General features: G+C 67.4%; 107 protein-coding genes, 1 tRNA gene and 2 pseudogenes (2 of these 110 only partly in view). 38 read left to right on the top strand and 72 right to left on the bottom strand.

Going from position 1 to position 111,248, the window contains the following annotated elements; genetic code table 11:
• The 3 genes in view from C9I47_RS03275 to C9I47_RS03265 are tightly spaced (each overlapping or abutting the next) and all read left to right on the top strand, a layout consistent with a single transcriptional unit that may run on beyond the window.
• A protein-coding gene (locus C9I47_RS03275) for a condensation domain-containing protein (protein ID WP_111265474.1) crosses the window boundary here: on the top strand, positions 1–1,014 show its 3' portion. It extends 294 nt beyond the left edge of the window; the window shows 1,014 of its 1,308 coding nt (coding positions 295–1,308); its start codon lies off the left edge, out of view; the stop codon is at positions 1,012–1,014.
• Positions 1,011–1,811: a siderophore-interacting protein gene (locus tag C9I47_RS03270; RefSeq protein ID WP_111265473.1), complete on the top strand. Its 801-nt coding sequence runs from the start codon at positions 1,011–1,013 to the stop codon at positions 1,809–1,811. The genes C9I47_RS03275 and C9I47_RS03270 overlap by 4 nt, the downstream gene beginning before the upstream one ends.
• Positions 1,808–2,590 carry a 2,3-dihydro-2,3-dihydroxybenzoate dehydrogenase gene (locus tag C9I47_RS03265; protein WP_111265472.1) on the top strand — a complete coding sequence of 261 codons (783 nt, stop codon included), beginning with the start codon at positions 1,808–1,810 and terminating at the stop codon, positions 2,588–2,590. The genes C9I47_RS03270 and C9I47_RS03265 overlap by 4 nt, the downstream gene beginning before the upstream one ends.
• Before the next feature lie 6 nt (positions 2,591–2,596).
• Here the strand turns inward: C9I47_RS03265 and C9I47_RS03260 are convergent, their stop codons facing one another.
• From C9I47_RS03260 to C9I47_RS03235, 6 genes are all read right to left on the bottom strand, one after another.
• Positions 2,597–3,256, bottom strand: coding sequence for a hypothetical protein (locus C9I47_RS03260; protein ID WP_111265471.1), 660 nt, complete (start codon positions 3,254–3,256; stop codon positions 2,597–2,599).
• Between the two features lie 53 nt (positions 3,257–3,309).
• The gene (locus C9I47_RS03255; protein ID WP_407067492.1) at positions 3,310–3,753 is read right to left on the bottom strand and encodes a hypothetical protein; all 444 of its coding nucleotides are present in this window, start codon (positions 3,751–3,753) and stop codon (positions 3,310–3,312) included.
• Positions 3,754–3,803: 50 nt separating this feature from the next.
• A complete protein-coding gene (locus tag C9I47_RS03250; protein WP_111265470.1) occupies positions 3,804–4,280 on the bottom strand; it encodes a hypothetical protein in 477 nt (158 codons plus the stop codon).
• 158 nt (positions 4,281–4,438) lie between these two features.
• Entirely contained in the window at positions 4,439–5,164 is a 726-nt protein-coding gene (locus C9I47_RS03245; RefSeq protein WP_111265469.1) for an HAD family hydrolase, read from the bottom strand.
• 204 nt (positions 5,165–5,368) lie between these two features.
• Positions 5,369–5,716, bottom strand: a complete 348-nt coding sequence (locus C9I47_RS03240; RefSeq protein WP_111265468.1) for an EF-hand domain-containing protein — start codon at positions 5,714–5,716, stop codon at positions 5,369–5,371.
• 297 nt (positions 5,717–6,013) lie between these two features.
• Positions 6,014–6,205 (bottom strand): CPXCG motif-containing cysteine-rich protein, encoded by a 192-nt coding sequence (locus C9I47_RS03235; RefSeq protein ID WP_111265467.1) that lies wholly within the window; start codon positions 6,203–6,205, stop codon positions 6,014–6,016.
• Between the two features lie 134 nt (positions 6,206–6,339).
• Between C9I47_RS03235 and C9I47_RS03230 the strand changes: the two genes are divergently transcribed.
• On the top strand, positions 6,340–7,518 hold the full coding sequence (locus C9I47_RS03230) for a PQQ-dependent sugar dehydrogenase (RefSeq protein WP_111265466.1): 1,179 nt from the start codon (positions 6,340–6,342) through the stop codon (positions 7,516–7,518).
• Here the strand turns inward: C9I47_RS03230 and C9I47_RS03225 are convergent.
• Positions 7,515–8,927, bottom strand: coding sequence for an aminotransferase-like domain-containing protein (locus C9I47_RS03225; RefSeq protein ID WP_111265465.1), 1,413 nt, complete (start codon positions 8,925–8,927; stop codon positions 7,515–7,517). The two genes, C9I47_RS03230 and C9I47_RS03225, sit on opposite strands and share 4 nt — an antisense overlap.
• A 365-nt stretch (positions 8,928–9,292) precedes the next feature.
• Here C9I47_RS03225 and ccoN point away from each other — a divergent pair, with 365 nt between their 5' ends.
• The 10 genes from ccoN (at position 9,293) to C9I47_RS03175 (ending at position 18,473) form a co-directional block, all read left to right on the top strand.
• Positions 9,293–10,735 (top strand): cytochrome-c oxidase, cbb3-type subunit I, encoded by a 1,443-nt coding sequence (gene ccoN, locus C9I47_RS03220; RefSeq protein ID WP_111265464.1) that lies wholly within the window; start codon positions 9,293–9,295, stop codon positions 10,733–10,735.
• 10 nt (positions 10,736–10,745) lie between these two features.
• Positions 10,746–11,363 (top strand): cytochrome-c oxidase, cbb3-type subunit II, encoded by a 618-nt coding sequence (ccoO, locus tag C9I47_RS03215; protein ID WP_111265463.1) that lies wholly within the window; start codon positions 10,746–10,748, stop codon positions 11,361–11,363.
• A 1-nt stretch (position 11,364) separates the two neighbouring features.
• Positions 11,365–11,523 (top strand): cbb3-type cytochrome oxidase subunit 3, encoded by a 159-nt coding sequence (locus C9I47_RS03210; RefSeq protein WP_111265462.1) that lies wholly within the window; start codon positions 11,365–11,367, stop codon positions 11,521–11,523.
• Positions 11,520–12,452, top strand: coding sequence for a cytochrome-c oxidase, cbb3-type subunit III (gene ccoP / locus C9I47_RS03205; RefSeq protein ID WP_111265461.1), 933 nt, complete (start codon positions 11,520–11,522; stop codon positions 12,450–12,452). The genes C9I47_RS03210 and ccoP overlap by 4 nt, the downstream gene beginning before the upstream one ends.
• Positions 12,453–12,461: 9 nt before the next feature.
• On the top strand, positions 12,462–12,758 hold the full coding sequence (locus tag C9I47_RS03200) for a hypothetical protein (protein ID WP_111265460.1): 297 nt from the start codon (positions 12,462–12,464) through the stop codon (positions 12,756–12,758).
• A gap of 131 nt (positions 12,759–12,889) precedes the next feature.
• A complete protein-coding gene (locus C9I47_RS03195; protein ID WP_111265459.1) occupies positions 12,890–14,425 on the top strand; it encodes a 4Fe-4S dicluster domain-containing protein in 1,536 nt (511 codons plus the stop codon).
• A complete protein-coding gene (locus C9I47_RS03190; protein WP_111265458.1) occupies positions 14,422–15,009 on the top strand; it encodes a FixH family protein in 588 nt (195 codons plus the stop codon). The genes C9I47_RS03195 and C9I47_RS03190 overlap by 4 nt, the downstream gene beginning before the upstream one ends.
• Positions 15,010–15,014: 5 nt before the next feature.
• A complete protein-coding gene (locus C9I47_RS03185) occupies positions 15,015–17,519 on the top strand; it encodes a heavy metal translocating P-type ATPase (RefSeq protein WP_111265457.1) in 2,505 nt (834 codons plus the stop codon).
• Positions 17,516–17,734 carry a cbb3-type cytochrome oxidase assembly protein CcoS gene (gene ccoS / locus C9I47_RS03180; protein WP_111265456.1) on the top strand — a complete coding sequence of 73 codons (219 nt, stop codon included), beginning with the start codon at positions 17,516–17,518 and terminating at the stop codon, positions 17,732–17,734. The genes C9I47_RS03185 and ccoS overlap by 4 nt, the downstream gene beginning before the upstream one ends.
• The gene (locus C9I47_RS03175; RefSeq protein ID WP_111265455.1) at positions 17,724–18,473 is read left to right on the top strand and encodes a sulfite exporter TauE/SafE family protein; all 750 of its coding nucleotides are present in this window, start codon (positions 17,724–17,726) and stop codon (positions 18,471–18,473) included. Before ccoS ends, C9I47_RS03175 begins: the two co-directional genes overlap by 11 nt.
• Before the next feature lie 24 nt (positions 18,474–18,497).
• Here C9I47_RS03175 and C9I47_RS03170 read toward each other — a convergent pair whose 3' ends face one another.
• Both C9I47_RS03170 and C9I47_RS03165 read right to left on the bottom strand, forming a co-directional pair.
• On the bottom strand, positions 18,498–19,256 hold the full coding sequence (locus C9I47_RS03170) for a helix-turn-helix domain-containing protein (protein ID WP_111265454.1): 759 nt from the start codon (positions 19,254–19,256) through the stop codon (positions 18,498–18,500).
• A gap of 84 nt (positions 19,257–19,340) precedes the next feature.
• Complete coding sequence (locus tag C9I47_RS03165; RefSeq protein ID WP_111267929.1) at positions 19,341–20,096, bottom strand: N-acetylmuramoyl-L-alanine amidase; 756 nt, start codon at positions 20,094–20,096, stop codon at positions 19,341–19,343.
• Between the two features lie 330 nt (positions 20,097–20,426).
• Between C9I47_RS03165 and C9I47_RS03160 the strand changes: the two genes are divergently transcribed.
• The 3 genes from C9I47_RS03160 to C9I47_RS03150 all read left to right on the top strand — a co-directional run bounded on the left by C9I47_RS03160 (position 20,427) and on the right by C9I47_RS03150 (position 21,868).
• Positions 20,427–20,981, top strand: a complete 555-nt coding sequence (locus C9I47_RS03160; protein ID WP_111265453.1) for an outer membrane beta-barrel protein — start codon at positions 20,427–20,429, stop codon at positions 20,979–20,981.
• 130 nt (positions 20,982–21,111) lie between these two features.
• Entirely contained in the window at positions 21,112–21,480 is a 369-nt protein-coding gene (locus C9I47_RS03155) for a GFA family protein (RefSeq protein WP_111265452.1), read from the top strand.
• A gap of 19 nt (positions 21,481–21,499) precedes the next feature.
• Positions 21,500–21,868 (top strand): MmcQ/YjbR family DNA-binding protein, encoded by a 369-nt coding sequence (locus C9I47_RS03150; RefSeq protein ID WP_211371911.1) that lies wholly within the window; start codon positions 21,500–21,502, stop codon positions 21,866–21,868.
• Positions 21,869–21,900: 32 nt separating this feature from the next.
• Here the strand turns inward: C9I47_RS03150 and C9I47_RS03145 are convergent, their stop codons facing one another.
• From C9I47_RS03145 to C9I47_RS03110, 8 genes are all read right to left on the bottom strand, one after another.
• Positions 21,901–22,422: a DUF1993 domain-containing protein gene (locus C9I47_RS03145; protein WP_111265450.1), complete on the bottom strand. Its 522-nt coding sequence runs from the start codon at positions 22,420–22,422 to the stop codon at positions 21,901–21,903.
• A gap of 121 nt (positions 22,423–22,543) precedes the next feature.
• Positions 22,544–23,287 carry a hypothetical protein gene (locus tag C9I47_RS03140; protein WP_141483312.1) on the bottom strand — a complete coding sequence of 248 codons (744 nt, stop codon included), beginning with the start codon at positions 23,285–23,287 and terminating at the stop codon, positions 22,544–22,546.
• Positions 23,284–23,868 carry a hypothetical protein gene (locus tag C9I47_RS03135; RefSeq protein ID WP_141483311.1) on the bottom strand — a complete coding sequence of 195 codons (585 nt, stop codon included), beginning with the start codon at positions 23,866–23,868 and terminating at the stop codon, positions 23,284–23,286. Before C9I47_RS03135 ends, C9I47_RS03140 begins: the two co-directional genes overlap by 4 nt.
• Positions 23,869–24,081: 213 nt before the next feature.
• Positions 24,082–24,516 carry a hypothetical protein gene (locus tag C9I47_RS03130; protein ID WP_145985412.1) on the bottom strand — a complete coding sequence of 145 codons (435 nt, stop codon included), beginning with the start codon at positions 24,514–24,516 and terminating at the stop codon, positions 24,082–24,084.
• Positions 24,517–24,655: 139 nt separating this feature from the next.
• Positions 24,656–25,090: a hypothetical protein gene (locus C9I47_RS03125; RefSeq protein ID WP_145985411.1), complete on the bottom strand. Its 435-nt coding sequence runs from the start codon at positions 25,088–25,090 to the stop codon at positions 24,656–24,658.
• Positions 25,091–25,181: 91 nt separating this feature from the next.
• Positions 25,182–25,625 carry a hypothetical protein gene (locus tag C9I47_RS03120; protein WP_141481078.1) on the bottom strand — a complete coding sequence of 148 codons (444 nt, stop codon included), beginning with the start codon at positions 25,623–25,625 and terminating at the stop codon, positions 25,182–25,184.
• The gene (locus C9I47_RS03115) at positions 25,622–26,266 is read right to left on the bottom strand and encodes a DUF5671 domain-containing protein (protein WP_111265444.1); all 645 of its coding nucleotides are present in this window, start codon (positions 26,264–26,266) and stop codon (positions 25,622–25,624) included. The genes C9I47_RS03120 and C9I47_RS03115 overlap by 4 nt, the downstream gene beginning before the upstream one ends.
• 156 nt (positions 26,267–26,422) lie before the next feature.
• On the bottom strand, positions 26,423–26,878 hold the full coding sequence (locus C9I47_RS03110; RefSeq protein WP_111265443.1) for a hypothetical protein: 456 nt from the start codon (positions 26,876–26,878) through the stop codon (positions 26,423–26,425).
• A 182-nt stretch (positions 26,879–27,060) separates the two neighbouring features.
• On the opposite strand from C9I47_RS03110, the gene C9I47_RS03105 reads away from it, so the two are divergent.
• Positions 27,061–27,819, top strand: a complete 759-nt coding sequence (locus C9I47_RS03105; RefSeq protein WP_223250261.1) for an SAM-dependent methyltransferase — start codon at positions 27,061–27,063, stop codon at positions 27,817–27,819.
• A gap of 58 nt (positions 27,820–27,877) precedes the next feature.
• On the opposite strand, the gene C9I47_RS03100 is transcribed toward C9I47_RS03105, so the two are convergent.
• Positions 27,878–28,840 (bottom strand): AraC family transcriptional regulator, encoded by a 963-nt coding sequence (locus tag C9I47_RS03100; RefSeq protein ID WP_145985410.1) that lies wholly within the window; start codon positions 28,838–28,840, stop codon positions 27,878–27,880.
• Between the two features lie 171 nt (positions 28,841–29,011).
• Here C9I47_RS03100 and C9I47_RS03095 point away from each other — a divergent pair, with 171 nt between their 5' ends.
• Together C9I47_RS03095 and C9I47_RS03090 are read left to right on the top strand one after the other, a co-directional pair.
• Positions 29,012–29,341, top strand: coding sequence for a nuclear transport factor 2 family protein (locus C9I47_RS03095; protein ID WP_111265441.1), 330 nt, complete (start codon positions 29,012–29,014; stop codon positions 29,339–29,341).
• Between the two features lie 25 nt (positions 29,342–29,366).
• A complete protein-coding gene (locus C9I47_RS03090) occupies positions 29,367–30,140 on the top strand; it encodes an SDR family oxidoreductase (protein WP_111265440.1) in 774 nt (257 codons plus the stop codon).
• 69 nt (positions 30,141–30,209) lie between these two features.
• Here the strand turns inward: C9I47_RS03090 and C9I47_RS03085 are convergent, their stop codons facing one another.
• Together C9I47_RS03085 and C9I47_RS03080 are read right to left on the bottom strand one after the other, a co-directional pair.
• Positions 30,210–30,641: a GNAT family N-acetyltransferase gene (locus C9I47_RS03085; protein ID WP_111265439.1), complete on the bottom strand. Its 432-nt coding sequence runs from the start codon at positions 30,639–30,641 to the stop codon at positions 30,210–30,212.
• Between the two features lie 82 nt (positions 30,642–30,723).
• Positions 30,724–32,757, bottom strand: coding sequence for a S9 family peptidase (locus C9I47_RS03080; protein ID WP_223250260.1), 2,034 nt, complete (start codon positions 32,755–32,757; stop codon positions 30,724–30,726).
• A 353-nt stretch (positions 32,758–33,110) separates the two neighbouring features.
• On the opposite strand from C9I47_RS03080, the gene C9I47_RS03075 reads away from it, so the two are divergent.
• Positions 33,111–34,097, top strand: a complete 987-nt coding sequence (locus C9I47_RS03075) for a polysaccharide deacetylase family protein (RefSeq protein ID WP_111265438.1) — start codon at positions 33,111–33,113, stop codon at positions 34,095–34,097.
• A gap of 190 nt (positions 34,098–34,287) precedes the next feature.
• Here the strand turns inward: C9I47_RS03075 and C9I47_RS03070 are convergent, their stop codons facing one another.
• Both C9I47_RS03070 and C9I47_RS03065 read right to left on the bottom strand, forming a co-directional pair.
• Positions 34,288–34,740, bottom strand: coding sequence for a helix-turn-helix domain-containing protein (locus C9I47_RS03070; protein ID WP_111265437.1), 453 nt, complete (start codon positions 34,738–34,740; stop codon positions 34,288–34,290).
• Between the two features lie 268 nt (positions 34,741–35,008).
• Positions 35,009–35,437, bottom strand: a complete 429-nt coding sequence (locus C9I47_RS03065; protein WP_111265436.1) for a RidA family protein — start codon at positions 35,435–35,437, stop codon at positions 35,009–35,011.
• A 316-nt stretch (positions 35,438–35,753) separates the two neighbouring features.
• On the opposite strand from C9I47_RS03065, the gene C9I47_RS03060 reads away from it, so the two are divergent.
• Complete coding sequence (locus C9I47_RS03060) at positions 35,754–36,056, top strand: hypothetical protein (RefSeq protein ID WP_111265435.1); 303 nt, start codon at positions 35,754–35,756, stop codon at positions 36,054–36,056.
• 52 nt (positions 36,057–36,108) lie between these two features.
• On the opposite strand, the gene C9I47_RS03055 is transcribed toward C9I47_RS03060, so the two are convergent.
• The 16 genes and pseudogenes from C9I47_RS03055 to C9I47_RS02995 all read right to left on the bottom strand — a co-directional run bounded on the left by C9I47_RS03055 (position 36,109) and on the right by C9I47_RS02995 (position 58,764).
• Positions 36,109–36,792, bottom strand: a complete 684-nt coding sequence (locus C9I47_RS03055; protein WP_111265434.1) for a hypothetical protein — start codon at positions 36,790–36,792, stop codon at positions 36,109–36,111.
• Between the two features lie 209 nt (positions 36,793–37,001).
• Entirely contained in the window at positions 37,002–37,547 is a 546-nt protein-coding gene (locus C9I47_RS03050) for a GFA family protein (RefSeq protein ID WP_223250259.1), read from the bottom strand.
• 867 nt (positions 37,548–38,414) lie between these two features.
• Positions 38,415–38,732, bottom strand: coding sequence for a hypothetical protein (locus C9I47_RS03045; protein WP_145985409.1), 318 nt, complete (start codon positions 38,730–38,732; stop codon positions 38,415–38,417).
• Between the two features lie 632 nt (positions 38,733–39,364).
• Positions 39,365–40,651 carry an ATP synthase subunit B family protein gene (locus C9I47_RS17420; protein WP_145985408.1) on the bottom strand — a complete coding sequence of 429 codons (1,287 nt, stop codon included), beginning with the start codon at positions 40,649–40,651 and terminating at the stop codon, positions 39,365–39,367.
• Between the two features lie 573 nt (positions 40,652–41,224).
• The gene (locus tag C9I47_RS03040) at positions 41,225–43,123 is read right to left on the bottom strand and encodes a hypothetical protein (RefSeq protein WP_111265431.1); all 1,899 of its coding nucleotides are present in this window, start codon (positions 43,121–43,123) and stop codon (positions 41,225–41,227) included.
• A gap of 3 nt (positions 43,124–43,126) precedes the next feature.
• Complete coding sequence (locus C9I47_RS03035) at positions 43,127–45,514, bottom strand: sensor histidine kinase (protein WP_111265430.1); 2,388 nt, start codon at positions 45,512–45,514, stop codon at positions 43,127–43,129.
• A 61-nt stretch (positions 45,515–45,575) separates the two neighbouring features.
• Positions 45,576–46,376, bottom strand: a complete 801-nt coding sequence (locus C9I47_RS03030) for a phosphoadenosine phosphosulfate reductase family protein (protein ID WP_111265429.1) — start codon at positions 46,374–46,376, stop codon at positions 45,576–45,578.
• Entirely contained in the window at positions 46,373–49,858 is a 3,486-nt protein-coding gene (locus C9I47_RS03025; RefSeq protein WP_145985407.1) for a hypothetical protein, read from the bottom strand. Before C9I47_RS03025 ends, C9I47_RS03030 begins: the two co-directional genes overlap by 4 nt.
• Entirely contained in the window at positions 49,855–50,784 is a 930-nt protein-coding gene (locus C9I47_RS03020) for a DUF4007 family protein (RefSeq protein ID WP_111265427.1), read from the bottom strand. The genes C9I47_RS03025 and C9I47_RS03020 overlap by 4 nt, the downstream gene beginning before the upstream one ends.
• Before the next feature lie 118 nt (positions 50,785–50,902).
• Complete coding sequence (locus C9I47_RS03015) at positions 50,903–52,024, bottom strand: cysteine desulfurase family protein (protein WP_190238588.1); 1,122 nt, start codon at positions 52,022–52,024, stop codon at positions 50,903–50,905.
• Positions 52,025–52,759: 735 nt separating this feature from the next.
• Entirely contained in the window at positions 52,760–54,328 is a 1,569-nt protein-coding gene (locus tag C9I47_RS03010) for a hypothetical protein (protein WP_223250409.1), read from the bottom strand.
• A gap of 110 nt (positions 54,329–54,438) precedes the next feature.
• Positions 54,439–54,624, bottom strand: a complete 186-nt coding sequence (locus tag C9I47_RS18065) for a hypothetical protein (RefSeq protein WP_262982920.1) — start codon at positions 54,622–54,624, stop codon at positions 54,439–54,441.
• Positions 54,581–54,883 (bottom strand): annotated as a pseudogene (locus C9I47_RS18235) (TniQ family protein); the annotation flags it as partial. The pseudogene C9I47_RS18235 and the gene C9I47_RS18065, both read right to left, overlap by 44 nt.
• Before the next feature lie 26 nt (positions 54,884–54,909).
• Positions 54,910–55,986 carry a TniB family NTP-binding protein gene (locus C9I47_RS03005; protein WP_111265424.1) on the bottom strand — a complete coding sequence of 359 codons (1,077 nt, stop codon included), beginning with the start codon at positions 55,984–55,986 and terminating at the stop codon, positions 54,910–54,912.
• Positions 55,973–58,015, bottom strand: coding sequence for a Mu transposase C-terminal domain-containing protein (locus tag C9I47_RS03000; RefSeq protein WP_111265423.1), 2,043 nt, complete (start codon positions 58,013–58,015; stop codon positions 55,973–55,975). The genes C9I47_RS03005 and C9I47_RS03000 overlap by 14 nt, the downstream gene beginning before the upstream one ends.
• A complete protein-coding gene (locus C9I47_RS02995; RefSeq protein WP_111265422.1) occupies positions 58,009–58,764 on the bottom strand; it encodes a TnsA endonuclease N-terminal domain-containing protein in 756 nt (251 codons plus the stop codon). The genes C9I47_RS03000 and C9I47_RS02995 overlap by 7 nt, the downstream gene beginning before the upstream one ends.
• An 843-nt stretch (positions 58,765–59,607) precedes the next feature.
• Here C9I47_RS02995 and C9I47_RS02990 point away from each other — a divergent pair.
• On the top strand, positions 59,608–60,954 hold the full coding sequence (locus tag C9I47_RS02990) for an AlbA family DNA-binding domain-containing protein (protein ID WP_190238586.1): 1,347 nt from the start codon (positions 59,608–59,610) through the stop codon (positions 60,952–60,954).
• Positions 60,955–61,080: 126 nt separating this feature from the next.
• Here C9I47_RS02990 and C9I47_RS02985 read toward each other — a convergent pair whose 3' ends face one another.
• From C9I47_RS02985 to C9I47_RS02955, 7 genes are all read right to left on the bottom strand, one after another.
• Complete coding sequence (locus C9I47_RS02985) at positions 61,081–61,713, bottom strand: HAD family hydrolase (protein WP_111265420.1); 633 nt, start codon at positions 61,711–61,713, stop codon at positions 61,081–61,083.
• Positions 61,710–62,219 carry a 3'-5' exoribonuclease gene (locus C9I47_RS02980; protein ID WP_111265419.1) on the bottom strand — a complete coding sequence of 170 codons (510 nt, stop codon included), beginning with the start codon at positions 62,217–62,219 and terminating at the stop codon, positions 61,710–61,712. Before C9I47_RS02980 ends, C9I47_RS02985 begins: the two co-directional genes overlap by 4 nt.
• Positions 62,216–62,701, bottom strand: coding sequence for a 3'-5' exonuclease family protein (locus tag C9I47_RS02975; protein ID WP_111265418.1), 486 nt, complete (start codon positions 62,699–62,701; stop codon positions 62,216–62,218). The genes C9I47_RS02980 and C9I47_RS02975 overlap by 4 nt, the downstream gene beginning before the upstream one ends.
• 28 nt (positions 62,702–62,729) lie before the next feature.
• Positions 62,730–62,822 (bottom strand) — tRNA-Ile (locus C9I47_RS02970).
• Between the two features lie 285 nt (positions 62,823–63,107).
• Entirely contained in the window at positions 63,108–63,965 is an 858-nt protein-coding gene (locus C9I47_RS02965; protein WP_111265417.1) for a TSCPD domain-containing protein, read from the bottom strand.
• A gap of 121 nt (positions 63,966–64,086) precedes the next feature.
• Positions 64,087–64,668 (bottom strand): hypothetical protein, encoded by a 582-nt coding sequence (locus C9I47_RS02960; RefSeq protein ID WP_407067491.1) that lies wholly within the window; start codon positions 64,666–64,668, stop codon positions 64,087–64,089.
• Positions 64,669–65,019: 351 nt separating this feature from the next.
• Positions 65,020–67,167 carry an adenosylcobalamin-dependent ribonucleoside-diphosphate reductase gene (locus C9I47_RS02955; protein ID WP_111265415.1) on the bottom strand — a complete coding sequence of 716 codons (2,148 nt, stop codon included), beginning with the start codon at positions 67,165–67,167 and terminating at the stop codon, positions 65,020–65,022.
• 608 nt (positions 67,168–67,775) lie between these two features.
• On the opposite strand from C9I47_RS02955, the gene C9I47_RS02950 reads away from it, so the two are divergent.
• Genes C9I47_RS02950 through C9I47_RS02920 form a run of 7 tightly spaced genes read left to right on the top strand, consistent with a single transcriptional unit; the run spans position 67,776 to position 73,826 of the window.
• A complete protein-coding gene (locus tag C9I47_RS02950; protein WP_111265414.1) occupies positions 67,776–69,233 on the top strand; it encodes a trypsin-like peptidase domain-containing protein in 1,458 nt (485 codons plus the stop codon).
• A 57-nt stretch (positions 69,234–69,290) separates the two neighbouring features.
• Positions 69,291–69,659 carry a hypothetical protein gene (locus tag C9I47_RS02945; RefSeq protein ID WP_111265413.1) on the top strand — a complete coding sequence of 123 codons (369 nt, stop codon included), beginning with the start codon at positions 69,291–69,293 and terminating at the stop codon, positions 69,657–69,659.
• A gap of 7 nt (positions 69,660–69,666) precedes the next feature.
• Positions 69,667–70,191, top strand: a complete 525-nt coding sequence (locus C9I47_RS02940; RefSeq protein WP_223250257.1) for a phage holin family protein — start codon at positions 69,667–69,669, stop codon at positions 70,189–70,191.
• Complete coding sequence (locus C9I47_RS02935; protein ID WP_111265412.1) at positions 70,188–70,562, top strand: hypothetical protein; 375 nt, start codon at positions 70,188–70,190, stop codon at positions 70,560–70,562. The genes C9I47_RS02940 and C9I47_RS02935 overlap by 4 nt, the downstream gene beginning before the upstream one ends.
• Positions 70,559–71,647, top strand: coding sequence for an AI-2E family transporter (locus C9I47_RS02930; protein WP_111265411.1), 1,089 nt, complete (start codon positions 70,559–70,561; stop codon positions 71,645–71,647). The genes C9I47_RS02935 and C9I47_RS02930 overlap by 4 nt, the downstream gene beginning before the upstream one ends.
• Positions 71,648–71,685: 38 nt before the next feature.
• Positions 71,686–72,456: an HAD family hydrolase gene (locus tag C9I47_RS02925; RefSeq protein WP_111267925.1), complete on the top strand. Its 771-nt coding sequence runs from the start codon at positions 71,686–71,688 to the stop codon at positions 72,454–72,456.
• Positions 72,453–73,826 (top strand): leucyl aminopeptidase family protein, encoded by a 1,374-nt coding sequence (locus C9I47_RS02920; protein ID WP_111265410.1) that lies wholly within the window; start codon positions 72,453–72,455, stop codon positions 73,824–73,826. Before C9I47_RS02925 ends, C9I47_RS02920 begins: the two co-directional genes overlap by 4 nt.
• Before the next feature lie 508 nt (positions 73,827–74,334).
• Here C9I47_RS02920 and C9I47_RS02915 read toward each other — a convergent pair.
• Complete coding sequence (locus C9I47_RS02915; RefSeq protein ID WP_223250256.1) at positions 74,335–75,216, bottom strand: LysR substrate-binding domain-containing protein; 882 nt, start codon at positions 75,214–75,216, stop codon at positions 74,335–74,337.
• Between the two features lie 131 nt (positions 75,217–75,347).
• On the opposite strand from C9I47_RS02915, the gene C9I47_RS02910 reads away from it, so the two are divergent.
• Positions 75,348–76,046: an FMN-dependent NADH-azoreductase gene (locus C9I47_RS02910; protein ID WP_111265408.1), complete on the top strand. Its 699-nt coding sequence runs from the start codon at positions 75,348–75,350 to the stop codon at positions 76,044–76,046.
• Positions 76,047–76,222: 176 nt separating this feature from the next.
• On the opposite strand, the gene C9I47_RS02905 is transcribed toward C9I47_RS02910, so the two are convergent.
• The 4 genes from C9I47_RS02905 to C9I47_RS02890 form a co-directional block, all read right to left on the bottom strand.
• Positions 76,223–76,825, bottom strand: coding sequence for a response regulator transcription factor (locus C9I47_RS02905; RefSeq protein WP_111265407.1), 603 nt, complete (start codon positions 76,823–76,825; stop codon positions 76,223–76,225).
• Positions 76,826–76,880: 55 nt separating this feature from the next.
• Complete coding sequence (locus tag C9I47_RS02900) at positions 76,881–78,071, bottom strand: sensor histidine kinase (RefSeq protein WP_111265406.1); 1,191 nt, start codon at positions 78,069–78,071, stop codon at positions 76,881–76,883.
• A gap of 78 nt (positions 78,072–78,149) precedes the next feature.
• Positions 78,150–78,929, bottom strand: coding sequence for an ABC transporter permease (locus C9I47_RS02895; protein WP_111265405.1), 780 nt, complete (start codon positions 78,927–78,929; stop codon positions 78,150–78,152).
• Positions 78,929–79,855: an ABC transporter ATP-binding protein gene (locus C9I47_RS02890; protein WP_111265404.1), complete on the bottom strand. Its 927-nt coding sequence runs from the start codon at positions 79,853–79,855 to the stop codon at positions 78,929–78,931. Before C9I47_RS02890 ends, C9I47_RS02895 begins: the two co-directional genes overlap by 1 nt.
• Before the next feature lie 353 nt (positions 79,856–80,208).
• On the opposite strand from C9I47_RS02890, the gene C9I47_RS02885 reads away from it, so the two are divergent.
• The 4 genes from C9I47_RS02885 to C9I47_RS02870 all read left to right on the top strand — a co-directional run bounded on the left by C9I47_RS02885 (position 80,209) and on the right by C9I47_RS02870 (position 84,886).
• Entirely contained in the window at positions 80,209–81,456 is a 1,248-nt protein-coding gene (locus C9I47_RS02885) for an efflux RND transporter periplasmic adaptor subunit (protein ID WP_111265403.1), read from the top strand.
• A 111-nt stretch (positions 81,457–81,567) separates the two neighbouring features.
• Positions 81,568–82,260, top strand: a complete 693-nt coding sequence (locus tag C9I47_RS02880; RefSeq protein WP_111265402.1) for an ABC transporter ATP-binding protein — start codon at positions 81,568–81,570, stop codon at positions 82,258–82,260.
• 76 nt (positions 82,261–82,336) lie between these two features.
• On the top strand, positions 82,337–83,494 hold the full coding sequence (locus C9I47_RS02875) for an ABC transporter permease (RefSeq protein ID WP_111265401.1): 1,158 nt from the start codon (positions 82,337–82,339) through the stop codon (positions 83,492–83,494).
• Positions 83,495–83,569: 75 nt separating this feature from the next.
• A complete protein-coding gene (locus tag C9I47_RS02870; RefSeq protein ID WP_111265400.1) occupies positions 83,570–84,886 on the top strand; it encodes an ABC transporter permease in 1,317 nt (438 codons plus the stop codon).
• A gap of 76 nt (positions 84,887–84,962) precedes the next feature.
• Here C9I47_RS02870 and rarD read toward each other — a convergent pair whose 3' ends face one another.
• Together rarD and yedA are read right to left on the bottom strand one after the other, a co-directional pair.
• Entirely contained in the window at positions 84,963–85,898 is a 936-nt protein-coding gene (gene rarD / locus C9I47_RS02865; RefSeq protein ID WP_111265399.1) for an EamA family transporter RarD, read from the bottom strand.
• The gene (yedA, locus tag C9I47_RS02860) at positions 85,895–86,833 is read right to left on the bottom strand and encodes a drug/metabolite exporter YedA (RefSeq protein ID WP_111265398.1); all 939 of its coding nucleotides are present in this window, start codon (positions 86,831–86,833) and stop codon (positions 85,895–85,897) included. Before yedA ends, rarD begins: the two co-directional genes overlap by 4 nt.
• 271 nt (positions 86,834–87,104) lie before the next feature.
• Here yedA and C9I47_RS02855 point away from each other — a divergent pair, with 271 nt between their 5' ends.
• Entirely contained in the window at positions 87,105–87,596 is a 492-nt protein-coding gene (locus C9I47_RS02855; RefSeq protein WP_111265397.1) for an Lrp/AsnC family transcriptional regulator, read from the top strand.
• A 136-nt stretch (positions 87,597–87,732) separates the two neighbouring features.
• Here the strand turns inward: C9I47_RS02855 and C9I47_RS02850 are convergent, their stop codons facing one another.
• The 4 genes from C9I47_RS02850 to C9I47_RS02835 form a co-directional block, all read right to left on the bottom strand.
• Positions 87,733–89,940 carry a carboxy terminal-processing peptidase gene (locus tag C9I47_RS02850; RefSeq protein ID WP_111265396.1) on the bottom strand — a complete coding sequence of 736 codons (2,208 nt, stop codon included), beginning with the start codon at positions 89,938–89,940 and terminating at the stop codon, positions 87,733–87,735.
• Positions 89,941–90,338: 398 nt separating this feature from the next.
• A complete protein-coding gene (gene lipA / locus C9I47_RS02845; RefSeq protein ID WP_111265395.1) occupies positions 90,339–91,346 on the bottom strand; it encodes a lipoyl synthase in 1,008 nt (335 codons plus the stop codon).
• Positions 91,347–91,374: 28 nt separating this feature from the next.
• Complete coding sequence (lipB, locus tag C9I47_RS02840; protein ID WP_111265394.1) at positions 91,375–92,085, bottom strand: lipoyl(octanoyl) transferase LipB; 711 nt, start codon at positions 92,083–92,085, stop codon at positions 91,375–91,377.
• Complete coding sequence (locus tag C9I47_RS02835; RefSeq protein ID WP_111265393.1) at positions 92,073–92,351, bottom strand: DUF493 family protein; 279 nt, start codon at positions 92,349–92,351, stop codon at positions 92,073–92,075. Before C9I47_RS02835 ends, lipB begins: the two co-directional genes overlap by 13 nt.
• Positions 92,352–92,450: 99 nt before the next feature.
• Here C9I47_RS02835 and C9I47_RS02830 point away from each other — a divergent pair, with 99 nt between their 5' ends.
• Positions 92,451–93,209, top strand: a complete 759-nt coding sequence (locus C9I47_RS02830; RefSeq protein ID WP_111265392.1) for a DUF695 domain-containing protein — start codon at positions 92,451–92,453, stop codon at positions 93,207–93,209.
• Between the two features lie 201 nt (positions 93,210–93,410).
• Here C9I47_RS02830 and C9I47_RS02825 read toward each other — a convergent pair whose 3' ends face one another.
• The 8 genes and pseudogenes from C9I47_RS02825 to C9I47_RS02790 all read right to left on the bottom strand — a co-directional run bounded on the left by C9I47_RS02825 (position 93,411) and on the right by C9I47_RS02790 (position 103,255).
• Positions 93,411–94,652 carry a D-alanyl-D-alanine carboxypeptidase family protein gene (locus C9I47_RS02825; RefSeq protein WP_111265391.1) on the bottom strand — a complete coding sequence of 414 codons (1,242 nt, stop codon included), beginning with the start codon at positions 94,650–94,652 and terminating at the stop codon, positions 93,411–93,413.
• Positions 94,653–94,728: 76 nt separating this feature from the next.
• Positions 94,729–96,051: a septal ring lytic transglycosylase RlpA family protein gene (locus C9I47_RS02820; RefSeq protein ID WP_111265390.1), complete on the bottom strand. Its 1,323-nt coding sequence runs from the start codon at positions 96,049–96,051 to the stop codon at positions 94,729–94,731.
• A gap of 67 nt (positions 96,052–96,118) precedes the next feature.
• Positions 96,119–97,342 carry a lytic murein transglycosylase B gene (gene mltB, locus C9I47_RS02815; RefSeq protein ID WP_111265389.1) on the bottom strand — a complete coding sequence of 408 codons (1,224 nt, stop codon included), beginning with the start codon at positions 97,340–97,342 and terminating at the stop codon, positions 96,119–96,121.
• Positions 97,343–97,456: 114 nt separating this feature from the next.
• Positions 97,457–98,569, bottom strand: a complete 1,113-nt coding sequence (gene rodA, locus C9I47_RS02810; RefSeq protein ID WP_111265388.1) for a rod shape-determining protein RodA — start codon at positions 98,567–98,569, stop codon at positions 97,457–97,459.
• A gap of 32 nt (positions 98,570–98,601) precedes the next feature.
• Positions 98,602–100,473, bottom strand: a pseudogene (mrdA, locus tag C9I47_RS02805) (penicillin-binding protein 2); the annotation flags it as partial.
• Positions 100,474–100,477: 4 nt separating this feature from the next.
• Complete coding sequence (gene mreD, locus C9I47_RS02800) at positions 100,478–100,957, bottom strand: rod shape-determining protein MreD (RefSeq protein WP_111265386.1); 480 nt, start codon at positions 100,955–100,957, stop codon at positions 100,478–100,480.
• Complete coding sequence (mreC, locus tag C9I47_RS02795) at positions 100,954–101,988, bottom strand: rod shape-determining protein MreC (protein ID WP_223250255.1); 1,035 nt, start codon at positions 101,986–101,988, stop codon at positions 100,954–100,956. The genes mreD and mreC overlap by 4 nt, the downstream gene beginning before the upstream one ends.
• Positions 101,989–102,208: 220 nt before the next feature.
• Complete coding sequence (locus C9I47_RS02790; RefSeq protein ID WP_111265385.1) at positions 102,209–103,255, bottom strand: rod shape-determining protein; 1,047 nt, start codon at positions 103,253–103,255, stop codon at positions 102,209–102,211.
• 299 nt (positions 103,256–103,554) lie between these two features.
• Here C9I47_RS02790 and C9I47_RS02785 point away from each other — a divergent pair, with 299 nt between their 5' ends.
• Complete coding sequence (locus tag C9I47_RS02785; protein WP_111265384.1) at positions 103,555–104,487, top strand: carbohydrate kinase family protein; 933 nt, start codon at positions 103,555–103,557, stop codon at positions 104,485–104,487.
• Positions 104,488–104,619: 132 nt separating this feature from the next.
• On the opposite strand, the gene C9I47_RS02780 is transcribed toward C9I47_RS02785, so the two are convergent.
• The 8 genes from C9I47_RS02780 to ubiE form a co-directional block, all read right to left on the bottom strand.
• The gene (locus C9I47_RS02780; RefSeq protein WP_111265383.1) at positions 104,620–104,850 is read right to left on the bottom strand and encodes a hypothetical protein; all 231 of its coding nucleotides are present in this window, start codon (positions 104,848–104,850) and stop codon (positions 104,620–104,622) included.
• A 181-nt stretch (positions 104,851–105,031) separates the two neighbouring features.
• On the bottom strand, positions 105,032–105,499 hold the full coding sequence (locus C9I47_RS02775) for an aminoacyl-tRNA deacylase (RefSeq protein ID WP_170288244.1): 468 nt from the start codon (positions 105,497–105,499) through the stop codon (positions 105,032–105,034).
• Between the two features lie 189 nt (positions 105,500–105,688).
• Positions 105,689–106,012: a hypothetical protein gene (locus tag C9I47_RS02770; RefSeq protein ID WP_111265381.1), complete on the bottom strand. Its 324-nt coding sequence runs from the start codon at positions 106,010–106,012 to the stop codon at positions 105,689–105,691.
• Positions 106,013–106,375: 363 nt separating this feature from the next.
• Positions 106,376–107,134 carry a hypothetical protein gene (locus C9I47_RS02765; protein WP_223250254.1) on the bottom strand — a complete coding sequence of 253 codons (759 nt, stop codon included), beginning with the start codon at positions 107,132–107,134 and terminating at the stop codon, positions 106,376–106,378.
• Positions 107,131–108,084 carry an alpha/beta fold hydrolase gene (locus tag C9I47_RS02760; RefSeq protein WP_223250253.1) on the bottom strand — a complete coding sequence of 318 codons (954 nt, stop codon included), beginning with the start codon at positions 108,082–108,084 and terminating at the stop codon, positions 107,131–107,133. The genes C9I47_RS02765 and C9I47_RS02760 overlap by 4 nt, the downstream gene beginning before the upstream one ends.
• A gap of 60 nt (positions 108,085–108,144) precedes the next feature.
• Entirely contained in the window at positions 108,145–110,100 is a 1,956-nt protein-coding gene (locus C9I47_RS02755; RefSeq protein WP_111265380.1) for a M1 family metallopeptidase, read from the bottom strand.
• 43 nt (positions 110,101–110,143) lie between these two features.
• Positions 110,144–111,058: a DUF417 family protein gene (locus C9I47_RS02750; protein ID WP_111265379.1), complete on the bottom strand. Its 915-nt coding sequence runs from the start codon at positions 111,056–111,058 to the stop codon at positions 110,144–110,146.
• A 79-nt stretch (positions 111,059–111,137) separates the two neighbouring features.
• Positions 111,138–111,248: the end of a bifunctional demethylmenaquinone methyltransferase/2-methoxy-6-polyprenyl-1,4-benzoquinol methylase UbiE gene (gene ubiE, locus C9I47_RS02745; protein WP_111265378.1), read on the bottom strand. The gene runs 660 nt beyond the window's last position; only the last 111 of its 771 coding nucleotides appear in the window; its start codon lies off the right edge, out of view — the gene reads right to left on this strand; its stop codon occupies positions 111,138–111,140.

Raw genomic sequence — 111,248 nt, 5'->3', positions numbered from 1 at the left:
GCCTGGATGCGCGCCGACCTCGACCGCCCGGCACGGCTGGGCAGCGGCCCGCTGTTCGCCACCGCGCTGCTGCGGCTCGGTCCGCAACGGCACCTGTGGTACCTGCGTGCGCACCACATCGCGCTGGACGGGTTCGCCTACCTGCTGCTGATCCACCGGGTCGCGGCGGTGTACTCGGCCGCGGTCGACGGACGCGAAATACCGGCGGCGCGCGACTTCGCGCTGGCGCCGGTGATCGACGAGGCCGAGAGCTACCGGCAGTCGCCGCAGCGCGCGCGCGATCGCGACTTCTGGATGGCGCGGCTGCAGGCGGCGCCGACGCCTGTGACCCTGGCGCCGCTGCAACCGCCGTCCGACGTTGCCCGCTCCGAGCGTCATCGCCTGCCACTGTCGCAGTACGCACGCTGGCAGGCCGGCGCGCGCGAGTGCGGGGTCGACTGGGGCGCGTGGCTGATCGCCGGCATCGCCGCGTGGATGCACCGCGCCAGCGGCGCCACCTCGATCTGCATCGGCCTGCTGGTGATGAACCGCCTCGGCAGCCGCGCCCTGGGCGTGCCGTGCATGGGCATGAACGTGGTGCCGCTGCAACTGCGGATCGATCCCGATGCCGGCTTCGACACGCTGGCGCGCGGGGCCTCGGCCGAACTGGCGCGGCTCCGTCCGCACCAGCGCTACAACTACGAATGGATGCGCGAGGACATGGGCCTGGCCGGCAGCCACGCCCAGCTCTACGGGCCGGTGCTGAACCTGATGCCGTTCGACCGCGGTTTCCGCTTCTCCGGACTGGAGGCCAAGGCGCACCCGGTCTCGGTCGGTTCGGTCGAGGACATGGACATCACCGTGTCGCCGCTGCCCGACGGCCTGCGCGTGGACATCGAAGCCAATCCCGCCGCCTACGACGCCGCCACCCTGGGCCGCCACCATCGCGACCTGCTGGCGACCCTGGACGCCGCGCTGGACGATCCACGCGCGCCGCTGGCGCGACTGCACGCCACCGTGGAGGCGATCGCATGAGCGCACCGGCGACCGGGCTGATCCGGGTACTGGACGGCGGCGCCGCGCTGACCCCGCGGATGCGCCGCCTGCGCTTCGAGGGCGAGGTGCTGGCGGCGTTTCCGGCGGACTGCGAAGGCGCCCACATCAAGCTGCTGTTTCCGCTGCAGGATGGCGAGTCCCCCGCCCTTCCGACGATCGGCGCGGGCGGACCGCAGTGGCCGCGGGACCGGCCACGGCCGTGGTCGCGGACCTACACCGTCGCCGCCATCGACCCGGCCCGGCGGTGGCTGGATGTCGATTTCGTCCTGCATGGCGACGACGGCCCGGCCTCGCGCTGGGCGGCGCGGGCGACGCCCGGCCGGGTGCTGGGCCTGATCGGCCCCGGCGGGCCGCCACTGTACCGGCCCGACGCCGGGCGCTTCCTGCTGATCGGCGACCCCAGCAGCCTGCCGTTGCTGCGGGCGGTGATGCGCAAGCTGCCGGAGACCGCGGCCGGCGACGTGCTGATCGAGCTGCCCGACCCCGGCGAGCGTCAGCCGCTGCCGCCACGTCCGCAGATGCGCGTGCGCTGGCTGCAACGCGCGGACCTGCTCGACGCGGTCCGCGCACTGGCACCGCCCGAAGGCACGGTCTCGCTCACCCTGGCCGGCGAAAACGGTCAGGTGGTCGCGATCCGCCGCTACCTGCGCGAGCACTGGGGCCTGCCCAAGGCCATGATGTACGCGGTGCCGTACTGGAAGGAACGACTGGACGAGGACGGCTACCACGACGAGCGTCATCGGATCATGGACGGTTTCGAGGCGGAGGCCGCATGAACGCACAGTCAGGGGAGTTCGCCGGACACCTGGCGCTGGTCACCGGCGCCGCCTCGGGAATCGGCGCCGCGGTCGCGCGCATGCTCGCCACGCGCGGCGCGGGCCTGGCGCTGATCGACCGCGATGCCGACGGTCTGCGAGCGCTGGCGGCGACCCTGCCCGTCGATGCCACCTGCCTGACGGTGGATGTCGTCGACGCGGCCGCGGTCGAGCGCGCGGTGGATGCCATCGAGGCCGACCGCGGGCCGCTCGACCATCTCGCCCACGTCGCCGGCATCCTGCGCATCGGCGACGCGCTGGAGATGGCGCCCGACGACTGGGATGCCTGCATGGCGGTCAATGCCCGCGCGGTGTTCGGCACCACCCGCGCGGTCGCGCGAAGGATGCGCGAGCGAAGGCGCGGCAGCATCGTCGTGGTCGGTTCCAACGCCGCGACGACACCGCGCGCCGGGATGGCCGCCTACGCGGCGTCGAAGGCGGCGGCGAGCGCCTACCTGCGTTGCCTGGCATTGGAACTGGCGCCGCACGGGGTGCGCTGCAACCTGGTCTCCCCGGGGTCGACCGACACCCCGATGCAACAGGCCCTCGCCGGCAGCGCGCAGGCGCGGCAGGCCATCCTGGACGGCGTGCCCGAACGCTACCGGCTGGGCATTCCGCTGGGCCGGATCGCCGAGGCCGCGGACGTCGCCGAGGCCGTGTGCTTCCTGCTCGGCGAACGCGCCCGCCACATCGTCATGCACGACCTGCGGGTCGATGGCGGCGCCACCCTGGACGCCTGAGCCGGCTCAGTGGCCGCGCCCCTTGTCCTTGCCCTTGCCTTTGCCCGAATTGCCATTGCCGCGATTGCCCTGGCCATTGCCATTGCCATTGCCACGGCCCTGGGCACTGGAGCGGCCGTTGCCGTTGCCGCCCTGGGCATCATGGCCCCGCTGGCTGGCGCCGCGGCCGCGGCCCGGGAAGTCGCGCTCCAGGTCGGCGTCGATCGTGATCGTGCGCCCCCAGCGGTCGTAGCTGGGCACGAAACCGCGCTTGAGGCGATGGAACTCCGGCGAACCGGGCTTGATGCCCAGGTCCTTGGCGACCGCGCCCCAGCCGCGACCGTGGTCGCGCTCCCAGACGTCGGCCACGTAGCGGCACGGACGGCCGATGATCGAGGCGATCGCGCAGGCGATGTAGACATCGCCCGGCGCCCAGCGCCGGGTATCGAGCAGATCGACCACCAGCGAACGCGGGGCACCGTGGTAACGGACCATCTCGTCGATGAAGGGGTCGCGATAGCGGTGGCCGTAGCGGTTCATGTCGCCGAGCCAGGTATCGACCCAGACATCGCCGGAACGCGGGTTCCAGCCGAAAGTGAAGTCCTGGGCCGCCGCCGGTGCGGCGAGGCCGGCGCCGGCCGCGAGCGCGGCGGCCAGGGCGAGTTTGCGTGCAATGGAAACCATCATGCGGGCCTCGTTTGCGGAATGGGTGGAGTGTAGCCGGCCGACCCGGGCCGGGCTCAGCGCGAGATCACGAACTTGCCGAACGCCACGCCGATGTCCCAGCCCTTGCCGGTACCGGCCAACGCCAGCGAAACCTCGCCCTTGGTCACCACCTGGGCCTTGCTCGAGCGCACCGCGCCAGCATGCGCCTCGGCACTGACATAGGTGCCCAGCAAGTCATTGATGCTGTCGACGCCGGAAAACTCGCCGACGCCGTTCTCGATGGTCGACTTGCCGAAACTCAGGCCGCCGCCCTTGGTCTCGATCCGGACCGCCATGCGCTGGCCGTTGTCGCAACTGATCGTGCCGTTGCCCGACGCGGTCTTGTAGAACACCGACCAGCCGGACAGGTTGAAGCGCAGTTCGCAATCGACCTCACCGGCCTGCGCCGGCACCGGCGCCAGGCCCAGCATCGGCGCCGCCAGCAACAGCGCCGCGAACATCATCGACGGACGTTTCATAACTACCTCCAGCAGGTCGTCCCGGCGGCAAGGCTACCACCGGTGCGGGGTCAATCGCGGTCGCGCCAGCGGCGGCCGTCGTGACGACGGTCGTAGCGGACGCGATAGTCGCGGGAATCCCGGTGATGACGGCGATCGCGACGGTCGTAGCGGTCGCGGCGGTCATAGCGGTCGTAGCGGTCGCGGTACCGATGATCGTAGCGGTGCTTGCCCGGCCCATGGCGGTAATAGCCGTGGGCGACGCCGTAGGGCGGGCCGCCGCGGTAGTGACGGCTGTAGTACGAGCGCGGCACGTAGCGGTAGTAGCTGCGGTGGCCGCGGCGATCGCGGACGATCACCACGCGGTCGTAGCGGCCGTAGTTGCCGTGGCGGTAGTAGGGGTTGCCGCCGTGATAGATCACGTCGGCCACATCGACCAGGACCCGGACCAGATCGTCGCTGGCGCGCGCCTGGGTCGGGAACAGGCCGGCGACGCCGATGCCCAGGGCAATCGCGGTGGTCGCGATCCAACGGTTCAAGGCGATCATGGCGCTCTCCTGCGGTGGGTGGACATGGCCCCACCCTGCCCCCGCCCCGGTGAACCGGTTTTTAACCTGCCGCGATCGGGCGCGCGAACCGATATCCGGTAGGGTCCCCGTTCAGGAATGCCGCAACGCAACGTGGCGGCGATCACGTCACCGCACCGTCACTTGCCGGCTTCGGCGGCCTCCGCGGCGATCGCGCGCAATGCCTGCGGCCATTCGGTCGCGGTAGGGACCACCCGCAAGCGCGGCGCGGCATGGTCGACCGAGGTCTCGGCCTCGTGCGCCCAGGTCAGGTGATAGGGCACGTGAATGCCCCAACCGCCCAACGCCAGCACCGGCTCGATGTCCGACCGCAGCGAGTTGCCGACCATCGCGAACTCGTCCGCCTCGCAGCCGAACTCCTCCAGCAGGCGGCGGTAGGTCGGCACGTCCTTCTCGCTGACGATCTCGATCCGGCGGAACAGTCCGGCCAGGCCGCAGTCGCGGACCTTCTTCTCCTGGTGGAACAGGTCGCCCTTGGTGATCAGCACGATCTCGAAGTCGGCGGCGACCGCCTCGATCGCCTCGCGCACGCCCGGCAACAGCTCGACCGGGTGCGCCAGCAGTTCCTTGGCGATGCCGACGATGCGGTGCAGGTCGCGCGCGCTGATGCGGGCATCGGTGATTTCCACCGCGGCCTCGACCATCGACAGCGCCATGCCCTTCACGCCATAGCCGAACAGGGCGATGTTGTTCTTTTCGATCGCGTACAGACGGTCGCCGACATCGTCGAGATCGACGTAGTGGGCGACGATGCGCTCGAATTCCTGTTGCGCGCCGTGGAAGTAGTCCTCGCTGCGCCAGAGTGTGTCGTCGGCGTCGAAGCCGACCATGCGGATTGCGGTCATCGCAACAGTATGACCGCGACCGCCGCGCACGGCTAAGCCCGAACGCGTCAGCCGGAGCAGAAGAAGGGCGACCTCGGTCGCCCTTCGGGACCGTCGCAGACCGCAGGGGATCGGCTGGACGGGCGTGGGAGAAAGCCCCGGCGCAATGCAGGCCGGGCGATCCGGGGCCCCGGAAGGACGACCCCGGACCGGGATCCGTCGTCGTTACTGCTCGCCGCCGGCCGGCTCGGGCTCGGTGCCGCCCTGGGCGTTGGCCACGTAGTTCTTGTACTCGTCGGCGGTGAGGTTGCCGTCGGCGTCGCTGTCGGCCAGATCGAACACCTGGCTCAGCGAAGGCACCGAGGCGGCCTCGTCCTTGCTGATCGCGCCGTCCTGGTTGAGATCGATGTCCGCCCAGCTCTTCTTCGCCGGCTGCGCGCTGTTCATGGTCGCGGCCTCGGCCTGGTCGGCCTGCTGGGGCGGCGCCGTCTCCTGCGCGAATGCGAACGGAGTCGCCATCGCGGCGGTCAGGGCCAGGGCGATGCTGAGGGACTTGCGGTTGTTCTTGCTCATGTCGGAATCCTCCTTGGGGGATGTTGTGCAACCGATCAGCGCACGGTCTTTGTAGTAGTCGTGTGGTATCGACCGTACGGCCCCTACCCTGCGCCGCCGCCGATGAACGAAAAACCCCGCGCAAAAGCCGCGATTACGCAGGGTTAACCTGCGCCGCCGCGCACCGCGCTAGCGATGCGCGCAGACGTGACGACGAACGCGATCGCACGTGATCGGCAACCGGTTTCGGCGCGCGTGGCTGAACGAGACGAGCTGAACGGAACACAACTTTTACGAACGCGGATCGTGCGCGCCGGCTCAGAGTGCGTCGCCGGAGCGGACCCGGACCCGTGGACCGCCGCCATCGTCGCCGGCGTCCACCCGCACCTCGATCGGCCTGCAGCAGACCGCGCAGTCCTCGACATAGTCCTGCGGTTCCGGCAGCGGCTCGACCCGCAGGTCGATCGGCTCGCCGCAGTACGGACAGGCAACGGTGACGATGTGTTCCATCGCGGCTCCTGCAGCCCTGGTGCGGTCCGGCCAGTATCGCGCCGGCCCGCCGCGGGCGGATGAAGCCGCTGCCGATGAATGCGAGAATCGGTCGCGTTGCCTATCGCCGCCCTCTCCCCGACCCGGAGCCCACGATGACCCAGCGCCTGCTGACCGCCGCCTGCCTCGCCGCCCTGCTGACCGCCTGCAACAGTCAGGGCACCAATGCGACCGAACCGGTGGCGACGCCCGCGCAGGCCGACGCGGCCGGCCCCTTCGTCAGCCTCGAGGTGGCCCGCTTCGACGAGCCGTGGGCGATGACCTTCCTGCCCGACGGCCGCCTGCTGGTCACCGAGAAGCGCGGCAAGCTCAAGCTGCTGGTGCTGCAGGGCGCCGACGCCGGCAAGACCGGCGAGATCGGCGGCGTGCCCGAGGTCGACTACGGTGGCCAGGGCGGGCTCGGCGACGTGATCCTGCATCCGGACTTCGCCAACAACCGGCGCGTCTACATCAGCTACGCCGAGGCCGGCGAAGGCGACACCCGCGGCGCCGCGGTCGCGCGCGCGCGGCTGAATCTCGACGCCCAGGGCGGCGGGCGCCTGACCGACGTGCGGGTGATCTGGCGGCAGGTGCCGAAGGTGACCGGCCAGGGCCACTACAGCCATCGTCTCGCGTTCGGACCCGACGGCCACCTGTGGATCAGTTCCGGCGAGCGGCAGAAGTTCGACCCGGCCCAGGACATGGCCTCCAACCTCGGCAAGATCATCCGCCTCAACGACGACGGCAGCGTGCCGGACGACAATCCCTTCGCCGACCAGGGCGAGGTCGCCTCGCAGGTGTGGTCGCTGGGTCATCGCAACGTGCTGGGCATCGCCTTCGACGGCAACGGCCAGCTGTGGAATCACGAGATGGGCCCCAAGGGCGGAGACGAGCTGAACCGGGTCGAGCGCGGCGGCAACTACGGCTATCCGATCGTCTCCAATGGCGACCATTACGACGGCCGCCCGATCCCCGACCACGACACCCGCCCGGAATTCATCGCTCCGAAGATCAGCTGGACCCCGGTGATCTCGCCGTCCAGCTTCGTGATCTACAGCGGCGACCTGTTCCCCGCCTGGAAGGGCAACGGCTTCATCACCGGGCTTTCGTCGCAGTCGCTGGTTCGGATCGAGTTCGACGGCGAGTCCGCGCGCGAGGCCGAGCGCTTCGACATGGGTCACCGCATGCGCGAGGTCGAGCAGGGGCCCGACGGCAGCCTGTGGCTGCTGGAGGACGGCGACGACGCCCGCCTGCTGCAGCTCAGCCCGCCGCCGCAACCGTCCGCGCAGGGCTAAGCGCGCGCGACCAGCACGCCCAGGGTCCGCAGTGCGGCGTCCGCACGCTCATCGAGCGGGTGGCCGACGTTCAGCCGCAGGCCGGTGCCGAACTCGCGCCGCGCCGAGAAGATCGGCCCCGGCGCGAGGCTGATGCCGTGCTCCAGCGCCTGCCGGTGCAGGCGCAGCGCGTCGCTGCCCGGCGGCAGTTCCAGCCACAGGAAGTAGCCGCCCTGTGGCCGGGTCACCCGCACTCCCTCGGGAAAGTGGCGCGCGATCGCGTCCAGGTACTGCGCCTGCTGCGTGGCCAGCGCCGCGCGCAGGCGCCGCAGATGGCGCTCGTAGCCGCCGCGCTCCAGGTAGCGGGCGATCGCCAGCTGCGCGGGCACGTTGGTGTTGAGGGTGCCGGTGAGTTTGAGCCGGGCGATCGCCTGGCGGTGGCGTCCGGCGGCGACCCAGCCGATCCGGTATCCCGGCGCCAGGCACTTGGAGAACGATGAGCAGTGCAGCACCCGCCCGTCGCGGTCGAAGGCCTTGGCCGGCAACGACCGCTCGCGGCCGAAATGCAGCTCGGCATAGACGTCGTCCTCGATCAGGGCGATGTCGTGCACGGCCAGCAGCTCGACCAGGGCGCGCTTGGCCGGCTCCGGCATGGTCGCGCCCAACGGGTTCTGGAAGGTCGGCATCAGCCAGCACGCGCGCGGCGCGTGGCGCTTGATCGCGGTTTCCAGCGCATCCAGATCGACCCCGTCGCGCGGGTGGGTGGGCACTTCCACCGCACGCAGGCCATTGCGCTCCAGCGTCTGCAGGGCGGCATAGAAACACGGCGACTCGACCAGCACCGCGTCGCCGGGACGGGTCACCGCGGCGATGCTCAGGTTCAGCGCCTCCAGCGCGCCGTTGGTGATCACGATCTCGTCGGCGGCGACCGCGATGCCGTCGACCAGGTAGCGCTGGCTGATCTGCCGGCGCAGGCCGGCATGGCCGGGGGTCAGGTCGTCGACCGTGCACCATGGGTCGAGCTCGACCGCGCTGGCCGCCAGCGCGCGCCCGAGCCGGGGCAGCGGGAACAGCAGCGGACTGGGGAAGGCCGAGCCGAACGGCACCAGGTCGCGGTACATCGCCGACTGCTGCACCTCGAACACCAGCGCGCTGACATCGAGCGTGCGCGAGTCGCCATCCGGCCGCGACGGCGTCTCCGGCTCCGGCAGCCGCGCCGGCGGGTGGCTGGCGACGTAGTAGCCCGAGCGCGGCCGCGACTCGACCAGCCCCTGCTCCTCCAGCAGGTAGTAGGCCTGGAACACGGTCGCCGGGCTCAGCCTGCGGGCGGCGCAGGTCTGCCGCACCGACGGCAATCGCTCGCCGGGACGGAACACGCCGGTCCGGATCGAGTGCGCGAGCTCGTCGGCAAGGGCGCGATAGCGGGTCATGGGGGGGGCTCACCGTCCGGCGGGGCGATCAACTGATACGGTTTTTTGCACAATCTCTGATTCTATCGGATCTGATACGGTCCCCATAGACTGCCGGCACTCCCCACCCGCCACACCGACATGCCCACCGATATCGAGCCCGGGAAACCCCGGTCCGCTCGGGGTCCGGCGCGCGCCCACGGCGCCGCGGCCATCAAACCGCCTTCACACCCCTGCCGGCTACCCTGACCCGGTAGCGCCGCAACACCGAAGGGGATGCCGCGCGGCCAGCACACTCCCGCCCGGCGACTTGATCCAGGTCAAACCCGCCATCCGACCGCGTTCATAGAATGCGCCGGTACGGCCGAGCGTAGGAATGCCCGCACATGCAAGCATCTGTTGAAACCTATAACGACAAGGTCGTGCGCCAGTTCGCGGCGGTGACCGTGATCTGGGGCATCGTCGGCATGGCGGTCGGCGTGTTCATCGCCGCCCAGCTGTACTGGCCGGCCCTCAACTTCGACATTCCGTGGCTGAGCTACGGACGGCTGAGGCCGCTGCATACCAACGCGGTGATCTTCGCGTTCGGCGGCTGCGCGCTGATGGCGACCAGCTTCCACGTGGTCCAGCGCACCTGCCACGTGCGGCTGTTCTCCGACAAGCTGGCCGCGTTCGTGTTCTGGGGCTGGCAGGCGGTGATCGTCGCCGCCGCGATCACCCTGCCGATGGGGCTGACCCAGGGCAAGGAGTACGCCGAACTGGAATGGCCGATCGACATCCTGATCACCCTGGTCTGGGTGGCCTACGCGGTGGTGTTCTTCGGCACCATCGCCAAGCGCCGGGTCAAGCACATCTACGTCGCCAACTGGTTCTACGGCGCCTTCATCATCACCATCGCCCTGCTGCACATCGTCAACAACCTGGCGCTGCCGGTCGGCATGGGCAAGTCGTACTCGCTGTACACCGGCGCGGTCGATGCCATGGCGCAGTGGTGGTACGGCCACAACGCGGTCGGTTTCTTCCTGACCGCCGGCTTCCTCGGGATGATGTACTACTACGTCCCCAAGCAGGCGCAGCGTCCGGTCTACTCCTACCGGCTGTCGATCGTGCACTTCTGGGCGCTGATCGCCATCTACATGTGGGCCGGCCCGCACCACCTGCACTACACCGCGCTGCCGGACTGGGTGCAGTCGGTCGGCATGGTGTTCTCGCTGGTGCTGCTGGCGCCGAGCTGGGGCGGCGCGATCAACGGCATCATGACCCTGTCCGGGGCCTGGCATAAGCTGCGCACCGATCCGATCCTGAAGTTCCTGATCGTCGCCGTCAGCTTCTACATGATCGCGACCTTCGAGGGGCCGATGATGTCGATCAAGACGGTCAACTCGCTGTCGCACTACACCGACTGGACGATCGGCCACGTGCACGGCGGCGCCCTGGGCTGGGTGGCGATGATCAGCGTCGGCGCGATCTACTCGATGCTGCCGCGCCTGCTCGGCCAGAAGCAGATGTACTCGGTCAAGGCGATCGACCTGCACTTCTGGATCCACACCATCGGCGTGGTGTTCTACATCGCCTCGATGTGGATCGCCGGGGTGATGCAGGGTCTGATGTGGCGCGCGACCAACGACGACGGCACCCTCACCTACAGCTTCGTCGAGGCGCTCAACGCGACCTATCCGTACTACCTGGGCCGCCTGGCCGGGGGCCTGCTGGTCGTCACCGGCATGCTGCTGATGGGCTGGAACGTGTTCAAGACCTGGCAGCGCGCGCCGGCACTGGAGCCGGTCCCGGTGATGCCGCCGGACCGTGCCGAAGCGGCCACTGCCTGAGGACCGACGCATGAGCCATTCCCACGAGAAAGTCGAGACCAACGTCGGCCTGATGGCCGTGCTGATCGCGGTGGCGGTGTCGTTCGGCGGCCTCGCCGAGATCGTCCCGCTGATGTACCAGGCCGAGGCGGTGCAGCCGCTGCCGGGGGTCAAGCCCTACCCGGCGCTGGAGCTGGCCGGCCGCGACATCTACGTCCGCGAGGGCTGCTACAACTGCCATTCGCAGATGGTGCGCACGCTGCGCTTCGAGACCGAGCGCTACGGCCACTACTCGCTGGCCGGCGAGTCGGTCTACGACCGCCCGTTCCAGTGGGGCAGCAAGCGCACCGGTCCGGACCTGGCCCGGGTCGGCGGCCGCTACTCCGACGACTGGCACCGCGTGCACCTGATCAATCCGCGCGACGTGGTGCCGGAGTCGAACATGCCCGGGTTCCCGTGGCTGGAGAAGAACAGGGTCGACGGCGCCGTGGTCGAGCACAGGATGAAGGCGCTGCGCACGATCGGCGACCCGTACACCGACGAGGACATCGCCGGCGCCCGCGACGCGGTGGCCGACAAGACCGAACTCGATGCGCTGGTGGCCTACCTGCAGGGCCTGGGCCGGCACGCGCCGCGCGGAGGTCAGTGAGATGGTGTCCGGCATCGTCACCGCAATACTGCTGGCGCTGTTCGTCGGCGGCTGGATCCGGCTGTGGAGCCCGAAGCTCAAGCCCGAGCTCGACGCGGCCGCACGCCTGCCGCTGGAGGAGGACGCCAGCCCCGATACACCTGAGGAGACGCAACGATGAGCGCTGGCTGGTCATGGTTCGTGATCGCACTGATCGCGCTGAACATCCTCGGCTGCGTGTGGCTGATCTGGTGGACCGGCCGTCGTCGTCCCGGCGACCCGGCGCCGACCGACACCAGTCACACCTGGGACGGCGACCTCACCGAATACAACAAGCCGATGCCGAAGTGGTGGATCAACCTGTTCTACCTGACCATCGTGTTCTCGGTCGGCTACCTGATCTACTACCCGGGCCTGGGCGCCTTCGCCGGCGTCTCGAAGTGGACCTCGGCGGACGAGCATGAGCTGCACAAGCAGTCCTTCGACGCGCGCCTGGAAGAGACCTTCCGTCCCTACGTCGGCCAGCCGGTCGACGCGATCGCCCGCGACCCGGCCGCGGTCGAACTCGGCCGCTCGATCTTCAGCAACACCTGCGCGACCTGCCACGGCTCCTCCGCCCAGGGCGCGATCGGCTACCCCAACCTGACCGACGACATCTGGCACTGGGGCGGCAGCCCCGACCGCATCCTGCAGACCGTGCTCGACGGCCGCGAGGGCGTGATGACGCCATGGGGCAAGGTGCTGACCGGAATGAAGGGCGACAACGCGGTCGACTACGTGGTCGCCTACGTGCGCACCCTGTCCGACCCGGGGTCGATGGAGAACAACTACATGGCGGCGCAGGGCAAGAAGCTGTTCGACGGCGTCTGCGTGGCCTGCCACGGTCCCGACGGCAAGGGCAACATCGAACTCGGCGCGCCCGACCTGACCGACGACTACTGGATGTACGGCAGCAGCAAGGCCAGCCTGTACGAGACCATATCCAACGGCCGCCACGGGGTGATGCCGGCGCATCGCGAACTGCTCGGCGAAACCCGTTCGCGCCTGGTCGCCGCCTACGTCTGGTCGCTGTCGCACCCGCAGGACACCGACGCGACGAGCACGCAGTAGGGAGGCCGCATGCCCGACTACACCGCTCCACGCTTCGACCATCCGCCGCGCCCGCTGGCGCAGCGGCTGGGCGCGATCCTGTGGCCGAGCTTCTTCACCGCGTGCGTCTGCACGATGGTGTTCTTCGCCCATATCGACCCGATCGAGCTGCGCGACATGACCTTCCCCGGTCTGCCGCTGACCCGGGTGCTGGGCTACAGCATCGGCTTCTTCATGTTCTGGCTGGCCGCGGCCGCGTCCAGCCTGTTCACCTGGATCCTGCTGCGGCCGTCCAGCCGCTTCAACCGGCCGCTGCCGCCTGAGTGAGGCCCGGCGCGGCCGCCCGGCCGCGCGACCTCCACCGCCCTCGCCGCACGGACCCGGATGCGGCGCCCCCAGCCCGCCGCGGCACGTCGCATCGCCCGCCCGCGCGGGCACGACGCCGCACCGAGAAGTCCATGAGCAAGAAGATCGACATCGAAATCCTCGCAGACGCCGGCAGCGCGCTGTACGTCAGCGAGCGCAAGGTCTATCCGCGCGACGTCGACGGCCGCTTCCAGAGACTGCGCAAGATCGCGGTGTTCGTGCTGCTGGGCATGTTCTACCTGTTCCCGTGGCTGAGCTGGGACGGCCGCCAGGCGGTGCTGTTCGACCTGCCGGCGCGCAAGTTCTACGTGTTCGGACTGAATTTCTGGCCGCAGGACTTCATCTTCCTCGCCCTGCTGCTGATCATCGCCGGCATGGCCCTGTTCTTCTTCACCACCCTCGCCGGTCGACTGTGGTGCGGCTACGCCTGTCCGCAGACGGTGTGGACCGAGGTGTTCCTGTGGATCGAGCGCTGGGCCGAAGGCGACCGGCACAAGCGGATGAAGCTCGACGCCGGCCCCTGGAACCGCGAAAAGCTGCTGCGCAAGGGCGGCAAGCACGTGCTGTGGCTGCTGTTCGCGCTGTGGACCGGCTTCACCTTCGCCGGCTTCTTCGTCCCGATCCGCGACCTGGCGATCCGCGCGCCGCTGGGCTGGGGCGGTTGGGAGACCTTCTGGGTGCTGTTCTACGCCCTCGCGACCTGGGGCAATGCCGGCTTCCTGCGCGAGCAGGTCTGCAAGTACATGTGTCCGTACGCGCGCTTCCAGAGCGCGATGTTCGACCGCAACACCCTGCTGATCGCCTACGACCCGATGCGCGGCGAACCGCGCGGCCCGCGCAAGCGCGGCCTGGCCAGCGTGCTGGAACGCGCGCGCGGCCTGCTCGACGTCGACAAGGCCAACGACTACGTGTTCCGCTTCGCCCACGCGCAGCAGAAGGTCGACAGCGCCGGCACCACCTCGGTCGTCGACGAGGGCCTGAAGGCCGAGCCGCTGCCGAAGTTCAGCGGCGAGGCGCTGGGCGACTGCATCGACTGCACCCTGTGCGTGCAGGTCTGCCCGACCGGCATCGACATCCGCAACGGCCTGCAGTACGAGTGCATCGCCTGCGGCGCCTGCATCGACGCCTGCAACCAGGTGATGGACAAGATGGGCTACCCGCACGGGTTGATCCGCCATTCGACCCAGAACGCGATCGACGCCAAGCCGACCCGGGTGCTGCGTCCGCGGGTGCTGGTCTACGGCCTGCTGCTGGCCAGCCTGTGCGCGGCCTGGGCCTGGGGCGTCACCCACCGCAGCGCGCTGATCGCCGAGGTCCTGCGCGACCGCAACGCGCTGTACCGCGAAGTGGCCGGCGAGCGCATCGAGAACGGCTATACCCTCAAGCTGATCAACAAGACCGTGGAGCCCCAGCGCTACCGGCTCGGCCTGCAGGCGCCCGCCGGCGTCGAACTGGTCGGCGGCGAGCGCACCATCGAGGCGCCGGCCGAGGCGGTGCTGAACATCCCGCTGACGCTGTCCGCGGCGCGCGAGCTGAACGGCCGCCATCCGGTCGTGTTCACCGTCGAGGCCGTCGACGGCAGTACCCGCGAGTATGTCGAATCCAGTTTCTTCGGACCGATCGAATGAGCAAGCGTCACCCCCTGCGCGAACCCATGGTCTGGCTGCTGATCGGCCTGCCGGTCGCCGCCGTCGTCGCCGGCATCGCCACCATCGTGATCTCCAGCGGCGGCAGCGACGCGGTGATCGACCCGGTCGAGCGCACCGCCCAGATCCAGACCGTCGAACTCGGCCCGGACGAGCGCGCCCGCGAGCTGAAGCTGTCGGCGGTATTGCAGGTCGACGGTCAGCGGTTGCTGTTGTTGCCGGCCAGCGGCGCCTGGACCCGCGACACCACCGCCCCGACCGTGCCGGCCTCCGCCGGGGCCGAATCCGGCGACGACGCATCGGCCGAGCAGCGGGCCCGCGACGGCACCTCGCACGATCGCCCGCTGACCCTGGTGCTGTCGCATCCGACCGACGCCGCGCAGGATCTGCAGGTCGAGCTGCGGCCGAGCGAGCTGGGCTGGGCCGCCGAACTCGAACAGGCCCTGGACCCCGGCCACGACTGGCTGCTGCGACTGGGCCCGGCCGACGGCCGCTGGCGCCTGCAGGGACGCTTGATCGCGACCCAGCAGGCGGCGCGGCTGGGACCGGTGCTGAAGGCGGAATAGCCGGCTTGGACAGCTCCGGGCCCGCGCCGCGCGCACCGCGACCGCACGACGGGGGCGGCACGCCGTCCGCCCCGGCCACTGCCGCGGGCGCCTGCTACCACTGCGGCGAACCGCTTCCGGCGGCACCGGTCACCGGCCTCATCGCCGATCGCCAGCACCGCTTCTGCTGCAGCGGCTGCGCGGCCGCCGCGCAGTGGATCGCCGGTGCGGCGCTGGAGGACTACTACCGCCTGCGCGAGTCGCCGGCCGGCCGGGTCGGCGTCGACCTGCCCGACTACGCCGCATTCGACCGCGACGCGGTGCTGGCCGAGCACAGCCGCCGGATCGACGGCGGCCGCGAGATCACCGTACTGACCGACGCCATGCGCTGCGCCGCCTGCGCCTGGCTGATCGACCGCGCGCTGCGCCGCGAGCCCGGCGTGCTCGACCTCACCGCGAACGCCGTCACCGGTCGCATCCGCCTGGCCTGGGACCCGGCGCGGACCTCGCTGTCGACGCTGATGACGCGGCTGGCCGCGCTCGGCTACCGACCCTGGCTGGCGACCGGCGAGGCGCGCGAGGCCGCGCGCCGGCGCGAGCGCAACCGCTGGCTGCTGCGCCTGGGGGTGGCCGGACTGGGCACGGTACAGGCGATGATGCTGGCCGAGGCGCTGTACCTGGACACCACCCAGTCGATGCCCACCGCGACCCGCGACTTCTTCCGCTGGCTGACCTTCCTGGTCTCGACCCCGGTGGTGTTCTATTCCGGCTGGCCGTTCCTGGAGGGCATGTGGCGCGAACTGCGCGGCCGCCGCCTGGGCATGGACACGCTGATCGGCGGCTCGACCCTGCTCGCCTACTTCGCCAGCGTGCTGGAGACCGTCCGCGGCGGCGTCCACGTCTGGTACGACGCCGCGGTGATGTTCGTGCTGTTGCTGCTGGTCGCGCGCATGCTCGAACAGCGCGCGCGCGGCATCGCCAGCGCCCAGGTCGACGCGCTGGCGCGGGCGCGCCCGGCCCTGGCGACCCGCGAACGCGGGGGCGAGGACGATGCCGGCGCCTGCGAGCAGGTGCCGCTGGCCGAGCTGGCACCGGGCGACGTGGTCCGGGTCGCGCCCGGCGAGGCGGTGCCGGCCGACGGCACCCTGCTCGACCAGGCATCGTCCTTCGACGAAGCCCTGCTGACCGGCGAGTCCGAGCCGGTGCCGCGCCGGCCCGGCGATACCGTGCTGGCCGGCAGCCACTGCCATGAACGGCCGGCGCGGATCCGCCTGACCCATACCGGCGCCAGCACCCGGCTGTCGCAGCTGGTGCACCTGGTCGAGCGTGCGCAGGCGGCGCGACCGCCGCTGGCGCAGGCGACCGAGCGCATCGCCGGCGCCTTCGTCGGCGTACTGCTGGTGTCGGCCGCGGCGGTATACGCATGGTGGCACCTGCACGAGCCTTCGCGCGCGCTGGAGGTCACCCTCGCGGTGCTGGTGGTCAGCTGTCCATGCGCACTGTCGCTGGCGGTGCCGGCGGCGTTGACCACCGCGCACGGCGCGCTGGCGCGGATCGGCGTGCTCGGCCTGCGTGGCGAGGCGCTCGGGGCGCTCGCCCGCGCCGACCGGATGGTGTTCGACAAGACCGGCACCCTCGGCGACGGCCGGCCGGTGCTGCAAGAGGTCCAGGTCTTCGACGCGGCCGCATCCGGCTACGGCCGCGAGCAGGTCCTGCGGATCGCCGCCGCGCTGGAGCGCGACAGCCGCCACCCGCTCGCGCGCGCGTTCGAGCGGGTCGCCGATGCCCCCCCGGCCGAGCAGGTGCGGTTGGTCCCGGGCGCGGGCCTGCGCGGACATGTCGACGGACGCGAATGGCGACTCGGCCATGCCGGCTTCGCCTGTCGCGATCGCGACGACGACGGTGCGCTGTGGCTCGGCGACGGCACCGCCGCGATCGCGCGCTTCGAGATCCGCGAAACCCCGCGCACCGACGCGGCCGAGGCGCTCGCCGAACTGCGCGCCGACGGCGTCGACGTCGAGATATGCAGCGGCGACGCCGCCGCCACGGTCGCGCGCTTCGCCGCCGCGCTGGGAGTCGGGGACGCGCGTTCGCGCCAGAGTCCCGAGCAGAAGCTGGCGCGGGTCCGCGAACTGCAGCAGGCCGGGCACGTCGTCGCGATGGTCGGCGACGGCCTCAACGACGCCCCGGTGCTGGCCGGCGCCGACGTGTCGCTGGCGATGGCCGACGGCGCCGCCCTGGCCCAGCGCGCGGCCGACTTCGTCGTCACCAGCCCGTCGCTGGCGCGGATCCCGCAGGCGGTCGCGCTGGCCCGGCGGACCCGGCGGATCGTGCGCCAGAACCTGGCCTGGGCGCTGGGCTACAACCTGCTGGCCTGGCCGCTGGCCGCCAGCGGCCACGTCACCCCGTGGATCGCCGCCCTCGGCATGGCGCTATCCTCGCTGCTGGTCACCCTCAACGCGTTGCGGCTGGCGCGCCCGCCGCGTCGGCCCGACACCCGCCAGGCCCGCATCGCGACCACCGCGCCATGAACATCCTGCTCCTGCTCATTCCGCTCAGCCTGATGCTGCTGGTCGCCGCGATCGCGATGTTCGTGTGGGCGGTGCGCCGCGGCCAGTTCGACGATCTCGACACCCCGGCCCTGGACATCCTGCGCGACGACCCCGAACCGGCGCCGAAGACGACGGCGGCGGACCACGAACCGCCTGCCGCCCCGCCGCCCGCTCCCGCGCGCGATGCCGATTGACTGGCTGACCCTGGGCGCGGCCCTGCTGACCGGCCTGCTCGGCGGCCTGCACTGCGCGGCGATGTGCGGCGGCATCGCCACCGGCTTCTCGGCGATGGCCCGCGCCTCGTTGCCGGCCGGCGCCATCGGCGGCGGCTGGACGGTCGCGCTGGAAAGCAATCTGGGCCGCGTCGGCGGCTACGTGCTCGCCGGTGCGATCGCCGGCGGCTTCGGCCACGGCATCCTCGGCCTGGCCCGCATCGACGGCCTGGCCACCGGCCTGCGCATGGCGGTCGGTGCGGTGCTGGTGCTGGCGGCGCTGCGCCTGTTCGACCGCCACGGCCGGCTCGGCTTCCTCAATCGCGGCGGCCAGACCCTGTGGCGCGGCCTGCGGCCGCTGCAACGGCGCCTGTTGCCGGCCAACACCCGGGCCAAGCGGCTGGGACTGGGGATGCTGTGGGGCTGGCTGCCGTGCGGACTGAGCACGACCCTGCTGGCCGCCGCCTGGCTGCAGGCGGACGCGCTCAACGGCGCGCTGACGATGGCCGCGTTCGGGCTCGGCACGCTGCCGGTGATGCTGCCGCTGACCTGGTCGGGCGCGCGCTTCGGCCGCCGCCTGCAGGACCCGCGCTGGCGCGGTGCGGCGGCATCGCTGGTGCTGCTGGCCGGGGTCCTGACCCTGTCGGCGCCGTGGCTGGCGCAGGTACCGGCGATGCATGCGCTGCTGAGCGCGCTGGGTTGCGCCAGCCTGCCGGGCTGACCGGTCCGGTCGCCGGCGCGGGGCTCAGAGGGTACCGCGGCGGACCGGCTCGCAATTCTCGGCGCCGTGGGCGAGGCGGGACAGCTCCTTCGGATCGAGGATCTCCAGCATGCGTCCGCGCACGCCGATCACCCCGTCCTCCTGCAAGCGGGTCAGACCGCGGCTGACCGTCTCCAGGGCCAGCCCCAGGTATCGGGCGATGTCCTCGCGGCTCATCGGCAGGCGGAACCGGTACGGATCCTCGCCGATGCGCGCGTAGCGCTCGCCCAGGCCGTGCAGGAACAAGGCGATGCGCTCGTTGGCCTGGCGCCGCACCAGCAGGCCGGCGTGGTCGTGATCGCGATCCAGGCTCTGGCCGATCACCCGCAGCAACTGCTGGTGCAGGCCCGGCAGCTGCAGGGCGACGGCGCTGAGCTGTTCCAGCTGCACCTCGCAGACGTTGGCGTCGACCAGGGCCTCGGCCTCGCAGCGATGGAGGCCCTCGCCCAGACCGTCCAGTCCCATCAACTCGCCGGGCAGATGGAAGCCCAACAGCTGCTCCTCGCCCGACTCGCTGAGGCTGACGGTCTTGAACGCGCCGGCGCTGGCCACGTAGACCGCGCTCAGGCGTTCGCCGATCCGGTACAGCCGTTCGCCGCGGCGGACCGGACGCGAGCGCCGCACCAGCTGTTCGAGCTGCGCCAGCGCGACCGAGTCGATACCGCCGGGCAGGCACAGCTGTCGCAGTGAGCAATGGGCGCAGCTGCGACGCAACCGGGCCAGATCGAGGGATACCGCGTTCATGGACGGCTATTGTCGCACGCCATCGGCGGCGGCCGTATGCCGCACCTGCCAGCTTGACCGGTGGCGCGGGACGTGCCGTCGCACTCAGGGCGCCGGCTGCGGCATCGCCAACAGTTGCCGCTGCAGGTCGTGGAGGATCTCCAGGTCGCCCGGCAGCCAGCCCGGGTCGGCCTCGGCGCCGACCAGCAGATTGCCCTCGACCCGGCACTCCCGGCCGCGGTAGCGGCGGTGGAAGGCGCAGCGCGCGGCTTCCGGCGCGCTCAGGTCGTAGCCGATCAGGCGCAGCGCCAGCCACGGATCGAAGCCCTCCGGGGCCGGCGCCAGCGGCGCGCGCGGCCACAGCCCGAAACCGGCCTCGGCCAGCCGCTGCCACGGGAACCGCGCGCTGGGATCGCGCTTGCGGGTCGGTGCGATGTCGGCGTGGGCGAGGATCAGGTGACGCGGAATCCGCAGCCGGGTGGTGATGTCCTCCAGCAGCGCGATCACGCTGTCGACCTGCGCGTCGGGAAACGGCGAAGCGCCGTCGTTGTCGATCTCGATGCCGATCGAATCCGAGTTGAGGTCGCCGATGCCGTTCCAGCGGCTGGCACCGGCATGCCAGGCGCGCTCGGACTCGGGCACCAGCTGGTACAGCCGGCCATCGGCGCCGACCAGGTAGTGCGCGCTGACCGGGCCGCCGGAATTGCGCGTCTGCAGGGTGTGCAGGGCCGCCTGCGCGCTCTCCATCTCGGTGTGATGAAGCACGATCACCCGCGCCCGGCGCGCGTCGTGGTTGGGCGAGGCGCGCCATTCGGCGAGCGGATTGCGCGCCGGCGCGCTCGCGCAGGACGCCAGCAGCATCGCCAGCAATGGCCACAGCAGGCGTGGGCGTGGGCGATCGGTACGGTAATCCCTGGACACGTGGGTTTTCTCTCCCTAGTTCGACCCGCACACCTTAGGGCCTGTTGGCGATCGCCACGCGATTGGCATGCGACGGCGCGCAGGTTTGTTCCACCGGAGGAATTGTCCATCCCTGCGATCGCCGATTGTCCCGACGGCATCGACGCCCATCTCTGGAGGGCAGCGACGGAAGCGCCGGCATCCCGCCGACCCCGCCGCCCGGTACCGCTCCCTCCCCCCTCTCTCGCGGGCGGCACCGGATGCAGACGCAAGATCACAGGAGAACCTCCCATGAGCCTTTCCACCCTGTCCCGTGCCCCGCTGCTCGCCACCCTCGCCGCCGCGCTGGGCCTGGCCCTGGCCGCACCGGCGGCGCAGGCCGCCGACAACCAGCGCGGCTTCTACGCCGGCGCCGGCGTCGGCCAGTCGCTGGTCGACGAGGGCCGCTACGACGACGAGGACACCGCGTTCTCGGCCTTCGGCGGCTACCAGTTCAACCGCTACTTCGCGCTGGAGGCCGGCTATGCCGATTTCGGCGAGCTGGAGTCGCGCGATGTCGGCGGCGACCTGGAGGCCAGCAGCGGCTATCTGGTCGCGGTCGGCAGCGTGCCGTTCGGCGCCAACCTGTCCGGCTACGCCAAGGCCGGCCTGCACCGCTGGGACCTCGACAGCGCGCTGCCGGCGGTGATCGGCGGTCGCGACGACAGCGGCACCGACCCGACCTACGGCATCGGCCTGCAGTACCGCTTCAACGACAGCCTCGCCCTGCGCGGCGAATACAGCCGCTTCGAGATCGAGGACGCCGACCTCGACCTGGCCCAGCTGCAGCTGCGGTTCGATTTCTGAACCACGGCAGCCGCCGCTGTCCCCCGCGAAGGCCGCCCGCCCCGGCGGCCTTCGCATCGGCGCACCCTGCTGACAGCCGTTGGCAGCAGCCCTCAGGGATACTGTCGGGACACTTCATCGGAGTCTTGCCATGGGTCTTCAGGGAAGCTGCCACTGCGGTCGTACCCGCTTCGAGGTCGAGACCGTCCCCGCCTCGCTGACCCGCTGCACCTGCTCCAGTTGCAGCAAGCGCGGCACGCTGTGGGCCTACTACACACCCGCGAGCTTCCGTTTGCTGACGGCCGCCGAGGACGTGGCCACCTATCGCTGGCAGACGCAGACGGCCAAGTTGAACTTCTGCGCGAACTGCGGCTGCGCCACCTTCACCGAAACGCCGGACTGGTCCGGCGGCGAACCGGACTTCGACAACCCGAAGATCGCGGTCAACGCGCGCCTGTTCGACGACTTCGATCTGGATGCGCTGCCGGTGGAAGTCATCGACGGCCGCAACCTCTGGTAGGCGGGCACGGAGGGCGGCGATGGCCATGGACACCGAATCGCTGAAGCGCTTCTGCGCCGCGCTGCCGGGCGCGCGCGTGCAGCTGTACGAAAACCCCTCCAACGTGCTGGTCTATTACCTGGGCCAGCGCCGCTTCGCCTACTTCAAGACCAGCGAGCCGGAGCGCTGGCGCTTCAGCATCAAGGTCGCGCCCGAACGTTTCCTGGAACTGACCGACGTGCCCGGGATCAAACCGGCGCGCTGGATGGCCCGCCACCACTGGGTCACCATCGTCGACGTGCGCGGCGTGCCGGAGGCGCACCTGCGCGAGCTGGTGCTCTGGTCCTACCACAAGGCCGCCGACGGGCTCAGTCGCGCGCGTCGGCGGGAGCTGCTCGGGCAGCCGTGAGCGCGGGCCGACCATCGCCGGCCCGGCGCTTCTCAGCGTTCGGCGCCGGCGCCCATGTAGTCGAGCTTGCCGAGGCGGACGCCGGACTGGCGCAGGATCGCGTAGGCGATGCTGACGTGGAAGAACAGGTTCGGCAGCACGAAGTCGAGCAGATAGTCGTGGCCGTTGAACTCGAGCCTGTTGGGGCCGAAGTTCAGCACGATCTCGCGCGCCTCGCCGCCGTCGATCTGCGCCGGCTGCAGCCCGCGCATGAAGGCGATCGCACGGTCGATACGCGCGTACAGCTCATCGAAGGTGGCTTCCTCGTCGGCGAACTTCGGCGGCTCGACCGCGGCCAGCCGCGCGCTGCCGTTCTTGACCATGTCGGTGGCGATCTGCACCTGCCGCAGCAGCGGCAGCATGTCCGGCGCCAGCCGTGCCTGCAGCAGCAGCTCGGGCGCGTATTCGTGGGCGGCGGCATGCGCCTGGCCCTTCTTCAGCACGTGGACGAGGTTCTGCAGGGTACGGACAAACACCGGGACCGAAGCCGTGTACATCGACAGCGCAGCGCTCATGACGGGACTCGCGTGAAAGGAACGCCAAGGGTAGGCGCCGGACCGTGGATGCGACAGCCGCCGCGCCCGGGAATGAGCGTCCCGGACACGGGGCAATGATCCGCGTCGCCCGCCGCCGGCCTCATTCCGGCGGCGTCGCGTACTTGGCCTGCATGAAGTTGTGGTAGATCCAGCCGTAGCGCTGGTACCAGTCCTCCTCGCCGTAGTGCTGCGCCTCGCAGCGGCCCAGCTCCTTCAACGAACCTTCCAGTCCGTTGAGATATTCGCCGGCCTTGCGGGTATAGGTCTGCTTGAGCTTGGCCACCGCCTGCTCGATCTGCGGCTTGCCCTGCAACTGCCACGACAGGCCGGTCACCGCGTGGATGCCCGATGCGCTGTCGCCGAAGGCCATCGCCGAATTGGCCATCTTGACGTTGGCGGCGGTGATGCAGCGCGCGCGCTCGATGTAGAAGCGGTTGAAGTCGATCTTGCGCACCGCCTCCTCGTAGCACTGGCGGCAGTCGTCGCCCTCGGCGCAGTGCGAGGGCACGGTGGGTCCGGAACTGTCGGTGTAGGCAGCGCCGCAACCGGCCTCGGTGGCGTCGAGCGCATCGAGGTCGTCTAGCAGGGTGTTGGCGTCGCGGGCGACGTCCAGGGCGTCGCTGTCGACCAGCACGTCGATCAGATCCAGGGTGTGGTCGGTGTCCCAGCCGTCGAAGAAGCTGTCCCAGTCGCCCTCGACCGCCGGCGTGCCTTCCGACTGCGCCAGCGACAGCGGCGGTACGGCCACGGCCAGCAGCAAGGCGATCGCCGCCGTGCGCCAGGCACGGCGCGGGCGGGTGGGCGCGCGTTTGGACGCGGGTCCGGACAGGCGTTGAAGTCTCATGCGCGCTTCCTCCTCATCAGCAGCACCGCCATCGCCACGACCGCCAGCGCCAGCAGGCCGACCAGTCCCCATAGCCACGGGAATCCGCCGCCTCCGCCATCCCCGTCATAGGCGCTGGCCTCGACCACCACCGGCGCGAAGTCCGGCTTGGTCTCGTCGCCGACCCAGACCAGCAGGCGATAGGGCGTGCCGGCGTCCTCCGCGCTCACCGAGACCTGAAACTCGCCCTCGGTGCGGAACAGGAAGCGCAGCGGATCGCGGTCGGTGGCGCCCTCGCGCAGCGGCTGGTTCCAGGCGTACTTGGTCACCGCCAGCGCGATCTCGTCGCCGGTCTCCACCGGTCGCACCACCACGCCGACCGGGTTCATGTAGGAAATGCCGTCGAGCAGGAAGCGCTGCGGAGTCGGACCTGCCAGGCCCTTCACCACCACCGCCTTGCCCATGTCGATCCCGTCCATCGCCTTGGGCTCGAGCCGGATCGTCATCGGTTTGCCGGTCTCCTGCGCGGCCGCGGGCACCGGCGCCAGCACGACCAGCATCGCAACGGCCAGCGCGGCGCCGGTATCGCGCAATCGCGACACGAGCCGCCTTCGAGCCCGCCCGGGACGGTCGCGTTCCGCCGGTCGCGACGCACCCGCATCCCTTGCCTGCACCCGCATGCACTCTTCCATCATCAGCCTCCATGCCGCCATCGGCGCGGCCTCAGGGTCAACCAACGCGGAAACGCACCGCAACCTGCCATCGCCCGCCGCGTTGGCGCACAGCGGGCGCCCGGCGCCCGCATCACGGTCACATCAGCGCAGCCAGCCCCGCGTCGCCGCCATGCGCGCGTACAGCCACAGGCCGGTCGCGATCAGCAACACCAGCGCCGGCATCACCAGACCCGCCGGCCCGAGCAGCGACCACGCCGGCGTCGCCGCAAAGCTCCCGACCACCTGCAGCACCGCCGCAACCAGCGACAGCAGCAGCAACGGTACCGACCAGCGTTTGAGCAGCAACAGTCCCAGCGCACCGAGCGTGCCGGCCGCCACCGCGACCCCGAACAGCACATTGAGCCAGGATGGCGTGGCCTCGATCAGCTGGCGCTGCTCGGCCGGCATCGCCGCGACCTGCTCGGGCGTCATCATCACGGTCAACAGGAACATCAACACGCCGATCAGGTTCCACAGCAGACCCAACGCAGCGATCACCCGGAGCGATTTCGGGCGCGACTCGACGACTGCATTCATGATTCCCCTCCCCTCGGACAGGTGCCGGCCGGAGCCCACGGGGCCGGACCGGCAGGTCGAGGGTACGCCGCTTGCCGCACCCGCGCACGCGCCACCGATGGCGCGCCGCAGCACCGGCCGGGCCGCGGGGGGACCGCGCTCAGTGGGTCGCCGGCCGCTCCGGCGCGCTGTCGGGGTCGCCGGCCGGGTCCCGGCCCAGCCGCTCCACGCGCTCGCTTTCCAGCATTTCCAGGTATTGCGGCAGCGACTTGCCGGCCGCCATCGCCTCATGGGTCGCGGCCGCGTCCAGCGTCGCCGAGACGTGCAGCTCCAGGCTGCGCCCGGACCGTGCCTGCGATGCCACCGCGTGCTTGAGCATCGCCAGCACCATCGCCGCGCTCTCGGTACCGCGCAGCGCCTTGCCGCCCAGCACCATCACCCACTCGCGATCGCGCAGCCCGGCACCGCCGACCACGTTGCCGTCGGCATCGAGCAGTTGCGCGTGCGGCTGCAAGGCATCGCCAAGTCGGCGGATCGGGCGGTCGGGCGTCTGCTTGCGGCGGGCATCGCGACGGGCCTTTGAGAATCGGGACATGGCGGCCTCTGCTTCGGTACGGCGTCGGGCACAGTGTGACGCAAGCCGCAGCCCGGCGATACACGCGCCGCGGCTCCGGCGCGGCGCCGGTTCAGTCGTCGGCGCGGGAGGGCTTTTCGAAACGCCGGTCGAAACAGTGGTGACCCGCCGGGTGCGCCCAGGCGGAACGGACATGGCGCTTGCCGCCGCGATCGGAGGTGTCGGTGGCGAAGTTCGCGCACAGCCGCAGCGAGCGCGGCCCGGTCACCTCGTAGCCGTAGGCGCTGCCATCGACCGGGTCGGCGACCGCCACGGCCAGGCCGGGACGCGCGGCCAGCGCGGCTAGATCCGCCGGCAGCGCGTCATGCGCTTTCAGGTGCTCCCGTGCCAGCGTCTCGATCCGCATCAGGTCGTCCTCGCGGCGCTCGTCGATACGCATGTCGCGCTGCTTCGCCGGCGGGTCCATCACCATCAGCGCGGTCGCCACCGTCGCCACCACCACGACGCTGGCGGCGATCGCCAGTACGCGCCCGGCGCCACCTCGTGTCGCGCTCATGCCTCGCGCTCCTCTTTGCGCAGGTCGCTGAGGTAGTAGCCGAAAATGCCGCCGGCGATCACCGCCACCACCAGCACCTTGAGCACGAAGCGCAGGGTCAGCTCGCCGCCGAGCAGGTTGTAGACCAGGGTGATCATGTCGCCGATCAGCACCGCGGCGGCCACGAACAGGGTCAGGTAGGTCAGCCAGCGGCGCACCGCGGACAGCCGCTTGACCGGGTTGCGCGCCAGCTCGCGCGCCAACTGGCGCGCCATCAGCAGGAACACCGGAAAGGCGATGATCACCGAGGCGACCGACCAGCGCATCGAATGCCCCAGACGCTGGCGCAGGTATTCGGAGTCGGCCGGATCGGGCAAGGCGCGGGTGATCAGATCGAACAACAGGCTGCCCAGGTGATAGGCCGCGACATAGAGCGTGGCGAACAACACCAGATACAGGAAGGCCTCGCGCGCGGACAGATACGGCCGCGGACGCGGCACCGGCACCGGAAACGCCACGTCGGCGTAGGCATCCAGCGCGCTGCGCACCTGCTCGGCAGACCACCCGGCCTCGGCCAGCGCCGCCTGGATGTCCTCGCGGCCAAGTCCGGCCGCCAGCGACTGGCGGACGAACAGTTCCAGCTCCTGGGTACTCGATGCCATGCGCGCCTCCCTTGCGGCCGATCTTGTCATCCACACCCGGCCGGACCGCCCTGGAGCCGGCGCATCCGCCGACAAACATGTCGACCGGGTACTGCCGATCATTGTGAGTGCAACCGGTGGAATACGCCAACGGCGCCGCCGCCCGCTTTCCCCGGCCTAACCGTGGGTGGCGAACGGCTTGCCGGTCAGCAGGTTGATGTAGGGCTGGGTATCGACGTGGTGGAACAGATAGGTCTTGCGCGGGACGCCGTCGACATGCGCCGGCACCTGTTCGCGCAGCGCCGCGAGCAGCGCCTCGTCGCCGGCCTCGGTCGCGTTCGGCCAGCGCGGGTAGAAGTGGGCGATGCCGATGTCGGCGGCGTCGGCAAGCAGCTCCAGCTCGTCGTAGAGAAAGCCGTCGTCGCCGTTCTCGTAGGCCATCCTCGCCGCCTCGCTCAGCGACACCCCGTCGCGGAGGCCGTAGGCGCCGACTTCCAGCACCGGCATCAGCACGCCGTCGAGATAGCTGGTGTCGACCACCAGGTCGATGATCCGGGCGTCCGGGTGGCGTTCGATGAAACGCAGGAGGTTCGACAGCGGCGTGTCCGGAGCAGGTGTGCGCGAGGACGGCATGGGCGGACTCCACGTTGGGGGCGACGGCCGGTGGGACCGTACGCGGCAGGCCGGGTGCTTGTCCGCCACCTTACCCAACTCCGACGGAGATTTCGCGGGGGGGCGACGGCCGTTCGCCGCCTGCGCGAATCCTTCACCCGGCCGGGTCACAATGCAGGTCGGCCCTGACCGCGGAGCAGCCGATGGCATATCACCCGCAGGACTCCAGCCCCCGCGCCGGCGGCGTCGCGACGATGACCGCCGGTGCCGTCATCACCGGTCTGCTCGGCGCCTGTGGCGTCGCGCCCGAACCACAGGCCGGAACCGCCGCCGGCGATACCGCGATGCCCCCGCAGGCCACCGTTCCGATTCCGCCTTCGCGCGCGGCGGAGCCGGCCGGCTCCAGCTCCGACCCGCCGTTGTCCGCGGCGCCGCTGGGATTCGACCAGACCTCGCTGTCACCGCAGGACAAACCGCGACCGGAACGCACCCCCGACGTGGTCTATGTGCCGACGCCGCAGCCGGTGGTCGACGCGATGCTGGAGATCGCCGACGTCGGCGCCGACGACGTGGTCTACGATCTGGGCTCCGGCGACGGCCGTATTCCGATCACCGCCGCCAGGCGCTGGGGCACGCGCGGAGTCGGGGTCGAGATCCACCCGCTGCGCATCCGCGAGGCCAATCTCGCCGCCCATCGCGCCGGCGTCGCCGAGCAGGTCACCTTCATCGAGGCCGACCTGTTCGAGATCGACCTGTCCAGCGCCACCGTGGTCACCCTCTACCTGCTGCCGGACCTCAACCTGAAGCTGCGCCCCAGGCTGCTGCGTCTGGCGCCGGGCACCCGCATCGTCACCCACAACTACCACATGGGCGACTGGACGCCGGAGCGGCAGCGGGTCATCGGCGATTCGGTGATCTACGCCTGGACCGTGCCGGAGCGGATACCGCCGCACCTGCGCTGAGCGCGTCGCCGATCTCGGGCCGGCGATCGGGCACGGCAACGGCGCGGGCGTGACCGGCTCAGGCGCCGGAGATGCCCTTGGCCTGGGCGCGGAACTGGCGCGGGGTGATGCCGTAGCGGCGCTTGAACGCCGAGCTCAGGTGGCTGTGGCTGGAGAAACCGGTCGCCAGCGCGATCGAGGTGATGTCCTGGCGGGTGCTTTCCAGCAGGCCGCAGGCCAGCTGCAGGCGCTGGGCGATGATGTACTGCATCGGCGTCATCCCGAAACAGTGCCGGAACGCCTCGATCAACCGGTGGCGACCGATGCCGGCCAGGCGCGCCAGCTCCTCCAGTCCCAGGTGCTGGTCGAGGTGGGCGAGGATGTAGTCCTGCAGGCGCCGCTGCTGTGCCTCGGACAGGCTCGGCGGTGTCCGCGCCGGTCGTGCGACGGCGCCGGCCGGGTATTCGCGCAGCAGGTGCAGGCCGACCACCTCGGCCATCGTGTCGCGCAGCATCCCGGCCAGGTCATCGTCCGCATCGGCAAGCTGGATCATCCGCCCGGTCAGGCCGTGCAGCAGCGGGTCGCGTTGTTTCATCAGCGGCCGCAGCGGGTCGCCGGGCGCGCCCCTGCCCAGACCGCTCAGCCAGGCCCGTTTGATGCGGAACTCGGCGTAGGCGATGTTGCCGCCGTCGGCGCGGCCGACGTAGTAGGCACCGGCCGGGATCAGCCAGGCCTCGCCCGGGCGTGCCGGCGCCCGGCATGCGCGGCCGCCGTCGATGCGGGTCTCCAGATGCTGCATCCGCCCTTGCAGGTGCACGATCAGGGTGTGGCAGTCGTGCTCGATGGTCCACTCGGTCGGCTCGCTGATGTCTTCCGACACCAGCGAGAACTCGCCGCCGGCGAAGGCCAGGCAGGTCTGCGACAGCAACCGTCGCCGCCGTTCCGCCAGCGGGTCCGTCGATCGCTGCAGGGCGGTCTGCTCCAGCGCCGCCTCGCCGGCGGCGCGAGCGCTTGCGGAATAAGTTGACAGTGGTCCGGACATTCTGAAAGCGGCGCCGCGCACGTACTCCTATAAGGAACGGAACGATCCGCCGACTGCGGCCGACAGCAGCACAAGCGGCCTGTCGCCCAGCATACCCGCCCGCCGTGACGGCGGGGGTGGCGGTCGTGACGCCCGCGGCCATCGCGGGCGCACCGCCACCGGAGCCCGGAGATGCCCGAGACTTCCCTGCCCGCACCGCTCGACAGCTTCGTCAACGCCATCAATCGCGGCGATGCCGATACCGCGCTGTCCCTGTTCGCGGCCGACGGCGAGGTCGACGACTGGGGCCGCCACTTCACCACGCCGCAGGCGATCCGTCGCTGGAGCGATCGCGAGTTCGTCGGCGCCGGTGGTCACCTGCGCGTGGCCCGGGTGCGCCGCAGCGGCGCCCGGGTCACCGTCGACGCGCACTGGACCAGCCGCCACTACAGCGGCGACAGCCGCTTCATCTTCACCCTCGACGACGGCCGCATCCGACAGATGCGCATCGTCGGCGAATGACCTTTCCCCCGACAGGAGACATGCAATGAGCGATCACAGCATCAAGGGCAAGACCGTCCTCATCGCCGGCGGCGCCAAGAATCTCGGCGGCCTGCTCGCGCGCGACCTCGCCGCGCAGGGCGCCGGCGCGGTCGCGATCCATTACAACAGCGACGCGGCCGCCGCCGACGCCGAGACCACCCGCAAGGCGGTCGAAGCGGCGGGCGCCAGGGCGGCGACCTTCCAGGCCGACCTGACCGGTGCCGGCGCGGTCGAGAAACTGTTCGCCGACACGACCGCCGCGCTCGGCAGGCCCGACATCGCGATCAACACCGTCGGCAAGGTGCTGAAGAAACCGATGGTCGACATCAGCGAAGCCGAGTACGACCAGATGTCGGCGGTCAACGCCAAGTCGGCGTTCTTCTTCCTCAAGGAGGCCGGGCGCAATCTCAACGACAACGGCAAGGTCTGCACCGTGGTCACCTCGCTGCTGGGCGCGTTCACGCCGTTCTACGCGTCCTACGCCGGCACCAAGGCACCGGTCGAGCATTTCACCCGCGCCGCGTCCAAGGAGTTCGGCGAACGCGGGATATCGGTGACCGCGATCGGTCCCGGGCCGATGGATACGCCGTTCTTCTACCCGGCCGAGGGCGACGACGCGGTCGCCTATCACAAGTCCGCCGCGGCGCTGTCGAAGTTCTCCAGGACCGGCCTGACCGATATCGAGGACATCGTGCCGTTCATCCGCTTCCTGGTCTCCGACGGCTGGTGGATGACCGGGCAGACCATCCTCGTCAACGGCGGCTACACCACCAAGTAGCCCCGCGCAGCCTCTCTACGCGGAGCAGGCCGCGTCGCGATCGACGCGGCGGCTTCCATCCCGCGGGCTTCAGGCCTCGTCGATATAGCCGTTCTGCGCGGCCTGCTGCGGATTCTCGAAGATCGCCATCGCGGTGCGCATGCGGCGGAAGCCGAACTTCTCGTAGAACGGCTCGCGCCCGGGCACCGCATACAGGATGATCTTGCGGTGGCCGCGCGAGCGCTCGACCAGGCGTTCGATGATCGCCCGGCCCAGGCCGCGGCCCTGGTGGTCGGGATCGACCGCGATGTCGCACAGGTACGCACAGTCGACGCCATCGGCGACCGCGCGCCCGGAGGCGATCACCCGGCCGTCCTCGCAGGCGAAGCACCTGAACATGCTGTTGGAGAACGCGGTGCGCAGCCAGTCCGCGCTCTTGTCGCCCAGCGGCGCGCGCCGGTACATCTCCGACAACGCGCCCCAGTCGACGCCCTCGATCGAATCACGCCATTCCACCGCCATTGCCGCGCGCTCCATTGCCTGGATCTGAACCCCGCAGGGATCACGGCCCGACCGGCCGGAAGACCGACCGGGCCGCCGAACTCTAGTTGCTGCCCGAGGCGGGCGCCGCCGCGGCCCCGGCACCTTCGGCACCGGCGCTGGCGACGTCGGCCGCCGCGGCACCGCCATCGCCCTTGAGGTAGGTGTCGAGGAAGGCGAGGACCTTGCCGTAGCCCTCGATCCGGTTCTTGTTCTTGGAGAACCCGTGGCCCTCGTCGTCGAACACCACGTATTCCACCGGCACCCCGTTCTTCCTCACCGCGGCGACGATGTCGTCGCTTTCGGGCTTGATCACGCGCGGGTCGTTGGCGCCCTGCAGCACCATCAGCGGCACGTCGATCTTGTCGGCATGGAACAGCGGCGAGGTCTCGATCAGGAAGTCGCGCTGGGTCTCGGGGTTGCCGACCTCCTGGTACAGCGCTTCGCGGAAGCTTTCCCAGTACGGCGGGATCGACTCCAGCGTGCGGACCCAGTTGGCGACGCCGAAGATGTCGACGCCGGTCTTGAACTCGCCGGGTTTGAACGCCAGCGCCGACAGCACCATGTAGCCGCCGTAGCTGCCGCCGATGATGCCGATGCGGTCGGGATCGACGTAATCCAGCGACTGCAGGTACTTCTTCGCCTCGATGGTGTCCCACAACGGTTCGCGACCGTGCTTGCCGTCGTCGGCGGCGAAGAAGGTCTTGCCGTAGCCGCTGGAGCCGCGATTGTTGATGCCCAGCACCACGTAGCCGTGATTGGCCAGGTACTGGATCGTCGCCGAGTGCGCGCGGGTGGTCTGCCCGCCCGGCCCGCCGTGCACCCAGACCAGGGCCGGCACCTTGTTGTCGGCAGTGGCCTGGTGCGGCTTCCACAGGATGTTGGGGATCTCCATGCCGTCGAAGCTCTTGAAGCGCACGACGCTGGAATCGACCAGGTCGGCCGGATCGATCGCCGGGTTGAGCGAGGTGGTCAGCTGGCGCGGCTCGCTGCCGTCGAGATCGAGCACGTACAGATCGCTGGGCTGGCGGTCGCCATTGATGTAGAACGCCAGCCGGTTCTCGCTGCGGGCGATCTGCAGGCCGCGTACCTCGCCGACCGGCAGCTCCGGCAGAGCAACCGGCTCGCCGCTGGCGCTGTCGTAGAGCGCGATCTCGGTGCTGCCGTCGACATTGGTGGCCACCGCCATGTACTTGCCGTTGTGCGACAGCCGGGCGGCGACGATGTCCCAGTCGGCCTTGCGCACCGGCTCGTGGCTCCAGTCCTTCAGATTGACCCGGCGCAGCTCGGCGAACTCGCCGCTGTCGTTGGCGGTGTAGTACAGCCAGTTGCCGTCGGCGCTGAACGCCTGCGCCTCGAACTGCGCCTGCCCCTGATGCTCGCTGACCTTGACCGGCTCGCCGTCGCCGCCGAGCCGGACCACGAACAGGTCGGAATCGTTGGTCGAATTGGCCTTGCCCAACGCCATCCACTGTCCGTCCGGCGACACCTCGCCGGGCAGGAAGCCCGCGTCGTTGGTGAACACCCGCTCGCGCGCGTAACCATCGGTCGCGTAGCGGTAGAGATCGAAGAAACGCGGATCGCGCTCGTTGGTGATCACGAAGAAGTGCGAACCGTCATGGCTGAAGCCGGCAAAACCGGCCTTGAGCTTGTCGCCCGGGGTCAGGTCGGTTTCCTTGCCGTCCTGATCGATGACGAACAGGTGGTCGAGCTCGTCGCCGTCGTTGTCGCGGGTGACCAGCACACGATCGTCGCCCGGGAAATACGCCACCGCATAGCTGTTGCGGGTGGTCGAGTCGGTGACCGCGGTCCAGTCGCCGCCGCTCACCGGCATCGTGTAGGCGTTCCAGACCCCGGCCTTGTTCGAGGAGAACAGGACCCGCGACTCGTCCGGACTGAACGAAGCGCCCGCGACGCCGACGCTTTCGACGAACTCCTCGATGCTGTACTGACGGCTGGGGCGCGCGACATCGGGTTCGGCGCTCGCGCTTGCGGTGGCGGCGGCGCCGTCGGCCGAAGGCGAGGACGGCTGGCACGCGGCCAGCTGCAACAGCATTGCGAGAGCCGCGACGAGCGGCAACGGGCGCAGCACGGACATGGCCTTTCCTCCATGGAATCGAAGGCCCGATGCTACGCGCTTGGCCGTCGCCGCGAATAGGCCGGCGGTCATGGGACCGGGCGCGCGACGCCGGGTCGGGGCAGCGGCGACCGCCCGGCCCGTCGGCAACGCCGTGCGCACACCGATTGATTCACCTGGTGAGCATGAGACACCTCCCGGCGCAGCAGCGTCCGGCGGCGTGCGCGGCAGTTCCGCTTTTTTTGAAAGTGATTCGAGTCCAGACCGGTTTTTCGATGCGCCGATCGACCACAGACTGGCCCCGTCCGCAGCCGTGCCCACGCCCGGCCGACAGCAAGCGCGGACGCCCCCCTCACCCAGGATCCTCCGCCACCATGAGCACCGAAAACTCCCCGTCGCGTCGCGACTTCCTGCACACCGTGGCCGGCGCCGGCCTCGCCGCCGGTACCCTGGCGCTCGGCGGCGGTCTTGCCGCCGCGCCCGCGGCCGCGGCCCTGCCGCGCGAAAGCGGCCGGTTCTGGCCCAACGGCGCGCGCCTGGTGCTGTCGGTATCGATGCAGTTCGAGGCCGGCGGCGAACCCGACGCGGGCGCCGACAGTCCGTTCTCCGGCAACCCGCTGCCGGCCGGGGTACCCGATCTGCCGGCGCGCACCTGGTTCCAGTACGGCTATCGCGAAGGCATCCCGCGCCTGCTCGATCTGTGGGACAAGCACGGGATCAAGGTCACCTCGCACATGGTCGGGACGGCAGTGCGCACCTCGCCCGAACTCGCCCGCGAGATCGTCCGCCGCGGCCACGAGGCCGCCGCCCACGGCATGAGCTGGACCCCGCAGCACGGCATGAGCCGCGAGCAAGAGCGCGCCTTCATCCGCGAAGGCGTCGAGATCGTCGAGCGGGTCACCGGACAACGGCCGCGCGGCTACAACTGCAACTGGCTGCGGCGCAGCCCGAACACGCTGTCGCTGCTGCAGGAGCTGGGCTTCAGCTATCACATCGACGACCTCAGCCGCGACGAGCCGTTCGTCGTCCCGGTCGACGGCCGGGACTTCGTCGTAGTGCCCTACACCCTGGACTGCAACGACATCGTGCTGATCGAGGGCAGCAAGTTCTCCAGCCGCCAGTTCTTCGAACAACTCAAGGACGCGTTCGACCAGCTCTACGCCGAGGCCGGCGACCGCCGCCGGATGATGTCGATCAGTACCCACGACCGCATCGGCGGACGCCCGGCGGTGGTCAAGGCACTCGACGACTTCCTCGCCTATGCCTTGGCCCGGCCCGGCGTGGCCGCCGCGCGCAAGGACGAGATCGCGCGCTGGGCGCTGGCCGACGCCGGCACTCGCCGCGAGGCCGAGGCGACCTGAGGCGTCGCGTCAATGATCGGTCGCCGGCAGCGGGCAGCGAGGCCCAGCCAGGCCATCGCAACGGCAGGCCGCACCGAAACCGGTACGGCCGCCTTGTCCCGCTCTCTACCGAACAATCGCCTGATCCGTCCCAGCATCGTCGTATCCCGTTCCCGACCGACGCGTGAGACTCAGGCGGCGAATACCGGGGTCAACCCAGCGCTTCGAGCGCGGCGAGAACCTCGCGCTTGCCCTTGCCGCGCAACGTGGCGATGCGCTCGAGCTGATCGGACTTCGGACGCGAGGTCCCTTTCTCCCAGTTGTAGACGGTCGGGCCGCTGACGCCGACCAGGCGCCCGAAGTCCGCGGCCGGCAGGCCAAGCCGCTCGCGCAGCTTGTGCAGGCCAGCAGGCGAGAAGCGGCGCGGCTTGGCCGACTTGGAAGCGGCGGAGCCAGCGACCGCCGGCGCGGCCGACATCGCGAAACGCGAGGCCTTGCCCAGCGTTCCCAACTGCTTGCGAAGCGTGGCGTTCTCACGCTTCAGCGCAGCCACATCTCGACGCAGGCCCGCGACCTGCTTGCGCATCGGATCGACGCTCTTGCGCAATTCCTTGCGGGCCAGACGAGCCACTTCCTCCCTGAGGGCAGCGGCAAAATTCGACATTGGTTTTTACCCCGTTCTATGGAATCCCTGTGTCATCAGGATAACTCATTGAAGGAACTACGCATTCGGCGGCCGGAACCGGCCTGATCGCGGCAATCCTTGGCGGCGGCCGATAGCCCGAAACCGCAGGATGCGTCACACAAGCGCCGAGATCGCGGTGCGGGGGCCGATCCCGCGCGTCGCGAGACCCTCGATACCGGCGAATAACCGAGGACGCACGCGGCGACCGGCGCATGCGCCATGCCGGCCCGCATGCGCCGCCCCTGCGCTAGGCCCGCGGATCGGCGACCGCGGCCATCGCTTCGATCTCGAACAACATGCCATCCAGGGCCAGACGCGGCACCGGGATCAGCGTGCAGGCCGGACGATGATCGCCAAACACCCGGCCAAGCTCGGCACCGAATACGCCCAGCTTCGACTCGTCGTGATCGACGATCAGCACCGTCAGCTTGGCGACATCGAGCGGACCGGCATCCGCCGACGCCAGCGCCGTCTCCAGGTTGGAGAGGGCCTGCCGGACCTGATCGCGGAAATCGGCAGACAGGCGGCCGTCGGCGGTTTCGCCGCCCTGCCCCGCGACCAGCAGCCATCGCTTCGCGCCCTCGACTCGGGCCAGGTGCGAATAGCCATTGGGCGCGGGGTCGTACAGGCCTGCCGGATTGGACAGGGTCACGATCGGGGAGATATTCGAGCTCATGGAGATCCTTGCAATGAGGGAGGGGGCCGGTCGCAGACATGCGCATGCGGAACGGCAAGGCCATACGGCGTCACCATATGGCGTCCCCCAGGACGAGCGACAAGGACGCGGCGTGACACACCCCCTGGCGGCATGCGATCGCGACGGCATATGCCGGTCGTGGTTCCCAGGCTCCGCAACCGGGATCTCGACGCGGCGCCGGACTGCGTGATCGCCCGCTTCGAGGTGGCCACCGGAACCCCCTTGCCCAGCGCCCCCGAACCCTGGCGCGTGGCGATGGAATCGGCGATGGCGGTACACGAGCAGCAGCGACGAGATGCTGCGCCTATCGAGCGGCGAAGTCCTGATGATCGGGTCCCCCTCTCCCGACGCCCTGCTCACCGAACTGGCGGCGAGCGCGGCGCAGATCGGGACCGGCACGCTGGGCGGTGCACGCATCTACCTGGCGCTCGACGACGAGCGTTTCGCCCAGGCGCGCGATGCCCTCGCCGCAAGCGGTGCGCGGATTCTCCAGCTGGACCCGGCGACACCGATCGCGCAGCACCCCGAGCATATCGCCCGCCTGCAAGAGCACGAGGCGCCGGGCGGCGGCGAACGCGATATCTGCGCACCGCTGTAGCGACGCGCCGCGAGCTGCCCATGAGTTGGGCGGAGCCGCCCCGGATACCGCCCTACCTTCCGGACCTGGCGCGCATAGCGCGCACGGAACGGTAGTCGTCAACATCCGGGAACTCCTCGCCAGGACACTTCCCGCTGTAGGGCTGGCCACGGGAGCTTTCATAGGCATTCCATCTGAACGCCATCTCGGTATCGTCCCTGCAGGCAACGCCCTCATAGAGCTCGCCGTAGAAAGCGCGCGACCCGGACGAAGAGCGCATGATCTCCTCGTCGGCAATTTCCCAGGTCCCATCCGGAGTCTTCTGGAAGTTGACGACCCCGAACCTGGCATTGGACGGCAGGTTGAACTCCAGGGATGCGGACCGCCCCTGCATGCGGAACTTGTCCAGCACAAAGAATGTCGCGTACTGATGCTCGACGACTTCCTCGAAGGTCACGAAGGCATCCTTCTCGGCGACCAGCTCGACCCCGCGCAAGGCCGAAGCTCCGTCCTCGAGCACGATCCGGATGCCATGGTCACGGCGCCTCTCGGCCTTGCCGTCGAAGCGCGATCGCACGTTGTACCTGGAAAAGAACGCCTCCAGGACGCCATGCGCATCTTCCGACCAGCGATCGGACTGCGGCGGCGCCGAATCGCCGGGATTGGATGGCGCGGGCGCGGCCATGGCTCCCGGACCCGACAGCGAAAGCGCCAGGAGGGACAGGACAGGGAGGGTTGCTTTCAGGAGTGTGCGCATCTGCTGTTTCCAATCGGGACGAGTCGGTCATGAGCCGAGGGGCACATGCCCCTGGCGGGAACGAGTACGGTAGTCGAAGACGCGGACGGGCATGCACCGATGCGCACTCGCGCGCATCGCGGACGATCGACCCGCTTCCTTTCGACCCTGGAAGCATCACATTGTCCCCGCAGGTGCTGGTGCTCCCGATCCGGACCTTGCCGCCGCGCTCAGAGGTGCAGGTCTCCAGCGACGGCGATCTTCGGGACGCGGAAGCGCATCGCGATCCACGCCGTCAACAGCCTGGCGATGAACGGCAGCGATCGCCCTTTGCTGTTGGGAACGTCGTCCGGGAGCGCCGACGCGTCGTCCAGATCGCCGGCCATGGTGCGCATCTGCAGCGGCGGCAACGCGCCTTCCCGCCACAGGCCGCCGTACAGGCTCAGCCAGTGACCGCTTTCGAATTCCAGGAACACCGGCGTGTTGCAGCACGCCGCGACCACGCGCCGGGTGGGGGCGTCGGGGGCGAGGCGGAACTGCCGGAGCTGGTCGGCGCCGGCGACGAAGCGGACGCGGTCCTTTCGCTGCATGACCAGGTGGGTCGTGCCGTACTCGCTGAGCACGGGCCGCGCACCCGGCAACCGCGCCATGCGCGCACCGGCTTCGCGACAGCTGTCGCAGCAGCATTCGACGCTGGCGATGGGCTCGCCTTCGAGCTCCAGGCGGAGCTGTCCGCAGGCGCAGGCGACGTGTTGAATCGAGGACATGGCAGGCATTTCGCAGTGGGTTCGACAGCACGACGAACCAAGCGCGGCCGTTTCGACAGGTCGTGCCGCTCGCGGCTGCTCGCGCGAGAGCGGGGCCCAGAACGCCGGTCGTCCCAGCGCTCTTGAGGGCGACCCGGCTGGCGTCGGGAGCCGGTGGCCTCGGTTTGTCCTACCCATCGAGACACAGAGGTCTTTGACCCGATCGTAGAGGACACGGGGGCATCCGCATCAGGGTGGGCCGCCCCTCTTTTCCGTGACCTCCCAAGGCGAGAAGCTTCCGCCCCTGGCGGCGCGGGCGGCTTTTCTTTGCTGGCCCAAAGAAAAGTCGCCAAAAGAAAAGGCCTCTCCCGACACGGCTCAATCGCAACCGGCGAGCGCCCCGGGATTTTTCGACACGGCATCCATGCCGTGACCGAAAAACGGCGCGCGTCCATGCGCGCCACCCTCCGGGTCTGCACGCGCACCGGACTCATCAGCTTCAGCAAGACAAACGCCGTTGCCGTCGATCTTGATCTTCGCGACTTAAAGCCCGCCGAGCACCGGAAAGGCCGGTGGCCGGAGAGGTGCCCATGTTTGAGTGCCGCGAAGCGGCGCGAGTTTGGGCACCGTGCCGCCGGCCTTGAGGAGCACAGGGGACCGGGCCGGCACAGCCGGCCCGGCGGGCGTCAGGAGCCTGCGGCTTTGGTTCCTTTTGTCAAGACAAAAGGAACCCGCCGAAAGACAGAAGCCTTTGACTTTGCTCCAAATAGCAAGAACCACGTTCATTCACACACACGGGAAAATGAACCTGACCCCATTTGCTGACCCGCCGATAGGCGGAAGCCTTTGATCTGCACCGGAGAACAAGGATCGCGCTCAGTCGCCCACTCGGGGAGGTCAGTCATCCCCCCGCATCTCGCCAGCTTCGACCAGGTCGCTCTCCCACAACGCGTGCCCAGCGACCTCGCCTGTCTTGAGCGGCAAGAGCGGCTCCACGTCGATGCGCCAACGACGGAATATGACCAAAAGCTGCGTCGTCGTGTCCACGTCGACGGGGTCGCAAAGCTTCAGGTCAAGCATGGTGCCGCGCCCACGGATTTCCTCATACGCGGGAAGCGCATAGATCCAGTTGAAGAACCGGTTCTCGTCTTCCTGCGCAAAGAAGGTAGGGCCGTCGAATGAAATGTCCATGAGCCGTGGATACTTGTCGTTCAAGAAATGAACCTGACTCCGCCTTTCGTCGGTCTGCACGCACACCGGACGCGTCAGCTTCAGCAAGACAAGTGCCGTGGCCGTCGATCTTGACGTTGATCTTCGCGACTTAAAGCCCGCCGAGCACCGGAAAGGTCGGTGGCCGGAGAGGTGCCCATGTTTGAGTGCCGCGAAGCGGCGCGAGTTTGGGCACCGTGCCGCCGGCCTTGAGGAGCACAGGGGACCGGGGCGGCGCAGCCGACCCGGCGGGCGTCAGGAGCCTGCGGTTTTGGTTACTTTTGCCAAGACAAAAGTAACCCGCCGAAAGGCGGAAGCCTTTGATCCTGTTCCAAGAACAAGGGACACGCTCGCTCACCCAAACGGGAAAATGAACCTGACCCCAATTTTCAGGGACGGCGCAGCCGGCCCAGCGGGCGTCAGGAGCCTGCGGTTTTGGTTACTTTTGCCAAGACAAAAGTAACCCGCCGAAAGGCGGAAGCCTTTGATTTTGCTCCAAGTAGCAAGAACCACGTTCATTCACACACACGGAAAAATGAACCTGACCCCATTTGCTAGTTGCATCGATCGTCACCCCTATCGCGGTGCGTTATTGTCGCCTACTGTAGGGGAGTTGTTCAGACCTTCCCTAGCACTGACTATGGGCCCTTCTTCAAAAAATCCCTGACAGTTTCAAGCGCAAGAACTGCGACGTCTAGACTTGTTCCTTCAGCCCCGCCTCTACCCTTTACGGAAGCGGCGCCTGCATTTCCAAAAAGACGGTCCGCCAACTTGACCTTTACGTCAGAGCGCACATCCTCCGGAAGACTCGTCAAATACGGATCAATAGAAGAGAGCTCTAGCTGATATCGCCTATTTCGCTGCTCAGACTCGTGATACCTATCGTTCTGACGAACTGCAAATACAGCCAGCACAGCAAAGGACGCGGCCACAAAAGCTCTTGCACCAACCAGCCCCCACACAATTTCCTCCTGAGCCGCCGATCGATACGCGAGAATAGCGAATAAAATCAAACCCAGCATTGAAAAGAGAGAGACACCCTGCCAAAACAAAACATTCCGACGCACGCTCTGCGCAGCCTTCTGAAACTCTCCAGCCATTCCAGCACTGCCAATAACCTGAAGCAGTTCCTGCGCATCATCCCGAAACACCCTCATCTCCGAAATCAGCGCATCTGCTCGCCCTTGAAGATCGAGCTGCAATCGTTCGAACTTAGATTCACCTTCATCAACGAAAGCTGCGATATCTGCCTCGGAGTCATCTAGTGCAGCCTTCAGCTCTAATCTATGGCTTTCAAGTGCTTCCTTCACCTCTTTTGCCGCCATCGCTTGAGCGCGAGCAAAGTCCTCTCGGCGAGAGTTCTCGGCCTGAGAGAACTGCTGCTGATACTCCGAAATTGCCGTGTCTAGTCTAGCTTTTTGTGATGAGACCTCCTCAGAAGTCTCTTTAACTTTTTCACCTAGTGATCGAAAGTTATCGGAGAGTTCGGCACAAGAGCGTTCAAGACTTGAAAGAAGCTGCCCCGCAGAACGGCGAAATGACACAACTGCATCCCGAACGTTCTCGACTTGAGTCTCAGGCGCGGGCGCCGGAAGCTGAAAAACTTGAATCAGCAGCGCATCAGCATGGGCATTTGCATTGGTCAAGTGACCTGAATTTTTGTTCGACTTGTAGTTTTTTACCTCATTAATAACGCCCTGCAAGGGCGCATCAATTTTGGCTAAAATTTGGACCGGAACTAATATTGGATCTATTGAGAAAACACTTGCTCGCATATAACTTTCAACTTGCCGCAGACGCTCAATCGAATCTAATCCGGATGAACCAGACTCCTCCGTCTCTAACACGCTATCAAGCAGCGCCTGTAGAGCACCCAGCTTGGTCATCACCGGATGGTTGATGATCCTCTCTTGCCAGTCAGACATCTCGTGTGGGTTCATCCGAAAGGCACTAGCCGAGAGCATGCGCTATCAACCTTTATCGCAACTTTGAGTTAGGCGTCGACTAGTGATCGGCGCGCATAAGGAGCTAGTGTCGCCGGACCGAGCGCACATAAGGGGCTAGTTTCGACTTTGGCGGAGCCATTTCCTTCAGGTTCAAGTGCTTAGCGATGCGTTCGCCTGCGCTGGCCCTCCTGAAACTGGAAAGCCCCCAGATAAACACGGTCACTGCGCCCAGCAGCACCAGGTCTTCACTCACTTGTCCAGCGCGTCAGCGTTCATGGCGTCGTTCCAGGTTTGCCAACGGGCGCGGTGTCCTTGCGGTCATCGGACTGTTGGGACAGCCCGAAGTAGGCATAAGGGGCCGATACCACCAGGCCTAGGCCGCTTCGACTCGCTGAGTACTGCGGCCGGAAGTTAAACTCGTCGATCAAGGAGGTCGATAAGTTCTCGCCCAAGGGAAAACTGCACCTTAAAGTCACGACATTGACCGGCTCACACCGAGCTAACTCCAAGGTGTTCAGCGGAGGTTAGTCGACCCACGTGACCTGGAGGTGCCTAGCTTTCCTGCTCAGTTAGATAGATCTCTAGCCGGTTGTCAGGACAAGTACCCTCCGGCACCGCGCCGTAACGAACAACCACCCTTCCATCAAACTCGCTTGCCCCCTTTGGACTTGAAGAGGTCAACTGGGGTAACGTCCATGCCTTGAAGAAGGTAACGAACTCGTCAAGCAAAGGCAGCGGCTGATTGCCCAGCTTCTGCCGCACCTGCTCTAGGAACTCCTCGTGCAGCCAGGAAACGAACTGGGGCGTCAAGACGAGCATCGTTTCCAGTTTTGTTCTCACACCATCTATAACTTTCGCACGCGACGCAACAGCACAGGTAAAGTCTTCTCCCGCCAGACATTGCTCATGTTCGATAATCTCGCCATCGCGGACCGGCCGCTTCAAACGCATGCGAACATTTGCTGTGGCTGCTATCGCAAAGGCGGGATCCACAGGAATGCCGACACGTGAGGCATGTGATAGAGCAAGCTCCTTTATCTCCTGCGCAAATGCGTCAGACAGACGTGCGATGCGCCGATAAGTCTTCCCAGCGATGAGATCGGAGGCTTTGACCGAATGAAGCCCCTGTGTGTGATCCCAGTGTACATGTGCGTACTTGAGCGCTCCGCGTTTTCCCTGGTATCGCATGACGTGGCTTCCCTTCCCGAACAGCGCATTCTTGAACCCCATCATGCTCTTTAGATTGGAAGCGGCCTTGCTCGCCTGACCGCGGATGCACAGCACGTCATAGGATGCATCACAGCGTACGAGATCGCAGGCCGGAGAGATCGCTACGACCCAGTGATCGGTGTCACTCTCACTACCTGCACCTGTCACCGAGAACACGTCGCCAAACGAAATCGTGCTTTCTGTCGCGGCCGGCGAAGTGGCAACGTCCGCGAACATTTCGAAAAGAACGCTGTTCGGCATCATCTTGCCATCCAACGGCGCATTGCTGATGCGATTGGTCAGCAATGGGGCTTGCAGCGTCTCTTGGCGACGAAGCCGGGAGGCCAGCGACTCCGCAATCAACCACGTGACATACGATTGCAAGGTCTCCTGTTCTGCGGTCAGCTTAAACGCATCAAGCATCGCGAGGTCATGGGTCTCCAAGCGATCAATATTCCTTCGAACCTCGGTTGCGGCGGCGTTGACCGCTTCTCCAGCATGCTGGAGGTATCTATCCAGTTCGGCTGCGGCGACGTAGCTAGCCTCCCAGCGCTTCATCTCGTCCTCCAAGCGCTGCTGCGAGATCTGATTCTTGCGAAGCGAATTAAAGAAGGCTGCTCGGAGTTGCGTGGCTTCACGAAAAAGCACAAGCTCGCTTTGATTAGGCATTCGCGAAGAAATCAGCACCACAATCTTGGGCCACTCCATACCTGAGAGCGTGAAGGTGGCGCGGTAACTTTCTGCGAACGACTGATGCAGCGCGATAGAATCGTGCACATCCGTGGAACCGGTGAGATTGAAGTCGACGAACGCCATCGCGCAGCCGCGAAGCGCGTCCTTGGCCTTCTCAAGGCTGCTAAAGGTTAGAGGTGTCTTGCCGGTCCGCGTTTGGCAGAATGCTTCGATTTCTCGAAGGCGCTGTAGATCCCGGGCCCGCTCTTGCAGCGCGTCCTGAAACAACGGATCCAGGTAGGAGTGGGCACCAGGGTCGACCGCGTAGGCCGTCCACAACAACGCTGCGCCTTCGGGCGTGACCGCCCTCTTCGCCGCTTGGGCCGCACCGAGCACCTTGGCACCCAGCAGCCCCTTGACGGCCCGATGAGCCGTCTTGTTGCTGGTTAGCGTGCGCGCCAGCTGCCCCATTCGCCGACCGTCGAGGTTGCTGACGTCCGGTTCCGCATAGTGGTCATCTACGATGACGATAGGCGCATCTAGCTCCCGAAGTGCCTCGGCCAACTCCATATTTCACTCCCCTGTGAAGTGCAGCTCAAATCCGTGGTGAACCCCGCCCGCAGGTGGCACCAGACTCAAATTGATGTCGTTATCTCCGGCTAGGCGTCGGGCAATGAACAGCCCCAATCCACGACCGTCTTCCGACTTCGTAGTGTAGAACGCGTCGAATACCCGCTCACCAGTGGTCTCCGGAATGCCCGGCCCGTTGTCAATGACGGTAATGCAGCGGCGGCTGGAGTCCACCGCGATCTCGATGTACGGCTTAACGTTGCGGTCCAAGCGTCGATCCAGCCAGTACACGGAGTTGCTCAGCAGGTTATCCAGAATCTGCAGAATCTGCCCCTTCTCCACTCGATGTTTAAAGGCACTGCGCCCCTCCGACTTCACGCGGATACTGATGCCATGTCTAGCCGCCTTTGCCTCATAGAACTCGGCCATGGTTTGGACCAGTTCTGGAATTGCATGCACGTACTTCCTTTGCCGGCCTGGGATGCTCAATTGATCCAGGACTCGTACGCGGCGATTCACGGTCAGCAACTGCGACTTCAGTACATCCAGCTGAGCTGCGCTACCTGCAGTCTTCTTGTTTCCGAGCAAGAGCAACGCTTCATCCGTGCTACGCGCCAGTTCGTGAGCGATTAGCTCCACCATCAGGCCAACACCGGCCAAATGGATGTAGCGTTCAATCTCCGAGTCATGGGCCTTGAGCGCCTGCTTGGCGCGCTCCCAGGCATCCTGAACCTCGGCGAGTTGCTCCATCACGGCGTTGATGGTGTCGCTTTCCTCTGGCACACGCACCCGCATTCCACGAAGGGAATCTAGCGCCGCTTGCTGATTACTGGCGATGCGCGTGTCGACTTCGCTGAAACCAGCGGCATCAAGCACCTTGTTCTCCCTATCCACCTTTTCCAAGAAGGTGCGACAGTCGGCAATGATGGCTTGACGAAGAAGTCGTCGCAGCGCTTCCTTTTCAGGCGTGTCACGAAACCCTTCACGATTGGTCTGATCGTGAAGAGCCGGATTGTCTTCGGACGTAATTCGAAGGTAGCCAATAATCTGCGCGCGGTTGAGCTTGTAGGCCGATGCCGCCAATGCCTTGCGATCCAGGTCCAGCCAGTCGTCGCTAGACGAACCATAAGGATAGACACGGAATCCGTCGCGGTAGACGAGCAAGCCGCCGCTCCAGCGGCGGGTGAAGCCTTCCAGTGAATCAACCCACATCTTCGCATTGTTCTGCTTAAACCGACCGCGGTTGAACCAGTGGAAGCGCGCACTGAAAGGGCCCAGCGTTCGAAGGGCCGCCACCACTTCATCGGAATCTGGGAGGCGGTTCTGCTCTTTGAACTTCTGGGTGCGCCCTTTGACAGAATGGCTAACGATATCGCGTAGATGCGCTCCTTCATGGATCAGCGTTTCGTCGCGCCCGTAAAAGCTGTAGTGCGTGGTGACCGTCAGACGCGGTTCTGTAGGCTTGCCCTTGGCATCCTTGATCCGATACTCGATATCGCAGCTGGCGTCGGCATGTCGCAGCAGGTGCGAAGGGAAGCCTTCAATGATGAAGTCGTCGCCTTGATACTTCAGCTCCAAGAACTGGCTGGACAGGCTGTCCTTGAACGGATCGGCCAACTTTGCCAGGTCCGTCTGCGAAAGCATCGTTAGCTTGTCTGGAGTCCAATCGGACTGCAGATCGCGAATTATCAGTTCAGTACCTGCTGCCTTCACTTTCTTTGGGGCGTGGCGATGTGGCTTGAAGTCCAAAGCAGATGCATCGAGGTCGGGATCAGCGAAAACTGGTCGCCAGTCCAGTACCAGACGGCTGCTGTGTGACTCCCCTGAAACAGAACTAATGACGTCGACATAGTGTCCCAACCGCATTGCAGCCAGACGACCAATGCCCTTCTCCCCTAGGGGAACCTTCGCCTTTTTTCGTGCACTTCCGGCGATGGCATTATTTCGTTGATGCAGACGCATCGGGGTGCCGACCGTCAGATAGCAACTCTGCAGCTCGGCCTTTGTCATTCCGTGGCCGAAGTCCACGATTCGGATCATATTGCCTTCGAAGCATGCCTCGCGCAGCGCGTCCAATGCTGCAAAGGACGTCTTCGGCCGACCCAGTCGCGCCATGAAAACCGAACGCGCTTCGTGGGGTGCTAGCGAGTCAACTTTCGAGGAGACGTTCTTCAGGAACTCGTCAGGGTTAAAATCAGGAAACTCTTCTCCATACTCTTCTTCAAGGGCGCGCAGCGCGGACGGTTGCAGCACCACCTGGATGCTGACAACGAGAGCCTTGGAACCTGCGTCCACCCCGTTCTTTATCAGCTCGTAAAGAGCTACTGCATCGGAGCTTATCAATTCAGCACCGAGCTCCAGTAGAACGCGCGCCTTGAACGTAATAGTCATCGCTTCCCCGAGTAACGTCGTCCGCGGATGGCATCTCCCCTGCCCGTGGGCAGCTCAAATGTCAGACCGTACACACTACGCAGCCATCATCCGTCACCGCCTCCCGCTGAGCCCGAAAGATATCGGCCAAGGGCATGTTGTCCTTAGGGCCGGTCCGCGACGAGCGCACCAACGCATCGGCCTTGATCTGTGCGACGCGCTCGGGCTTACGTAGGTCCTCCAGCTTCTCTCCGTTGGACCAGGTAAATAGGTTGCCGGTTGGCAGGTATTCCTTCTCGTACTCGGCCGCCTCATCAAACAGGTCGGGATAGGTCTCCAACAAGCGGACCCACTCGATTTTCTGTTGGTAGAAACAGAAGAAGCAGCCCGACCGTGTCCGCCCCCACCGGGTATAGGGGGGCATGCCTACGCCTGACTGGTGGAGGATCCGTACGATGTCAGCGTACACCAGACCGTCCTCGATGAAGGGGTAGACCGGCGTGATGTTGGGCTTGGTACTGATGTACCCCTGACGATCCTCATCGGCTCGAATGCCCACGTAGTTCACAACCGGGTCGTTGCCCACATAGGCCTCGAACGGCTTGAGCTTGAGCATCTTGGTACACCAGCGACGGTGGTTGGAAGGGATCATCCCGCCATACAACTGGTACCAGTGGTCGAACCCTTTATCCGCATTCAGCTTGGTCACCGGGCGTCCTAGGTAGTCGCCGATGCGATCGAGGTACTCGTAGGTTTCCGGCAATTCCTTCCCTGTGTCGTTGAAGATGTATTCCATGTTCGGAACGCGGTCGCGCATGTACAACGCGAGCGCGGCACTGTCCTTGCCGCCGGACAAGCTCAGGATATGGCGAGGTTCACTCACGCGGCCTCCTCAGGAGTCCCAGGAAGTTGAACGGAATATTCAAGCAGCAGACGCGCCAGCACGTACGCCGGAACCGGGAACTGGCCAAGCGCTGCACGCAGGTCATCCATCTGCTCTGCCGGCATCAGCCCATTGGCATCTGCAGGCACGGTGACGAAACGCTCTTGGCCCTTCTGATCCACCACGTGAACGGCAACCACGGTATGGTCCGGTCCTGAGCGCTTGCCCGTCAACTTGGCCAGTGCGACGACGCGGGTCAGCAGCGTGTAAACCCGGCGCAACTCCGCACGGAAGCGCAGCAGCGTATCGTCATGCCAAGTCTCCAAACTGCGGCCGCCGAGCAGGCTCGCCAATGAGTCCACCCATTGGGCCTCGTTGCGCTGGCCGTCACCACTGCGGTGGATGAACGCCTTCAGCGCATAGTCGACCACTTCATCCTGTGCCTTGTCGGCCAAAGCTACGACATGCGACCGTACGGCCGCCGGATCGCGCACCCCAACCTCTTCGGCCATGACCTTCAGGATATCTGCCCGTAGTACGTTCAAGCGATCGCTGCCGGCTCGCAACAGGGCTTCCAATCGGCTACGCAAGAGCTGCAGATTGAGCTTGGACCCTGCATCAATAGGCTGAGCCTGCTTGAGGACTCCGAGGGCCAGCGGCAACCCGACTGTCAGCAGCTCCACAGGGTCGCCAGACTTACCGAGTAGTGCAAGGGCGGCACGATGCGTCACATCCAGATGTGTTGTATTGAGCGTGTGCTCCGGCAGACTCAGGTACCAGTCATATAGCCGGCGCGTGAGCTCCGGAACCGTGGCGGTCAGGTCATCGCCAGGCACCTGCGCAGACAGGACGTCGCGATAGACCTCCAATGCAGCCAGTGTCGTGGACTGGGCATGCACCATGTGCAACTCGAACGTCTCAGGACGCTTGATCAGTCGCGCAATGTGGCTATCTTCGAGCTGGGTGATATAGGTGCCGCGCTCGCGCAGAATGACGTTGTGGCGCTGCACGCACAGAAACGCACCGATCAGCAGGAGGGCGACGCTTTCGCGCATCCCGAAAGGGGGGGCAGCAAAGTGCGTCAGCACGTCCTTGGCACTGATCAGTCCCTTTTCCTCCAGCATTTCATGCAGCGCCGCCCACGCCAGATGCCAGTCGCTACCAGGTGCAGGCGATTGGAAACTCCACTCCCCACCGCGGATGGTGTGCAGGCCGGAATCCTTCAGCACCGACAGGTAGATCGCCTTTTCTGGCGGCGTCTGCTCAATGCCAAGATCCTCAACATGCTCGTGGCTAAACATGCGTTCAAGCAAACGCTGACGGGCCGCTGCAGCCGCCGTCGATACCACGCTGCGGTTGATGAGTTCGTTGCGTACCTTCGGCGCCTGGGCAAAGCGATGATCGAAAATCAGCGAAAGTTGACGATTGAGTTCACGGCCATCGGCGATCTCGAGGGCAGCGCCTGAATGCCACCAACTCGCATCTCTACTACCCTGCGTGGGCGATCGTAGGTCAGCCAGTCGGTGCACCAAGGCACTTGTCAGCCGGTGGACGGACTGACGCACTTCATTGCGTGCGTATGTATCCACACGCAGGTCTGCGCATTCACGCTCAAGTCTGTTCCATGCCGACAACTCGTCGGCCAACTCCAGATCGTCTTCCGTAATGCGCCGCAAGGCGAGCAAGCGCCCTTCCGGCGCCGACGCACTCAGCTTCTCCAACCGTTTGGCTATAGCTTTGTAATCCTGATCGGGGTAGCACGGAACCACCAGAATTTCCCCATCGCTGTTCAGCGGAGTCGACACCAGTTTGGGGACATCCTTCAGATCTTCCACCAACTGCACATAGGCGGTGCGCAACGTACCGGTGGTCAGGTAATGCCGGTGGGCGACCATCGGTCGCGGCGATGGCAGCAAATCAATCAGGTTACCCAACCGGGTGAGTGGTGTTGTGGCCTTGCGCACACGTGCCAACTCGCTGGCCACATCGACGCTACTTTGCGGCCACAGGCACAGCTCCTGTGTCGCTGGACGTACGTATAGCAGCGACTTCTGCACCAGCTTGGCGATCGCGTCCAGAACGTGCTTCGCATTGACTTGGTCGGCGACGGCGAAGGCAACGAACTCGGCCGTAATGGTGATGCCCGATTGTGGTTCCAGCAGATTGAGGAGACCAACCGTCTTGAGGCATTGGACCTCCGCCTCTTCATACACCGGCGCAGCACGGAGGACTTCCTGCAACAGCGCCCAGCGCTTGAGGCGGTCCTCATCCAGTGTGCGCAGCGAACCTTGCGCCAGCATCCAGTCGCACAGATCATGGACGCGATACCAAGTGTCGGCCGTCAAGCGGCGACGGCCGATGAAATCCTGAAGGGCAAAAGGTTCCGATGCGAGCAGGAACGAGAACGTCGAGCGTTCGTTTTGCCCAAATCGGCGGAACAGAGCCACCGCGCTTGCGAGCGCCATCGGATGGAACGGATACAGGCGGCCGGCCTCGGATATGCCACCAGGCAGCAAACTGGATTCCAGTGCGCCCAACTTGACGGCCTGCGTATAGAGTGCAGTTGCACGTGGCCCAATACCCGCACGCTTGTATGCATTGGCATCGGATTCCATGGCTTGCGCCACCAGGCGCGCGGTGCTTTCGAACGACTGCGCAAACGTGATGTCTTCGAACCGCTCCGCAACCTTGGCCCATTCCAACCCTGAGCGCTTGTCGCGTCGTCCTGCCGTGTAGTCTTCAAAGCGTTGGTGCAGGATTCCGACGATGGCTACCGGAATGTCACGGACGCGGCCACCGCATTCCTCTGCCAACGCCTGGAAGAAAGACGCATCGATATCGGTTTCGGGATCAGCAGCGTATTCGAGCCACCGCCCCATTTCATCGACGAGCAGCAGCAGACCTTCGGCGGCATTAACGCCACTGGCAAGATAGGTCCGCACCTCCGCCAGTAACCCGAGCACCGCGGCGGGTGCTTTCCGCCCCTTTTCACGCGCTGTGATGAATGTATTGAGGCGCCTGATCAGCTGCTTCTGGGTCGGACTGCTGCGCCGCTGGTTCACGTGCTCCAGCAGGACATTCGCCAACGCGACACTGGCATCGCTACGCGTGCCAGTGATCACGATCACCTCATAGCGGGGCAGCTTCTTGGCGGAGGCAAGCAACTCCGGGCTGTCTTCATCAATCAGACGGCCTACTGCTGAGCGCTTGTTGACCGGGTGCGTAAACAGGTTGGCCAGGAATAGGCCAAAAGCAGATTTGCCGCTACCGTAACTGCCAGTGATGCGCCATGCACGCTGGGACGAGCTGGCCACCAGACCTTGGCATAGCCTCGCCAAGGCATGACGAACGGTGTCCGTCATCAGATACCCGTCCAGCGCGTTGGCATCGTTCAAATCACGCCCGATGTTGACCGCACGCACGTACCGGCTGCGAACCGAGAGCGCGTCTTTGATCAAGGGAGCGGAGGAAGCGTTTTTCATAGGTATTTGATGGCGTCCTTGGCACGATGGACATCGGCGGTCTGCAGGACCACCGCGCGCCGTTCAATGCTGTCGGTCAGCTGCACGACACCACCCGAGACCTGCTCGGCCGCCTGCAGCAGGTGCCAGAGGCTGCCTTCGTCCAGTCGTAAGGTCAGCCCAGGACTGGCGAAGTCGGTCAGCAAGGCGCGCACGGCGATCGTCTTGTCGTGAGGGGCGCGCAGCTGCCAGTAGTCCAGCAGGATGCGAAGGAACGTGGTGGGACTCAGGTGCCGCCAAGGCCCCCGCGCAAATTCGATGAGCTCATCGCGGTCACCCGCGGGCGAAAGCCGGACCAGGCCCAGCTCTTGCAGCGGGCAGCCAAGACTCTCTTCCACGGTCTGCCCCTTGGTGATCAGCGGAGTGGCATAGCAGCTGAGGAAGATGTCCACGTGCTGACGGATGGTTGTCGCGGAGAGCTTCTTTTCCAGCTCAGCAGCCCGGCGCTCCACCCGTTGCAGCAGAAAGCGGCGCAGGATTTCGCGTTCGGGGATCTCGAAGAAAGCCACTTCCCAGGCCGCCAGGTTGGCCATGGCGGCTAAGCGCCAATGCAGCAGCCACAGGCTGCCTACGTCTTCCAGATAGGGGTCTTCGCCATGCTGGGGATCTAACAGCCAGTGCGCGAACGCCGTGGGCGTTGGCGGCGAGCGCGGACTGTCGTCCATCAGCCCAAAGGCTTGGGCCCAGAAGCGCACGGACTTGACCATATTTCGGCCGATGCCCAACGCAACCATGACCTCTTCGTCCTGTCGGATCAGGTCAGGGCGCTGCACCAGCAGGTCATAAAACTTGGGCAACCAACCGTATCGGCAAGCAAACGACTCGTGACCGGAGAAGCGCTCCCCCGAGGCTCTCTCCGGCGAAGCCGGCGCGACAACTTCAAGCATTTGATTTAAAAGCCTTTTTATCGCGGCGTCCTGCCTATACTTAAAGGCTCCGCCGCCTCACCGACCAGTATCGATCGGTAGCTCCTCGTGAGTCAATGTTGCGGCGCCACGAGGAGGACTAGCCCCTGAGGCGGCCCACTGCGTCCGTGATCAAGGCCACAGCCCGGTCGATCTGATCGGTGGTGGTCATCCTACCTAGCCCAATGCGCACAGACTGCGACGCCTGCTCCGGGGACAACCCTAGCGCCCGCAGGACCTTGGATGGCTCTGGGGTCCCCGCGGTGCAAGCCGACCCCGTGGAGAGGGCCAGGGACGGCACCATCAGCATCAGGCTGTCAGCATCCACATCCTCAAAGCGCAGATTGAGGTTGCCTACCCAGCGCTGGTCGGCGCTACCATTCAGATGGACGCCACCGATCTGTTCGACAAGTTGCGTCCACAGTCGGGTACGCAGCTCTGCCAGGCGGGCCACCTCTGTCGTCTCCTCCTCCTTCATCAGCCGGGCCGCTTCCCCAAACCCGATGATAAGAGGCGTTGGCATGGTGCCGGCGCGTAGCCCCCCCTGTTGGCCACCGCCGGTGATCTGCGCACGCATGCGCGATCGCGCCGCCGGCCCCACGTACAATGCCCCCACTCCTTTGGGGCCATAGATCTTGTGCGCGGAAATGCTCATCAGATCGATGCAGTTGCGCTTCACATCAAGTGGCACGCGACCGAAGCCTTGTGCGGCATCGACGTGAAAGAGCACGTCACGCGAGCGGCAGAGTTGCCCCAGATCCGCGTACGGCTGGATAACTCCGATTTCGCTGTTGACCGCCATGACTGAAACGATGCGAGTCGTCGGCCGGATAGCGGCTTCAACAGCCTCAGGATCAATCAGTCCATCCCCATCTACTGTAACCAATGTAATTGCGTGACCATCTTCCTTCAGAGCAGCCAGCGTGCCTAGGACGCTCTGATGTTCTGTCAGGGCACTGATGAGGTGCGCCTTCTTGCCAGTCGGCAGTGACCCACGTAGTGCCAGGTTGTTGGCCTCCGTCGCTCCGGATGTAATCACGATGTCGCCCGCTGACACCCCGATGACGTCAGCAATGCCAGCCAGAGCCACCTCAATTGCCTGCTGCGCCTGGATGCCGAAGCTGTGTTCCACGGAATGCGGATTACCGAACTGCTCCGTGAAGTAGGGCAGCATGGCGCCCACGACGCGGGGGTCGACGGGCGTGGTCGATTGGTAGTCCAAGAAAACTCGCGCTTCTGAATTGGTCCCTTGTCTATCCATTCTCGCCACTGGGTGCTGTCCAGAGATGCCATTATGGCCCCCATAGCGTCCGTTCGCAGCAGCCTGCGACCCTGCCCCACTCATTCGCAGAACCCATCTTGGCCACTCTTGAGACGTTGCCACTCGCCCAAGCGGCAACTCAAGCCACATCGTTCGCCCTTCTCACCGCCACCACCTCTTGCGATTACGAAGTCATTGCGCGTGACCGATCACTCGAACCTGGGCACAAGCCTGTGCCGCCAAACTCGCGCGACACTCGACTCTTTACCCTCAAAGCCAAGGATGGCAGAAAGCCCACTTCAATGAACTCGATCTCCGTTCGAACGTCTAGGTCTGCCGAGGAAGCGACGACTGGATTTCTGCGACAAGCGTGAGCGAAGCCGATACCGAGGGTGTAGGTAGGTTGAAGCCAGATCACCCCGAGCAACTTAACGAGTGCCACGACTACTTAGCTGCCGATGAAAACGCCACCGGCACGGAAGAACCGGCATCGCCGTCCTGACAGAAAGTACAGAAGCGCTGTGCGCAATGCTCGCACGACCCTGTGCCAGAGCAGTGGCTGCCAGGATGGGTCTTGTAGGAGCGCTGAATAGTCACTGGGCGAATACACGCCCGCACACAGTAATGGGCGGCGATCCGCCCACTGCCCTACTGGAGCTACGTCGGAACAGCTCTATGAAGCTCCACGTCCAATCGTCACCTCAGCGCCCACCTCCCATACTGATTCACGCTAACTAAGCGCGCCGCATCTATGACGGCATCTATGCTTCCTTCTACAACATCCAGGGGGCGACACTCGTCAAGCCACTCGCTTGGCGTAGAAAGCCACCTCGCTTGGATCCACCCATGAGGATCTTCTGGTAGCAAATGCAGAAGTTCCTCAATCCCAGCCCTCACATTGAGCCCATCAAACTGGAACGACGGATACACTCGCCCTCCCCATACGGGGAGCCAGACTCCAAGCAGTTTCTTTTCGCGCTCCAGCTTATTGGCATCTCTTCCCTCGAAGCCCCACAGATACTTCTTGACATTTCTATCCAATACCCAATCTTTTATCTCCTTACACAACTCATCCTGGATGCTCTCAAGCCGTCGCCACTCACCCTCCCAATGGGCGACAAATTCCTGTCGAGCCGCATCGCTCATCCTCCTATCGCCATCGTCAACTCCTGCGATAGCAATGTCTTTGCGCTTGACCCCTCTGTCCACAAGCAGGTCAACCATCTCTGCAACGCTTTCAGATCTGAGCACCTCCCCCCCTCTGGGGTACAGGGCGGCTAGGCTGGCGGGACCCTGACCATCTGTATCCCTACCTACGATCACGGGGCAATGGCCACTCACTTCAACTTCGACGTTCTTTCCGCTCGTCTCAGCTCGACTTTCGTCAGGCGCCCACATCTCGTGATGCCTCTGCTTAAGATCACGAAGCAGCTCGATTCGACGCACAATGCTTTTTGTCGTTCGAAGGTTCACCCCATTCTCGGTAATTCCTCCAGGCGTCCCATCGACTGAGTATCGCTTGGCCAGCCGTAACAGCACTTTCGCAAAGGAAGCAACGTCCTCTTCCGAGAATCCTTTGGCTCTTCTGGCGTGATGACGGGATTCGTAGATTCCCACCTCCCTGGATGCCAACAGCAACGACACTGAGATTCCGATGGTTTCCGCGGCATCTCGCACGTGCACAGGGGCGTACCGGGATACCTTCCAGCGACGTAGCCACTCCATATCAACCAGAAGATTCCTGTTCCGTCTTTGGTAGTCCGCCTGGATAGCGGGAACTTCACCCGACTTCACACGCTTGATGAGGGTCCTGGGATCCATCCCGATCTCTGCTGCGGCTTCGAGGATCGTACCCCATGCGTTGGAGACTGGAAGCCGAACCCGGTCTCCACGAACTAGGCGCTCACGAGGCAAGTACTTGGCGCCGAAACAGTAGATCTGTTCCTTTAGAAACGCGAACTCGGACGTTGCCGACGCCTGCTTGGCGTTATCCAATGTATGAAGTGCCCAGTAGAAGGCGCTGCGGAATCCGCTACCAAATATGTCGCCCTGCACTGCCTCCGCATAACGATCAGCCAGATGACGTTGAAACGCATGCGGCCAATCATTGAGAATCTGCGCCGCTTTCTCCAACTGGCCTGCAGTCACGGGACGGTCTCTCCTTCGTCCGTGAATGATCGTCCCCCCGTCGTTCGGCAGTTGCTCGACCAACACAAAGACCAAGCGGCTGATCGCATAGATGCTCAAGTGCTGGAGATGCGACATCTGCTCCGGGAATGGGCGGATGTCGTGGCGACGATAGAGTGAAGCTTCTATAGCTGCAGTCAGCCAAGCCAACGCCTCCGTACACTCCGGCGCGGCCGCCCTTTGAGTGGTCAGATCCGCACCACATCTGCATTTTCCCAGCGCAGGTCTATTCCAATCCAAGGCTTTCCCGCAGCAAGTACATGCTTCGAGCAACCGGATACGATGCCGCGCACACCAGTTGACCAATTTGAGGTGCCAAGCCGCTTCATGCCGTTCGCTTTCAGCAATGCAGACCGGACAAATACGAAACGCATCCATGCGAAGCTCAGAAGTATGAATCTCCTGACCGAGCAATCGCACAGTGGCACGCGATCCACGCTTTGGTGGTTCCAGGCATAGTCGCTTTGACACTGCCTCCGAGACTCCCGCCATCTCCCGAAGCATCCCGGAAGTCACTTGTCGATATCCGTTCTTGCGAGAATGCTCAACTATCCCAGCAAGCAGGAAAGATGGTCTGGGATACCCATTGGCTGAGCACAGGGCATGCAAATAGCCTGTCACGCACTCAGTCATAAGCGGAGTGGGCGTAACGACCAATCTCATGCTGTCCCCCTCAGCGCTTCCTTTGCTCTACGGGCGAACCGCTTACGCTCCCTGGTGATCTGGACGACTTCGGTGGATACAGGCATATCGCACGTGACGCTAACTTCTCCGCTATTGTCTGCGTAGCTGTCTTCATTTGCGATAGCCACGACCTGACTCAGAAGCACTTCACTCCGGTACTCGTCGTCCCCTTCCCCGAACGGCCCCTTGGCTAAAGGAAACCTCGCCGCATACCAAACAGCCTGATAGAAAGCCGTCTGCAGATCTTCGATACGGATCTTCGCGACACCTTCTTCGATAGCGTTATGCACCGCGCGCTCCAACAACTTTGCCAGATTGCCGACTCGGCCGGCAGTTGCCAGATAAATGCGGATCGCTATGGCATCACCCGCCAGATCTGGAAGCTCAAAGGGATGGAGCTGTACCTGAAAAGCCTTCAATATTCCTCGAAACTGCCTCCGCTCCGCAGCGTTCCGCCAGTCAAACATTGGCAGCATGATTGGTGCGTAGAATCGCTCTCGCAGTTGGCGATTACTCCATATTACCGATGCGGATTCCGGAAGACCTGCGGCCACCAACGCCCACTGCTTGCTGTCCACCAGCATCTTTAGCCAGTCCGCAGTGCTTCTGAGGCGTTTCCTCTGGCCTTTGTCCGAAAGGTGCTGAAATTCATCCAGAATGATCATTCGGCAGCCGACTTTCTCGAGTAGAGTAAGCAAGCGATGGGTCTGATTAGTTTTCGACCCCCGATACCAGTATGGGTCGCCCAATGCTTTGAGTAGATCCTCAAGCAGTCCCTTGACGGTGCCATTTTCTGGGATCTTTGCGTAGACCACAGTTTGCTTCATGCCCTCTCGAGTGATCCTTCGTGCATGTTGCTGGACGAAGTCCCCCAGTAGGGTGGATTTACCTGTTCTCGTGTCGCCTATCACATGCAGACAGATCGGATTAGCCGACATGCCAACCGATCGCAGCGCCAGACTCAGTTCTCTTCTTCCGTGAACGAATGCCTCATGATCCACGCGAATCTTGGCGATTAGATTCCAATGGCTGGAGAGATCAACGGACTCCATGAGCGTCTCCTACAACTACATCGACGCGTCGGCTGGACAGCTCGGGCACCCAGTCGCCTTCCCCATCATCGCCGCAGGTCAGCCCTGCCTCAGTATCTGGCATACTCAGACACTCAAGACCGTCGTTTCGAGCCACCACCTCTTCCGCCTCTGGCTTCATTGACGCGTTCCTGTCACTTCCCTCAAGGAACCGACCGATGCGTTTGGACAGACGCTTTGCCTTTCCACGCTCCTGTTCAAGTGCCGCCTGGATACGCTCTCTGGCTTCCAGAAGACGGATGTCCAGTCCATCGTCGTCCCTCAATCGGCGCTGGTACCTTTTGCATACTCTGTGCTGCCAACGAGTCATTCCGGCTGCATAGGCCTGGTCCAAAGCAGGCACGCGGATGAGCTCGTGTCCATCCGGTGACACCACAACGAGACTGCCGATGTCATCGTCCATGACCCTGACTTCGACCGTGATCTCGCTCCCGTGAAGTTCACGCAACGCGCGCAGGTCGTTCGAGTTGTATAGAAGACCGTCGAACTCAATTCCCTTGTGTGTCAGACGGCGAGTAGCGCTGCGACTGAAGGCCGCTTGGACCGATAGCGAATTGGGGGGAAGCCAGCGGTCCACGCTGGATATATCTGTCATCCAGGCGGCTGCCGGACTTGTTCCAAGACCGCGATGGGATTTCTGGTGATAGATGTCGACGATCCACGTCAGGATCACCCGGCGCAACGCCTTCAAACCAACGAGCGCGTGCTTGGCCGGGTCGTAGTCGAACTTCTCACTGATCGAGGAGAAGGTTTTTCCTGGAAGGGTGTCGAGAAGACCAGTGTTAATTGTTCCGAAGAATCGTTCGATCTTTCCCTTGAACCATGGCTTTTTCCTAGGGCAGAACTGCAGGACGATGCCAAATCGGCCTATGACGTTCTCCAAGGTACCGCCATGAAGTTCCATTCCATTGTCGGCGACCAGTACCTCCATTACGCCCCATGCATCCCAACCATTCGCGAGGTCAGGGCACTCTGCAAGAAGCTCCCCTTTCGGCATCAGCGCGCAGCGTGTAGCTCGGACCACGCTCACCGCGCTCGGCTCTTCGAATCCGAGGTAGAAGCCAAGGATGTATCGCGTGGCCTCATCCAGCACGAGGGTGAGCCAAGGACGCCCCAGCGGTAGTCCTGTCTCGTCATCCACCACCATCACATTCAATTGGCAATGATCAATGGAGGCGCGGGCAAGCGGAGCGTCGGCACGAGGCCCCAACCCGGCCGCTCTGAAGCGAATATCGGCCAACCGTTTCCCGTAACGCGCTACGCACACTTCGTATCGATTGAGGTTCGAGATCCTGTGTTTGAGATAGCCATACGTCGGCCGCTGAAGTCGCTCTGACTCCAGCCGCGTTTGATTGGCCCTGGCGACACGTCCTCTAAGTATTTCCAGGCAGCTCTCGATGGTTGGCCGCTCTGGCTTCAGGTAACAAGTCTCAATAACGTCGTCAGCTAGCTCGTCCACCTCTGAGCCATAGCGCGATTCACTGTTCCCCTTGCAGTGATCTCGATCGCACAAGGCACGGATGTCTTCGCCCGCCTCATGATAGGAGCGCCGCCACGTGGCCACCGTCGTGAAATGAGGCGGATTCTTGAATGGCTGACCATCCTTCCAGAGCTTCTCATCATCGTAGATCTCCTGGATGAGGGGCTTGATGATTGTCTCGGTCAGGGGTGCTCGCCGCAGACGAGTGACGTACACCAGCTTCGCCTTCGCCCGGCGCCAGAGGTCGCCAGGGTAGGACTGACGGAACGCCTCGACGGCTGCATCCCTGTATGCACTTTCGCGGCCCTCACGTCCTGCTTCACTTCCACCTGGAAACTGGAGCTTTCCCTCACTCCAGTAGGCGAGCAGGTTTTCCAGGCTCTCTTCGCGCCACCTATTCGATGATAGGCACTCGAAGGTCCACATGTTCGGCTCTGCTTTGCGCACGAAGCGGCAGGCTTCATCCTGAAAGAAGAAGCGCTGTCCCACCTGGAAGCTTCCCTTCACCATGGCAGCGTCCTCCAGGTGTTGGAGCGACCCGGTAGGCAGACTGGTGTCCGCGCGGTTATTGGCATGGAGCGGTCAGCCCACAACCTTCCCCTGATAAGTTCGCTCGCGATCCAAGCTGCTTGTTGGTTTCGACTCACTGACCAGCCGAAGTCTTCCAGACGGATTGACCCGTGCTGCCTCACCCGCTCATAGGTTTGCAGCGACCACGGCAACGATCCAGATTCCTGGCCACGCCTGAGTAGTACACGGGCATTTGATAGCCAGGATCCTCGGTTGATTTCGGCGTCAGTCAGCAGTCTGTAGTCCCAACCGAAGTGAGCCAGTCTGTTGACCAGTAGAGTCGTTCTGCGCCTGACCTCGTCGTCGACGGTGTATGAGTACTTGACCTCAATGAACTCCCGCCTGTCTGTGGTTCGCACGACAAAATCTGGCACATGCACATGCCGCTGCCCGGCAATCTCGTAATTGATGAAGGCGGGCTGCTCGGAGAACTCCGCAACTTCAGGAGACGCATCCAGGAGTTGGGCCACCTCCACTTCCAGGACAGACTCACATTGAACGATGCGACCCAGCTTCAAGGACCAGAACTTGTACGCCGGCCGCGGGGCACCGCGATGCACAAGGCGGCGGACGCGAATCTGTCCGTTGGCTGGGGGCGTGATGTAGAGAGGGAAGGAACGGTCTTGGGCGACTTTCGAGCAAGGCAGGCCCGACCAAGGTGAACAGCTTCGGTAGTGCTTGGTTGACATAGGATCATCCTCAAAGCCGGCGCTCCCATAAACTGGGATTTTTCATCGGCATCAAAGGGGATCCGGGCAAAACCCGCCCGTGGGCCATGAAGGCCCATTGACACGGGGACGGGAGGGGGGCACCATGGCGACAAAGCGAGGCTAAGCTCTATCGCTTTTTTGGGCCCAGATGCTCTGCCAGGAGCATCTGGGCCTTGTGCTTTCTAAGCCCGGAGTTGGATAGTCAGACAATCGGCGCTTAGATCATGTGGAGCCCCCCTTCACGTGAGTATCCTGAGCCGCCTCCTTCGCCCCTCGGCGGGAGCTAACGGGAGGTCGGCCCTTGCTGTTTCCTGCTACGGATGATTGCAGGCCTGCCAGATAGGCCGCGACGTCCTTGGGCGTAGCCCACCAGCCGCGACGGTGCGCGATACGCATCATGGGCAACTTAAGAACTCCACGACGCCGAGCCTTGCTCAAGGCGTCCGTGCTCGGATAACCCAGCAAGCGAGCTGTGGTGGCGGAGTCGAGCAATCCCCCGTACTGCTGAAGGAGCGTCGATTCGACGTCGGAACCCAGCTTTTGCACGACAGTGTCGCCCTTGACCGATCCAGTCCGGACTATATCGGCCCAGGCCGCCACAATCAATCCCAAGTTATTGATTTTATTATCGTTATAGTATGTTCGCTAGCTTTAGAACAACGAAAGTATGCACACGCATGAGCCTTGGGGCAGACGCATGCGCGTGCCGTCTACATATGCCTGGGATCCATGTAACCATTGGGCCGGACGCGTCATCGAAGCCTGATAGCACTCCAGAGCATGATGTATCTTGCATCGTGGGATTCGAAGGGACCTGCTGCCTTGGCTGACATCGCCGAACACCTGCAGGCGCTCGTGGATGACCCGCGCGAGGCGCTGAATATCGAGGTCAAGTGCTGGCTGGATCTAACCAGCAAAGACGACCAAGCCACACTCGCTAAGGCCGTCATCGCGCTGGCCAACCACGGCGGCGGTTACCTAGTGCTGGGCTTCAACGAACTGGTGGACGGATCGTTTGAGTGCCACCTGCCACGACCGGCCACGCTTGAAGCCTATTCGCAAGACCTTATTGCGCGCATCGTCACCACCTACGCCGATCCGGCCTTCCAAGTCACAGTCGAGCGCGCGACTCGCAAATCGGACGGCGGCGTGCATCCGATCGTGCACGTACCCGGGGGACATCGGGCGCCGATTATGGCCAAGAAAGGCAGCCCCGACCAGAAAACGCTGATCGCCCACCGCGTCTATACGCGCCGCCCCACCCCCGAGAGCGCTGAGCCAGCCAACGCTGTGGAATGGCGTGACCTGCTTGATCGCTGTATCCGAGCGGGCCGCGATGACCTGCTCGATGCGATCCGCGGCGTGCTCGATGGGCGTAACGTCGCCGCATCGCCACCAACCCCTTCGCTCCTGGACGAGCTGAAGGCCTTTGCCGAAGCGGGGCTGGAACGCTGGTGTTCCCTAGCACCACCGGCCACACACGCCGAGCCGACCGATCCACCAGGCCACTACACAGTGGCCTATCAGATTGCCGGCGACATTCCCAAACGCACACCGGCCGAGTTGATGGACTTGCTGCTGACCGTGCCCGGCTTCACCGGCTGGCGACCGTGGTGGGTGCCCACACGCGACGGCATACGTCCGTATCAATACGACGATGTACTGGAGTGCTATCTGGGGCAGGGAAAGCAGCGCATCTCGGACCCGGCGCACGCCGACTTCTGGCGCGCCAGTCCGGCTGGGCGCCTGTTCTTGCTGCGTGGCTTTGATGAAGACTCCCATCGTGACACGGTCGCGCCGGGCACTACCTTTGACATCACGCTACCGGTATGGCGCATGGGTGAATGCCTGTCGCACGCGGCCCATGTCGCACAACGCCTGACCGGCGAACCGCGTCCGGTGACCTTCTACTTGACCTGGAAAGGCCTGGCCGGGCGCCAGTTGGCGGTACTGCAAGGCAATCGTTGGATGGACGAGGGTCACTTTGCCCAGCAGGACTACTACAGCACGTCGTTGACTGTGCCCAGCGACCAGATCGCCGATCGCCTACCCGAGCTGGTGCATGAGGTATTGAGTCCGGTATACGCTCTGTTCGACCTGTTTCAGTTGCCCAAATCGCTTGTCGACGAGGAGCTGCAGCGCATGCGGGGGAATCGCAGCTTCGCCTAGAGCGATGAGCACAACACAGCCGCGGCCACTGCCCGAAACGCACGATATGGCCGAACTCATACAGGAACGAGATTGACAGGCCGGACCTACTCATCGTTTGACGTGCTATCACGTCAACGCGGATCGCTACGCCGGCGAATCCCGGAGCGACTCACCCAACCACCATTCGGCGAAGGCACGCAGATCGATGTGTTGCGAGTTCACGTGGGCCAGTTCTGCACCGACATTCGGCGAACCTCCCGGCGCTCTCAGGATCAGCGCCTTGTGCACACCCGTCGGCAGACCGCGGTGGTACGGCAGGTAGTCGTCAACGAACGCCAGTGGCTGCAGCTTCACGACGGCCGCAGCTTTCGGGCTGACCTCTCCGGCCTCGCCACCGGTCACGACCACATCCGCGATCGGAAATCCCAACACTTCCAGGTTCCGCTGCCGGGCCGTGGCATAGGCTTCGTCCAAGGCCGAGATGCAGACCAGGCGATAGCCGGCATCGACTAGTTGCTGGCAGGCTTCGACGGCTCCGACGATCGCCGGGATCGTCGACCAGAACGCTTCGTCGAACGCGGAACGGAAGGTGGCCAGACGTTCTCCGGAGAGACGAACCACGGCCCAGCGGTCGATCGGCCAATAGGCCTGTGGATCACGCAGCTCGGGCAGCGTGCCGAAAGCCTTGGCCCAGGCATGCGCGTAGGCCGTGCTGTAGTCGAGCAGGACACCATCTGCGTCCAGCGCGATGGTCTTGCCTTTGGGTGAGTTGGTCATGGTGTGTCCACCTTCAGCGCCCTGCAATACGCCCAGCGCAACGCTTCGGCGTCGACCATGGCATGGTGCTTGCGGTCGACCTGCTCGGGGTGCTCGATGAAGTAGCGGTCTATCTGGCGACGCATGGCATCACACTCTGCGATGAGGGTGGTCACCACCTTGGGCACAGGCCGCAGGTGTGCCAGTGCCGCTACCGGCAGGTCAAAGCCGTCGAGCACATGGCCGAACAGGGTGCCGTCGACGGGGTGGTCGAAGAGCACACAGGGCTCCGAAATCCGTGACAGGAAGGCGCGCAGATCTCGAGTAAGGTCGATGGGCTGCCGGGCATGGAAGCCGTGATCGAGAAGCGGATAGACAACGGCCCGGACGAAGTCGTTGGGGTGTTTGGGGAGCGGCGAAACCTCGCTGTAGAAGCGATCCTGGCCGTCCTCGGAGACCAAGGCGAGGCTCACCAGTTCGCGGCCAAGGTTGTCGGCCCATTCACAGTCGAGAAACAGCCGGGTCATGACCTGGCGCCTCCAATCTTCTCGAATGCCCAGCGCAATGCCTCGGCGTCGACCATCGCGTGATGGCGCCTCTCCCTGGCTTCTGGCCGGGCGTCAAAGTAGTCCTCGATGCGCATCAGCACGTCGCCGAAGATGACCAGCATTGGGCGCCAAGGCGGCGCCGGCGGCCAGCCCGGCTGCCCGAAACCGCCCAACGCGTGCGACAGCAGCGCGAAGTCCTCGCCGGCATCGGCCAGGATCAACGGATCCTCGAAGCTCGCCAGGAAGGCGCGCAGGGCCTCGGTGAATGCAAGGTCCGGCAACGCGGTGATCCCGCGGTCGAGCAGCGGGTAAACGACTTCGCGAACGAAGTCCGATGGAGTGCTCGGCAACGGATCCCGCTCCGCATAGAACCGATGCTGGCCAGACGCATCGACCAGCGCCAGGCTGACCAGCTGGTGGCCCTCGGGGTCACTCCATTCGCAGTCGAGAAACAGGCGCATGCCATGCATGCTCCAGGCAGGGTTGTAGTGGTGCCCCTGGTCGGGCTCGAACCGACACTAGCCGCTTATCTGGCGCTGACGGGATATAAATCCGCTGCTCTACCCATTGAGCTACAGGGGCGCGATCGATCTCTTCGATCACGCCTGTATTCGATGGTCGAGGGGAGATGCGCAACTCATAGCCAGAGCAAATGTAGCAAAACTACGGCCCTTGTAGGGGGACAACGGCCGAACTCGCAGCTGGAATATCCCAACTCTGGGGCCTTCCTTCGGTCACAGCGCCCCACGCGAGCGAGCCATCACTACTAGTATCTTATGCCCCTCGTACTAGCGTCTTTTGGGGGTCAAACTAGCGCCTTATGGGCGTCCCCACATCTCGCCCCCTAGTGGCTATAAGCTGGAAAGATCACCCACACTTCGAATACCCACAATTCAAACAAGTCGCACACCCGTCCATGATGACGAGCGCCTTGGTGCTGCACTTGTGGCACATGGTCGCCGACGGCGGGAACGACACACCGCCGTCGCCGGTGACTTCGACGTCTTCCTCGCGCCGCTCGGCGCGGACCCGGGGTTCGGGGAACAGCTCGCCGCTGCGGTCGTCGGCGACGACCGGGGCCTCGACGACCGGCATCGCGCCGGCCGGGCTTATTTCAGAGTTTTTTTTTGAGTCCAGCGCGGCGTAGGCGGCGCGCTTCTCGGCGATCAGCTTGCGCTGGGCCTCGCTGAGCTCGGGGTCCTTGATCATGCCGATCGACTTGAGGTGGTCCTCGACGATGCTGCCCAGCTCGGCGACCAGGGACGGCATGTAGACGCCGCCGGCCTTGAAGTAGCCGCCGCGCGGGTCGAACACCGCCTTCATTTCCTCGACCAGGAAGGTCACGTCGCCGCCCTTGCGGAACACCGCGGACATGATCCGGGTCAGCGCCACGATCCACTGGAAGTGGTCCATGTTCTTGGAGTTGATGAAGATCTCGAACGGGCGACGCTGCTCGAACTCGCTGCCGGCGTTGAGCACGATGTCGTTGATCGTGACGTACAGGGCGTGCTCGAACAGCGGCGTCTTGAGCTTGTAGGTGGAGCCGATCAGGGTCTCGGGGCGCTCGATGCGCTCGTGCATCTGGATGACGTTGTCGCCGAGCGCCTCGGCCTCGGCCGCTTCGCGCTTGACCGCCTCGGCCTTGGCGGCCTCGGCCTGCTTGGCCTTGTCTTCCGGGGTGACGACGCTGTAGCCCTTGATTTTCTTGTCGATCTTGACGGCCATCGGCCCTGCTCCTGATGCGTTGTTGCGGTGGTGCGTGCCGGGGCGCGTGCTGCGATGCGCCGGGGCGGTTCTGCCTGAACCCTCCCCCGGTCGGGGGAGGGGGTTACGGCTCGGGGCTTGCTTACTTCTTCTTGGCCGCCTTTCTGGGAGCGGCCTTCTTCACGGCCTTCTTCGCTGCCGTTTTCTTCACGACCTTGCGCGCGGCCTTCTTCGGTGCGGCTTTCTTCACCGTCTTCCTGGCGGCCTTCTTCGGTGCGGCCTTCTTCACCGCCTTCCTGGCGGCTTTCTTCGGCGCGGCCTTCTTCACCGCCTTCCTGACGGCCTTCTTCGGTGCGGCCTTCTTCACCGCCTTCTTGACGGCTTTCTTCGGCGCGGCCTTCTTCACCGCCTTCCTGGCGGCCTTCTTCGGTGCGGCCTTCTTCACCGCTTTCTTCGCGGTCTTCTTGGCGGCCTTCTTCGCCGCCTTGCGGCCCTTCAGCGCGGCTGCCTCCTTCTTGGCGGCGGCGCTGGCCGCGGCCAGCTTCTTCTTGGCCGAGCCGACCGCCTTCTTGGCCGCCTTCTTCGCCTTGGCCACAGTCTTGCCGGCCGACTCGCCGGCCTCCTTGGCGGTCTTCTCGGCGTTCTTGCGGGCCTTGGCGGCCGCCTTGCGTACCGACTTGACGACGTCTTCGGCCTTGTGCGCGATGCCGGACGCGGTCTCCATCGCGTTGTCCGCGACCTGCGACAGGGTCGCCGTTACTCCATTGCCGTTGCTCATGTGCCCTCCTCGCGGGCGTATCCGTTTCGATCTTGTGGTCGAGTCAACAACTGGTTGGGACTTCATGGAGCGCCTGGCGATACCGCCGCCGATGCTGGACCTGGTTGAGCGGTGCTCCAATGGCGATGCTATACCTGCCGTGCGCGCAATCAAGATGCCTGCATGCGGGGCGGGCAAGGCCTCTGGAGCCGGGTGGCGACCGCCGTTCCGCCACCCCGGGACGATCCGGCCGCCCCCGCCGCCGACCGCGTGCCGGGACACGGCCGGGACGCTCCCCGACCGCGACCGCGGACCCGGTCAGAACTTGCCGTAATAGCCTTCCTTGAGGGCGTCGAACAGGTTGGCGGCGGTGTGCATCTCGCCGTCGTACTCGATCTGCTCGTTGCCCTTGACCTCGACCACCTGACCGTCCTCCAGCTCGAAGCGGTAGGTGGTGTTCTCCAGGTCGGCCTCCTTGACCAGCACGCCCTGGAAGGCGGCGGGGTTGAAGCGGAAGGTGGTGCAGCCCTTCAGCCCCTGCTTGTGGGCGTAGGTGTAGATGTCCTTGAAGTCCTCGTACGGATAGTCGGTCGGGACGTTCGCGGTCTTGGAGATCGAGCTGTCGACCCACTTCTGGGCGGCGGCCTGGACGTCGACATGCGCCTTCGGGGTGATGTCGTCGGCGGCGATGAAGTACTCCGGCAACTTGGCCGCGGCGTCGTCGCTGAACGGCATCGCCTTGGGGTTGACCAGCTCGCGGTAGGCCAGCAGTTCGAAGGAGAACACGTCGACCTTCTCCTTCGACTTCTTGCCCTCGCGGATCACGTTGCGGCTGTAGTGATGGGCGAAGCTGGGCTCGATGCCGTTGGAGGCGTTGTTGGCCAGCGACAGCGAGATCGTGCCGGTCGGCGCGATCGAGCTGTGGTGGGTGAAGCGGCTGCCGACATCGGCCAGCTCGTCGACCAGTTGCGGAGCGGCCTCGGCCACGCGCTGCATGTAGCGGCTGTAGCGCGCGTGCAGGACCTTGCCCGGGATCTCCTGGCCGACCTTCCAGCCGTCCTTCTTCATCTCCGGACGCTTGCGCAGCATCTCAGCGGTGACCTCGAAGCGCTCCTCCATGATCGGCGCCGGGCCCTTCTCGCGGGCCAGCTCCAGACCCATCTCCCAGCCGGCGATCGCCATCTCCTTGGCGATGCGCTCGGTGAACTCGCAGGAGTCGGCCTCGCCGTACTTCATCCGCAGCATGGTCAGGGTGCTGCCCAGGCCGAGGAAGCCCATGCCGTGGCGGCGCTTGCGCATGATCTCGTCGCGCTGCTGCTGCAGCGGCAAGCCGTTGATCTCGACCACGTTGTCGAGCATGCGGGTGAAGACGCGGACGACCTCCTTGTACTCGTCCCAGTCGAACTCGGCCTTGTCGGTGAACGGGTTGCGGACGAACTTGGTCAGGTTGACCGAGCCCAGCAGGCAGGCGCCGTAGGGCGGCAGCGGCTGCTCGCCGCAGGGGTTGGTCGCGCGGATGTTCTCGCACCACCAGTTGTTGTTCATCTCGTTGACGCGGTCGATCAGGATGAAGCCCGGCTCGGCGTAGTCGTACGTCGAGACCATGATCATGTCCCACAGGTGCCGCGCGCGGATGTGGCCGTAGATCTTGCAGGCGACCAGGCCGTCGTCGCGGACGATGTAGTTGCGGTGGGTCGGCCAGTCGCGCCAGACCACCTGCTCGGGGTTGTCCAGGTCGAGGTCGGTCTTTTCCTTGGTGTTCAACGGGAACACCAGCGGCCAGTCGGCGTCGTCCTCGACCGCCTGCATGAAGCCGTCGGTGATCAGCAGCGACAGGTTGAACTGGCGCAGGCGGCCGTCCTCGCGCTTGGCGCGGATGAAGTCCTTCACGTCCGGATGGGACACGTCGAAGGTGCCCATCTGCGCGCCGCGACGGCCACCGGCCGAGGACACGGTGAAGCACATCTTGTCGTAGATATCCATGAAGGACATCGGCCCGGAGGTGTAGGCGCCGGCGCCGGCGACGAAGGCGCCGCGCGGGCGCAGGGTACTGAACTCGTAGCCGATGCCGCAGCCGGCCTTCAGGGTCAGGCCGGCCTCGTGGACCTTCTGCAGGATGCCGTCCATCGAGTCCTCGATGGTGCCGGAGACGGTGCAGTTGATGGTGCTGGTGGCCGGCTTGTGCGCCAGCGCGCCGGCATTGGAGGTGATGCGGCCGGCCGGGATCGCCCCGCGGCGCAGCGCCCACACGAAGCGCTCGTACCAGTACTGCTGCTTCTCGCTGCCGGGCTCGGCCTCGGCCAGCGCCTTGGCGACACGCTTGTAGGTCGCGTCGATGTCCTCGTCCACCGCCTCGCCGGTCTTGGTCTTCAACCGGTATTTCTTGTCCCAGATGTCCAGGGATGCCGGCTGCAGCTGGATGTCTCTTGCCGCCGGTTTCACTGCCTCGAGGCGCACCGTACTCATGCTGTTCCTGTCTCCTCGTTCGGGCCCGATGGTGAGCCGGGCCGCGTCATTCGAATCTGATTGTGGTGACTGCGCACAACCGTCCCTGGCACCCTGCGCGGCGGCCGCCGCCGACGCGCATGCCCGCGGCAGCACTCAACGCGCCGCGGAAATTCCGTGTTGTCCTGGGCCAAATCGCCGTGTCTGCGCCACTGCATGCCCCCTTGAGACACCGCCTGGGCACCGAGTCGTTCCAAGTCGAACACGAACGGGCGTGTTCACAACCCTTGGGTTCACATGACGATCACAACCACTACATGTTGTGTCGTCCGGCGGGGTCCCAAGCTACGCGTGGCCCCGGAGCCTGTCAACGGTTTTTTGATGTCGGTCACGCAGTTTGCGCTCGTCACCCTGCATCGCCCGTGATCGCGGTCGCGCCACATGCGCGCAACCGCGCCGTCGGTCAGAATTTGCCCGCACCGCGACGACCGAAGCGATCGCGCCGCCGATGCCGACCGGCTTGCCCGGCGGGTTCCGTCGACCGGTTTCATCGACCGGTTTCATCGACGATTTAGCGCGGATGCAGGAGACTGAACCTGAACAAGCCCACCGCCGACCATTCTCACACCATGCAGAACGCGACCAAGACACCGAAGCGACTGCTCGTCGCCCTGACCCTGGCCGCCGCCTTCGGCGGCTTCGCCGCGACCGCGATCCGTGAAGCGACCCAGGCACCGGCCCGGGCCGCGCCTGCCGCGACCGACACCGCCGCGCTGGCGCCGGCCACGGTCGGCGCGCTGCCCACGGCGGTCAACGGCCAGCCGTTGCCGTCGCTGGCGCCGATGCTGGCCCGGGTCACCCCGGCGGTGGTCAGCGTGCACACCAAGCAGCGGGTGCGGGTCAGCCCGTTCGGCAACGACCCGATGTTCCGGCGGATGTTCCCCGAGCTGACCCAGGAGCGGATCAACGAATCGCTGGGCTCGGGGGTGATCGTCGATGCCGGCAACGGCTACATCCTGACCAATCACCACGTCATCGAGGGCGCCGACGAGGTGTCGGTGACCCTGGCCGACGGCCGCACCCTGTCGGCGAACTTCGTCGGCTCCGATCCGGACACCGACATCGCGGTGATGCAGGTCAAGGCCGACGGCCTCGCCGCGCTGCCGCTGGTCAGCGCCGACACCCTGCGGGTCGGCGACTTCGTGGTCGCGGTCGGCAACCCGTTCGGGATCGGCCAGACGGTGACCTCGGGCATCGTCTCCGCGGTCGGCCGCTCGGGCCTGCGCGGATTGGGCTTCCAGAACTTCATCCAGACCGACGCCTCGATCAACCCGGGCAACTCCGGCGGCGCCCTGGTCAACCTCAACGGCGAACTGGTCGGCATCAATACCGCCAGCTTCAACCCGCGCGGCAGCATGGCCGGCAACATCGGCCTGAGCTTCGCGATCCCGACCGGGCTGGCGCGCAACATCATGGACCAGCTGATCGCCAACGACGGCGTGGTGATCCGCGGCGCGTTCGGGGTCGAGACCCAGCCGGTCACCCGCCAGCTCGCCCAGGGCCTGGGCCTGGACGACGCCCGCGGCGCGCTGGTCAACCGGGTCTACAGCGGTTCGGCCGCGGCCGCCGCCGGGGTCGAGCTGGGCGACGTGATCGTCGCCGCCGACGACCAGCGCATCGACGGCCCGGACGCCTTGCGCAACTTCGAGGGCCTGCAGCGGGTCGGTTCGCGGGTCGCGCTGGACATCCGCCGCGACGGCGAACCGATGACGTTGCAGGTGGAACTGCGCGAGCAACCGCGCACCCTGGCCGGCGTCGATCTGGACGAGCGCCTGGACGGCGCCGTGTTCGCCGAGCTGCCCGAGCGCCTGCGCCAGGCCGGCGCCAACGGCGTGCTGGTCGAGTCGGTCGCCAACGGCAGCCGCGCGGCCGGCAGCGGCCTGCGCGCGGGCGACGTGGTGGTCGCCGCCAACAGCGGCCGCTTCGACGACCTGCCCGGCTTCCGCGCCAGCTTCACGCGCTCTCCGGCACAGTTGGTACTCCGCGTCGTCCGTGGCGGCCGCCCCTACAACGCGCTGATGCGCTGAACGGCGGCGCCCTGCCGGCGACACGCCACTTCCCCACCGAGACCACAAGGAATTGCGATGAGCCCCACCTCGACAGAATCGATGAAGAGCCACCTCGGCGACGCCGGCAGCCACGTCAAGCAGGCCGCACAGGACACCCGCGAGGCGGTACGCAACGCCGCCGGCGCCGCCGGCGACGAGCTCAAGCTCGGCCGCGCCAACGTCAAGGCCGACCTGGCCGACAGCGCCCTGGCCGGGCTGGCCGCCGCCGAGGAAGCCGGCGGCGCCGCACGCGAGCAGATGGACGCACTGATGGACAAGAGCCGCGACCTGATCGACAGCGCCGCCGAGCTGGTCCGCGAGCGCCCGCTGGCCTCGTTCGGAGTCGCCTTCGCGGCCGGCTTCATCCTCGCCAAGCTCGCCAGCAGCAACAACGGCAACAAGTAAGTCGCGGGTGAGCGAGGAGACCCCAAGGTCGCAGCCCGACGACGGCGACGGCGGCCCGGCCCCCGGGCGCGACGACGACGCCCGCGCCGCGGCCGGCAAGGCCAGTCTGGAGCAGGCCCTGCGCGACATCGGCGGGGCCGGACGCGAGGGCCTGGGCGCCGCCGCCGATGCCGGGCGCGCATTGCGCGGACTGTTGCTGGCCGACCTCGCGCTGGCCCGGGCCGCGCTCGGTCAGGCGCTGATCTGGATGGGGGTGACGGTGGCGTTCGGCGTCGCCGCCTGTCTGTTGACGATGGCCGCGCTGATCGCGCTGCTGCAGACGCTGGGCATGTCCTGGCTGGGCGCGTTGTCGATCACCGCGGTCACCTGCATCGCGGTGACCGCGCTGGGCGCGTGGATGGCGGTGCGCTACCTGCGCCATACCGGTCTGGACGCGACCCGCCGCCAGCTGCGCCGGGTCGGACTGGGCGACGACGAGGCCGACGAGGACACCGCTGGCGCCCGCGACCGCGACGAGGAGCCGCGCGCATGAACTTCCAGGCACTGCAACGCCGGGTCGCGCGCCGCGAGCGCCTGCTCGATGCCCGCATCGACCGCGTGCACGGCGCCGCCGCCTCGTTGAAGCGCACCTGGCGCTCGGCGTGGACGCCCGGACGCATCGTGATCACCGGACTGGTCGCCGGCTTCGTCGCCGGCCGCGCCGAGCCGATGCGCTACGCCGCCCAGAGCGGCGACCTGATGCGGATGGTCTCGATGCTGTCGAGCGTGTTCGCCAGCGCCGCGGCCGGCGAGGCCGCCGAGGCCGCGCGCGAGTCGGCAGCCTCCCCCCCCGACGAGGGCGCCACGGAGGCGCCCCGCTCCCAGGCATCCCGGACGCCGGCGCAGCGCGAGCCGACGGCGTGAGCGCCGCCGACAACGGCGACAACGGCGCGGCACCGGCCGCGTCGCCGCGTCCGCGCGCCTCCTCGGCGCTGGTGGTGCTGGCGACCCTGGCGATCGCCTTCACCCTGTGGGCGGCGCAAGGCCTGATCCTGCCGATCCTGCTGGCGATGTTCTTCGCCCTGGTCGGCAACCCGATCATCCGCACCCTGCGCCGGCTGTGGATTCCGCGCTTCGTCGCCGCGCTGCTGGTGCTCGGCGTCGGCCTGGCCGGCACCGGGCTGCTGGCGGTGCAACTGGCCGAGCCGGCCGGAGAGTGGATGCGCGAGGTGCCGCGCGAGATGCGCCAGCTGGCGCCGAAGCTGCGCGAATGGTCCAAGCCGGTGACGGACGCCAGCGAGGTCGCCGAGAACATCGCGATGGCGGCCGGCGGCGAGCAGGGCCGGCGCCGCGAGGTCGTGCGCACCGAGGTCAACGACCCCTACCGCTCGCTGACCGCGACCCCGAAGATGCTCGCCTCGGTGCTGGCGGTGGTGCTGCTGACCTTCTTCTTCATGGTCTACGGCGACAACCTGGTGCGCAACGCGCTCGCGCTGCTGCCCGGGCGCCAGCAGAAGAAGGTCACGGTGGAGATCCTGCACTCGATCGAGCTGGAGATCTCCCGCTACGTGCTGACGATCAGCGTGATCAACGCCCTGCTCGGCCTGGTCCTGGCCGGGACGCTGTACGCGATCGGAGTGCCGCTGAGCGAGGCGCTGCTATGGGGCACGATGGCGGCGCTGCTGAACTTCGCGCCCTACGTGGGCCCGCTGATCGGCATCCTGGTGATGCTGCTGATGGGCTTCGTCGCCTTCGACGAGCTGTGGAAATCGCTGCTGCCGGCCGGGCTGTACCTGCTGATCCACACCCTGGAAGGCCAGATCATCACCCCGATCGTGCTCGGCCAGCGGATGCGGCTGTCGCCGCTGGTGCTGATCCTCGGCCTGATGGTCGCCGGCTGGATGTGGGGCATCGTCGGACTGCTGCTGGCGGTGCCGATCCTGGTCTGCGTGAAGCTGGTGCTGGAGCGCATCGAGGGCCTGGACGGCTGGGCGCGACTGCTGGAATGAGCCCGGCGCGAAACGCCGGCCGCGTTAGAATGGCCGCCATGTCCTTCCGCGTCAGCGCGATCACCCTCGACCTCGACGACACCCTGTGGCCGTTCGCGCCGATCGGTGCCCGCATCGAGCGTGTGCTCGACGACTGGCTGCGCCGGCACTGCCCGCGCACCGCCGAGCGCTTCCCGGTCCTGCGGATGCGCGCACTGCGCGAGCAGGTGTTCGCCGAGCGCCGCGACCTCGCCCACGACTTCAGCCAGCTGCGGCGGCTGAGCCTGCAACGGGCGATGGAACTCAGCGGCGACGACCCGGCGCATGCCGACACCGCGTTCGAGGTGTTCTACGCCGAGCGCAACCGGGTCGAGTTCTACGCCGATGCCGAGGCCGCGCTGGCGCGGCTGGCGGCGCGGGTGCCGGTCGCGGCCGTCAGCAACGGCAACGCCGACCTGGCCACGATCGGCATCGACCACCATTTCGCGTTCTCGCTGGGCGCGCGCGAGCACGGCGCCGCCAAGCCCGAGGCGAGCATCTTCCACGCCGCCTGCGAGCGCCTGGGCCTGGCCCCGGCCGCGGTCCTGCACGTCGGCGACCATGCCGACCTCGACGTGGTCGGCGCGCACCGCGCCGGCCTGCGCAGTTGTTGGCTCAACCGGCCCGACGAGCGCGGCGACATCGCACCGTGGCCGCACGCCGAGCCGCGCCCCGACCTGGAATTCGCCACCCTCACCGCACTGGCGGACTGGCTCGATGCCAGCCTGCCGGCCACGAGTTCCCCCGCCCTGCCGGCCACCGCGCCGCCCCCGGAGTCCTGCCCCACATGAACCTGCCCGACGGCTTCACCCACAACGCCCCCGCCGCCCTGCCGCTGGAGGTGGTCACCCGCGCCGGCTACGCGGACTGGCACAGCGCCCAGCCGGCGCCGGTGCAGCTGTGGGCCGACGCGCAGGGCTTCGATGGCTCGGCGGGCACGGCCCTGGTGCTGCCCGCCGCCGATGGCGACATCGCCGGCGCGGTGCTCGGGGTCGAGGACCTGCTCGACCCCGCCGCCTACGGCCACGCGCCGTTCGCGCTGCCGGCCCGCGACTGGTCGCTGAGCACCTCGCTGGACCCGGCGCAGCGCGCCGCGCTGGAGCTGGGCTGGGGCCTGGGCAGCTACCGCTTCACCCGCTACAAGGCACCGCTGCGGGCACCCGCGCAACTGCTGGTGGCCACCGCCGACGACGAGACCTTCGGACTGCTCGCCGCCTGCACCCGGGTGCGCGACATGGTCAACACCCCGACCGAGGACATGGGCCCCGACCATCTGGAGGCGATCGCCCGCGAGATCGGCGCGCGTCATGGCGCGCAGGTCGAGGCGATCGCCGGCGATGCCCTGCTGGAGCGCAACTTCCCGGCCATCCACGCGGTCGGTCGCGCCAGCCACCGCGCACCGCGCCTGATCGCACTGCACTGGGGCGATGAAAGCCACCCGCAACTGGTGCTGGTCGGCAAGGGCGTGTGCTTCGACAGCGGCGGCCTGGACATCAAGCCGGCCGACGGCATGCGCAACATGAAGAAGGACATGGGCGGCGCCGCGCACGCGATCGCGCTGGCCGAGCTGGTGATGGCGCGCGGACTGCCGGTGCGGCTGAGCCTGCTGGTGGCGGCGGTGGAGAACAGCATCGGTCCCGACGCGTTCCGCCCCGGCGAGGTGATCGCGACCCGCGCCGGCATCAGCGTGGAGATCGACAATACCGACGCCGAGGGGCGGGTGGTGCTGTGCGATGCGCTGGCCCATGCCGGCGAACTGTCGCCCGACCTGATCATCGACTTCGCGACCCTGACCGGCGCCGCGCGCATCGCGCTGGGCCCGGACCTGCCGGCACTGTTCGCCAACGACGACGCCGTCGCCCAGGCCTGGCTGGACGCCGGCAACACCCATCGCGACCCGCTGTGGCGGATGCCGCTATGGCGCCCCTACCTGCGCTACCTGACCAGCAACATCGCCGACATCGCCAACTCCGGTTCGAAGATGGCCGGCGCGGTCAACGCCGCGTTGTACCTGGAGCGCTTCGTACCGGCCGGCACCTCGTGGGCGCACCTGGACGTGTACGCCTGGAACGATGCCGCGCGCCCGGGCCGCCCGGCCGGCGGCGAGGCGCTGGGCCTGCGCAGCGCCTACGCGATGCTGAAGGCGCGCTACCCGGGCTGAAGGCTCGGGCTCACGCCGCGGCTCCCGGGCTGCGCCCGGGAATCCCCAAGGTTTGCTTCGCAAACCTTGGGCCCCGCCGTTGCGCCTCCACACCCCCATTCGTGCCTGCGGCACGAATCGCCCCCTGACTCAGGGGGAACGATATCCGGCTGCGCGCGGATATCTCCCAAAGTTTGCTTCGCAAACCTTGGGCCCCGCCGTTGCGCCTCCACACCCCCATTCGTGCCTGCGGCACGAATCGCCCCCTGACCCAGGGGGAACGATATCCGGCTGCGCGCGGATATCTCCCAAAGTTTGCTTCGCAAACCTTGGGCCCCGCCGTTGCGCCTCCACACCCCCATTCGTGCCTGCGGCACGAATCGCCCCCTGACTCAGGGGGCTGGGCGCCATCCTGCCGGGGCGGCGTAAGCCGCGATGAGACTTTCGCGGGAAGATCCGGTCGCAGCTCACGCAGCTCCTACTGGAGAGGAGGCTTCCCTTCGCAGGAACGGCGCAAGCCGCGATCCGCTCAGCGCGGCAATTGCAGCGACGGCAGGCCGAGGATCCAGTCGCGCAGGGTCGCCAGCCAGCAGTCCTCCTGCCGCGACTGCGCGTACACCAGATGGAACGGCGCCGCCTCCAGTTGCGGACCGAACGGACTGAGCAGCGAGCCGGCGCGCAGTTCGTCGGCGACCAGGGCCAGGCTCATCAGCGCCACGCCCTGCCCGGCCAGTGCGGCGGAAATGGTGTGGGTCTCGTCCGAGAACACCGGCCCCGCGTCCGCGTCCAGGCCGGGCACCCGCGCCCGCGACTGCCACACCCGCCAGTCCGCCGGCGCGCTGCGCGAACCCGGCGGCGCGAAATGCAGCAGGGTGTGCCGCACCAGTTCGCGTGGATCGTCCAGCTTCAGCAACGGGCTGCAGACCGGCGCGAACACGTTGTCGAACAGCTTGTGCGACACCAGTCCGGGCCAGCGCCCATGTCCGTAGCGGATCGCGGCGTCGGCCTCGACCCCGTCCAGCGCGCTCGGCTCGTGGGAAACGTGGATGCGCAGGTCGAGATCGGCGCAGGCCTCGCGCAGCTGCGGCAGCCGCGGCACCAGCCAGCGTGAGGCGACCGCCGGCGTCGCACTGAGAGTCAGACTGCGGCGTTGCGGCGTGCGCACCCGCTCGACCGCCTCGGCGATGTTGCCGAACGCGCCGGTCAGCGCACGCTGCAGTTCCGCGCCCGGCGGGGTAATCAACAGCCGGCGCGGACGGCGCACGAACAAGGCCAGTCCCAACGCGTCCTCGAGCTGTCGGACCTGATGGCTGATCGCCGCCGGCGTCACCGACAACTCCTCGGCGGCGCGCTTGGCGCTGCCCAGACGGGCGGCGGACTCGAACGCGCGCAGCGAAGACAGCGAGGGCATTCGACGGCTCATGAGTCAATTAAATTCATCCATGCGAAAAGAAAAGATCGTTTGCCGCCATCTAATTCGGGCAATAGCGTGTGCATCAACGCTTCAATCCTTCAACCATACTAACCCGATGAGGTGACCCGATGACCCGCCTGCTGCATCTGGACGCCAGCGCCCGCCCCGGCCACCACGGCGTGATCGCGCATGGCTCGCACAGCCGCGCCCTGAGCCACCGTTTCGTGACCCGCTGGCGCGCGGCACGCCCGGACGATCCGGTCCGCTACCGCGACCTCGGCGCGACCCCGCCGCAGCCGGTCGATCACGACTGGATCCGCGCCGAGTTCACCCCACGCGACCGGCGCGATGCGCAGATGGTCGCGCGCCTGGCCGAAAGCAACGCCCTGGTCGACGAGCTGATCGACAGCGACCTGCTGGTGATCGGCGCGCCGCTGTACAACTTCGGCATGCCAGTGCCGCTCAAGGCCTGGATCGACGGCATCGTGCGGATCGGCCGTACCGTGCTGTTCGACCCCTCGCGCGGCGACGACCCCTACGTGCCGCTGCTGACCGACAAGCCCCGCCGTGTGGTCGTGCTGTCCTCGCGCGGCGGGCATGGCATGGACGAAGGCGGTCCGCTGGCGCACATGAACCACCTCGAACCGCACCTGCGCACCGCGCTGGGCTTCATCGGCATCGACGATATCCACGCCGTCGCGGTGGAGCACCAGGAGTTCGGCGGCGAGCGCCTGGCCGCCTCGGTGGCCGCCGCCAACGCCGGCGTCGACGCCCTGGTCGACACCCTGCTGGCGGAAACCCCGGCGCCGGTGCCGGCAGCGGCCTGACCGGGATCCCGCGATCGCGGCTCACGCCGCTCCCGTGTAGGGATGGGAAGCCTCCGCTTCTGTAGGAGCTGCGTAAGCTGCGACCGGGTCTTCCCGCGAAAGCCTCATCGCGGCTCACGCCGCTCCTACGGCCGCGCCCGGGTTCGATCCGCAAGCGCTCCTCCGCGCATCCCGCCCTACAACCAGCCCTTCTGGCGCGCCAGGCGGTAGGCCTCGATGCGGTTGCCGACCCCGAGCTTGCCGATCGCCTCGGACAGGTAGTTGCGCACGGTGCCCTGCGACAGGCCCAGGCGCGCGGCGATGTCGCCGGCCGACAGGCCCTCGCCGGCCAAGCGCAGCACCTGGCGTTCGCGCTCGTTGAGCGGATCGTGCTCGCCCCAGGCCTCCAGCGCCAGCTCGGGATCGATCGCGCGACCGCCGGCATGGACCGTGCGCAGGGCCTCGGCCAGCCGCTCGGCCGGCGCGTCCTTGAGCAGGTAGCCGGTAACGCCGGCATCCAGCGCGCGGCGCAGATAGCCGCCACGGGCGAAGGTGGTGACGATCACCACCCGGGTCGCCAGTTCGTGCCGCTGCACGCGCTGGGCCAGCTCCAGCCCGGTCAGCCCCGGCATCTCGATGTCGGTCACCAGGATGTCGGGTTGCAGGCGTTGCAGTTCGCGCCAGGCGCTCTCGCCGTCGCCGGCCGTGCCGACCACCTCGATGTCGGCCTCCATGCCCAGCAGCGCGGCGAGCGCGCCGCGCAGCATCGCCTGATCCTCGGCCAGCAGGATGCGGATCATCGAAGAAACCGGTGTCGGTCGTACATGCGCGGCACGTTAGCAGAATGCTCCTGCGTCACCGCGCGGGTCCGGCCGGCGGCAGGCGATCGTCGTTCGCCGCCAACGGTACCCGCACCTCGACCCGGGTGCCCCGGCCGCGCCCGCTGTCGACGCGCAGGCGGCCACGGACGCCCTCGACGCGTTCGCGCATCCCGCTCAGCCCGTTGCCGGGCACGATCGCGCCGCCGCGACCGTCGTCGATGATGCGCAGCACCGCCTCGCCGTCCTCCACCGCGAACACGACCTCGGCGCGACTGGCGCGCGCATGCCGCTGGATGTTGGTGGCCGCCTCGCGCACGGTCAGCGCCAGCGCGCTCTCCACCGCCGGCGGCAACGCGTTGCCGGAGAAGGTGTCGGCCAGCGCGTAGTCGAAGCGGACGCCGTCGGTTTCCAGCAACAGCTTGGCCGAGGCCAGCTCGGCGGCGATGCCGGCCGCGCGGATGCCGCTGACCGCGCGCCGCACCTGCGACAGGGCATCGCGCGCGATCCGGCTGACGGTGGCGATCTCCTCGCGCGCCGCGCCGGTGTCGCGTTCGATCAGGCGTCCGGCGAGATCGGACTTGAGCGCCACCATCGACAAGGTGTGCCCGAGCAGGTCGTGCAGGTCGCGGCCGATGCGCTCGCGCTCGGCCAGCGCCGCCAGCCGCCGCACCTCGTCCTGCGACAGCTTCAGCCCGGCCTGGTGCTCGCGGTCGACCCGGTTGGACATCACCATCACGCCGATGATCATCGTGACCGTCGGCATCCACACCAGGGCCTGCCATGGATACCCCAGCTGCAGCGCGTAGGCGATCAGCACCACGTTGAGTCCGGCCAGCAACGCCATGTAGCGGGCCATCGAGCGCCCGCGGCGCGGCTCCAGCATCACGCAGCCGAACACGAAGTAGCTCAGCGCCGACGGATACCAGGGCATCAGCACGAAGCAATCCACGATCATCACCGCCGCGGCGATGTAGGCCCGGCGCGGAGTCGCGAACACGGTGACGGTGTACAGGACCAGGAACAGCGGATACGACAGCAGGGTCAACAGCGCCCAGCGCTGGGTGTAGCCGAAGGCACCGCCGGACATCGCCGGGGTCAGGAACACCCACACCGACCACACCAGGTGGATCATCGGCGTCCACGGCGAACGCCCCGCCTGCACCTCGCGCTCGGCCAACGAGTCCGGCGCGGGCGTCAACCAGCGGGGCAACGGCGGGCCTTTCATCGATGGACTCCCCCCAGGCGAGCGCCGCGCGCGATTGCCGCGACGGCCTTCATGATGCCACCGACGGCCAGGCCGCGATCACGCGGACGTCCGCAGGCGGCGCCGTGCCAGCAGCATGGCCACCGCGGCGAACCCCAGCAGCACCGCGAGATGCAGCAGGCTGCCACGCCCGTCGTCATGGCCGACCACCTTCAGCGCGAGCTGGGCCAGATGGTAGGCCGGCCACGCCGGCGCCAGCGTGCCCAGGATCGTCGGCAACATCGTCAGCGGCACCCACAGTCCGGACAGGAAGGCCATCGGCAGATAGATGAGGTTGACCACCGCCGGCGCACCGTCGCCACCGACCCGCATCCCGACATACAGCCCGATCGCGCAGAACGGCAGCACGCCCAGCACGTCGACGGCGAACAGGCCCAGCCACTGCAACGGCGTCAGTTCGACATGGCCGAGGGTCGCCCCGAGCAGTGCCAGGGTCAGCGAGCAGATCGCCGCGAACAGCATCGCCGCCGCCATCTTCGCGAACACGTAGGCGCCGGCCGGCATCGGCAGCGCGCGCTTGAGGGTGAGCAGGCCGCGCTGGCGGTCGATCGCGACGTTGACGCCGAAGCCGAACAGGCCCACGCCCATCACCCCGAATACCCCGTAGGTCGCCAACAGATAGGTCGCGACCTCCGGGCGGGCGCCGCCCTTGGAGGCCAGCACGATGCCGAACAACACGTAGAACAGCGGCGGGAACAACAGGGTCGGCAGCGCGAACGAGGGCGTGCGCAGGATCCGCAACACTTCGCAGCGCGCTTCCATCAGACAGGCGCGCAGCACCGGTGCCGGCGCGGACGGGCTCGGGGTGATCGCAGCCATCACGCCGCCTCCTCCAGCGCCGCGCCGCCATCGCCGGCGGTGAGCGCGAGGAAGGCATCGGACAATCCGGCGCGCCGCACCTCCAGCTCGGACAGCGCGGCGTCCTCCTCCAGCAACCGCCGCACCACCGGCTCGGCCTGATCGGCGACGATCTCCAGGTGCGCATCGACGCGGCGCACCGCGCTCACCGACGCCCATCCGGCGACCGATTCCACCGGCAGCGCGCTCAGGCAGCGGATCCGCCGTTGCGCCACCCGCGCACGGATGCTGGCGACGCCGCCCTCGGCGATCACCCGGCCGCGGTCGATCACCACCACCCGGTCGGCCAGGGCCTCGGCTTCCTCCAGATAGTGCGTGGTCAGCAGTATCGAACAGCCCTCCGCGACCAGATCGCGGATCGCCCGCCACAGGCGCTGGCGCGCTTCGATGTCCAGGCCGGTGGTCGGCTCGTCGAGGAACAACAGGTGCGGCCGCCCGCAGATCGCCAGCGCGAACTGCACCCGCCGCTGTTGCCCCCCGGACAATGCGCCGTAGCGACGCTCCAGCAGTCCGTCCAGGCCGGCCACGGCCACGCAGTCGGCGACGCTGCGCGGGTCCGGGTAGTAGCTGCGGGTCAGCTCGAGCAGTTCGCGCACCTTCAGCACCTCCTGGATCCCGGCCGACTGCAGCATCACCCCGATCCGCTGGCGCACCACCCGCTCCCGCGGCGAACCGCCAAACACCTCGATGGTGCCCGAATCCGGCGTCCGCAATCCCAGCAACAGGCCAATTGCCGAGGTCTTGCCGGCGCCATTGGGGCCGAGCACCGCGGTCAGGCGCGCGCGCGGAAGTTCGATGTCGACCCCGTCCAGCGCCTGCACCGCGCCGTAGCGCAGGGTGACGGCGGACAGGCGGGCGGCGGGGCTGGAGCTGTCGGCGACGTTCATTTCATCCACTCCTGTGGGCATGCCGCCACCCTAGGCCGCGGCCCGGCGCGGCGGCAGTGGCGCCTGCCACCCCGCGCCCATGACACCTGTCATGACCTCTGCCGGGTTGGATGGCGCCGCCACAATCGGCACAATCGGCCAGACTTCTCGCAGGGACCCGCCATGAAGTTCCGTCGTTGCCCAGGACCGGCACGCAGCTCCGGCGCACATGTCCCCGGCGATCTCCCTGCCTGTCGGCTGCCATCGCAAGCGCATGACAGCTGTCACTTGGTTTGCCCCCCTCGCCACGCGATCCTGCACTGCGTCGTGGCGGCTCCGGTCACATCGAACCGCCCCATCCGTCCGGGATACCCATGAACAACTCCGCCGATCTGCTGAAGGAACTCCGCATCGACCGCAACGCGCCACCGCCGCCTTCCGGGCGCGGGCCGTGGATCGCGCTGGGCGTGGGCGCGGCGGTGCTGGCCGCGGGCATCGCCGGCTGGGCGCTGTTCGGTCGCGACGATGCGATCCAGGTGCGCACCGCGCAAGCCGTCGCGATCGGCGGCAGCGGCGGCAGCGCCTCGGTGCTGGACGCGACCGGCTACGTCGTCGCCCGCCGCATCGCCACGGTCTCGGCCAAGGTCACCGGCCGGGTCCGCGAGGTGCTGATCGAAGAAGGCCAACGGGTCGAGGAAGGCGAAGTGCTGGCGACCCTGGACCCGGTCGACGCCGAGGCCCAGCAGTCGCTGGCCCGCGCCCAGCTGGACGCCGCGCGCAGCCAGACCAGCAGCATCCAGGCCCAGCTCACCGAGGCCGAGGCCAACGCGCGGCGGCTCAACACCCTGGTCGGCCAGCAACTGGTGTCGAAGGCGCAGTACGACCAGGCCGTCGCCCAGCGCGACGCCCTGCGCGCACAGCTGGTGACATCGCGCCGCAACGCCGCGGTCGCCGCCGACCAGCTCGACATCGCCGAGATCGGCGTCGACAACACCATCGTGCGCGCTCCATTCGCGGGCGTGGTGATCGCCAAGGCGGCGCAGCCGGGCGAGATCATCTCGCCGCTGTCGGCGGGCGGCGGCTACACCCGCACCGGCATCGGCACCATCGTCGACATGGACTCGCTGGAGGTCGAGGTCGACGTCAACGAGGCCTACATCGGCCGCGTGCAGCCGAAGATGCCGGTCGAAGCCACCCTCAACGCCTACCCCGACTGGAAGATCCCGGCCGAGGTGATCGCGATCATCCCCGCCGCCGACCGCGGCAAGGCCACGGTCAAGGTGCGCATCGCGCTCAACAGCAAGGACGCCCGGATCGTGCCCGACATGGGGGTGCGGGTCAGCTTCCTGGAGAAGGCCGAGCCGGCCCGGGCCGACGCGCCGCCGCCGGGCGTGCTGGTGCCGGCCGCCGCGGTGGTCGAGCGCGACGGCGGCCAGGTCGCCTTCGTCGTCGACGACGGCCGCGCGTCGCGTCGCGGCGTCCAGGTCGGCCGTACCCTCGGCGACGACCTGGAAGTCTCCGAAGGCCTGTCCGGCGGCGACACCGTCGTCCTCGATCCGCCGGCCGCGCTGACCGATGGCGGCAAGGTCGAGGTCGCCGACGACGGCGCGTCGAATCCATGAGCCGCCGTTCGTCGTGACGATGTAATGCCGGTCCGCGACGACGGCGACGCAGTACCCGATTCCAGACGGCGCCGGACACGCGCCGCCCCATTCCGAAGCGAGGCAAGTCCCATGACCGCACTTGTATCGATCCGCAAGCTCGTCAAGACCTACCAGCGTGGCCCCGAGAAGCTCGAAGTGCTGCACGGCCTCGATTTCGAGATCCCCTCCGGCGACTTCGTCGCGCTGATGGGGCCGTCGGGCTCCGGCAAGACCACCCTGCTGAACCTGATCGGCGGGCTCGACTCGCCCACCGGCGGCGAGATCGAGATCGAGGGCCAGCGCATCGACAGCATGAGCGCCGGCCAGCTCTCGCACTGGCGCAGCCAGAACGTCGGCTTCGTGTTCCAGTTCTACAACCTGATGCCGACCCTGACCGCGCAGAAGAACGTCGAGCTGCCGTTGCTGCTGACCCGGTTGAACGCGGCCGACCGCCGTCGCCGCGCCGAGATCGCGCTGCAACTGGTCGGCCTGTCCGAGCGCGGCAAGCACAAGCCCAACGAGCTGTCCGGCGGCCAGCAGCAGCGCGTGGCGATCGCACGCGCGATCGTCTCCGATCCCAAGCTGCTGATCTGCGACGAGCCCACCGGCGACCTCGACCGGCAGTCGGCCGAGGAGATCCTGGAACTGCTGCAGACGCTCAACCGCGACCACGGCAAGACCATCGTGATGGTCACCCACGATCCCAAGGCCGCCGAGTACGCCACCCATACCCTCCATCTGGACAAGGGCACGCTGGTCGAGCAGGTCCGCCGCGTCGCCTGACCCCACCGGTCACGGCATCGCGCACCGCCTGCCCCGCCGCCATGCGCGGCACCCGCACCCGCTGGAGTACGCAGACATGAAATACCTGCACCTGATCTGGGCCGCGCTGTTCCGCAGCAAGACCCGCACCGTGCTGACCCTGTTGTCGGTGGTGGTGGCGTTCCTGCTGTTCGGCATGCTCGACTCGGTCCGCGTGGCGTTCAACGCCGGCACCAATGTCGCCGGTTACGACCGCCTGGTGGTCGCCTCGCGGCTGTCGATCACGCAGATGCTGCCGATGCGGCTGGAGCCGCAGATCGCCGCCGTCCCCGGCGTCAAGAAGGCCGTGCACGCAGCCTGGTTCGGCGGCATCTACCAGGACCAGCGCAACTTCTTCCCCAACATGTCGGTCGGGCCGGGCTTCTTCGACGCCTATCCCGAGTACGACATCGCCCCGGCGCAGCTGAAGGCGTTCGAGTCGACCCGCAACGGCGCGGTGGTCGGCGAATCGCTGGCCCAGCGCTTCGGCTGGAAGGTCGGCGACATCGTCCCGCTGCAGGCGACGATCTTCCCGACCAAGGGCGAGAACAACTGGGAGTTCAAGCTGGTCGGCACCTTCAAGGTCACCGACTCCAAGCGCAAGGGCGAGGAGAACGCGCTGTACTTCCGCTGGGACTACTTCAACGAGGCCAACGACTTCGTCAAGGACCGCGCCGGCTGGTGGATCGTGCAGTTGGACGATCCGAACAAGGCCGACCAGGTCGCCCAGGCGATCGACAAGCTCAGCGAGAACTCCGATCACGAGACCAAGACCCAGACCGAGCAGGCCTTCAACCAGGCCTTCGTCAAGCAGTTCGCCGACATCGGCCTGATCGTCAGCGCGATCATGGGCGCGGTGTTCTTCACCCTGCTGCTGCTGACCGGCAACACGATGGCGCAGGCGGTGCGCGAGCGCATCCCCGAGCTGGCGGTGCTGAAGACCATCGGCTTCACCGACCGCAGCGTGCTGGCGCTGGTGCTGGCCGAGGCGGTGCTGTTGCTGGTGCTCGGCGGCGCGATCGGGCTGGCGATCGCCTCGGCGGTGATGCCGGCGGTCAGCGCCGCCAGCGGCGGCATCATCCAGCTGCCGACGGTGCCGGCCAACACCTGGCTGCTGGGCCTGGCGCTGATGATCGTGATCGGCTTCCTGGTCGGGGTGCTGCCGGCGACGCGGGCAATGCGCCTGAACATCGTCGATGCGCTGGCGGGCCGCTGACATGGCCGCCACCAATCCCGCCGGCGTCGCCGGCCATCGAATCCAGACACGCAGTCCGCAGCGGAGGACGCCGCAATGAACCGCATCAAGAAATGGCTCGGCAACGCCCTGGTGGTCCTCGCCCTGATCGTCGGCCTGGTGCTGTGGATCCTGATGCCATGGCAGGGCGTACTCGCCCTCGCCGTCGCCTCGGCGCTGTGGCTGGCCTTCACCCGCAGCGGCCACCTGGCGCTGGAGGCGACCCGGATCGGCATCGCCAGCCTGCCGCAGCGCTGGGGCGCCTCGTCGGTGATCGTGATCGGCATCGCCGGCGTGGTCGGCGTGCTGGTGGCGATGCTGGCGATGGGCTCGGGCTTCCAGAAGACCCTGCAGCAGACCGGTCGCGACGACACCGCGATCGTGCTGCGCGGGGGCTCGCAGGCGGAGACCAACTCGGTGATCGGCCGCGACCAGGTGCCGCTGATCTCGGGCCTGGACGGCATCGCCCGCGACCGCGACGGCCAGCCGCTGGTCTCGCCGGAGCTGTCGCAGGTGGTCAACATGGTCACCCGCGCCGACGGCACCGACGCCAACGCCCAGCTGCGCGGCGTCGGCGATGCCGGCTGGGCGATCCGCCCGCAGCTGAAGATCGTCGAGGGCCGCCGCTTCGAGCCGGGCAAGCGCGAACTGGTGGTCGGCCAGGGCGCGAAGAACCAGTACGTCGGGCTGGAGGTCGGCAACACGATCGAGCTGGCCAACCAGGACTGGACCGTGGTCGGCGCCTTCGCCTCCGGCGACTCGCACGACTCCGAACTGTGGGCCGATGCCGAGACCCTGGCCTCGACCTACCAGCGCACCGCCTACCAGTCGGTGACCGCGCGCCTGACCGACGCCAAGGCGCTGACCACGTTCAAGGCGGCAATGGCGGCCGATCCACGGCTGAAGCTGGACGTGCTCAGCACCCGCGACTACTACAGCAAGCAGTCCGAGGGCCTGAGCAAGCTGATCAACGTGCTGGGCAAGGTCATCGGCGCGATCATGGCGATCGGCGCGGTGTTCGGCGCGCTCAACACCATGTACGCCGCGGTCGCCGGCCGCGCCCGCGAGATCGCGACCATGCGCGCGATCGGCTTCCGCGGCCTGCCGGTGGTGGTCGGGGTGATGCTGGAGACGATGCTGCTGGCCCTGCTCGGCGGCCTGCTCGGCGGCCTGATCGCCTGGCTGGTGTTCAACAACTACAGCGTGTCCACGCTCAGCGGCAACTTCAGCCAGGTGATGTTCAAGTTCAACGTCTCGCCGGAGCTGCTGTGGAGCGGCCTGAAGTGGGCGCTGGGCATCGGCCTGGTCGGCGGCCTGTTCCCGTCGCTGCGGGCGGCGCGCTTGCCGGTGACCGAGGCATTGCGCGCGGGCTGATCATCGACGCCCTGCGACGAAACAGGCCGCGACGTCCCGCGGCCTGTTTCGTTTGCGGGGAACGGCGCACGGCCCCTCAACCGGCGGCCACCGCCGGCTGGCGCCGAGCCCGCAGCACCCCGTCGCCGGCGAATAGCAGCAGGGCCGCCCAGATGAAGGCGAAGCCCAGCGCGCGCTCGCCGTCGAAGGGCTCGTGGAAGACCACCACGCCGATCAGCAGCTGCAGGGTCGGTGCGATGTACTGCAGGAAGCCGACCACCGACAGCGGCACCCGGCGCACCGCGTAGGCGAAGCCGATCAGCGGCAGCGCGGTCAGCACGCCGCTGGCGACCAGCAACAGGTCGGTGCCCCAGCCCCAACCCGGCGCCGCCCCGAACGCGAAGAAGCCGCTGTGGCCGCGGAACTCGGCCCAGCCAAGCACCGCCATCGCCGGCAGCAGCAGGTACAGGCTCTCGACCCCGAGACCGACCACCGGGTCGACCGCGACCTGCTTGCGCAGCAGGCCGTAGATGCCGAACGACAACGCCAGGCCCAGGGCGATCCACGGCAGTTGTCCGAAGCGCAGGGTCAGCCACGCCACCCCGCAGGCCGCCAGCGCGACCGAGACCCACTGCACGCGGTTCAGGCGCTCGTGCAACAGGACCACGCCGAGCACCACGTTCAGCAGCGGATTGACGTAGTAGCCCAGGCTGGTCTCGACCACGTGACCGGCATTGACCGCCCACACGTACAGGCCCCAGTTGAACGCGATCAGGATGCCGCTCAACGCCAGCAGGGCGGCGGTGCGTGGTTGCCTCATGACCGCACGCAACCAACCCCGACCGCGTTGCCACAGCAGGAACGCCGACACCAGCAGCGCGCCCCACACGATCCGGTGCAGCACGATCTGCCACGACGGCACCGCTTCCAGCAGGCGCCAGTACAGCGGCATCAGCCCCCACAGCACGAACGCGCCGACCCCGGCCCACATGCCGGCGACATGGTCGCGACGCGGGTCGATGGCGGCGCTCATGCCGCCGGCTCCGTCGCCGGCTCGACCGCCGGCGGCCTCTGGCGACTGCGCGCGAGGGTGACCATGACCACGCCGGCCAGGATCACCGCCATCGCCCCCAACGCATGCGACGAGAAGCGCTCGCCGGCCAACAACGCGCCGAATAGCACCGCAACCGGCGGATTGACGTAGGCGTAGCTGGACGCCAGCGCCGGGCGCACGTGCCGCAACAGCCAGATGTAGGCGCTGAAGGCGACGATCGAACCGAACACCACCAGGTAGGCGACCGCGAGCGTGCCCTTGAGCGAGGGCGACGCCGGCATCCGCTCGCCCAGCAGCACGCCGGTAATCAGCATCAGGCCACCGCCGCACAGCATCTGCCCGGCCGCCGACATGAACGGCGACGGCAGGTCGCGACCACGGCTCCAGACCGACCCGAACGCCCAGGCGATCGGCGCGATCAGCAGCGCCAGCAGTCCCTGCGGGGTCGCCGACAGTGCGCTGCCGGCATTGAGCCAGAGCACGCCGACAAAGCCGATCACCAGACCGAGCCACTCCTCGCGTTGCGGGCGCTCGCCGCGCAGGGTCGCGAACAGGCCCATCCACAACGGCATCGATGCGACCGAGATCGCCGCCAGTCCCGACGACACCCATTGCTCGGCGACGGTCACCAGGCCGTTGCCCAGGCCCATCAGCATCAGCCCCATCACCGCCAGCGAGCCCCATTGCGCCCGCGTCGGCGCGGCCTCGCCGCGCAGGCGCAGCACCGCGAACATCAGCGTGCCGGCGATGACGAAACGTCCGCCCGCCATCAACAGCGGCGGCCAGCCGCCTTCCAGTGCGAAGCGGATGCCGAGATAGGTCGAGCCCCAGACGATATAGACCGCGGCCAGGGCCAAGGCGACGGCAATACCACCCGGTGCGGCCCGGGCGGCGGTCGATGCGAAGCTGCTCATGCGAGTGATCCAGACGTGGGGGAGGAACGGGAACAGCCGGGTGAAGCGAACGCGGTTGAAACAGACGGGGGAGGAGCGGTTGGGGGAGGAAGGGTGAATCCGCTGACGCGACCGACGCCGTCGCCGACACCGGCAGGGCATTCCGGCCGCGCGTCGCACGGACCGGAACGCGCACCGCCGGATGCGGGAATACGTTCGGGTTGTTCACAGACTAGCCAAAACGCCCCGCACGCGGTTTGATTATTTGTGCACGGGAACGCAAAAATATTGCATGGCCCAGCCCCTCCTCCTCGATGAGTTCGATCACCGCCTGCTGGAGCTGCTGCAACGCGATGCCGGCACCACCCTGAGCGCGCTCGGCGATACCGTCGGGCTGTCGGCCAGTGCGGTGCAACGGCGCCTGAGCCGCTACCGCAAGCACGGCCTGCTGCGCCAGGTCGCGGTGCTCGACCCGGTGCAGCTGCCGCATGTGGTGCTGGCCACGGTACTGGTGGCGATGGAGCGGGAAACCGCCAAGCATCACGCCGGCTTCCAGGCGCGCATGCGCGCCGCGGCCGAGGTGCAGCAATGCTTCACCCTGGCCGGCGAGTGGGACTATCTGGTGATCGTGGCGACGACCGGCGTCGCCCATTGCCGCGAGGTCGTCGACCGCCTGTTCCTCGACGAGGGCAACATCAAGCGCTACGAGACGCGGATGGTGTTCGACGTGGTCAAGGCCGGATTGCAACTGCCGACCCGCACCACCGCGAAAAGGCGCCGCTGAGTCGCTGGCCGCGGCTCGCCGGGATTGCGGGGCCTTGAACGACGACGGGCACCCGCAGGTGCCCGTCGTGTCGGTCGCGTTGCGCCGCCTGCGCGGACGCTCCGGGGCTCCCCCGGGCGCGTCCGGGAAACGCCGATCAGTCCGCCCAGTGGCCGGGCTGGTTGGCGGTCGGCAGCACCTGCGCGGAAAGCTGCTTGTCGCGATCGAGCAGGCGCACCGCGTCGGCCAGGATCGCCGCCGACTCGCGCAGCAGCGGATCCGGGCGGTCCTCGGCGAGCTTCTCGCGCTCGGCGTCCTTGACGATGTCGCGCTCGCTGGCGGCCAGGCCGTCGTCGGTGACGTCGGCCAGCGGATCCAGCGCCAGGCCCAGCGCCTTGCGCTCCTCCTGCCGGGCCTTGCGCTTGGCCTGCTCGCGGTCGCGCTCGGCGCGACGCACGCCCTCGTTGAGGCTGACCGAGGTCTTCTCGCTCTCGGCGCGGTACTGGGCGACGTCCTCCGACCACCACTGGAACTCCCTGTCGCCGGCGATGCGCGCGGTGTGCAGGGTCTGCAGCTTGGGCAGCAACGGTTCGAAGTTGCCGTAGCGCACGTGCGGCACCGCCGAGATCTTGGTCCACGGCAGCGCGTTGTCGTAGGTGCTCTCGCCGAACTCGCTGGCGTCGACCGAGGCCGGGAACGCGATGTCCGGCACCACGCCCTTGTTCTGGGTCGAACCGCCGCTGACCCGGAAGAACTGGGCGATGGTCAGCTTGACCTGGCCGAAGCGCGGCGCCTCGTTGGCCGGCCAGCGGTCCAGGTCGATCAGGTTCTGCACGGTGCCCTTGCCGAAGGTGGTCTCGCCGATCACCAGGCCGCGGCCGTAGTCCTGGATCGCGCCGGCGAAGATCTCCGACGCCGACGCCGAACCGCGATTGATCAGCACCGCGAACGGGCCCTCCCAGGCGATGCCGCTGTCCTCGTCGCCGTTGACGACGACGCGGCCGCCGGACTCGCGCACCTGCACGACCGGACCGCGGTCGATGAACAGGCCGGTCAGCTCGATCGCCTCGTTCAACGACCCGCCGCCGTTGTTGCGCAGGTCCAGCACGACGCCGTCGACGTTCTTGCCGCGCAGCTCGGTCAGCAGGCGGGCGACGTCGCGGGTGGCCGAGGCGTAGTCGTCGGCGTTGCGGCGACGGCCCTCGAAGTCCTGGTAGAAGCCGGGCAGTTCGATCACGCCGATCCGCTGCACCGGAGCGCCGTCGGTGGCCGGGATGGTGATGACCTTGGACTTGGCGGCCTGGTCCTCCAGGCGCACGCGGTCGCGCACCAGCACCACCCGGCTGGGCGGCGAATCCAGGCCCATCTCGACCGGGATCACGTCCAGGCGCACCTTGCTGCCCTTCTTGCCGCGGATCTTGGCGACGACATCGTCGATGCGCCAGCCGACCACGTCCTCCATCGCCCCGCTGGTGCCCTGCCCGACCGCGACGATGCGGTCGCCCGGGTTGAGCAGGCCGGACTTGCCGGCCGGACCGCCGGCGACGATCTCGCGGATCGCGACCACGTCGTCCTGCTTCTGCAGCACCGCGCCGATGCCCTCCAGCGACAGCGACATCGACAGGTTGAAGTTGTCGGCCGAGCGCGGGGTCAGATAGTCGGTGTGCGGGTCGATCGCATTCGCGTAGCTGTTGAGGAAGGTCTGGAACACGTCCTCGCCCTTCAGCTCGGCGATGCCCTTGGCGAGGTTCTCGTAGCGCCGGTCCAGGGTCTTGCGGATGTCCTCGGGCTGCTTGCCGGCCATCCTCAGGCGCAGCCAGTCGTTGCGCACCGACTGCCGCCACAGCGTGTCCAGTTCGGCGCTGTCGGCCGCCCAGGGCGCGTCCTCGCGGTCGTACTCGTAGCGGTCGTCGCCGCTGAAATCGAAGGCGCCGTCGTCCTTGAGCAGTTCGCGGGCGAAGGCGACGCGTTCGTCGACGCGCTGGCGGTAGGTCGCGAACATCGCGTAGGCCGGGTCCAGCTCGCCGCTCTTGAGCGCATCGTCGAGCCGCAGCTTCCAGCGGTCGAAACGGGCGATGTCGGCGGCGGTGAAGAACTGCTTGCCACCGTCCAACGACTCCAGGTAGCGCTTGTACATGTCCGCCGACAGCGCGTCGTCCAGCGGCTTGGGCCGGTACGCGTAGCGGCTGTCGGACAACAGGCCGTAGACCAGCTTGGCGGCGTTGGCCTGGTCCTGGGTCGCCGAGAACGCAGTCGCGGCGGGCCCGGCCTTGGCTACCGTCTGCGCCGCATCGTCGGCCCAGGCCGAATGGGCCAGCGGGAGGGTCAGCAGCAACGCGCAAAACAGGGAGGTCTTGGAGGTCATCGCGGATATCTTGCGGCCGCGGTGGCGGCCTGATCTTTGTTCGAGGGGGTGCCGGCGGGCGGACGCGGCCGACCCGGCATGGCCCGCTCCCAGCTTGTGCAGGACTCGGACATCCTCACAGTGCCGAAAGTTGCAGGTCCTGTCACGTGTCGCCGCGTGGAAGGCGGCCAGGCGCCGATATGCGGTTCAGGTTGATGGACGGATCCCCGTGCGTGGATGCCGGGCATTGGCCGTTCATCCTGACAGCCCGATGGGACGGGCGCGTGAACGTCCCAGGGCGACGACACCGGTGGACCGGAGCGATGCCCGCCGGCGCGTTCAGCAAGGGCCGCGGCGGCTTCGTCCGACATCGTCCGCACAGTGGCGGCCGCCACCGTCCCGCCTCCGCCGGAGCGGCCTCAGGCGGCGACGCCGGCTTCCATCGCCGAGCGGTCGGCGTGGTAGGACGAGCGCACCAGCGGGCCGGAGGCGACATGGCTGAAGCCCAGCTCGAGCCCGTACTCCTCCAGCGCCTTGAATTCATCCGGCGTCCAGTAGCGCATCACCGGATGATGATGGGCGCTGGGCTGCAGGTACTGGCCGATGGTGACCATGTCGACATCGTGCGCACGCAGATCGCGCAGGGTCGCCTGCACCTGCTCCATGGTCTCGCCCAGGCCGAGCATGATCCCGGACTTGGTGACCACCTGCGGGTGCTGGGCCTTGAACTTCTGCAGCAGGGTCAGCGACCACTGATAGTCGGCGCCCGGACGCACGTTGCGGTACAGGTCCGGCACGGTCTCGACGTTGTGGTTGAACACGTCCGGCGGATTCGTCGCCAGGATCTCCAGCGCGCGCTCCATGCGGCCGCGGCCACGGAAGTCGGGGGTCAGGATCTCGACCCGGGTGGACGGGGTCTTCTCGCGGATCGCGGCGATGCAGTCGACGAAGTGCTGGGCACCGCCGTCGCGCAGGTCGTCGCGGTCGACGCTGGTGACCACCACGTAACGCAGGCCCATGTCGGCGACGGTGTCGGCGAGGTGCCTCGGCTCCTGCGGGTCCGGCGGTTTGGGCCGGCCGTGGGCGACGTCGCAGAACGAGCAGCGGCGGGTGCAGACCTCGCCGAGGATCATGAAGGTCGCGGTGCCGTGGCCGAAGCACTCGTGGATATTGGGGCAGCTGGCCTCTTCGCAGACGGTGACCAGGCGGTTCTCGCGCAGCTTCTCCTTGAGCTTCTGCACGGCGTTGCCGGAGGGGATCCGGACCCGGATCCACGACGGCTTGCGCAGCACCGGCACGTCGGCGAACTGGACCGGCGAACGTGAGATCTTGTCGCCGGCAACCTGCTTCTTGCCCACTTCCAGCGATGCCTGGGACGGGCTGTCGCCGCTGACGACCGCGAGCGGGATGGTCTTGGATTCGGTCATGACGGTGGCTTGGAGTGCGTGGGGCGGTTCAGTCCGCCGGCAGGGCCGGCGCGGGGGCGGCTTCGACGTCCAGTCCGAACAGGCGGGCCAGGTGCCCGATCAGCACCGGCTTGACCGCGTCCGGGCCGGACGGGCCGCCCAAGTCTACCATCGAGGTCACCTGCAACCCCGCATAGCCGCAGGGATTGATGCGCCGGAACGGCTCCAGGTCCATCGCGATGTTGAAGGCCAGCCCGTGGAAGGTGCAGCCGTGGCGGACGCGGATGCCCAGCGCGCCGATCTTGGCGTCGCCAACGTAGACGCCGGGCGCGCCGTCGCGGCGCAGCGCCTCGATGTTCCAGTCGGCCAGGGTGTCGATCATCGCCTGCTCGACCCGGCACACGTATTCCTTCACCCCGACCTTGAGCCGGCGCAGGTCCAGCAGCGGGTACAGCACGATCTGGCCGGGGCCGTGGTAGGTCACCTGGCCGCCGCGGTCGACGTGGATCACCGGGATCTCGCCGGGCATCAGCACGTGTTCGGCCTTGCCGGCCTGGCCGAGGGTGAACACCGGATCGTGCTCGACCAGCCACAGCTCGTCGGGCGTGTGCGCGGTGCGCGCGTCGGTGAAGGCCTGCATCGCCCGCCAGACCGGCTCGTAGGGCTGGCGGCCGAGGTCGCGCAGCCGCGCCGGCGGCACCTCCGGCGCGATCGCCTCACCGGCGCCGTCCGCCGCGACGGGAGCGCTCACAGCGTCCACTTGACCTCGGGGTGGTCGCGCAGGACCTGGTGGGCCTGCTCGTACTGCTCGCGACTGTCGGCACGGAAGCGGATCCGCACCGACACGTACCTGCCGTTGGACGAGTGCTTCCACTGGATCGACTCGCTCTCCACGTCGATCCCGGCCTCCATCAGCCGCTGCGGAAGTTCGCGCTCGAGGCCGGCGGTCGCCGAACCCATCGCGCTGAGCTCGAAGTGGCCGGGAAACTGGAAGCCGTGCTCGGGATTGTCGGACTTGATTTCCATGCCCCGATTATGGGGGCGGCGGGCAGCCGACCCAAGGTCGCCCGCCGGTCCCGGTAGATTCTATGATCACCGGACCAGCCGAGCCGGGACAAAGGACTGATGAGCGACAACTGGGACTTCTATTTCTGCCACGTCGACGACCATCCGGCGTCGATCTTCGTCGATATCGGCATCGGCGACGCGCCGCCCCGGGACGAGTACCCGCTCCGCCAGCACCTGCGCCTGCGCCTGCGCGCCCCGCGCGACGACGGCCTGTCCAGCGAGGACGAGTTCGAGACGCTGGCCACGATCGAGGACCGCCTGAACGAGGCCTGCGCACGCCACGACCTGCTCTACGTCGGTCGCTGCACCAGCGACGGACGGCGGGACTTCATCTTCTATGCCCGCTCCGGCCACGAAAGCACCGACTGGCTGGCGGAGACGATGGCCGCCGAGCCCGGCTACGGCTACGAGACCGGTGTCGAGGCCGATCCCGGCTGGGGCGCCTACTTCGAGTTCCTGTATCCGGACGAGGAAGGCTTCAACTTCATCAGCAACCGCCAGGTGCTCGATGCGCTGACCCGCAACGGCGACGCGCTCGCACAGCCCCGCCAGATCGACCATTGGGCCTATTTCCCGCAGCCGGAACAGCGCGCCGGATTCATCGAACGGATGACGGCGCTGGGCTTCCAGGTCCGTGAGCTGCTGGAGCCGGACGCGGATCGCAGCGACTACGGGGTCAAGCTGTGGCGCGAGGACATCCCGGGCCACGACCGTATCGAGGCGATCACCCTGCCGCTGCTGCGGGCCGCGCGCGAGTGCGGCGGCGGCTACGACGGCTGGGAATGCAGGGTGGTCACCTCCGGACGGCCCCGCTAGGCAAGGTCCGAACCAATCCTTCCTGGACGTGTTCGGGCATCGCAGGGGCAGGCCTGGCTCGACCTTGCTGCGTGCTTGATCCGCGCGCGCGCCATCGCTGGCGCACGGAGCCTCTGATCGATCGAAGGCTCCCTGGTCCGGAAACGCGACGGGGCCGGCGAAGGCCGGCCCCGTCGGGGTACTGGAACGGGCGGTGAAGGCTTACTCCGACTCCCACCACATCCAGAACTCGTCCCACAGGCGCTTGAAGAAGCCGGCCTGCTCGACGCCTTCGATCGCCACCAGCGGGCGCTGGGCGATGACCTCGTCGTCGAGCATCACCTTGACCGTGCCGATCGCCTGGCCCCCGGCGATCGGGGCGACCAGGGTCCGGGGCACGTCCATCATCGGCTTGAGCTGCTCGTAGCGGCCGCGCGGCACGGTGACCAGCAACGGTTCGGCGACGCCGAGCCTGACCTCGTCGGCCTGCCCCTTCCAGGTCTTCTGGGTCGCGATCGCCTGACCGGGCTCGTACAGCTTGTGGGTCTCGTAGAAACGGAAGCCCCAGTTCAGCAGTGCCTGGCTGTCGCTGGCGCGCTTGGCTTCCGAGGTCGAGCCCATCACCACCGAGATCAGGCGCTGTTCGCCGCGCTTGGCCGATGCCATCAGGCAGTAGCCGGCGGCGCTGGTGTGGCCGGTCTTGATGCCGTCGACGCTGTTGTCGCGCCACAGCAGCAGGTTGCGGTTGGACTGCGAGATCGTGCCGACGGTGTACTCCTTGATCGAGTTGTAGGAGTAGGCCGTCGGGAAGTCGTGGATCAGCGCGCGGCCGAGCAGGGCGAGGTCGTGGGCGGTGGTGACATGGCCCTCGTCGGGCAGGCCGGTGGCATTGACGAAGTGGCTGTTCTTCATGCCGATGCGCTGCGCGTACTGGTTCATCAGCGTGGCGAACGCGGCCTCGGTGCCGGCGACATGCTCGGCCAGCGCGATCGCGGCATCGTTGCCCGACTGCACCACCATGCCCTTTTCCATCTCCATCAGCGGCGCGGTCTTGTTGACCTCGAACCCGGAGTAGCTGCCGTCGGTGGCGGCACCGCCCTTGCGCCAGGCGTTCTCGGTCATCATGACCGGGTCGTCCTCCTTGACCTTGCCGCCGGCCATCTCGGCGGCGATCACGTAGCTGGTCATGACCTTGGTGATACTGGCCGGTTCGACCTGCTGGTCGATGTTGTGGCCGGCCAGCACGTTGCCGCTGGCGGCGTCCATCAGGATCCATGCGGTACCGGCGACCTCCGGAGCCGGCGGCACCGGCAGCGCATCGCTGGCCGGCGCCTGGGCCGCGCCCGGCGTCGGCTGGGCCTGGCCCGGCTGCGGCGCATCGGGGGCCTGGGCGAAGGCGAGGCTGACCGCCACGGTGGTGATCGCGGTCAGGACGGTCGCTTTGACTACAGCAGGGATCTTCATCGGTTCAACAACTCCGGGGGCCGGCAAGCGGCCGGATGCAGATGGAAAGGACGGGAAAGGACATGGCGGTCACGGCTCATTCGCGCACCGGCTGGGGCTGGCCGAAGCCCAGGCCGACCAGGCGCGCGGCCAGCGCCGGCGCCGCCGACTCGGCCAGCGGCCCGACCCGCAGCCGCCAGACCGGGCGACCGTTGGCGCGCGCATCCAGCAGGCGCGCCTCGCCGATGCCGGCGTCGCGCAGCATCGTCAGGGCGCGGTCGGCGTTGGCGCGGGCGGCGAAGCTGGCGACCTGCAGGGTGACCTGGCTGGTGTCGGCCACGGTGGCCTCGCGGGCCGCGACCACCGCGGCGGCGGTGACCGGACTCGGCGGCGGCGAGGCCTGAGCGGCCGCGACCTGGACCGGCGACGGCGGCGGCGTCGGGCGGCCGGTGGCGATGCGGACCTGGCGCGACTTCATCCACGCCTCGAATTCGTCGGCGCTCATCGAGCGGCCGTCCTGGCGCATGTCGAAACGGTGCTCCCCGGCGGCGGGTGCGAGCGCAGCGGGCGTGGGAGCGGCCGCGGCCGAGGGCGCGGCACCGGCCGATGCCGGGATACTGGCGACCAGCCGGTCCATCGCGCTGGGCTCGGGCTCGGGCTCGGGCGGAGGCGTCGGCGCCGGCTGTGCGGCAAGCACGGTCGGCGCCTCCTCGCCCGGGGTCAGCGCGCGCACTTCGACCCGCCCGGTGCCCTTCTGGACGATGTCCAGCTTGACCGCGGCGGCGTAGCTGAGATCGATGACGCGGCCCTCGTGGAACGGTCCGCGATCGTTCACCCGCACCACCACCGACCGGCCGTTGTCGAGGTTGGTCACCCGCGCGAAGCTCGGCAGCGGCAGGGTCTTGTGGGCGGCGGTGAACGCGTACATGTCGTACACCTCCATGTTGGAGGTGCGGCGGCCGTGGAACTTCTGGCCGTAATAGGACGCCCGGCCCTCTTCGACATAGCCGTGCGCGTCGTCCATCACGCGATAGCGCTTGCCCAGCACGGTGTAGGTCGGCCGGTTGCCGACCGCCGAGCGCGGCTCGGCGACGACCTCCGGCTCGGGGATCGCGTCGACGTCGGGCACGTGGTCGGGCGTGCTGTCGGCGACGCCGGGCCGGTACAGGCCGCCGGCGGTGTAGTGGCCGCGGGTATTGGGGTCTTCCTGCGCCGGGGCGTAGGGCGAGACCTTGCGCCCGTTCGCGGACGCGCGAGCGCCCTGGCCGGAGGCGCCGGGCTCGGACTTCTTCGGCGTCCCGGCGCAGGCGACCAGACTCAGCGCCACCGCCGCCGCCAGCGCGAACCTGCCGACGGTCCCCGGACGGGCGCCCGCGGGCGCCGCCGCTACGCGACCGGGAGCCGGCGCGCGCGCCCTCATGCGTCCATACCCCGTGCGTTTGCCATCCAGGCGCGGGTCATCCCATGACCGTGGACGGGCGCGTTTCTCATGCGTCGTCGCGACTCGCCGCCGGTCTCGCCGCGGCCAGCGGGTTCTCGCGCCCGGCGATCGCCTCGGACAGCTGGTAGACCGCCATCGCGTAGTGCTTGGAGATGTTGTAGCGGGTGATCGCGTAGAAGTTGCGGAACCCCAGCCAGTACTCCTTGCCGCCGACGCCATCCAGGTTCAGCGGCACCGCGTGCTCGGCGGCCGGAACCTCGGTCGCGGCGTGGTAGCCGCGCGCGGCCAGGTCGGACTGGGAGTAGACCGGCTCCAGGCCGTCGGGCTCGAAGTCGGGCGTGCCCGGATCGCGGGTCGCGCGCACCGTCACCGGGCCGCCCCGGACCCAGCCGCCCTTCTGCACGAAGTAGTTCGCGATCGAGGCGAACACGTCGTCGGTGCTGTTGAACAGGTCGCGCTTGCCGTCGCCGTTGCCGTCGACCGCGTACTCGCGGTAGCTCGACGGCATGAACTGGCCCCAGCCCATCGCCCCGGCGTAGCTGCCGGTGAGCTTGGTGATGTCCAGGCCGGTCTCCTTGCCCAGCGCGAACAGCTGGGCCAGCTCGCCGCGGAAGAACGCCTCGCGGCGGTTCTCGCGGTCGGCCTTGGCCGGGTCGCCGCTGCGCGGGTAAAAGAACGCCAGCGTGTACAGCGCATCGAGCACCGGGTAGCTGCCGGTGTTGCGGCCGTAGCTGGTTTCCACGCCGATGATCGAGACGATGATCTCCGCCGGCACGCCGTAGCGGGCCTCGACCCCGGCCAGCTCGTCGCGGTGCCTGGCGAGGAAGGCCTGGCCGCCGTCGATGCGGGCCTGGCTGATGAAGATCGGCCGGTACTCGCTCCAGGGCTTGGCCTCGGCCGGGCGCGACATCGCCCGGATGATGCTGTCGCGCTTCTCCGCCTGCGACAGCACCGAGGCGATGGTGGCGGTGTCGATGCCGTACTTGTCGGCGGTGTCGCGGATGAACGCGGCGCGCGCCTGCTCCAGCGGCAGGCGCTCGACCGGCTCCGGCAATGCCGGGGTGCCCGGAGTCGGCGCGACCGTTGCCGCCGGCGCCGGATCGGCCGCCTTCACCGGGGCCTGCGGGGCCGGGGTGGCGGATTCGGCGGGGGCGACGGTCTGGTTGCCGTCGGCGGGGGCGGCCTGGGTCGCGCAGGCGACCAGGGCGAGGGAAAGGGCGCCGCTCAGGACGGCTCGGGTTCGACCCGTTTTCTGGATGCTTGCAGTCATCGCGGCGAGGTTAGCACGTGCGCTTTTGGGCCTGAACCGCATGCCCGGCCGGTTCGCGCGCCTGGTCAGGTCGCGTTGTCGTTCGCATTACATCCCGCATCCGTGCACGCGCGCTCAACGCGCATGCACGGGACGGTGCACGCGCACCGCCATCACCACGCCCAGGCCGGCCAGCAGCGACACCGCCGAGGTGCCGCCATAGCTCAGCAGCGGCATCGGCACGCCGACCACCGGCAGCAGCCCGGCGATCATGCCGCCGTTGACGATCACGTAGACGCAGAACGCCAGCCCCAGCGAACCGGCCAGCAGTCGCGAATAGCCGTCGCGCGCGCCGGCCGCGATCCACAGGCAGCGGCCGACCACGAACATGTACAGGGCCAGCACCACCGCCACCCCGATCCAGCCGAACTCCTCGCTGAGCACCGCGAAGATGAAGTCGGTGGTGTGCTCGGGGATGTAGTTCAGATGCGACTGGCTGCCCTGCCCCCAACCCTTGCCGGACAGCCCCCCGGCGCCGATCGCGATCTTCGACTGGATGATGTTCCAGCCGGTGCCCAGCGGGTCGGATTCGGGATCGAGGAAGGTCAGGATGCGGTCCTTCTGATACGGCTTGAGCAGCCAGAACCACGCCACCGGCGCGACCGCGGCGACGCCGGCGAAGGCCATCCCGAACCACCACCACGGCAACCCCGACAGATACAGCGCGAACGCGCCGCTGGTCGCGACCAGCATCGCCGTGCCGAAGTCCGGCTGCAGCAGGATCAGTCCGGTCGGCACCGCGATGATCGCCACGGCCACCAGCACGGTATCCAGCCGCGGCGGCAACGGCCGGCTGTTCAGATACCACGCGGCCATCATCGGCAGGCTCAGCTTGAGCAGTTCGGCCGGCTGGAAATAGAACACGCCCAGATTGATCCAGTGCGAGCCGTGCTTGCCGGTGCCGATGAACAGCACCGCCAGCAACGGCACCAGCGACACCCCGAACACCAGCGGCGTCCAGTTGCGCAGCTGCGCCGGCGACACCCGCGACAGCGCCCACAACGCGCCCAGGCCGACCGCGAAGCGCCCGCCCTGGGCGATGACCAGCGACATCGACTGTCCGCCGGCGCTGTACAGCACCGCCAGGCCGATCCCCATCAGCGCCAGCAGCGCGGCCAGCAGCGGCCAGTCCAGGGTGCGGGCGAAACGCGCCGCCAGGTCGAGCAGCCAGCGCAGGATCAGGCTCATTCGTGCGCCTCCGTGGCCACGGCGGCGCTAGCGGCATCCGCCCCGATGTCATCGGCTGGCGGCTCCGGCAGCTTGTCCAGCAGCCAGGCGTCGAGGATCTTGCGCGCGATCGGCGCCGCGGTGCTGCCGCCGTAGCCGCCGCCCTCCACCGCCACCGCCACCGCGATGCTCGGCGCCTCGACCGGGGCGAAGCCGACGAACAACGAGCGGTGGCGCAGGTGCAGCGGCAGGCTGCGCGGATTGACCGCGGCATTGTCGCGGCGGCTGGCAACCTGGGCGGTGCCGGTCTTGCCCGCCATCGTGTAGCGGGCATCGGAGGCGATCCGCCAGGCGGTGCCGCCGGGCTGCATGGTCGCCATCATGCCCTCGCGGATCACCTGCACATGCGCCGCGCTGGGGCTGATCGGCACGCCGGGCGGCTGCTGCAGCGGGGTCCAGGGGGCGTCGAAGCCGTGCCGCTCCTCCTTCACCAGGTGCGGCCGGCGCAACCGGCCGTCGGCGATGCCGGCGATGGCGCGGACCAGTTGCAGCGGGGTCACCTTCCAGTCGCCCTGACCGATGCTGATGTTGACCGTGTCGCCGGGGTACCAGCGCTCGCGGCGGCTGCTCATCTTGTACTCGGGCGACGGCAGGATGCCGCCGATCTCGCCGACCAGATCGACCCCGGTCGGCTCGCCGAAGCCATAGCGCCGCATGTACTCGTCGAACTGCTCGATGCCCATGTCCAGCGCCAGCTGGTAGTAATAGGTGTTGACCGATTGCGAGATCGACTTGCGCAGGTCGGTCCAGCCGTGCCCGCCGCGGTGCGAGTCGCCCCAGCCGCGGCTGACGCCGGGCAGGTAGAACATGCCGGTCGACATCACCTTGTCCTCGGGCGTGCGCGCGCCACTGTCCAGGCCCGCGAGCGCGATCAGCGGCTTGAGCGTGGAGCCCGGCGCCACACCGCCGAGCACCAGCCGATTGAACAACGGCCGCGACTGGTTCTCGATCAGCGCCTTGTAGTCGGCATGCGAGATGCCGTTGACGAACAGGTTGGTGTCGTAGCCGGGCAAGCTGACCATCGCCAGCACCTCGCCGGTGCCCGGATCGATCGCGATCGCCGACCCTTCGTACTCGCCGAACGCCTCCATCATCGCCCGTTGCAGGTCCAGGTCGATGCTCAGCCGCAGGTCGGCGCCGGGAACCGCCGGAACCCGCCCGACCACGCCCATCGAGCGTCCGTCGACATTGGTCTCGACCTTCTCGTAACCGACACCGCCGCGCAGCGCCTCCTCGTAGGCGCGCTCGACGCCGGTCTTGCCGATATGGGTCAACGCCGCGTTGGCCTCGCCCAGGGTCTGCAGGTCCTCTTCGTCGACCCGGCCGACATAGCCGATCACGTGCGACAGCAGCTCGCCATGGGGGTAGCGCCGGTTGAGATAGGAGACCAGCTCCACTCCGGGATAGCGCCAGCGGTCGACCGCGAAGCGCGCGGCCTCCTCCTCGCTGACCCTCAGCTTGAGGGTGATCGGGCGGAAACCGCGGGTCGCGCGGCGGGTCTTGTCGAAGTGCTCGATCTCCTCCTCGGTCAACGAGAACAGCGCCGCCAGCCCGGGCATCCAGCGCTCGGGGTCGCCGGCCTCCTCCGGGGTCACGTCGAGGCGGAACGCCGGCACGTTGTCGGCGAGGATGCGGCCGTTGCGGTCGTAGATGATCCCGCGCGCCGGCACCACCGGCCGCAGCTTGATGCGGTTGGCCTCCGAGCGGGTCGCGTATTCGTCGTGCTGCAGCAGTTGCAGCTTGAAGTACCAGCCCGCGAGCACGCCCAGCGCGGCGACCACGCCGGCGAACGCGAGCAGGGCACGGCGGCGGAACTGCTCGGCCTCGGCGTGGGTGTTCTTGATGACGCGGCGGCGCGGTCCCATGTCGCTACGGCCTGTGGCCCTGCCGTGCAGCGGTGATCAGCAGGAAGACCACCGGCCACAGCAGCATCCCCAGCAACGGCGCCAGCCAGATCAGGTGCGGGGTCGGAGGCAGCTTGAGCGCCGCGTGCAGCACCCAGACCAGGACCCGGTCGTTGAGCAGCAGGCCGCCGATCGCCAGCGCCTGCTGCGACATCGGGAAGAACCGCAGGCGGGCGCGGAACCGCTGCAGGATGTAGGCCATCACCACCAGTCGCAACGCCTGCTCGCCGAGCAGGCCGCCAAAGGCCAGATCGGCGAACAGGCCGACGATGAAGGCGAAGCCCAGGCCGCGCCGGTCCGGGTCCTCGATCACCCAGTAGGCGACCACCAGCGCGAGCCAGTACGGGCGCAGCGGCTGTATCGCCGGCGGCAGCGGCAGCAGCCCCAGCAACAGCGCCAGCACGATGCTGACCGGCATCACCCAGTGGCGGCGCGCACGGCTCATCGGCGCGACTCCGTCGGCGCCGGGGCCGGCGCGGCGGCGGCGCGGTCTTCCTGGCTGCCGTCCCCGCGGGCGTCGGGGCCATCGGTGCCATCGGGGCGGGCGGGCGCGGCGGCGTCGCCACCGGCGCCGCCGGCCGGGTTCTCCGCGGCCATGTCCCCGTCCGGCGCCGTGGCGACGTCCGGCGGCGGCACCGGCACGTCGCGCAACAGCAGCACATTGCGGCCACGGTCGAGCTGGGCGGCCGGGCGCAGTTCGCCAAGCAGGAACGCGCGGCTGTCGTCGGGCTGCAGCGATGCGATGGTCCCGACCAGGAAGCCGGCGGGGAAACGCCCGCCCAGGCCGGAACTGACCACGGTGTCGCCGACCTTGATGTCGCTGGACATCGGAATGCTGGGCAGCTCCAGGCGATCGCTCTGGCCGGTGCCGTAGGCGACCAGGCGGATGCCATTGCGGGCGACCGTCACCGGGATCGCATGCGAGGCGTCGGTCAGCAGCAGCACCGTCGCATGCATCGGCGTGGTCTCGATCACCTGGCCCATCAGCCCGCCGGCGTCGATCACGCTCTGGCCGACGCTGACGCCGTCGCCGCTGCCGGCATCGACGACCAGGCGCTGGCGGGTCGGGTCCAGGTCGATGTCGAGGATCGCCGCCAGTTGCACGTCGAGACCGCCGCGCTCGGCCGCGCCCATCAGCTCGCGCAGGCGCTGGTTCTCGGCCGATACCGCCTGCAACCGCGCCAGCCGCGCATTGTTGACCAGCGCTTCGTTGCGCAGGCGGGCGTTCTCGGCGGTCAGCTGGCTCAGGGTGCCGGCATCGGCCTGGACCTTGTCGACGATCTGCCCGGGCCAGCCGGCGACCATCCACAGCGGCTGCACCAGCACGTTGGCCTGTTCGCGCGCCTTGTCGAGCCAGCCGCCGCGATGGTCGAGCACGATCAGCACCATCGCCAGCGCCAGATAGGCCAGCAGCCAGAGCGTCCCGGTGACTTCACCGGATCGGTTTGGCGTGGTGGGGCCGGCGTAGGAGGGCACGTCAGGCGAGTCGGGAGTATGCGGCAGTGAGTAGGAAGTGTAGCGACCGCCCCGGCTCCGGACTCGAAAACCAAAAGCCTGGATGGAGACGGAGCACGGCTCTGGCCCATGGAAGGGCCAACGCAAACGGTCCTACCGTTTGCGGCGCCGGGCGGAAACCACGCTTTTCGCCCGGCGCCCGGACCAGGCCATGGAGGGCCCGTATCCGAAAACGATAATGCTATTCCGGCGCGAAGAACTCGTTGCCGTGCATGTCGACCAGCTCCAGCGCGCGACCGCCGCCGCGGGCGACGCAGGTCAGCGGGTCGTCGGCGACCTGCACGTGCAGGCCGGTCTCGTCGCTGATCAGCTTGTCGAGGTCGCGCAGCAGGGCGCCGCCGCCGGTCAGCACGATGCCACGCTCGGCGACGTCGGCGCACAGCTCCGGCGGGGTCTGCTCCAGCGCCAGCTTGATCGCGGCGACGATCCCCGACAGCGGTTCGCGCAGCGCCTCCAGCACCTCGTTGGCGTTGAGGGTGACCATCTTCGGCACGCCCTCGGCCAGGTTGCGCCCCGACACCTCCATCGTGCGGGCGTCGTCCTGCGGACAGGCGCAACCGATCTCCAGCTTGATCCGTTCGGCCGTGGCCTCGCCGATCAGGGTGCCGTAGGTGCGGCGCACGTAATTGATGATCGCCTCGTCGAAGCGGTCGCCGCCGATCCGCGCCGAGGCCGAGTAGACGATACCGTTTAGCGAGATCACCGCCACTTCCGAGGTGCCGCCGCCGATGTCGACGACCATCGAGCCACGCGCCTCGGTGACCGGCATGCCGGCGCCGATCGCGGCCGCCATCGGCTCCTCGATCAGGTAGACCTCGCGCGCGCCGGCCTCCTCGGCCGATTCCTTGATCGCGCGGCGCTCGACATTGGTCGAGCCGCACGGCACGCACACCAGCACGCGGGGGCTCGGTCGCAGCACGCGCGACTTGTGCACCTTCTTGATGAAGGTCTTGAGCATCTCCTCGGTGTAGGTGAAGTCGGCGATCACGCCATCCTTCATCGGCCGGATCGTGGTGATGTTGCCGGGCGTGCGGCCGAGCATCTGCTTGGCGTCGCTGCCGACCGCGGCCACGCTGCGGGTGCCGCCGACCATCCGGTCCTGGCGCACCGCCACCACCGATGGCTCGTTCAGCACGATGCCTTGGCCGCGGACATAGATCAGGGTGTTGGCCGTGCCCAGGTCGATGGACAGGTCGTTGGAGAACATGCCGCGAAACTTCTTGAACATCGGGGAACGGGCCGTCTTTGAGGAGCACAGGGGTGGCCGGCTAGCCTACCTGCCGTCCCCCCGCCGGGCAAGGAGAAAACCGCGCCAAATCACGGTCTGCGGGGAATTCCGGGCCGCGCCGGCACCCGCTCCGGAACCCTCACCCCCTGTTCAGGCTGGCCGGGCGCGCCCCCAGCCGCTAACCTTGTCGGGTTTGCGCGCCGGCCCGACCGGCGGCCGGGCCGTCCAGCGCACGTCGATCGGCCCGTTCCTCCAATCCGCACCGGTGGCCCCGCGCCACCCCCTGCCCGGTACTTCCGATGTCCGCTCTGATCTGTGGCTCGCTGGCCTACGACACCATCATGGTCTTCCCCGACCAGTTCAAGAACCACATCCTGCCGGACAAGGTGCACATCCTGAACGTGTCGTTCCTTGTCCCGCGCATGCGCCGCGAGTTCGGCGGCTGCGCCGGCAACATCGCCTACAACCTCAAGCTGCTCGGCGGCGACCCGATTCCGATGGCGACCGTCGGCCAGGACTTCGGCCCCTACCGCGAGTGGTTCGAGGAGCACGAGATCCGTCTCGACCAGATCAAGGTGATCGACGAGCTGTTCACCCCGCAGGCCTTCATCACCACCGACCACGACAACAACCAGATCACCGCCTTCCATCCGGGCGCGATGATGCGCAGCTACGAGAACCACGTGAAGGACGTGGCCGGCGTGAGCTTCGGCATCGTCAGCCCCGACGGTCGCGAGGGCATGCTGCAGAACGCGCGGGAGTTCGCCGAGGGCGGCATTCCCTTCATCTTCGATCCGGGCCAGGCGATGCCGCTGTTCAACGGCGAGGAACTGCGCGGCTTCATCGAGCAGGCCGACTACGTGACCGTCAACGACTACGAGTCCAACCTGCTGCAGGAGCGCACCGGCTGGTGCGAGAAGGAGATCGTCAAGCGGGTCAAGGCCTACATCACCACCCAGGGCCCGAAGGGCGCGATCATCCATACCCCGGACCAGTCCTACACCGTGCCGCCGGCGCACGAGCGCCGGGTCACCGACCCGACCGGCTGCGGCGACGCGTTCCGCGCCGGCCTGATCTACGGCATCGAGAAGGGCTACGACTGGATGACGATCGGCCGCATCGGCAACCTGATGGGCGCGCTCAAGGTCGAACACCCCGGCACCCAGAACCAGCGCTTCGACTACGACGAGTTCGCCGAGCAGTTCCGCCAGCAGTTCGGCTACGCACTGTAGTCCCCGCGGCGCCCGCACGGCGTCGACGCCGCGCACGACGGCCCCCAAACGAGAAAGGCCCGCACCGTTGTGCGGGCCTTTTCGTCGTGCGCCCCGTGCCGGCCCCGCGCGACGCTGCGGCGAAAGCCGTGCTCAGGGCAGTTCGTTGCTACTGCAGCCGTTGCGCAACAGGCACGCATCCAATTCCAGATGGCACTCGATCTGCGAGGTGCCGCTGGCCAGGCAGGCGTAGTAGCGCGGTTTGCAGAAACTGTAGGCGAACCGGCACTGCTCGCTCATCGCCGCGGCGGCGGCGAATGACGCGCCGATCAGCGCGACCAGGACAAATGCGGCGACGGCGGTCTTGCGACGGATACGAATCATGGTCCTCTCCTTTGGTCCTTGATACCCCCCTGCCCGGCCACGCTAACCGCAGGCCGTCACCGGGTTGAAAACATTCCGTTAAGAGGGCCGCGAGCGCGCGCCGCCGGGCACGCTCACCCCTTCCCCGCAACCGCCCCCTACGGTCACCATGTGCGCTATCGGTCGCCGCGCCAGTCGGCCGTCACATCACATAGGCCAGCCACAGCATCTCCGGTTCGGCCAGCTTCTCGAACGCCTTGTACGGCATCGTGACGGCCTCGATATGGGTGCCGGCGTTGAAGGTGATCTCCTTCTGCCGGGCCAGCCGCGAATCGACGTAGACCGGCATGTCGTACAGATGGCCGAACGGCGGCATCGCGCCCAGCTCGCAGTCGGGGAAGGCGTCGCGGAACTCGGATTCCTCGGCCAGTTCGACCTCGGCCTCGCCCAGCGCGCGCGACAGCCGGGTCAGGTCGACGCGGTAGGCCGCCGGCATCACCAGCATCGCCAGCCGGCCGTCGACCTTGATCATCACCGTCTTGGCGAACAGCTCGCGGCTGACATGGGTGGCCGCGGCGGTGTCGTGCGCGGTCACCGTGCGCTCATGGACATGGGTGGTGTACGGCATGTGCCGGGTGTCGAGCAGGTTGTGCAGTCGGGGGGAGAGCATGGCGTTCTCCGAATGGCGTGCGACGCGCTCCAGGCGACGGCCGCCGCAGGGTTCGGGCGCGCGGGTCCAGCATCGCGCCACTGGGGGATGGGAATCCGTGAGGACGGGACGAGCCCGGGCCGCCCTTGCCGCATTCCGTGCCGCCAGCATCGCCCACGCCGCGCGATTGCGATGTCAACGCGGCGGGACTTATTCGGCCAACGGTACCCCTGCGCCGACGAACATCCGGTCGAGGCCGTCCTCGTCGCCCATGTCATGGGTCTGCCCCGGTCGCCCCAGCTTTCCATCGATCGCCACCGCGACCTGCCCGCAGCCGTAGCACAGCAGCACCTGGTACAGATGACCACTGGCGCGGAACTCGACCGCGTGCCGGTACTCGGCGATGCAGGCGAAGGCGTAGTCGGGGTCGGCCCCCAGCGACCGCAGTGCCGCGTCCAGCACCAGCGCACGCCCGCCGGCGTCCTCCGGCACGACCTTGCCGAGGATGCGGTTGCCGCGGCGCGAGCGCACCATTCCTGCTGGCTGCGCTCGGTCGCCGCCGACCGCTCGCGCAAGAACGACGCGTAATCCGGGGAGCCGTACTCGGGCATCGGGCCGTCGGGAGCCGGCGGTCGCCACGGCTGCAGCGAGTACAGCGTCACCTCGTCGGCCGCCTCCAACGCCGACAGCGCCGCCAGCGCCCGCCCGCGCGGCGAATCCGGCGACGGCGGCACGGTCATCGTCTGCCGGACATCGGCCCAGTTGAGGTCACCGGGCTCGACGGCCGCCGCGGACATGCCCTCCGTTGCCGCCTCCACGCGCTCCGCTTCCGGCGTGCACGCGGCCAGCGACAGGATCAGCGCCAGCGCGGTCAGGACCCGCTGCCGGCCTGCCATGTCAGTTCCAGGCCGGCAGGTTTTCCGGGGCCAGGCCGCCGACCTCGAACACCACGGTGCGGGTGCCGCCGGCCTTGACCGGAAACTCGATCGCGATCGTCCTCGCCGCCTTGGCGGTTCGCCAGAGCATCATCTCGTCCTCGATGAACATCGCGATCGCCTCGTCGGTGCGCGGGCGGCTCGCGTCGACCCGGCGCGGCTCGCCGTCGTCGACCGCGAGTTTGACCTTGCAGCCGCCGTAACAGTCGAAGTCGCCGGCCTGCAGCACCAGGTAGCTGCTGCGACCCCACTCCGGATTGTCGCGGAAAATCAGCTGGACCGGCTTGGCGCCGCTGCCGTCGGTATCGACCGGCTCGCGCGCATGGATCGACGCCGACACCTGCCGGCCGTCCTTGAACGGCTGGCTCTGGTAGGTCCACAGCGCGGTCAGGCGCTGGTTCTCGCGGTGCTCCACCGCCCTGGCCTTGGCCTCCTCGTACTGCGGCGCGATGCGCTCGGCGGCGGCGCTGCCCGGATAGTCGGCATTGAGGATGTCGCCATGCGCGCGGGCCAGGCTCCAGTTTTCCGCGGCGATCGCCTTGTCGAATTCGGCCGCCATCGCCTCGGCGGCCTGCTCGCGCGCCTGCGCCTGGGCGGCGCGCTCGGCTTCGGGGTCGGCCTGGGGCTGGCAGGCGCTCAGCACGGCGACGACGGCCAGGACGGCGGCGACGCGCGGCCAACCTGCGATCCTGGCGGCAAGGGGCGACGAATATGGCGTCATCGTGGTTGTCCTCGTTCGATCAGTGTATCGACCGCCGCGGCGACGCGGTCGGGGCGCTCCATCAGCGACATGTGGCCGCAGCCGTCGAGCAGCACCTCCCGCGCCTGCGGCATCTCGCGTGCGTACAGCGTCATCGCGCTGGCATCGATCACCGCGTCCTGCCGGCACCACAGCAGCAGCGCCGGCTGCCGGATCCGCGCCGCCGAGGCGCCGGGCAGGAAGGCCTCGTCGCTGCGGCCGATACGGTCCAGCACCGTCTGTTCGAAAGCGGCGCTGGCGCGGCGCTGGTCGATGTAGATGCGGTCGGCCGGCCACGGCAGCCACGGCCGCGCGTCGGCGTCCTCGAACAACAGCCCGAGATAATGTTCGAGACTGGCCGAGTCGCCGACCGCGAACGGGTTCTCGCCGGCCAGTACGCGTTCGCCGAAGACGTTGGCCTGGAAGTACACGCCGGCCGCGGCCAGCAGGCCGACCCGGTCGACCTGGTCGGGATGTTCGGCCGCGGTCACCGCGGCGATGCCGCCGCCCATCGAATGGCCGAGCAGGACCCGTTCGCCGGCGCCGGCCGGAGCGAGGGTCTGGATGAAGCGCGCAACCCGCTGCGCTTGGGCGCGATAGCCCGGGTCGGCGCCGTTCTCGCGCGCACTCCCGTCCCCGCTCTCTTCCCTGCTCTCTCCCCACCCAGGCAGATCCGGGATCAGCAGGCGATAACGGCCGCGCAGGCGCTGCGCGAGCGGATACCAGTTTTCCTTGCTGCCGGTGAAGCCGTGCAGCATCACCACGGTCGCGGCGCCAGCCGGGGCGTCGTCGCTGTAGGCGTAGACCCAGCGGCTGCCGTCGATCTCGACGCTGGCCTTGTCAAGCCCGGCCGCCAGCCGCTGCGCCTGGTAGGCGACGCGGATCAGGCGGGCCGGTTCTTGCCACAGCGCGACGCCGGCCACCAAGGCCACGGCGCCTGCGACGAGCAGGGCCGTGGCGAGCAGGCGTCGGCGCCGCGTAGCCACCCGGGCTTACTTCGCGCCGTCGGCGTCCGCGCCCTTGGCCTCGGCGATCACCGACTCGACCGAAGCGGTGGTGATCGGGTGATAGCCCGGGCGCGCCTTGGCGAACACCGTCTCGGCCAGTTGCAGGCCCTCCGGCGTCTTCACCAGCTCGGCGTAGGTCGGCATGATCAGCTTGCGGCGGCCGATCTTCTCCAGGAACGCGGCAATCGCCTCGTTGGCCTCGGCATAGCCGCTGCGCACCGCCAGCGGATACCAGCGCTGGGCGATCTCGCCGTTCGGGGTGCCGGTGAAGCGGTAGGCGGCGTCCAGCGCGGCCAGCTGCGCGGTGTCCAGCGTCTGCGGCATGCCCTCGACGAAGTGCACCCACTCCTGGGTGACCCAGCCATCGGTCAGCGCCTTGTCCGGCACTGTGCCGTCGGCCAGCCATGCCGCGCGCGCGGCGTCGACCGCGTCGAAACGCGCCGACTCGGTCTTCGGCGCGCCGTCCGGAATGCCCGGCTCGTAGACCCACTGCTCGATCTCGGCCATCGTCACCTTGCCCGGATACTTCTCGACCAGATTCGGCTGCACGTACTCCAGGAACTTCGTGGTCGGGATGCTCTGGAACGCGAAGTGGTCGAAGTAGTCGCGCAGGAAGGCGTCGAAGTCGTCGCGGCCGAAGCGCTGCTCGAGGAACTGCAGGAACCACGCGCCCTTGGTGTAGACGGTCGCGCTGCTGGCGCCGTCGGGGTCGGACAGCGTGCCCGGACGCAACGCCAGCACCTGCAGCTTCGGATCCAGATCCTTGTACTCGGCGGCCAGTTCGTTGCGCGCGATCACGTTCTCCATGTCGGCCTGGGCCTTGCCGTACAGCTCCTCGACGATGCGGTTCTCGACGTAGCTGGTGAAGCCCTCGTTGAGCCAGCCGTCCTTCGGCGTGGAGAAGGTGACCAGGTTGCCCGACCAGCTGTGCGCCAGCTCGTGGGCGATCAGCGACACCAGCGACTTGTCGCCGACGATCACGGTCGGGGTGATGAAGCTCAGGCGCGGGTTCTCCATGCCGCCGTAGGGGAACGACGGCGGCAGCACCAGCATGTCGTAGCGCTCCCAGCGGTACGGGCCGTACAGCTTCTCGGTGACCTCGATCATCTTCTCGGTGTCGGCGAACTCGGCCACCGACTTGTCGACCGCGCTCGGCTCTGCCCAGACGCCGCTACGCCCGCTGATCGGCTTGAACACCAGGTCGCCGGCGGCGATCGCCAGCAGGTAGGACGGGATCGGCTGCGGCATCTTGAAGCTGTAGTCGCCGTCGCGCGCCGCCTTGGGGTCGTTGTCGGCGCTCATCAGCACCATTGCGTCCTTGGGCGCGGTCACGTGCGCGGTATAGGTGAAGCGCACCCGCGGCGTGTCCTGCAGCGGTACCCAGGAGCGGGCGTGGATCTGCTGCGACTGGCTGAACATGAAGGGGGTCTTGCCGCCCTCGGTCATCGCCGGGGTCAGCCACTGCAGGCCCGAGGCGTCCGGCGAGGTGGTGTAGCTGACCCGGATGCGCGGATTGCGCTTGGGCGCGGCGATGGTGAGCTTGCTGCCGAGCACCTCGTCGGCGTCGTCGAGAACGAAGGTCAGGTCGTCCCACTTGCCGTCCTCGCGCTCGCCGACGACCTTGTCGACGGTCAGGCCGCGGGTATCCAGGATCAGCCGGCCGCCTTCGGGATCGACCCAGTCCAGGGTGTAGGTGGCACTGCCGGAGAGCTGGCGCTGGTCGAAGTCGACCTTCAGCGCCAGGGCCAGGTCCTTGATCCGGACCATGTCCGGCTCGGCATAGGAATACTCGTCCACTTCGGCCATCGCCTTCGCATCCGCGGTGGTGTCCGGAGCCGCGGTCGCGGCGGCGGTCGGGTCGGCCGGCGTCGCGGCCTGTTCGGAGGAGCAGCCGGCGGCAAGCGCGGCGGCGAGGCACAGGGTCAGCAGGGAAGAGCGCATACGCGGATTCACGGGATACGGATGAACGCCCGAGTTTAGCGCCTCATCCGCGCGCGGGCATGGCCGGGTCTGCCAGCTCGCCCGACGGCCGTCCCGCCAGCAGCAGCAAGGCGCCGGCCAGCAGGCCCAGGTCCTTGAGCAGGAACTGGCCGGTGCCGGCGACGAACGGGAAACCATGGCCCGGCGCCCAGCCCGGGGTGGAGAGCAGGAAGCTGTTGGTCAACAGATAGGTCAACGCCGCCGCCAGCAGCCCCCACCCGGCCACGCGCGGCCGCCACGGCCACAATGCGATCAGCGCCGCGGTCGCCAGCTCGATCACCCCGATCAGGTTGGACGCGCCGCGCACATCGGCAAAGCCGTACAGCCAGGCGAACAGCGGGCTGTTGCGCATCAGCCCCTCCACGCCATGCGCCTCGTAGGCGGTGAACTTCAACAGACCGATCCAGACCAGCACCAGCAACTGCCCGGCCCACAGCAGCCACAGCGCGCCCCGCGTCGCGCCGGCATGACCGCGCCAACGCGCCCACAGCGCCAGGCCCAGCGCGCCCAGTCCGAGATGCTTGAGCAGGCCCTGGCCGGCGCCGAGGAACGGGAAGCCGCCGTAGGGCGCGTCGTTGACCCACATCGCAGGGCTGGCCAGGGTCGCCATCTGCAGCCACCAGAAGCCGGCCACCGCCAGCGCGAAACCGGCGCGGAGGCGATCCGGCCACAGCGGCAGCAGGCCCAGCGCCAGCAACAGCTGCACCGCGCCCATGCCGCTGGCGATCGCGGTCGCGTCGTCGGCCGACAGCCCGCCGCGGCTGGCCAGCGCCTCGGCCGAGAACGGCAGGAAGCCCATTGCCCCGAACCACAGCAGCAGGACGATACTGATGGCGGTGGCGAACGGCCAGGCCACCCGCTCGATGGCGGCGGCAACGGGCCGGGGCAGCGCGGGGATTGCGGGAATGGACGCGGACATCGGGGCGGCTCCGGAGCGGACCCTCGATAATTACGTCCGCGGCGGCCGCGGGGTTACACGTGCGCGGCGCTTGTCCCGCTCAGACCTTGTAGCCGGTATGGATCGCGCAGATGCCCGCGGACAGGTTGCGGTAACCGCAGCGGGCGAAGCCGGCGGCCTCCATCATCGCCTTCAGCGTCTCCTGCGGCGG

The sequence above is a fragment of the Marilutibacter maris genome, assembly GCF_003233695.1.
In the GTDB taxonomy this organism is placed as follows: Bacteria; Pseudomonadota; Gammaproteobacteria; order Xanthomonadales; family Xanthomonadaceae; genus Marilutibacter; species Marilutibacter maris.
Note: the sequence above shows the minus strand (reverse complement) of the source record. Positions and strands in the feature narration are given on the sequence as shown.

Bases quoted from the DNA above. Each gene is read 5' to 3' on its own strand.
- C9I47_RS02870 (WP_111265400.1), top strand. From the start codon at position 83,570: ATGAACCGCATCAAGAAATGGCTCGGCAACGCCCTGGTGGTCCTCGCC.
- C9I47_RS02915 (WP_223250256.1), bottom strand. From the start codon at position 75,216: ATGCCCTCGCTGTCTTCGCTGCGCGCGTTCGAGTCCGCCGCCCGTCTG.
- C9I47_RS03230 (WP_111265466.1), top strand. From the start codon at position 6,340: ATGACCCAGCGCCTGCTGACCGCCGCCTGCCTCGCCGCCCTGCTGACC.
- C9I47_RS02895 (WP_111265405.1), bottom strand. From the start codon at position 78,929: ATGGCTGCGATCACCCCGAGCCCGTCCGCGCCGGCACCGGTGCTGCGC.
- mreD (WP_111265386.1), bottom strand. From the start codon at position 100,957: ATGAGCCGTGCGCGCCGCCACTGGGTGATGCCGGTCAGCATCGTGCTG.
- ccoO (WP_111265463.1), top strand. From the start codon at position 10,746: ATGAGCCATTCCCACGAGAAAGTCGAGACCAACGTCGGCCTGATGGCC.
- C9I47_RS03260 (WP_111265471.1), bottom strand. From the start codon at position 3,256: ATGATGGTTTCCATTGCACGCAAACTCGCCCTGGCCGCCGCGCTCGCG.
- C9I47_RS03010 (WP_223250409.1), bottom strand. From the start codon at position 54,328: ATGTCGCATCTCCAGCACTTGAGCATCTATGCGATCAGCCGCTTGGTC.
- C9I47_RS02850 (WP_111265396.1), bottom strand. From the start codon at position 89,940: ATGACCTCCAAGACCTCCCTGTTTTGCGCGTTGCTGCTGACCCTCCCG.
- C9I47_RS03080 (WP_223250260.1), bottom strand. From the start codon at position 32,757: ATGTCCGTGCTGCGCCCGTTGCCGCTCGTCGCGGCTCTCGCAATGCTG.
- C9I47_RS02780 (WP_111265383.1), bottom strand. From the start codon at position 104,850: ATGATTCGTATCCGTCGCAAGACCGCCGTCGCCGCATTTGTCCTGGTC.
- C9I47_RS03200 (WP_111265460.1), top strand. From the start codon at position 12,462: ATGCCCGACTACACCGCTCCACGCTTCGACCATCCGCCGCGCCCGCTG.
- C9I47_RS03110 (WP_111265443.1), bottom strand. From the start codon at position 26,878: ATGCCGTCCTCGCGCACACCTGCTCCGGACACGCCGCTGTCGAACCTC.
- C9I47_RS03245 (WP_111265469.1), bottom strand. From the start codon at position 5,164: ATGACCGCAATCCGCATGGTCGGCTTCGACGCCGACGACACACTCTGG.
- C9I47_RS03160 (WP_111265453.1), top strand. From the start codon at position 20,427: ATGAGCCTTTCCACCCTGTCCCGTGCCCCGCTGCTCGCCACCCTCGCC.
- C9I47_RS02855 (WP_111265397.1), top strand. From the start codon at position 87,105: ATGGCCCAGCCCCTCCTCCTCGATGAGTTCGATCACCGCCTGCTGGAG.
- ccoS (WP_111265456.1), top strand. From the start codon at position 17,516: ATGAACATCCTGCTCCTGCTCATTCCGCTCAGCCTGATGCTGCTGGTC.
- C9I47_RS02890 (WP_111265404.1), bottom strand. From the start codon at position 79,855: ATGAACGTCGCCGACAGCTCCAGCCCCGCCGCCCGCCTGTCCGCCGTC.
- mltB (WP_111265389.1), bottom strand. From the start codon at position 97,342: ATGACTGCAAGCATCCAGAAAACGGGTCGAACCCGAGCCGTCCTGAGC.
- C9I47_RS03085 (WP_111265439.1), bottom strand. From the start codon at position 30,641: ATGGCGGTGGAATGGCGTGATTCGATCGAGGGCGTCGACTGGGGCGCG.
- C9I47_RS02770 (WP_111265381.1), bottom strand. From the start codon at position 106,012: ATGGTGCGCTCGCGCCGCGGCAACCGCATCCTCGGCAAGGTCGTGCCG.
- C9I47_RS03115 (WP_111265444.1), bottom strand. From the start codon at position 26,266: ATGGCATCGAGTACCCAGGAGCTGGAACTGTTCGTCCGCCAGTCGCTG.
- C9I47_RS03140 (WP_141483312.1), bottom strand. From the start codon at position 23,287: ATGAGACTTCAACGCCTGTCCGGACCCGCGTCCAAACGCGCGCCCACC.
- C9I47_RS02825 (WP_111265391.1), bottom strand. From the start codon at position 94,652: ATGAAGATCCCTGCTGTAGTCAAAGCGACCGTCCTGACCGCGATCACC.
- C9I47_RS03065 (WP_111265436.1), bottom strand. From the start codon at position 35,437: ATGAGCTCGAATATCTCCCCGATCGTGACCCTGTCCAATCCGGCAGGC.
- C9I47_RS02980 (WP_111265419.1), bottom strand. From the start codon at position 62,219: ATGACCCGGCTGTTTCTCGACTGTGAATGGGCCGACAACCTTGGCCGC.
- C9I47_RS03235 (WP_111265467.1), bottom strand. From the start codon at position 6,205: ATGGAACACATCGTCACCGTTGCCTGTCCGTACTGCGGCGAGCCGATC.
- C9I47_RS02750 (WP_111265379.1), bottom strand. From the start codon at position 111,058: ATGTCCGCGTCCATTCCCGCAATCCCCGCGCTGCCCCGGCCCGTTGCC.
- C9I47_RS03025 (WP_145985407.1), bottom strand. From the start codon at position 49,858: ATGAAAAACGCTTCCTCCGCTCCCTTGATCAAAGACGCGCTCTCGGTT.
- C9I47_RS03020 (WP_111265427.1), bottom strand. From the start codon at position 50,784: ATGCTTGAAGTTGTCGCGCCGGCTTCGCCGGAGAGAGCCTCGGGGGAG.
- C9I47_RS02830 (WP_111265392.1), top strand. From the start codon at position 92,451: ATGAGCGACAACTGGGACTTCTATTTCTGCCACGTCGACGACCATCCG.
- C9I47_RS03210 (WP_111265462.1), top strand. From the start codon at position 11,365: ATGGTGTCCGGCATCGTCACCGCAATACTGCTGGCGCTGTTCGTCGGC.
- C9I47_RS03120 (WP_141481078.1), bottom strand. From the start codon at position 25,625: ATGAGCGCGACACGAGGTGGCGCCGGGCGCGTACTGGCGATCGCCGCC.
- C9I47_RS02885 (WP_111265403.1), top strand. From the start codon at position 80,209: ATGAACAACTCCGCCGATCTGCTGAAGGAACTCCGCATCGACCGCAAC.
- C9I47_RS03090 (WP_111265440.1), top strand. From the start codon at position 29,367: ATGAGCGATCACAGCATCAAGGGCAAGACCGTCCTCATCGCCGGCGGC.
- C9I47_RS03145 (WP_111265450.1), bottom strand. From the start codon at position 22,422: ATGAGCGCTGCGCTGTCGATGTACACGGCTTCGGTCCCGGTGTTTGTC.
- C9I47_RS03255 (WP_407067492.1), bottom strand. From the start codon at position 3,753: ATGAAACGTCCGTCGATGATGTTCGCGGCGCTGTTGCTGGCGGCGCCG.
- C9I47_RS02965 (WP_111265417.1), bottom strand. From the start codon at position 63,965: ATGGCCGTCAAGATCGACAAGAAAATCAAGGGCTACAGCGTCGTCACC.
- yedA (WP_111265398.1), bottom strand. From the start codon at position 86,833: ATGAGCAGCTTCGCATCGACCGCCGCCCGGGCCGCACCGGGTGGTATT.
- C9I47_RS02995 (WP_111265422.1), bottom strand. From the start codon at position 58,764: ATGTCAACCAAGCACTACCGAAGCTGTTCACCTTGGTCGGGCCTGCCT.
- C9I47_RS02835 (WP_111265393.1), bottom strand. From the start codon at position 92,351: ATGGAAATCAAGTCCGACAATCCCGAGCACGGCTTCCAGTTTCCCGGC.
- C9I47_RS03050 (WP_223250259.1), bottom strand. From the start codon at position 37,547: ATGCCTGCCATGTCCTCGATTCAACACGTCGCCTGCGCCTGCGGACAG.
- C9I47_RS03075 (WP_111265438.1), top strand. From the start codon at position 33,111: ATGAGCACCGAAAACTCCCCGTCGCGTCGCGACTTCCTGCACACCGTG.
- rarD (WP_111265399.1), bottom strand. From the start codon at position 85,898: ATGAGCGCCGCCATCGACCCGCGTCGCGACCATGTCGCCGGCATGTGG.
- C9I47_RS03035 (WP_111265430.1), bottom strand. From the start codon at position 45,514: ATGACTATTACGTTCAAGGCGCGCGTTCTACTGGAGCTCGGTGCTGAA.
- C9I47_RS03155 (WP_111265452.1), top strand. From the start codon at position 21,112: ATGGGTCTTCAGGGAAGCTGCCACTGCGGTCGTACCCGCTTCGAGGTC.
- C9I47_RS02975 (WP_111265418.1), bottom strand. From the start codon at position 62,701: ATGCGCCTGTTTCTCGACTGCGAATGGAGTGACCCCGAGGGCCACCAG.
- C9I47_RS03175 (WP_111265455.1), top strand. From the start codon at position 17,724: ATGCCGATTGACTGGCTGACCCTGGGCGCGGCCCTGCTGACCGGCCTG.
- C9I47_RS02905 (WP_111265407.1), bottom strand. From the start codon at position 76,825: ATGATCCGCATCCTGCTGGCCGAGGATCAGGCGATGCTGCGCGGCGCG.
- C9I47_RS02960 (WP_407067491.1), bottom strand. From the start codon at position 64,668: ATGGAGACCGCGTCCGGCATCGCGCACAAGGCCGAAGACGTCGTCAAG.
- C9I47_RS02775 (WP_170288244.1), bottom strand. From the start codon at position 105,499: ATGCTCTCCCCCCGACTGCACAACCTGCTCGACACCCGGCACATGCCG.
- C9I47_RS03240 (WP_111265468.1), bottom strand. From the start codon at position 5,716: ATGAGCAAGAACAACCGCAAGTCCCTCAGCATCGCCCTGGCCCTGACC.
- C9I47_RS02935 (WP_111265412.1), top strand. From the start codon at position 70,188: ATGAACTTCCAGGCACTGCAACGCCGGGTCGCGCGCCGCGAGCGCCTG.
- C9I47_RS03000 (WP_111265423.1), bottom strand. From the start codon at position 58,015: ATGGTGAAGGGAAGCTTCCAGGTGGGACAGCGCTTCTTCTTTCAGGAT.
- C9I47_RS03170 (WP_111265454.1), bottom strand. From the start codon at position 19,256: ATGAACGCGGTATCCCTCGATCTGGCCCGGTTGCGTCGCAGCTGCGCC.
- C9I47_RS02880 (WP_111265402.1), top strand. From the start codon at position 81,568: ATGACCGCACTTGTATCGATCCGCAAGCTCGTCAAGACCTACCAGCGT.
- C9I47_RS03095 (WP_111265441.1), top strand. From the start codon at position 29,012: ATGCCCGAGACTTCCCTGCCCGCACCGCTCGACAGCTTCGTCAACGCC.
- C9I47_RS03055 (WP_111265434.1), bottom strand. From the start codon at position 36,792: ATGCGCACACTCCTGAAAGCAACCCTCCCTGTCCTGTCCCTCCTGGCG.
- C9I47_RS02875 (WP_111265401.1), top strand. From the start codon at position 82,337: ATGAAATACCTGCACCTGATCTGGGCCGCGCTGTTCCGCAGCAAGACC.
- C9I47_RS02755 (WP_111265380.1), bottom strand. From the start codon at position 110,100: ATGCGCTCTTCCCTGCTGACCCTGTGCCTCGCCGCCGCGCTTGCCGCC.
- C9I47_RS03250 (WP_111265470.1), bottom strand. From the start codon at position 4,280: ATGATCGCCTTGAACCGTTGGATCGCGACCACCGCGATTGCCCTGGGC.
- C9I47_RS02790 (WP_111265385.1), bottom strand. From the start codon at position 103,255: ATGTTCAAGAAGTTTCGCGGCATGTTCTCCAACGACCTGTCCATCGAC.
- C9I47_RS02955 (WP_111265415.1), bottom strand. From the start codon at position 67,167: ATGAGTACGGTGCGCCTCGAGGCAGTGAAACCGGCGGCAAGAGACATC.
- C9I47_RS02920 (WP_111265410.1), top strand. From the start codon at position 72,453: ATGAACCTGCCCGACGGCTTCACCCACAACGCCCCCGCCGCCCTGCCG.
- C9I47_RS03005 (WP_111265424.1), bottom strand. From the start codon at position 55,986: ATGGAGTCCGTTGATCTCTCCAGCCATTGGAATCTAATCGCCAAGATT.
- C9I47_RS02820 (WP_111265390.1), bottom strand. From the start codon at position 96,051: ATGAGGGCGCGCGCGCCGGCTCCCGGTCGCGTAGCGGCGGCGCCCGCG.
- C9I47_RS03265 (WP_111265472.1), top strand. From the start codon at position 1,808: ATGAACGCACAGTCAGGGGAGTTCGCCGGACACCTGGCGCTGGTCACC.
- C9I47_RS03150 (WP_211371911.1), top strand. From the start codon at position 21,500: ATGGCCATGGACACCGAATCGCTGAAGCGCTTCTGCGCCGCGCTGCCG.
- C9I47_RS03100 (WP_145985410.1), bottom strand. From the start codon at position 28,840: ATGTCCGGACCACTGTCAACTTATTCCGCAAGCGCTCGCGCCGCCGGC.
- C9I47_RS02925 (WP_111267925.1), top strand. From the start codon at position 71,686: ATGTCCTTCCGCGTCAGCGCGATCACCCTCGACCTCGACGACACCCTG.
- C9I47_RS03225 (WP_111265465.1), bottom strand. From the start codon at position 8,927: ATGACCCGCTATCGCGCCCTTGCCGACGAGCTCGCGCACTCGATCCGG.
- C9I47_RS17420 (WP_145985408.1), bottom strand. From the start codon at position 40,651: ATGTCTGACTGGCAAGAGAGGATCATCAACCATCCGGTGATGACCAAG.
- C9I47_RS18065 (WP_262982920.1), bottom strand. From the start codon at position 54,624: ATGCGTTTCGTATTTGTCCGGTCTGCATTGCTGAAAGCGAACGGCATG.
- C9I47_RS03190 (WP_111265458.1), top strand. From the start codon at position 14,422: ATGAGCAAGCGTCACCCCCTGCGCGAACCCATGGTCTGGCTGCTGATC.
- C9I47_RS02950 (WP_111265414.1), top strand. From the start codon at position 67,776: ATGCAGAACGCGACCAAGACACCGAAGCGACTGCTCGTCGCCCTGACC.
- ccoP (WP_111265461.1), top strand. From the start codon at position 11,520: ATGAGCGCTGGCTGGTCATGGTTCGTGATCGCACTGATCGCGCTGAAC.
- C9I47_RS02910 (WP_111265408.1), top strand. From the start codon at position 75,348: ATGACCCGCCTGCTGCATCTGGACGCCAGCGCCCGCCCCGGCCACCAC.
- C9I47_RS02985 (WP_111265420.1), bottom strand. From the start codon at position 61,713: ATGACCAACTCACCCAAAGGCAAGACCATCGCGCTGGACGCAGATGGT.
- C9I47_RS03130 (WP_145985412.1), bottom strand. From the start codon at position 24,516: ATGAATGCAGTCGTCGAGTCGCGCCCGAAATCGCTCCGGGTGATCGCT.
- ccoN (WP_111265464.1), top strand. From the start codon at position 9,293: ATGCAAGCATCTGTTGAAACCTATAACGACAAGGTCGTGCGCCAGTTC.
- C9I47_RS02785 (WP_111265384.1), top strand. From the start codon at position 103,555: ATGTCCGCTCTGATCTGTGGCTCGCTGGCCTACGACACCATCATGGTC.
- C9I47_RS02945 (WP_111265413.1), top strand. From the start codon at position 69,291: ATGAGCCCCACCTCGACAGAATCGATGAAGAGCCACCTCGGCGACGCC.
- C9I47_RS02900 (WP_111265406.1), bottom strand. From the start codon at position 78,071: ATGAAAGGCCCGCCGTTGCCCCGCTGGTTGACGCCCGCGCCGGACTCG.
- C9I47_RS03060 (WP_111265435.1), top strand. From the start codon at position 35,754: ATGCTGCGCCTATCGAGCGGCGAAGTCCTGATGATCGGGTCCCCCTCT.
- rodA (WP_111265388.1), bottom strand. From the start codon at position 98,569: ATGAGCCTGATCCTGCGCTGGCTGCTCGACCTGGCGGCGCGTTTCGCC.
- C9I47_RS03125 (WP_145985411.1), bottom strand. From the start codon at position 25,090: ATGTCCCGATTCTCAAAGGCCCGTCGCGATGCCCGCCGCAAGCAGACG.
- C9I47_RS03195 (WP_111265459.1), top strand. From the start codon at position 12,890: ATGAGCAAGAAGATCGACATCGAAATCCTCGCAGACGCCGGCAGCGCG.
- C9I47_RS03165 (WP_111267929.1), bottom strand. From the start codon at position 20,096: ATGCTGCTGGCGTCCTGCGCGAGCGCGCCGGCGCGCAATCCGCTCGCC.
- C9I47_RS02765 (WP_223250254.1), bottom strand. From the start codon at position 107,134: ATGACGCCATATTCGTCGCCCCTTGCCGCCAGGATCGCAGGTTGGCCG.
- C9I47_RS03040 (WP_111265431.1), bottom strand. From the start codon at position 43,123: ATGGAGTTGGCCGAGGCACTTCGGGAGCTAGATGCGCCTATCGTCATC.
- lipA (WP_111265395.1), bottom strand. From the start codon at position 91,346: ATGACCGAATCCAAGACCATCCCGCTCGCGGTCGTCAGCGGCGACAGC.
- C9I47_RS03105 (WP_223250261.1), top strand. From the start codon at position 27,061: ATGGCATATCACCCGCAGGACTCCAGCCCCCGCGCCGGCGGCGTCGCG.
- C9I47_RS03070 (WP_111265437.1), bottom strand. From the start codon at position 34,740: ATGTCGAATTTTGCCGCTGCCCTCAGGGAGGAAGTGGCTCGTCTGGCC.
- C9I47_RS03270 (WP_111265473.1), top strand. From the start codon at position 1,011: ATGAGCGCACCGGCGACCGGGCTGATCCGGGTACTGGACGGCGGCGCC.